Raw genomic sequence first — 115,343 nt, forward strand, 5'->3', positions numbered from 1 at the left:
CATGAATTTTTGTCGCTGGATTGTACAGGTGGTGCTGCGACCAGAGCAAAGCAAGGGCTTTGTTTTACTCAAAAAACGTTGGGTGGTGGAACGCACTTTTGGCTGGTTCATGGGATGTCGGCGATTGGTCAGAGATTATGAATTATTGCCCGAAACCTCAGAAACTTTTATCTATCTTGCAATGATCCGTATTATGGTGAAGCGATTGGCTTAATTTTTGACTCCCTAAAACTTTTCAAACATCCTCTTAGAACAAAAACTGAAAGAGGATCTTTTACTATAAAAGTAGTATTTGCGTGAAATTCTTGAACCAAGAACGACTTCGTAAGGATTACAAATAGTGCAAGTTCTCAAAAGATCCATCAAACCAGAAGCCTATATATCGTTTCTCCACATCTACCAAACTACTTGGGGGATGGCTGGTGATATCTGTTTAATCCGTGAATCTGTAGCCAATTCAAGTGGCTCAAAGTTTGTAGGACACAAACTCCAATTAGCCCTCCCAAAAGGACTGGAGCGCCATCGCTTGGTGGGTGTTCCGGTGATCAAAGTTGCAGGTAATGTAGGCGACGGACATCCTAAAGAGCATCCGTCTGAATGGGAAGTTTATGAAGGTGTAGATAGAGAAGTAGCGATCGCGGCTCTGAAACCTTGGGGCTTTAATTTGATTGATTGAACAGCACGAATATATGTTTCGAGCTAGGTTTGATGAAGTAGTTAGTTATGGTAGTAGCACTAAAGTTGACGCTGGTATATTAGACATCTCCAAAAAAGAATGTAGAGACGTTCCATGGAACGTTTCTACAAGGTTTTTGAAAAACGCATATTTAATTTCTGGAGATGTCTATTAGCAATCTCATTTCAAGCTGGGAAACCCGTCCATGATGTTGGCTTCCCAAGCTAATTTCGTGTTATTTAATTTTCATGGCGTGGTGTATTGAAGGCTTCCCAACCGGCTTTGAGAGCGTTTTGTAGACGCACGCTAAAGCCAGTGAAATCTTTCATGATTAAATGCCAGTTTTTTTCTGCTTCTTCTTGAAAGACTAACCAGAAATATTCTAAGCGATCGCGCTTAATGATTCTTTCACCTTCAATAGCTGCCCGTGCTTTGCGTACAGCATTGAGGTACGTTTCACGGGTTAAAGTTCCAGCAGCTTCTGCTTCCGCTTGAGCGCGCCTTCTGAGTGCTTCAATCAGTGCTTTAGTCTCGCGCTTTACCTCATCACTTTCTCCAGCCATTTCTGTCTCTACAATTTCATCAGTTTGAGGACTAATTTCTATCACTGTTAGAGATTCAACTATTTCAAAATCGTTAGTAGTCATAGTGGATAAATCCTTGTATTCAACAGTCAATATTTCCCCTACTTCCTATCTCCCTACAAATTGTTGCTCTAACTTCAGTAATTGTTCAACGCGTGCTTCCGTCGCTGGGTGACTGGAGAACAAGTTACCGAGAAACTGTCCAGAGATAGGATTGATAATTAACAGTGGTTCAAAAGCGGGGTTAGCATTTAAAGGCAGTTGTCGCGCTGTGGCTTCTAATCTTTGCAATGCACGCGCCAAGGCACGAGGATTTTGAGTTAATCTAGCCGCACCAGCATCAGCAGAAAATTCGCGTGTGCGTGAGATAGCTAACTGGATGATGGTGGCAGCTATGGGCGCAAGGATAACTGTTAGCAAAACGCCTAAAGGATTACCGCCTCTTTCGTTATCTCGTCCACCAACACCGCCAAACCATAAGCTATAACTCAGCATCTGCGCTAAGAAAGAGATGGCACCGGCAACGGTAGCAGCTACAGCTTGTGTTAGGGTGTCACGATTAATAATATGAGTCAGTTCGTGAGCGATGACACCTTCTAACTCATCCTCTGGCAGAATATTTAAAATACCTTCAGTGACAGCCACAGCCGCGTGTTCTGGATCTCGTCCTGTAGCAAAGGCATTAGCAGTTTGACTGGGAACAACATAAACTCCCGGCATAGGGATATTAGCGCGTTGCGATAATCTCTGTACCATGCGATAAAGTCCTGGTGCTTCGCGTTCGCTTACAGGCTGGGCGCGGTAAACAGCCAGAGCAATTTTATCTGACTGATACCAAGAAAATAGGTTAGTTACTGCTGCTAACCCAATACCAATAATCAAGCCGTTAGTACCACCAATTACCCAATAACTAATAGCAATTAACAAGCCACTGAGGGCAGCTAACAAAGCCAGTGTTTTAAATTGATTTCCCATATTTTTGCTCTCCTGCTAATGCTGTATTAATTTTTTTAGCTTTTCTAAACAACAGCATTACTTAAGCCACACTTTGATTGTATCCATCTAAACATGGATTTATCAGGTAGAAATTGCGCCATATTAAAGTACGGTTTTCCCTCTTGAGTAGAAAAAAATAGGATATATATATATTTATTTTTTTATTAACAATAAATTTTTATTTATAATTGAAACTTGATTGTTGACATCCCTAGAATAAATACTTATTTGGAGCATGAAATCTTAATCGCAATTAATTATATCGAGCTTAATTAAAGGAAAAAATAATTGCAGTTTTTAATTTTGATAAGTAGAACGACTTGAAAAAACCAAACTATGTTAAATAATGTAAAAACACTAGGATTGAGTTCGTAGTAAGGACTTTAGTCCTTGTTTGTTCCCTGCGGGACGCTCCGCGAACGCGGAGCGTCTGTCTACGACACGCTATGCGTTGGCGTAGCCTCTGTCTACGACACGCTATGCGAACGGAGAGAACCCAGAGAGAACTAAAGTTCTCTCTGCGAGACGCTACGCGAACACTACAAACCTTTAATTATTTACCCTGTTCTACTTATCTCACAATCAGAAAACATGGTATTGTGAAAATAATTAATGGCGATGGAGCTCGCCAAAACCGCTATTCCAGTGAAAAGATTGCATCTGGAAGGCTGATGGCTCCTACTTTCCTAGCTGACTGCGGGATAGTAGGAGTTTGTTGTATTTATATTCAGACTTTCCTGTAGTCAGCGTCTATCTACAAATTGCGTCTGCGGGAGTCAGGGAATGTTAGCCAGTATATTGTGGATTTTAATGATGGGCTTTTTTGTAGGTCAAATTGCCCGTCGTTTAGGCGCACCGCCTTTAGTTGGCATGATTTTAGTGGGTATTGTTCTCGGCCCCCAAATTCTGAATGTCATCAGTTCAGATGTGTTGGATGCGGCTGATGAATTGAGAACTATGGCAGTGATGATTATTTTGATGAAAGCTGGGCTGGGATTAGATAGGGAAAAACTGGCGCAACAGGGAAGTGTGGCGTTACGTTTGGGATTTTTACCTGCAACCGGTGAAGCGATCGCCATTGCAATTGCTGCTATGGTAATATTCCAGTTTAATTTCCCCAGTGGCTTACTTTTAGGCTGCATTATTGGTGCTGAATCTCCAGCCGTGATTGTTCCTGGAATGTTGCGGCTCAAAAGTTTAGGTTTGGGTGTGAGTAAAGGCATTCCTGATGCGATTTTGACTGGTAGCGCCTTATCTGATGTACTACTATTGTTAGTCTTTAGCCTATTACTAAATTTCTTACGTAATGGTGGCGTTGAGCAAATCACCATTTTGGGAATATTTACCTTAAATACTCTGCATCTCCTCCCAATACAAGTAATTTTGCAAATTCTATTGGGAATTTTTTTTGGTTATTTAGCAGCTCGTTTACTGGTTTTAGTATTAACTAAACAAAACTGGACACAAAATACTGTGCAAGATACAGTATTTACTGCTGTTTGCGCTTTATTTTTAGTCATTGTTGCTAATAAATTACCTTATTTTTCTGGTTACTTAGCAGTTATGTCCCTGGGTTTTTTCTTAATTGAATTAGATGCACCGCTAGCCAGAAGAATCCGGGGAGGTTTTGATAGTTTATGGGTAGTGGCGGAGATTTTTTTATTTGTTTTGTTGGGTGCGAGTATTCAACTACAAATATTAGAGAAAGTGTTGCTACCCGGTGTGTTAATTTTAGCGATTGGTTTATTGATTGGGCGCATGGTGGGGTGGTATCTTTCAACTGTGGGTAGTAATTGGAATTGGCAAGAAAGATTATTTTTACTACCAGGAAACTCGGCTAAAGCCACAGTACAAGCCGCTATCGGTGCAATTCCCCTTGCCCAAGGGATTGCAGGAGGTGAGATAATGTTAGCGATCGCAGCTCTTGCAATTCTCATCACTGCACCCTTGGGTGCTTGGTCTACAGCTACTTTCGCACCTAAATTATTAACCAGAGGAGAAGTTGACCCTACAAAGGTTACAGTTACTACTCCTACTCTATTCCTCGCAGCTGTAGACACCTCTGATTTAGCAATGGAAGTTTTGACGAAAGTTGCAGATTTAGCACGACGAAGTAACGCTGAAGTGGTTGTTCTGCACGTAGTTAACACTACCAATTCCTCAGATATTAGACAACTAGAAAAACAAACCAAAAAATTACTTTCTGATATCAAATACAAATTTTTAACAGCTACAGGTGCTATTCCAGAAGAGATTATGCGTACTGCTGAAGCTTATCATGTAACAGCGATCGTTATGGGAAAACGTGGACATCGACCTTTCGACATATTAATTGGCTCAGTATCGCAAGCAGTTTTAGAAACTAGCCAAGTTCCTGTCATTCTCCTGGAAAGCATAAAAATTAAGCCATAGATCATTCGTAGGGTACGTCAGAGTTCAGTTTTTCGCTATTCTCAAAACATTTTTGGCATCTGACGCAGCCTACAAGATACCAGCAGCAGCGTCATGGCTCTTTTTAGCAAGCTTTGAGATGATGTCATTTTTTCTGAACTGGAACGACTACAATTACTATGAATGCTAGATAATGGGAAAGCTTTGACATTAACCAGTAAATTTAGCTTGGAACCACAGAACTAACACCTATGCGAACTCACTATTGCGGCGAACTCCGAAAAGAACATATTGGAGAAACTGTTACCTTGTACGGATGGGTAGACCGTCGCCGCGATCATGGGGGCGTGATATTCTTAGATTTACGCGATCGCTCCGGCATTGTCCAGATTGTCAGCGATCCACAGCGCACCCCAGATTCCTACGAGCAGGCAAACTCTCTGCGTAATGAATACGTTGTACAAATTACAGGTAGGGTAACACAACGCCCCGAAGAATCACTGAATACCCGCATCCCTACAGGCGAGGTGGAAATTTACGCAGATCAAATTAAACTGCTAAATGCTGTGCGGAAGCAGTTACCCTTCCAAGTTTCCACCGCCGACACTGAGACAGTGCGGGAAGACTTGCGCTTGAAATATCGTTACTTGGATTTACGACGCGATCGCATGGCGCAAAACATTCAGCTACGCCATCAAGTTGTGAAAGCCATGCGGCGTTACTTGGAAGATATAGAGGGTTTCATGGAAATTGAAACTCCCATCCTCACCCGTTCCACCCCAGAAGGTGCCAGAGATTACATCCTCCCCAGTCGTGTTAACGCTGGTGAATGGTTCGCCCTACCCCAATCACCACAATTATTTAAACAAATCCTGATGGTATCCGGGATGGATAGATACTATCAGATTGCTCGGTGCTTCCGCGATGAAGACTTACGCGCCGATAGACAACCAGAATTCACCCAGTTGGACATGGAAATGAGTTTCATGTCCCAAGAAGAGATTATCGCACTCAACGAAAAGTTAGTTGCTTATATATTCAACACCGTCAAAGGAATTGAATTACCGCTTCCGTTCCCTCGTCTCACCTACGCTGAAGCAATGGAACGCTACGGGAGTGACAAACCAGATACCCGCTACGGTTTGGAATTAGTCAACGTTTCCGATGTATTAAAAGACTCTGGTTTCAAAGTCTTTAAGGATGCGATCGCTCACGGTGGGATCGTGAAAATCTTACCCATTCCCAATGGTAACGAGCAAATCTCCAATGTCCGCATCAAACCAGGCGGCGATTTATTTAAAGAAGCCAGCGAAGCCGGGGCGAAAGGATTAGCTTACATCCGCGTCAGAGAAAATGGTGAAATTGACACCATCGGCGCAATCAAAGACAACCTCACCGACGAGCAAAAACAGGAAATCTTACAACGCACAGGTGCAGAACCAGGACATTTATTACTGTTTGGCGCTGGTGATGGGGTTACTGTGAATAAAACTTTAGACAGACTGCGCCAGGTTGTTGCTAGGGAATTCAACTTAATTGATCCCGAAAAAATCAACTTACTCTGGATTGTCGATTTCCCGATGTTTGAGTGGAATGCAGATGAAAAACGCCTAGAAGCACTGCACCACCCATTCACAGCACCCCATCCCGATGATTTGCAAGACTTAAAAACTGCCCGCGCCCAAGCCTATGACTTAGTATTCAACGGCTTTGAAGTTGGCGGTGGTAGTCTGCGGATTTATCAACGGGAAATTCAAGAACAGGTATTTGAAGCTATTGGCTTGTCTCCAGAGGAAGCACAAAATAAATTTGGCTTTCTGTTGGAAGCGTTTGAATATGGTACACCACCACATGGCGGTATCGCCTATGGTTTAGATCGGTTGGTGATGTTACTTGCTGGGGAAGAATCCATCCGCGATGTCATCGCCTTTCCCAAGACACAACAAGCCCGTTGCTTATTAACAGATGCACCTTCAGGCGTAGATGTCAAGCAACTCAAAGAATTACACGTTGCTTCCACATACAAGCCTAAACCTTAACCAAGTTCAGGGGGGATAAGTAATGCTGTCAACATATTACCCAGCAACTATCCCCTTACCTTATGCAATTGATTACCGCGCAGCTTGGTTAATTGCAGGGCGAACAATATAGTTATAAGCCTCGACATTTCGAGAAAGCGGTGCAATTCTGTCTTGAGCAACTAAAGTTTGGTGAATAAAAGCAGTTGCAGTGGCACGTCGCAGAGGCTGATTCGGATTGAGGACTCTAGGATCAGGATGATTGACAACTATATTTTTCTGTGTTGCTATGCCCACCTCTTCAACAGCATACTCAGGAACCTTCTGAGCATCTGTGTAATAATCGCTAACAAGAGCCGATAGAGTCTCCCTAGCTGGTGGTGGTGTAGTAGTAGGAGCCGCCGCAGTAGCCTTGGGTATGGCTAAAGGCTGCATCAAAGCTAAAATTCCGAAGGGAAGATACAAAGGTCTTTTCACTACTTGACGCTGAGGTGCTGGAGTAATTGCTTGCCGTTTAGGAGCTAAATTTAGCCCCTGAACAAGAGTCACCAATGCTTCTACTCTAGAAACTGGCTGCTGGGGACGAAAGACATTGCCAGCATAACCACTCATAAACCCTTGTTGATAAGCTTCTTCAATTGCCGGAGCCGCCCAATAGCCTTCAGGTACATCTTTATAGACACTTCCACTTTCTATCTGCCTGATTGGTTCTTTTTCAAAAGCTTTGCGAATCATCGCCGCAAATTCATCACGGTGTACAGGCTGTTCTGGGCGAAATGTCCCGTCTGGATATCCTACAACAATGTTTCTTTCAGCTAAACGCTGAATAAATGGTTGCGCCCAATAGTCAGAGGAAACATCAGGAAAGTTAGTTTGCGCCCTTGCTGGAGTATTTGCCATTACTACCAACCCCAGACTGACTAAACCCAATGGCGCACTTAATTTTGTTAGATAAGATAAATTATTCATCAGAAATATCCTTCTATTAATTATTAGTTTTTAGTTTTAATTTTATATTTTTGTTGATATTTTGTTGTCTATCTCTAGGTTTGAATGTTTGTATCTCCAGTTATAGAAACAGTTTATTTTGTTTAATAAATATTTATGAAATTATTTTAACTAAACTATTATACTAATCAAAAAATAACCATTAATTAAATTGAAGAAGGCAGGAGGCAGGAGGCAGAGGGCAGAAGGTTTTGTTTAGAAGGGGATTCCGACCCCTCCTAAACAAGAGCCACCAAATTTTCAATTTGGTGGGGGTCTTAAACCCTTGCTCCCTACCCTGCGGGAACCCCTTCGGGGAATGGTCGCGGCAGAGGACAGAGGCCAGTATTCCTTCTGCCTCCTGCCCTCTGCCCTCTGCCTTTCTTGATAAATAAACAATTTATTTACCATAATTTTGCTTCAGTTATGCCAAAGGGTAAGACGGTTTATCATTAATAAAAAAGCCTAGGCAAAAATTTGAGTTGCAGAATATTTCTAAAGGATTTATATTTTTGATCAAGTTCAAATTTTTATGAATCAACCACTTAATTAAAATCCCTAAAAAAAACATCTCTCTATAGTTATTAAAAAAATAATATTGATATCAACCACTAGAAAGAGGAATAGAAATTATATATTTCTAAGATGGAGAATGTAGATAGAGTAAAGAAAAATAATATGGCTCTATATAAACTGGAAGATTTTGCTGGCGACTATAGAGACGCTGATTCTGATAACTATGACATCACGAATTTCGATGTCTATTCTGACCTAGATAATGATAAAGTTGGCACTGTCAAACATATTTTAGTTGATGATGCTGGTCGTTTTCGTTATCTAGTTGTTGATACAGGATTTTGGATCTTTGGTAAACAAGTGTTGTTACCCATCGGGCGATCGCGCATCAACTACTCAGATCGGCGTGTATATGCTACTGGACTTACCAGAGAACAGGTAGAAAACTTGCCTGATTTCCAAGATTTGGAACGCATTGATTATGACTATGAAGAACGTGTGCGTGGAGTTTATCGTACTCCTCTAAGTGAGGCACCTCTGGAAGCATCAACACCTTTAGAAGCGTCAGCACCTTTAGATGTGTCAACCGCCTATGCTGATCGCCAACCAGTGACAACTCCTCCTACTTATGAGCGTGAAACATATAGATATGAACACGAACCAAATCTCTATGAAATGAATCAACGGGATCACCAAAACCTGAAACTATACGAAGAACGATTGGTTGCGAGTAAATCCCGTGCGAAGACAGGAGAAGTATCTGTTGGCAAGCACGTTGAAACTGAAACCGCCAGAGTTGCAGTTCCAGTTGAAAGAGAACGAGTAGTGATTGAACGCACCACTCCAGAGGATGCTGGTAGAGTTGTTTCTCCTGGCGAGGCTAACTTCCGTGACAGAGAAGCTACTCATGTAGATATTTACGAAGAAACCCCTGAAATCCGCAAAGAAACTGTGGTGCGGGAAGAAGTAAAAGTTAAGAAAGTGGTGGAACAGGATACAGTACAAGCTGAAGAAACCCTGCGACGTGAAGAATTAGACATTAATCAAGACGATGAGCAATTACGTCGTACCACACGCTAGCGCCACGTTTTTACATCTGGTGAAATGGCTAAAAATCGATAAAAGTTAATACCTTTGATTCGCCAGATGTATCTTGTAGGGGCGGGTTTATTAAGAATTTTGTCTACGCCCAGATTCACCGGTTAAACCCGCACCTAACAACGCCCTACTTACCGGCTTTCACCTAAAGCGTATACGGAAGAACCTAAATTCTCATCGTCTGTACCCACAACTACACCACCATCTGCACCTGTAACCAGTTCTATAGCTTCAATCTTGTGATATCTGAAGCGGTGTAGAGGTATTAGCTGCGGGTTGTGCCGCCAGACAATTTTGTTACCTTGTAAGTTCAGATACCCAGCAACATAGACAGCTGACTCAAAGGGGCCATCATCCCCAGTATCACTAGCTGAGGAGATATACATAATCCCGGCAGGATCTACTTTTAAGTCAGAGATATGGCGAACATTGCCGGAGGGAAAGGGTACTGTTAGCTGTGCAGAACCTGCCGGAGTAATTTGATATTTCAATAAGTCCAGCACTCCCCAATAAATAGTTGCTGGTTCTTTCCCTGCACCTCGATGCGCCCAAACCGCAACTAATTGACCTTGAATGTTTTGCAAGGCAAACGCTTCAAAATTACTTCCTGGTGGAATTCCTGGTAGTTCAAATACTTGCAGAACTGAGATAGTTTTGTCAGTGGGATCTATTTTGATCTCATAAGCCTGGCCAGCACTGCTTAAAGCTATAAACCGTGAATCTATTTTACCTGGAATGGATGTTAAAGCCTCTAAGTCTATAGGTAATTCTGTGTTACTTGGCCAATCTATAGGAAAATATTCTGGTTGGTTCTGACCTTTAATGCTGATAATTGCGAGACGACCTTGATTTTTTTGTTTATTGTCATGGACAATTAAGAAATCACGGAAACCGTTTTGCTGACTTAACAGCGCCATACCACTGATACCAAAAGTGATCCCGCCGCGAACAGGTCGCCAACTTTGTGCTAGAGCTTGCTGGGATAGGAGTAGCAAAGCTCCCACAATAAGGATTTTAATAATTAAATTACGTTTACCCTGGGACATTAAATAGTTTTGATAGTGGGTGAAAATACTAAGAATAACAATAGCGATCGCCTTTGCAAAGTCAAAAGTTAAAATGCAGAGCGCAAAAGCAAAAATTTATCATTCTAGCTCCCAGAAAATACGCCATAAGACTATCTTGCTGGATGATTTTTTGGTATTCTTATCAAGAATAATTACTATTAAGCCGTATGGTTTTCTTATTTGGGATTGAGCATGAAGTAGCTTTTTTGAACAAAGAAGGCAAGTTTGCAGATTTTGCTTGTACAAAATTTGCAGATTTTGCCCAAATTGTTGATAGACTACCCATCTACCCTGACGATCATCTACAACTACGTGTTGGTGATGCAGGGATTAGAAAAAAGAGATGGTACATTGAGGGGTTTGAAAGATTTGCTGATTCTGACAAAGTAATTGATTGTCTTTCCAAGGGTATAGAAATTAGAACAACCATCCACTCTCATATTCAAAGTGCGATTGCTGAATTATCAGATAGCTTTCGTTTATTGACTGAGGTTGCTACTGATTTTGGTTTATCACCAGTTTTAACCAGCTTTCATCCCTACAAAACAGTTTTTGAACCCCAACCCCCATTAAATGAATATGAAATTAAGCAGCTACAGGCTTATCCTGATGAACAAACTGCAAATATTTACATGGTGACATACGGACCAGATTTAAATATTTCAGTACCAGATTTACCCATTGAACAGGTAATTGATATTGGACAAAAGTTGACTTATTACAGCCCTTATATTGTGCCTTTTAGTTATAGTTCCCCTTTTTATAACGGCACACTTTGGGAAGGATTATCAGTGAGAACATTTATCAGAACTGGCAAAAGGCCAGCAGCTTTAGTATTTGTTCCAGAAGCAGAACAACTAATTAAGAGTGTGCCATCACTAACAAAAATTGCCCGTCTACCAGCCGAGGTAGGTCGCATTGAATTTAAAGCTTTTGATAGTTGTGATGATTTTTCTATCTATGCGGCATTATTGGCATTATTAAAAGGTCTAGTGTTAGATGAATCTTTGTCAGGTAGAGCCACTATACCCGACGCAGGGTTGCACCAACTGTCAGCAAAATTTGGCTTTAGTAACGAAGATATTTTCAGGAATACTACAGAAATTTTGCAAGCAGCAGAAGTTGCATTGGGAGATGATCCAGATGTGAAATTGTTAGCACCATTAAAATTGATGTTAGAACAACGTCAAACCAAATCTCAAGAATTAATAGAAATTTTTCAGCGTATAGGCTCTATCGAAGAGACACTGAAGCAAACATATCGCAGTCTGTTGTAGGGGACTGGGGACAAATTAAATCAAAAGTCAAAAGTCAAAAGTCAAAATTAAATAATTCCTGGAGACTAGGGAAGCAGAGGAGAAAAACTAATGACTAATGACTAATAACTGCCTTTAATCCCTAGCTGGCTGATTTGCTCGACTACCATTTTCAGCAGATTGTTGATCTATCTCCCGACTGGGTGGAATTTTTTCTATGGGAATTAATGCTTCCATCACAGACTTAACAATAGGCGCGGCGACGGTAGAACCATAGGCATTTGCGCCTTTTGGTTCATCTACCACTGCCAAAACTACGTAGCGGGGAGATTCTACGGGTAAAATACCGACAAAGCTAGTAATTCTCGCACCGGGAATATAGCCACCATTAGGACTAGCTTTTTGGGCTGTACCCGTTTTACCTGCAATGCGGTATCCAGGAATTTTGGCAACCTTGCCAGTACCTTCGTTGACTACTGTTTCCATCATTTCTACAACTGTTTGGGCTGTAGTCGCTGAAAAAATTTGGCGTGGTGCTGGGTAAGGAGGTCTATAGTGCATTTGCCCCTTGGTATCAACTAGCCCCCGGACAACATGAGGTGTCACGAGTTTACCGCCATTAGCTAAAGCTCCTTGCATTTGTACCAGTTGTAAGGGTGTGAGAGAAAAACCTTGTCCAAAGGAAGCGGTGGCAGGTTCAATGGCTGATCTGATAAATACTTCTTGACTTTTGAGCCGACTACTCGCTACGAAGGGTAAATCTGTGTCAACTGGTTGTCCTAACCCCAAACGTTCTAGCCAGTTGTAATAAATTGCAGGCTTCAACCTTTGGAGCATCTGTACCATCGCAATGTTGCTAGAAGTTTGCAGAACTTGGGCAACATTGATCCGCCCGTTACCGTTGCGAGTAGCATTCCTGATGGTGAAGTTATTGACTCGAATTGCTCCGGTATCGTTAAATACATCATCTGGTTTGAGTACGCCATTTTCCAGAGCGATCGCCACATTCAACGGTTTAAATGTTGATCCCGGCTCATAAAGATCCGTTACTGTCCAGTTTTTAAATAATGAAATGTCTGCCTTAGTGAATTCATTGGGGTTATAGGTAGGCTGAGAAGCTAGAGCCAAGATAGCTCCATCTGAGGCATCCATGACAATCACCGCGCCCCGTTTGGCTTTAAAATTTTCTAACTGGTCTTTAAGTGCAGTACGGGCAGCCCTTTGGAGGCGGCTATCGATAGTTAACTGCATTCGCAGATCATCTGAGTTTAAAAAACCTTCAGGAGCATAATCGGGCAGCAATGCCCCATTCCCAGCCCGACTTAAGCGGACTGATTTGGCAGAACGTTCCAGCCACTTCTCCTGACTGTATTCCAAACCAGCTTGACCACGACGATCAACATTGACATACCCGACAATATCTGCTACCAAATCATTCTGTGGGTAATAGCGGGAGTATTTAGAAATAAACTCCAAGCCGTTTAAACGTAATGCCCTCATGCGATCGGCAATTTCTTCCGGCAAGGTAGAAGCTAATGTAATTCCACTTTTGCGGCTTTGAAAAATTTTGACTAAATCAGCCGGAGTTTTATCTAGCATCACAGCTAGCTGTTCGGCCATTTCTTCATGACTTTTGTCAAACAGCTTCGGATGGGCATATACAGTATATACAGGGCGATCAATAGCTAATACATTTTCCTGGCGATCGACAATCAAGCGCCGAGGCATATATGGGCGCAAATTCACCATTTGTTGGTTTCTGGCTCTCTCTGTGAGCTTTGGCCCTTGGACAATTTGTAAATTATACAGATTGATTGCCAAACCTAGTCCAGAAGCCATTAATATGCCCCAAACAGTGAACAATCGGGATTTAGGATTTGGTATTTGCTCTTGGGTATTAGGGGTAATCGTCTTTGTAGAACTTCTTCTAGAAAACCTTTGCCGTCTAGCAAATTCTGGGTTACGAAATTGTTTAAACTTTAATCTATTTGATGATTTTTGCATTGCCCTGCTCAGTATCAGCTATCAGTTTTATGGTTGGGCGAAATGTCACATCATGTACCTGATAAATATTTACTTGTCATTGCTTACTAACTTTAATATCCCAGTGGCGAGGAAGTTGACGACTGTACTGGTGACTCTGTTTCTGGACTAGGAGACAGGACATCAGAATTAGGGGGAGATGGAGACAAGAAAATAGTGTTTGAGGGAGTCGGCGATACTAATCCCGTTGCTGGCAGTTCTGCTTCCTCGGCCATTTTATTAGTTAGTGTGGCATTGGTTGTAGTAATTTGCCGTTCATAACGTTGGAGGTTTTGTAATCTGCGATATCCTTGACCCCAAAGCTCTTGAGTATACACTGTCAAACCATATACAGCTAAACTGGCTGCCACCAATAAAAATGCCACCAGCGAAGAATGACGATGTAAGGTGTACAGTCGCATTAACCACAAAGGCATAGCTTTGGAAGTAGGCACTACAGGCACATTGACAAACTCGGATTTTGAACTTCTGAGTGGTGGGCTTGACTGACTTCTGTAGTTGGGAACTGCTGTTTTTTCCCGATTTTGTATTCTTGTCATTATGGGCAGCGATAAATTTTTCGAGGAATGCCGTTGTTTTTGAGTGGGTACTGATAAGGTTGGAGTAGATCCTAACCCAGGATTTCGCACTCCTGATCTGAGGTGTGTTCCTCGCCGCTTCCTACTCCTTATCGATGGGGTAGAAGCGTCCCGAAACCCAGTACCAGTCTTAGAAATATCTGATTTGCGAACAGCAGCCATAACTTTTTGAGATAGGAAATATTGTATTTTAGACTGATTATTTGTTTTTGCTAAGGTGAGAATCACCCTCTAGGGAACTTCCAAATCAAAAAATAATCAATTGCTTGAGGGAGTAGGGGTAGCAGAGGTAGCAGGAGAAGAAAAAATCTGATAGTCGTATGGCATACAGGCATTGAGTAATTTAATTTTTGGAGTTTCCTAGATCACAAATACAAATAACGCTGTGATTGCACTTTAAGTATGGCAACTACAACTGGCAAAGGACAAGAGTCTGTAGAATATGTCTATGTTTGGTACTGGGCAAGGGTTAGAGGTTGCCAAATACTCCTTGTGTCCAAACTATAGTTTTTTCTTTTAAGTCCTTAATAATCATCCAGTTCAATTAATCTTCAACTCAGATACACTCATCAACCTCTGACATAAGACTCAACCCCTTAAACTTAACCCCAAGTATTGTTTTTAAATATGTAATTCGCAGTGGTTTTAAAAATCAGCAACAAATAGGTTATCGTATTCAACAGGCGAATTTTTTTTATTGCCACAATTGGTGAAAGAGGAGTTATGAAAACAAAAATCTTTGGTTTAGCTTTCATGCTAAGTATGGCTGCGTTACTGGGAGCCTGTGGAGGTGCTACTGATCCCACCACTACCACTACTCCAGCAGCTACAGGTGAGCCAACTGACACTGGCGCTACCCCTGCCGACACTACTACCCCTGCTGCTACTCCTGCCTCTCCCTAGATAGTTAATAATTCTTGCCAAGAAAGGTTTGTCATTGTCTGAGGTCATGAGTAACAGGTAAAGATTGCAGTTACCTCCTGGGTTGAGTGTGGCTGAATATAAACTGGAAACTTCCTCAGAAATGTATATTTGGTAAAGCAGTAGTTAAAGGACACTGGTGATGGTGTTTACACCCTGATCCAAGTGTCCAAATAGCAAGCTCAAAAAATCATCAATCTTCAATTTGAATTTTTGGTAAATTGTCAATGACACTTGTGGTAAGTTTGTTGATTTAGTGTCGCACTATATGTGAATTGCTCGAAAATTATATTTTTTCTCAACTACACCAGTGGTGATTATAGATACTGACGTAGTTTAGCTAAGTTTATTAAATTTGTTTAGCATCATAATATAAGCAAATTAAATAACAGATTCAGAATGTCCATCTTGGTAGGCATATCTTAAAAGTGAATATGCCAGATATTTAAAAGCGATCGCTAACTCCAGGAAAACCAGAGAATATAGAGAATATCTAGAAACACATCAGTACAGGGCAGAGGTTGATTAATTATTCAGTGCGGAGTCTAAGAATATACCAAATGAAATGGATCAGGTTTTCTGTTTTGAGCCTTAGCATGAGTATTTTGGTGTGGTGTAGTAGCAATTTAGGCATAGTAGTCATGGCTACTACACCACAAGAGGATATCCCAGAAGAAATCTTGCGAACAGAAATGATTATAGATGCGCGATCGCCTTTAGATGGCAAGCCCCTGACTCCCGCCGAATACGCCCAACTGCAAGAACAGTTACAAGTTAGTCCACCGCCAAAACTCAGTAACAATTTACGCCAAACCGTCTTTCTGTTACGGTTACGCAAAGCTTTACTTCAGTTTTTTCCATTTTTAGATTTGTAAGAAATTAGGCAATAGGGAATAGGCAATAGGCAATAGTCATGAGTTTTGCTAGCTTGCGGGTAGGCTTACGCCATCGTCAGAGAAGCTAAAGCTACATCTCCTCCACTGCCCAATCCCCAAATCCCAATTCCCAATCCCAATGTCCCATTCTGAGATACGATAACGGTGGCGACAAAATTGCAAATAAATGTAAAGAATATATATATACAAAACCGAATTTAGTCAATCAGTTTATTCTACGTAGGTAGCTTAATGTCCATGACCACGATCGCCCCTGAACAGGTTAATCGCATCGTTTGGAATCAGCATCATGATCCTTTTGAAATACTCGGTTCCCATCCCATAGAACAGAACGGTAAAAGCGTTTGGGCAGTGCGAGCTTACTTACCAAATGCTAGTGCTGCGTGGGTAGTTCTGCCGGAACAACGCCAAGAATACCCCATGCAAGCAGTACATCATCCCCATTTTTTTGAATGTACTATTGAAACTTCGGAACTCTCCAATTACCAACTACGGATTAAGGAAGGGGAACATGAGCGCGTCACTTATGATCCTTACGCTTTTCGTTCTCCGCGTTTAACAGATTTCGACTTGCATTTATTTGGTGAAGGTAATCATCATCGTATTTATGAAAAACTAGGCGCACACCTCACAGAAGTAGACGGTATTCAAGGCGTTTACTTTGCCGTTTGGGCCCCTAATGCTCGCAATGTTTCCGTACTAGGAGATTTCAACCAATGGGATGGACGGAAACACCAGATGCGTAAAGGGCCTACAGGGGTTTGGGAATTATTCATTCCTGAACTGGGGGTAGGTGTGCATTACAAATATGAAATCAAAAATTTTGATGGACATATTTACGAAAAAACTGACCCCTATGGTTTCCAACAGGAACCTCGCCCGAAAACCGCATCTATTGTTACAGACTTAAATTCATATCAGTGGAGTGATGAAGATTGGCTAGAAAAGCGTCGTCACACTGATCCTCTAACCAATCCCATATCAGTTTACGAAGTTCACTTAGGTTCTTGGTTACACGCTTCTAGTGCAGAACCCGCTAAACTACCTAATGGTGAAACTGCGCCTGTAATTATTGCGGCGGAACTCAATCCAGGCGCACGCTTCCTGACTTATCGGGAACTAGCCGAGCGATTAATTCCCTACGTTAAGGATTTGGGATATACCCATATAGAATTGTTACCCATTGCCGAGCATCCTTTTGATGGCTCTTGGGGTTATCAAGTAACAGGATACTATGCGCCTACTTCCCGTTTTGGTAGTCCAGAAGACTTTATGTATTTTGTGGACCAATGTCATCAAAACGGTATTGGGGTGATAGTTGATTGGGTTCCCGGTCACTTCCCGAAAGATGGACATGGTTTAGCTTTCTTTGATGGTACTCACCTATATGAACACGCAGATCCCCGCAAAGGTGAACATAAAGAGTGGGGAACTCTGGTGTTTAACTATAGCCGCAATGAAGTCCGCAACTTTTTAGTAGCAAATGCGCTGTTCTGGTTTGATAGATACCATATTGACGGTATTCGTGTTGATGCCGTCGCTTCTATGCTTTATCTTGACTATTGCCGTAAACCAGGAGAGTGGCTACCCAACGAGTACGGCGGTAGAGAAAACTTAGAAGCAGCCGATTTTCTACGTCAGGTCAATCATCTACTTTTCAGCTACTTCCCTGGTGTTGTTTCCATTGCGGAAGAATCCACTGCTTGGCCGATGGTTTCTTGGCCTACCTACACTGGAGGTTTAGGCTTTAACCTGAAATGGAACATGGGTTGGATGCACGATATGCTGGATTACTTCAGCATGGACCCGTGGTTCCGCCAATTCCACCAGAACAATATCACCTTTAGTATGTGGTATCACCACAGCGAGAACTTCATGCTGGCTCTGTCTCACGATGAAGTCGTGCATGGTAAGAGCAATATCATTGGCAAAATGCCGGGAGACAGATGGCAGAAGTTAGCTAATGTCCGTTGTTTGTTTGCCTATATGTTCGCCCACCCAGGTAAGAAAACCATGTTTATGAGCATGGAATTTGGCCAGTGGAGTGAATGGAATGTCTGGGCTGATTTGGAGTGGGATTTGTTACAGTATGAACCACACCAACAATTGAAACAGTTCTTCCAAGAATTGAACCATCTCTACCGTGCAGAACCAGCTTTGTACACCCTAGACTTTGCCAGAGAGGGGTTTGAGTGGATTGATTGTAGCGATAATCGCCACAGTGTAGCATCCTTCATCCGCCGTGACAAAGATTCTGAGAACTTTATCGTGGTGGTTTGTAACTTTACTCCACAACCACACTCTCATTACCGCATCGGTGTACCAGAAAAAGGATTTTATACTGAGTTATTCAATAGTGATGCGCGTCAGTATGGCGGTAGCAACATGGGTAACTTAGGCGGTAAGTGGACAGATGATTGGTCAATGCACAATCGTTCCTATTCCCTGGATTTATGTTTACCACCTTTGGGTGTGTTAATGCTCAAACTAGATCGGGAAAAAACAGCTGAGGCGCTAAAATCTTAATTTTTCAGGGTGGGCATTGCCCACCCTGAAATGTTGCTGCTTAACGCTCAAGTGACTTGCGATCGCTAAAAGTCGCAACACACCATTCTATTCCCCTTTGTAATGGGTTGATACCAAATTTAATCACTAATCTGACGGGACGAATCAGATAATAAAGACCAGAAAGCCAATTTGGTAACGGCAAAGCCACATAATCCTTATCTTTGGGAGTTAACGCAAATTGGCACACAAATAGACATAGTAGCACTTTATATTTAAGGCTTTCTATAACTCTGAAATGAAAAGCTAAACGCCAAGACCAAAAAGACCTTTCAAAGACATCTAAAGGTGCATCAATTTGACTAAATAATCTTTGTTTTACTTCTGCTGCTAGTTTGGGAATAATTGAAGATGCTTGAATTCTTTGATTAACTGCTTCTGGTAGATTAATTCCCTGGATATCCTGGGCTAAAAATAATCCTAATAACAGCATTCGTTCACAGTTTTGTTTCTTAGCCTCTTCCCATAGTTTTGACCATTGGATTTCAGGATGCGCTGTGATTAATTCCGCAAGATCGCAAATCCAAGATAATCTTTCCCATAAGTCTTTACAACCATGTACGCAGAGGTACAAAATTGAATCCTCTAGGGATAGTTGCAGGACATTAGCACCAGCAAGAGATATGGGCTGAAGACGTTCCCACAACTGATCAAATTTTGGCTTATAAGGAAAGTAAGTTGGTGTCAATTCCCAGTGCAGGTCTATATATACTATACCGTCATCACTAACCAAGGTGTATTCGCAAAATACTTCTTGCAGTTCATCTCGCGTTTCGGTTAAGTATTCCTCTAGTTGGTATTTTTGAGATTTCAATAGTTCTATGACTTTGGGGATATCTTGCTTTTGAACTAGAATGTCTAGGTCGCCAAATCTCCGTAGGGATAAATTACCGTAAGCTGAACTTGCCAATATTGGCCCTTTGAAGGATATGGCGCGAATATTATTGGCTGCTAATAATTTGAGTATGTTGATGAGTCTGTGAGAAAGTAAGAGATTGTTCAGGGTAATTTTTTGGCAATTAGTTTGTAAATAAGCCAGAATACTGGGAGAAACTTTGTCTGGACAAGTGTTTTTCAAACTCATGTACAGTAGCGGTTGTACTTTATGCCAGACGGCGATTTTGAACAGATAATTCCAGTCTATTTCTTCCTGTAGCAGCCGCTCAATTTTTGATGCTGTTTCTGGACTAATTTTGGTTTTAGCACAGCAGATGAGTAATTCTGCTTCTTTGTTTGTGATCAGATTTGGTGCTGTCGCAGATATTTGAGGTAATGTAATCATTATTTTTGAGAACTGACTAGCTCTGTTAATCAAGCATAGGTAATAGGGAACAGGTGACAGAGAACAGAGAAAGATATTTATGTTCTTGTTGTGTGATTTGAAAATCGGAAGTGGGGATTAGGTTTAGGGAAAAGACTTTTTCATGTTTGCTTGTGGGTTTTACCTGTGAGTGACTGTCTTGTATAAGTCTCTTCAAATAGGTTGGAATTAAATGTTTTGCAAAAAGTGATTAACAAAAACAATTATTTCATTAAGGAATAGGCTCTTATGTAAAAGTTTGATAAAATTTACGTCGGTAAAATTACTTTTGTTAAGTATAAAATTATAATTTACCATCTATGCTGAATTATCTACCAAACAGTAGATGCAATTTGAACAGCATTTATGATTTTAAAATTCTCAATGGTCTAAACTTGGTTTAGATATAACGCCGCAACAATCCGATAAATATTTCAGGTGTTTCTAAATGGGGTAATACTCCGGCATCAGCGATCGCGTGAAATGCTCGAATTGCACTTATATTTAAATTAGCCAAGCGTCTTCCTAATTGGATGGTAGTAAACTGCGCCTGTTCGCCCCAAAAAAATACTGTAGGAATTGTTAGTTGCTGAATATACAAGCTTAAGTCAAAATACAGGTCGCCACGTAAAAATGCTAAAGCAGCAAATTTAGCATTAGGTTGTTGTGCAGAAGTTAAATAAGCTTGCACCATCTCTGGTGTGACGCGTTCTGGTTTGGTAAAGAGAAAACTTTGCAGAAAATTTCTCACTGCCATTTCATTTTCTGCCCCCAGGGCATAAATTAAATTGTCTAATAGGGGTGTATTAATTATTGCTAGTGGAAGTCTGCGTCCTGCACCTTGGCCAAAGTCATCAAACCCAGAAGGACATACCAAATACAAACTTTGAAATAACTCAGGTTGCTGAATTGCCAAGCGAATAGCCAAAGCAGCCGTCAGTGAAGAAGCTACCACTGTGACTGGTTGGTGACAAGTTTGGCTGATAAATTCTGCGATCGCTATAAGATAATCTTTAATCTGGTAATCTCTAACTGGATGAGCCGATTCGCCCCAACCAATTAAATCTGGGGCTAATATCCGGTGTGTAGGTGCAAAAGCTGGATAGACTTTCGACCATTCATAAGCAGAAGCCCCACCGCCAAAATTGTGTAAAAACAGTAACGGGGGTAACTCTTCAGTGTGATTATCTAACCAAGGTGCAGCCGTTTGGGTATAGTAGACGATTTTCCCCAAAGATGTGTTGATAACTTTATGCCCAAAACCAGGAGGTTGAAACTGAAGCATAGTTAGGTAGGGAATAGGTGACAGGTGACAGGTTACAGGGTATGGAGAAGAAGCGGTTATGCTAAAGTCAAAATTCAAAATTCCGAAGAAATCAATTATCCTCTAACTTGAGTTAATTGATTGAGGCGATCGCCACTGATATGGTAAGCTGCTCCAAAACCAATGACAAACCGACCCTCACTAGGAGTTAATTGGAAAATCCGAAAATCAGCTAAACCTTGTAACACTTCAATAATCTCGCCAAAACGTGAGCGAAATTGCTCCACAATTTGCTGCCAAGTTTCCGTTTCCCGCTCTATTAAACTAGCTGTACAATCAAAACTCAACCGCCGACGCGCAAAAATTTGATTAGTCTTGGCTTCATCCTCAATAAATAATACACATACATGAGGATTAGCATAAATATTTTTGGTATGAGTTGAAAGCCCACTAACGTAAATATAGATATTCTTAGAATCGTCCATCACAAACGGCGTATAACTAGCATTGGGAATTCCCTGTTCATTGACAGTGCTAATAATGACGCTTTCAAACTCCTGACAAAAACCTTCGTACTCAGCCTGAGCTTTTTCAACTTGGCTCATAAGTGAATCTCTGCCTCATCAATTAAAAATTCAAAATTACAACCACCGTAATTGACACTCCACCGCCCTATAAGGGCGGGGATTCTACATTCACCGACTCGCCGTTAGACGACAGGTTCGCACCCTTACGGGTTCGGCAGTCGCTCATGGGGGAGACCCCCAAGACCGCGCTGCCTCACCAATCGCCCAAGAGGGCAAATCTCCTGTAGCGTAAGTTCCGGTATGCCCTACCGTACTGAGTCCTAACCTCAAAATGTTGATTGCTGCGTTGATGTCTCTGTCTTCCGTATATCCGCAATGTGGACAAACATGAGTCCTTGTAGACAGAGATTTCTTGACTTTTTCACCACAGTTAGAACAATTTTGACTGGTGTTATGGGGAGGAACAGCAACAGTTACCTTCCCATATTTATGAGCAAAATATTCCAACCACAGGCGAAAAGTGTACCAACCAGCATCAGAGATGGATTTAGCTAGATGTCGATTACGTACCAAACCCTTAACATTTAAATCTTCGTAAGCTACCAAGTCGTTAGATTGGATGACGGAGTATGCTAATCTCTTGCAATACTCTTTTCGCTGCCTACTTACTTTTAAATGCTTACGGGCATATCTATTTCTAGCTTTGTGGTAATTGTTTGATTGTCTTTGCTTGGCTTTCTTTCTATCCCGACTGAACTTTTTGGATTTCTTGCGAGCAGCTCGTTTTAACTGCTTTTCTGACTTGCGGTAGAACTGGGGTATCGGTTCTACATTACCTTTGTTATCAGCAATGAAATACTTCAACCCTAAATCAATACCAACTAATTGGTTGGTGGGTTGAGTGTCTACTCTGACATCAACATCAACTGCAAATTGAGCGTAGTAACCATCAGCACGGCGTACTAATCGGACACGCTTGATTTGCTTGATGTCATAGTAATTCAGGTCATAGGTTCCCTTTAATTTCAGAGTTCCAATTCCTTTCTTGTCAGAGAAAGTTATGGCTTTTCTTGTTTCTGAAAGCTTCCACCCAGTTGATTTGTATTCAACTGAACGGCAATTTTTCTTAAACTTCGGGAAACCCTTTTTACCTTTGATTTTCTTTTTACAGTTGTCGTAAAATCGAGCGATCGCACTCCAAGAACGTTCTGCGGCAGACTGTCTAGCCATCGAGTTGAGTTCATCAGCAAAGGGAAACTCAGCAGCTAGCACAGCACAGTATTTATTCAAGGCGTACTTATCTACTTTTGAATCTTTGTGATCCATCCAGTAGCGCAAGCACTTATTTTGAATGAATTGGCTAGTACGAATTGCTTCATCTATTGCCTGATATTGCTTATCTTTTCCCTTGAGCTTGAACTCGTAAACAATCATAGTATCGACCAATTAATCACTTATTTATACTAATGCAAAGAGTATAAAGCCGTCCTGGAAGGACGGGGTTTTCAACCCAAATTTCTGATAACTGTTACATTTCGTTATGATGTAGCAAGACGATGTTGATGATGAGGACGCAATTGTGACAGATAAAAATCGTTCTCAATGGGACTTAGGTAGGTTTCTGGAAACCTTGACATATTTTGAAGTTATTCCTTTGCTTAACTGGGTACAGCAGTTAATCCAAGGTCGTCCGCAAGATTATCGACCCGATGGAGGGAAAAGCGTGGGTGTAGTCTTAGTAGCAGGTGCAACTGGTGGGGTTGGTAAACGTGTAGTCAAAAGACTTTTAGAAACAGGTGTAAAAGTTCGCGCATTGGTACGAGATATTGATAAAGCTAGGTCAATTCTTGGTCATGATGTTGACTTAGTATTGGCTGATATCACTAAGCCAGAAACCTTAACGCCTGTAGTGATGGCTAATATTCAAGCTGTAATTTGTTGTACAGCAGTACGTGTCCAGCCAGTAGAGGGAGACACAGCAGATAGAGCTAAATATTATCAAGGGGTGAAATTTTATCAGCCAGAAATTGTTGGTGATACTCCTGAAACAGTGGAATATCAAGGCGTAAAAAATTTAGTCGAAGCGGCAGCAAAATACTTACCATCTGCCAATGAAAAACTCATATTTGATTTTACCAATCCCTCAATAGAGTTAAAAAATATTTGGGGTGCGCTGGATGATGTGGTGATGGGTGGTGTGAGTGCCAGTAATATTTTATTAGTAGAAAATACCGCTTTGTTTACTGGTAATGTCTCCACTGCTAACTCTGGAGGATTTGCATCTGTCAGAACTAAAAACTTTGATCCACCTTTTAATTTATCAGGCTATGAAGGTGTAGAATTACGCATCAAAGGTGATGGTCAGCGTTATAAAATATTTCTGAGGACGGATACTCAATGGGATAGTTTAGGCTACAGCTATTCTTTTGATACTGTTGCTGACACTTGGATTAATGTGCGTATTCCCTTTACAGATTTGATTCCTGTATTTAGAGCTAAATCTGTATCGAATGCGCCACCAATTGATACAAGTAAAATCAATTCTTTGCAATTGATGTTGAGTAAATTTGAGTATGATGGCGCGTTAAATCCCAATTTCTCCCCTGGTAATTTTGCTTTACAGTTGGCATCAATTAAAGCCTATGGTGGTAGCAATACACCACAGTTTATTCTAGTCAGTTCCGCAGGTGTAACCCGTCCTGGTAGACCAGGAATTAATTTGGAGGATGAACCACCAGCCGTCAGGTTAAATGACCAATTGGGGGGAATTTTAACTTGGAAACTCAAAGGTGAAGATAGTTTAAGAGCCAGTGGGATTCCTTATACAATTATTAGACCTTGTGCTTTAACGGAGGAAGTTGGAGGTAAAGCACTGATATTCGAGCAAGGTGACAACATTAAAGGCAAAATTAGCCGGGAAGATGTAGCACAATTGTGTGTGCGATCGCTGCAACAACCACAGGCTTGTAATGTTACATTTGAAGTAAAGTCAGGGGAAAATATTGTTCAATTTATTGATTGGCCACAATTGTTTTCTAATTTAAAACCCGACCTGTAAATAATGCAGCATGACACAAGTAGGGGAGATGAGGTAATCAAAAACTTAAACCCCATCTCCCCCAAGGAGTTAATTCAATGTTTCGTAGATTATTATTTGCTGGAACTCTGGTAATTGTGATTTGGCTGGGTCTATTATCAAGCCCTGCTTCATCACAGCAAATTGAATCTCGTCTCAATAATTTACAAGCAGATTTCAATCGTATACAGTCACGATTAAATCAAATAGAATCGCAAATCAATCAAAACCGCCAACTTCCATCTTCCAGAACATCAATTACAGTACCATCAGGCTCTAGAAGAACTGTATCACAGTCAGAAAGAGAGCGAATGTTTGATAGGCTAGCAACATTAGTAGTAGAATTAAAGCAACAAGTTAATCAATTAGAGGAGCGAGTTGATCGGCTGGAGTCACCTAAAAAATAAAATTTGTGGTGACAAGTCCATTCCTATCACTTGCTACGGAAATAGACCAATCACCACTTTCTATCTATTAACTGTGTGTGCTGTGACTCTTGACTAATTGAGCTACAAATTTGGGTAGATAATCTGGTCTAGCCTTCAACAATAATTTTACCAACCATGCCTGCACCACGATGGGGTTCGCAGTAGAAGGTATATTCACCAGCAGGAGTATCTGCGGCGAAGGTGGTTGTTTCTTTTTGACCAGGACTCATCATCAAGTTTTTGTGAGATAGAGACTTAGCTAAATCGCCACTTTTAGCTGGGTTAAGAGCAGCATCAAACACAACGTTGTGGGGAGGTACTTTGTTGTTTAACCATTCGATAGTATCGCCTGGTTTAATTGTCAACTTTGCAGGTTCAAATGCCAGCATTCCCTTATCAGTACCCAGTTTTATTGTGTAAGTTTCAGCCGCAGCACTGGGCGCAAAAATGGCGAAGCTGCTTACAACTAAAACAAGTGACAATACAGCCAAACTCAAGCGTCGCCAGCTAGCAGCAATTAATTTCATGGTGTACTCCTAATCAATAACTTTTATTTTCCCTCTCCCATTTTAAATAAAATTAACGCCAAATATGACAATCTGTCGTAGATAATTTTTTTTTAAGCGATCGCCAAAAATTCATAGCAAAAAAACTGTCAAATAGCAACCACTACGTAATAGTTATTATCTTCTACTCCCCAACGCCACTTGCTACAAGTCGGCATAGCCGACGACAGTTGCCTTAAGTCGGGAAACCCGCCCACGGCACTGTCTCCCCAACGTAGTGGCTCCTCCCTACTCCCTGTATGTATTGACAAAAATTCTGAGTCCTGTATTCTGAGTTCCGCATGGTGAGGAATGAGAATTGAAACTGAGGCATAAATCCTCAATCAATTTCCCTGTCTCCAGCATTCAGAACAAACTTACAGGACTCAGCACTCAATCAACAGTTGTGTTTAGTAGTAGATTTTGCCGCCACCCCACTTGTCGCCAAGAATTTTTGGCTGAAGCAGAATATGACCAGCGATCGCTTTGAGGTCATCGTCGGTCAAATTACGCATTTCGGTGAAAATATCTGCACTCTTGGTGCTGGGGTGTAATTCGGAAATCTCTTCTTCTCCGTCGTAGGTGGTGGGATTCTTCATATAATCCACCAAACCTTCAACGTTGTCACGCTTGGGTGTTGCTAACGCTAGGGCTTCTGGTTCAAGTCCTACGTTTTGGTTGGTCTTAGTTACACCACCAACATGACATTGAGCGCAAGCGTATTGGAATAAACGTTTGCCTTCTTTCACTTGTTTTAAACTAAGTGTGACGGTATCACCCTGATCGTTTAGTTGCACTGTTCGGGTAGCTTCGTCCAGTTCCACAGCTGTTGCGCTACCGACAACTAACTGAAACGTCAGTAAAACAGTAACTACAACAACGCCAATAAGTCTTCTAAACATTGTTTCCCCTTAAAGATTTTGACGCTCAACACAGCTAAGAAAGTGATACTCAATCTCTATATTGCTAGTTAATTATTTTTTGCCATCAGCTAAAACCCAAAATTTGTCTCTGGTGATTTTATACCTAGTTATTTTTGGGGGTGTTGTAGACAATATTCGGTAAATTATTGCCTTTGCATCCTCTAACGCTAAACAGATTGCTTGCTGTCTGTGAGAAGTTAGAAGTTGGATTAGCACAGACGAAACCGTGACTACAGTCACACTGTAGTCTACTGATATCTCTGCGATCGCTAGGTTTACACAACCCATAATGTTTGTTAACTGACAGATAGAGATTGAGTCGCTGTAATACCAATATCACGTTAGGAGTGCAATTTGTTGCTCAAAATTGGGAATGGGGGATCAGGGGAGGCAGGGGAAGCAGGGGGAGCAGAGGAGCAGAGGAGAAAAACTAATGACTATCGACTATTAACTACCCCTTCCCACCAGTGAAGGTGGCGCTTTTGATGAAGTAGCGGTTGAAAAAGGCGTAAATACATAAGGCTGGTAAGGTAAATACCATTGAAGCGGCCATGATGTAGTTCCAGTAGCTGATGTACTGGCCTTTGAAGCTGTTTAAGCCCAAGGGGAGGGTAAACATTTCTGGATCAAATAATATGACAATAGGTAATAGAAAATTATTCCAACTACCCATAAACACAAACACTGCTTGTGCTGCTAATGCTGGTTTAGCTAAAGGTAAAATAATATACCTAAAAATACCAAAGGTATTTAAGCCATCTAGTTGGGCGGCTTCTTCTAATTCTTTGGGAAAGTTAACGAAAAACTGCCGCATCATAAATATAAACGTGGCGTTGACCATACTAGGTATAATCATGCCCTGATAAGAATTCAGCCAGCCAATGGCTTTTAAAATCAAAAATGTGGGAATCAGTGTAATTTGTGCTGGTACTGCTAGCACAGCCAAAATGAGGAAAAACCAGAAATTTCTGCCCACAAAGCGCAGTCTAGCTAAGGCGTAACCAGCCATTGAATTAAACAGCAAGTTTAACCCCGTGACGCTGATAGCAATGAACACACTATTGAATAGCCAACGTAAAAATAGGGGTTCTTGTAAGAAGATTTGTTTGTAGTTATCAAGGGTAAAATTTTGTGGAAAAAAATTAGGTTCACCACTGATAATCTCTGAAAGAGGCTTAAATGATGCAGACAACGCCCATAGAAAAGGAATTAAGGTAATGACTGCATAGATAGTCAACACAACATACAGCAGCAACTTAGTTCCAGAGAAATGACGCAGCATGAGGAATGTAAAATAGTGCGACCATTTCAATTATCCTCCAGATAAAGCTTGCTGTAACTTTTTGCAGCTTTTTTCAATGGCATCAATGCTACCAGCATTGATAAATCCGTAATAATCAAGTACATAAACGCGGTTATTTTGAGTTGCTGCTAATTTCTGCCAGAAAGATTGTTTTTTCCAATCATCTAAGACTGATGTTGATTGTTGTTGCGGCGGATTAACTACCAGTACAACTTCGGGATTAACTTCTAAAACTTTCTCTGGTGACAGGGTGATATAACCACGAAATTGACTTTTGCCTTGTAAATCCGCAGTGACATTTTGTACTTTAAATTGAGTCAGTAAATCGCCTGCCCAACTATTTTTGTTAGGGGATAAAATTGGTTGAGAACTGACTAATGCTAAAGTTGATACATTCTGTTGAGGGATATTACTAATAAAACTTTGATAGCGGTTGATTAAAGGCTGGGGGTCAGCATTAATATATTGAGCTAAGTCTTGTGTCAGCTTTTCTAGCGCCTGCCAGCTATCAAGTTTATAAGTATAGACGGTAATACCTAATTCTTTTAATCTCTGGGTTTCTTGGGTAAAAAAGCCCTCTGGGATGATGGCTAAATCGGGTTTGAGTGCGATAATTTTTTCTAAATTAGGTGGGGTTTGATTTTCACTAACACGAGGAATATCTTTGAATCTGGAATCTTTTTGAAATAAACTACTACCAGTCATACCTACCAATTTAGTTTGATCCAATTGGTAGATAATATCAGCAGCAATAGTAGATAGTGCCACTACTTTTTTAACAGATGTTTGTGGTGATGTCACACTCTTATTTTGGATTGTGGGTAAGACTTGTGCTTGAGGAGTAGGTGTAGAATTACAAGCGCCTAAAGCCAAAAATAATAAGCAAGATATCCAGCGTTGATACATATTAAAACTATTGGGAAAATGAACAAGATTAAAAACGAACTGTGAGACTAGCAGCAAAGTTAATACCAGGTTGTGTATATAAATCAAGGAAGCGATCGCCTGCATTAACACCCCGGACATCAGACCATTCAATATACCGTTCATTGAATAAGTTGAAAATCCCCAGGTTTAAAGTTGTATTGCGATTAAAGTTGTAGTAACCCAGTAAATCTACAACATTGTAAGCTTTAGGTTTAAAGAAATTACTATTACTAACTCTGTCTTTATCTGCTACAACAGTAGTTGCTAATTCTGCTCCCCAAATATCACCCGGAGAACGATAGCGAAGTCCTAAAACTGCTTTGAAAGGATCTATCGAATCCAGAGGTTGATTTGTTTCTTTGTTATCACCTACAGCATAAGCAAAACCACCAAATAAACTCACACCGTCGGAAGTGTTACTGAAGCGATATTCACCTTTAGCTTCAATCCCGTAAATTCTTGCACCCCTAATATTTTGACTTTGAAATTGTTGAAATGGTCTACCACCTATGCGTAATACTCCAACTTGTACAGAATCAATAAAATTGTCGTAGCGGTTATAAAATCCTGTGAGACTAAATTTACCTTGAGGAAAATTACCTCGGATACCTACTTCATAGCTATCACTGGTTTCTGGTTTCAAATTAGCATTAGGTAATACTGTGTAACCAAAAGCAAAATTGGTAAAAGCCAGTGTGGCATCATCGTAGGGAGGGCTACGAAAACCACGGGCATATTGAGCAAATAATGAAACTTCTGGTGTCACTTTGGCAACTATACCCAAGCGTGGTGAAATAGCCGAATCAGAAAAACCTTTTACTTCATAATTTTGAGTGTTGATTCTATTAAAATCATCGTCTCTGTTAGGACTTAACTGATAATAGTCATAACGAATTCCTGGGATTAAAGTAATTCTGCCATCAGCAAATTCAATTTCATTCTGTACATAAACTCCACCCCTTAATGTGTTGGTATCGGGGAATGTTTTATTAGGGAAGAGTTCGCCTATGACATTTTTTGTCACTGCGCCAGTAGTTTCATTAAACTCTGTGGCATCACGGGGACGAGTAGTGGCAGTATTAAATAAATCAAAACCGTAGGTAAGACGATGATTAACATTCCCCGTTTTGAAATTACTTTCTAACTGAACATCTCCCCCAATAATTTGTTGAGAAAACTCATTTTTCTGTACCCGACGAATGTTTTGTCTAGCATTGTTAATAAAACGTGTTTCTACTTGCTCTGTCGTGTCTGCATCTTGGTAATAAAGCTGCCATCTTAAGTTTTGGAATAATGAACTATTAGGATTAGCATAGTCATGACTGAAACTAATTCTCCCTCGTCGCACATCATCTTCTGCAAATTGACTAACTGTTGTTAATCTTGTAAAAGGATTAAACCCCGCAGAACTTCTAACATCAGTATCAGTGTTGCGATCAAGTAATTCACCAGTCAGCCTAAAAGTATTATTATCATTTGGACGAAAAACAACTTTACTAAAGAAGTTATTACTCCCTATATCTTGAGGATTAGGTGCAATTCCGCCATAGTTCTGAAGTTCATTTTGATCACGGCGAGTATATTGTAATAACCCTGATAAATTTTCATCTCCCCCAGCAAGAGTTATAGTTCCAGCTAACCCATAATCAGAAGTGTTATGGCTGACTTTGCCACTTACATAGAAAGGACGATTAAAAATACTTAAATAATCTTCTGGATCTTTGGTAATGAAAGAAACAACGCCGCCAATGGCATCACTACCGTAAAGAGTAGAAGCAGGGCCACGGATAATTTCTACTGTTCTCAGAGATTCAAAATCGACTAAATCACGGCTAGTAGTAAAGTAAAGATCAGGTACACGAACATTGTCTACTTGGATTAATACACGATTACCTTCAATGCCGCGAATATTAATACTAGAATTACCTCCACGGGTGGGGCGATTGCGTACAGATACGCCGGGTTCGTAACGAATTAAATCTTTGATATCGCGGATAAAAAGATTTTGAATATCTTCATCATCAATGACGGTAATTGTCCCAGCAGAATCTTGTAATGCTCTAGGTGTACGAGTTCCTGTGACAGTAATTTCAATATCTGCTTCACTGCTAGTTGTTTCATCTTTCTGTTGACAGGCTTCTGGCAAGTCTTGATTATTAGCTTCTACTTGGTTATCTTCAGGGGGACATTCCTCCTGTATTTCCTCTTGCTTTTCTTTGAGTAATTCAGCGTTACGATTTGGCAAACTAATTTCATGCAATTGGGCAATTTCTGCTGATGCAGCCGAGAGATTACCAAAAGTAATTAATAGGATGTTGAAAAAAAGTAAATTGGTTTTCATGATTTTATGGCACTGGAAAATCAAGGTTAATGTGGCAACAATAACCAGCAAATAATCAAATTATGAGTAGGAGTGTTTTAATTACAGGCTTTACGTCACTAAACTCTTGGCTTTACAAGGTGTCAGGCAATACAGTTTAGGTAAGGAGAAAAGTAGATTAAGTTGTTTGCTCTTCAATCCAGATATTTTTGTATTTAAGAATTTCATCATAATCAAAAAATATTATTAATAATTTTCATAAGTTAAGATGCTAAATGTACTCACATTTGCAATAACTCAAAACTAAAAATGGCCATAATTAATCAACCTACATCTGTGGAGATTCCTAATAGGTATGGATTGACCAGCCCATTACACAGGTAGTAGGATGTTCCTAAAGCTACGCCACTATGGCTACTTCAGTTAGCTAAACTCTCATTATTCCCAGATAAAAGCAAAGTTACCAACAGTAATGGATGTCTGTGAATATACTCCGCCTACGCCCCCAGGACTTTAAGTAGAAAAGCTGACTTTTGTCACTTCATCTTTTTTATCTCAGTAGTTATCTGTAAATCATTAGAATACTAATGCAACTTTTTGTCAACTACTTTATTGAAAAAATATATCATTAATTTCTCAAATTAGGGCAAAGGAACTAATTAGAGGATGTCAAGTAACAAGACTATTGGCTTTGGAGGGTGTAATACCAATTCACAACGATGCTCCCACCCTGCTCTAAGCGCAGCTATACCGTAGGCTGTACGCAATTAAAAAACTTAGATGCAGCAAAGCTTTCAGGGTTTACATCTGTATCATATTTTTCGTGAAATGGTATTACTTCCTGGCTTAAGAAGCTACGTATTTGGTAAAATATTGTTACCAAACAGCCATTTAATTTTGCATATCCCACTGAAATTCTGCTAACAATAACAAAGAAAAAGACATGACAATACCAGTAAATAAAAACTGCCAACTGCTAAAGTAAGGCAAAAGCAAGGTTGCTAATATATGAAGTAACCCGATAAAAATTAAAGCGCGAGAATGTACTCCTATGCCAGTAAATAAATAACCAATAGCACTTAAACCTAGCCATAAGTTACAAATTTGAACTAATAGTTCACCCCAGCCGAAGAAGATAGCATAATTAGTACAAATAAGCCCACATAACATGAGAATTATCCAACAATAAAGTAACCATATCAAGCCTTTTTTATATAGCCAATAATTGGACAATGCCACCATTGCTAATAGTCCAGTAAAACTGATTAATGACCATAAAATTGTTTGTGTTATCCAGTTAATTGATAAAAACTGGGCTGTGATAAACATGGGAAATATAAGTAATGCCCAAACTATCAAAGCTAAATCTATTTGAGTATATAGATTTGAATATAGTTGATAATTGCCTATTCGCCATTGGAAATAAAAACATTGAGAAGATTTATCGATTGGTAAATTAATCCGCTTGCGACGAAGTGGCGGTACAGAATTATCAAAAAAGCTCATATTCTTATATTTTTACTAAAAACCAGGGATAAAAATGAATTGTTCAGTAAAATAATCGCGTTAAAAATAGATTTAGAGTGATAAAAAATCCAGAAAGATTATAGATATTCAGACTATGAAAGTAGACAAGCAATCTTAAGTTTGCTTATCTGCAATATCAGTTTTACTTTGCCTGTGAACGTAGAATAAAAGAATTGCAAATAAGCAATAACCTACTGCCCATTCACCACCTGCTCCCCAGTGAAACACCCCCACCGTGTCGGCTTCAGTCCAGCGATAACTGTGCATACCTCCTAACCAGGAAAATAGAGATGCCAGTATTGCCCAAATAGCTGCTTTCTGAAATTCCCGTTCAATGATGTAGACCATGATGGATGCGAGAACAATAGTGGTGAGAATATAGCCCTGTTCTAGAGCAAATGCTCCATCCATAAACAAACTTTTGAGTTGAAACTGCTCAATTACAGCAGAAGTGAAGGGACGTTCTGCTGTACCCATATCTCCGACTCTTAAAGCAGCCTTAGCCACAAGCGCACCCCAAGCAGCAATTGATACTAATAAACCCACTACGACCGCAGGAATATGACGCAAAGGTGAGGCAGTAAAGGCTTGCGTGACAATACAAACGGCAATAGCAATAAAAATTGCCATTCCTGCTTCAATTGGCACAAAATAAGCAACTAATGAAACTGTACCGCTTAAGGCAAGGATAGAAGTAAAAACTCCAGTCAGTATGGAATAGCTCCATCCAGACTCCATTGCTTTCCATGCTTGATGACCTGAATAAATAATTGTCGGAAAACAAGAGCCAGAAACAGCAGCGAGCAGTGTAAACACTCCTTGTGCCATCAGAGCAGATTTTCGAGGATAGGAGTCTCCAACTGCTTCTGCCGTTTCTAAATTCTGAAAAGCACAAATAAATTCAGAAATCCCCAGAGGAACGATAACACCGAGGTATTCCCATAAAAAGCCCTTTCCCTGCCATAATTGTCCTAACCAAATTCCTGGGGTGTAAATGCCAATTGGTTGTAAAGCTTGCTTTAAGTTGACGTTATCCCAGTGCATTAAACCTGTTCCCCAAGCTAATACGGTTCCCAGTAGAATCGCCAATAAACCGGCTGGAATAGCAAACTTAACTCTGCCAAAGTAAGCCAACAAGATGATACCCAAAGGAACAAAACTCACAATTGGATAGGTAAAGGTTCGTAAGAAAAAGCCCATAGCGATAAATGTCAGGGCAATTCCTCCTAAAGTTGACAGATGAGCTGCTAAGGGAATGTATCGCTGGAGAAAATTTACCACCCACAAAAGTGCAAGCTTGATAACTCCAGAACCCAAACAAGCAACTATACCAGCCTGCCAAGCTAATTCCCCAGCTGCTTCAGGGGAAGCACCTTGAGCAATTGCTGCTGTGCGTACTGGCAGCATGATCAGAAAAATATATGGTAAGACAGTGATGGTATTAACACCATAGGGTAACGCTGTCATGTCAAGTCTTGACTGCTGTTTGCCTTCATGGTGAGCGAGCCAAGCATAAAAGCAGTTGCCTACACATACACTAAGTGCAATTCCTGGCAAAATACGTCCGTAAATCAGGTTAGGACTAAAACCCAATACTTCTTGACACAGAGTAACAATTAGGATCAATTTGACAAAGTTTTCTAAAGCTAGCGCCACAAATCCTTCTATGTCTCCAGGCAAAAATAAACGGCGCAATGTAATTGTTAGCACTTAATTATTCCTCGTCTAATGGAGAGGTTTTATTAGCTATAAAAGACTGGTAATTTTGCAAAATCTCATCATGGGCGCACAGGTTACTTCCGCCCGTGCGAATGAAATAAGATATTTGAGATAAATTCTTTTTTGGTATACCCTAATTAATTTACTAATTTCAAATATTTTTGATAAAATCTTCTGTCTTTCACTTTTGTTATCGCAGTGGTGGCAGCATTTGATAGAGTGCTGTAAAGGGCTTATTCTGCACAACTACATCCGTGAGATTTTGTTGGTTTTGCTGTTCGATACAACTCGTAGAAACCAGTAGTGACAATTCACATGAACTGAAACTATTTCCCTTGGATATATTCATGTTTATTGTCTGTAATTCGTCTTGATTTTCCATAATTAATTGTGTTGATTAGGAAATCTATTAATGTTTCCAGGTTATTCTGTCTGTACAGGAAAACAATTCAGTATCTTTACTAGATTAGGTATAAATTTTGCATAAAATTGAACGGGGTGAATATACAAGGGTGCGTCAGTATGAATAATTTCTTGGTACAGCTAGGTTTTCTCGCACTGACGCACCCTACTAACCGTCAATTTGGAATAATTTATTTTTTGGTATTCCCCGATCGCTTGTCCCTTAATTTTTACCCAAGAAAACTTACCAAACTTAGATAAGTGGTTTATGCTCTGGCAGTATCTCAAGAGAAGCATCTCCACCTCTATTCAACCTAATTCCTACAGATGTTTCTATACTTTCTCAACGCCGAAAAATCGCCGTTGTAGTAGGGTAACGGCGATAATTAGCACTGCTAATAAAAAGGCGATCGCAGCTGCATATCCCATCTGTAAATAGCGAAAAACATTTTGATAAATCAGCAGCACTACAGTGAGAGTGGCATTATTAGGCCCACCAGTACCACCAGAAAAAATATAAGACTGATCAAATAATTGAAAAGTACCAATAATTCCTATTGCTACAACGAAGAAGGTGACAGGTTGAAGTATAGGAATAGTAATATAAATAAATTTTTGCCACCAATTTGCACCATCTAATTCGGCAGCCTCATAAAGTTTCTGGGGAATATCTTGCAAAGCTGCTAAATATATCACCATGTAAAATGGTGCAGTTGACCAAATATTCATAATCATAATGCCTTTGAGGGCAATGGCTGGATCACCCAACCAATTGTAAGTAGGTAGTCCGAAAAAAGCGAGAAAATCATTTAATAAACCATCAGTGTTATAAATCCACATAAAAATGAGGGTTAACACCGCCGAAGAAGTAACTGTTGGTAAAAAATAGAGGATACGCCACCAATTTTTAGCACGAATACCTGAGTTTAAAGTGACTGCCAAAATCAAAGCCAAAACAGTTTGAGTAGGGACAACAATGGCTACATATTCTGCTGTATTTCTCAATGCAATCCAAACCCTTGCATCATCAACTAAGCGGTGAAAGTTACGCAAACCAATAAACTGATAATCAATACCACCTAAAAGTTGTACTTTATGTAGGGAAAGAAAAACAGCGTAAATAATAGGTAGTAATACAAAAATTCCTAAAACCAGAATGGCGGGCATCATAAATATATACCCCATGAGGCTGTCTGTGATGTTCCACCTGTGGTGTCTTCTGTGCCTGCGGTTAAGAAACACAAATATACCTCCACTTGATCAGGGAATAGGGAACAGGGAACAATGAAAATGTAAAAGGTAAATTTAATTACTTTCTAAAGTATGAAATTACTTGACATTATGCCCCTTCCTGGGATAGAGGCTTAACAAAATAAGTAAAGTTAAATTTTAGTCATTCACTGTTTCACACTCAAACTCATGATGGCTCCTGAAGATATATTTTAGGAGCTTTATTCAATGGTGAATCGAGAATATAGCAATCCGATTTGATTTCTGTTCGTTTAGCGTGGCGTAGCCAATTTATTGGTGTAGGTAGGTGACAGGTGACAGGTGACAGGTGAGCCACTGCGGTGGACGGGTTCCCCGGCATATAGCAAGTGGCGAACCCCTTTAGGGGTGACAGGGAGCAAAGATTATCAGGCGTACTGTATTTATGTGCCAGCGCAGGCTACGCCAACAAAAATCAAATAGGAGTCCTATAGATATTTTCGATTGATACTGGGTTTTCTCAAAAAATAAATATTATTCCTAATATCTACCCTATAGATAAGAGAATTATTTTAAGTTTAATAGCCATGTTTTTAGATAGGAAAGATTAGCTAAAAATATTTACTATTCTCAATAACTTACTAAAGAATCTGAAGGCGGTCTATTGTTTACTGAATTTTTAATTAACTTAAAGGATTAATATCTATGCAACTGAAACCAATCAATCAGCAAGTTGTTTCAGTCGTTGGGGCTTCCAGTGGCATTGGTCGTCAAGCAGCCCTCCAATTTGCTCAACGGGGAGCAAAGGTAGTTGTCTCGGCTCGTAGCCAACCGGGATTAGAATCTTTGGTGAAGGAGATTAATGGCTTTGGGGGTGAAGCGACTCCTATTGTTGCCAATGTGGAGGTATTTGAAGAAGTTCAAGCGATCGCCAATAAAACTGTAGAATTTTACGGACGACTCGACACCTGGGTACACGTTCCAGCTATTGGGTTATTTGCCACCTTTGATAAAACTACCCCAGAAGAATTTAAACACGTCATTGATGTTGATTTGATGGGACAGGTATATGGTGCAATGGCTGCACTCCCTCATCTCAAGCGTGAGGGTAGGGGGGCATTGATTCACATTTCTTCGATGGAAGGCAGGCGATCGCTACCATACCAAAGTGCCTATTCCGCCGCTAAACACGGAGTTGAGGGCTTTGTGGAAGCCATGCGTCTAGAATTACAACATGAGAACTGGCCTATCAGTGTCACAAGTATCAAGCCAGCCGTAATCAATACTCCATTCTGGAATAATGGTTTGACAAAGCTAGGTGTCAAACCTGCCGGAATACCTCCTTATTATGATCCTCGATTGGTGGCTGATGCCATCTTGTATGCAGCCGAACATCCCACCCGTGACTTTTTAGTTGGGGATGCGGCTAAGGTATTAGATGTGCTGCAACGGCTGTCACCATCATTAGTGGATTCATTTTTGTTACGTGTTGCTTTCCCGATGCAACGGAGTTCTGAAGCCAAATCAGCAGATGCAGCCAATAATTTTTACCAACCTGTTGAAGAAGAAGACAGAATAGACGGTGACTTTAGTAATCAAGTCATACCCAGTATTACTGATGCGCTCGATAAAAATCCCTTACTTCAGTGGGGAGCGATCGCTACTGGAGCTATCTTCGTATTACTAGCAATGGAAACATTTAAACAAAAAGGAAGTATCTAAATAATACAGTAGATTTGATGTTTATGAGGTACAGCAACTAATTGAAAAGAGTAATGAATAATGAGTAGTGAGTAATGAGTAATGAGTAATGAGTAAGAAATTTACTCATTACTCATGATGTACCTCACTTAATTCAAAAGTGCTGTATCAATTTCCAGACTTAATACTGTCTTTTGATAGAGTAAAATACTCAAAATTTGAGTTGAATAGTAAGTGTTATAGCTGGTGAACCAAGTGATGAAAACATTTGGTTGTTATGAGATATCAGCTAGCAATTAGTATTCTTTGACAATTTAGATAATGAGGAGAAAAAAGCAAATGGAAAACATTAGCGCGGCTAGAACAACTGAGCGTTACTGCGCCTTAATTATAGGAGTTGTATTTTTGCTTTTGGGTTTAGCAGGATTTACCCCGGCTCTAGTTTCATTACCAGGAACAAGTGAATCTTATATTCCAGCCGATGTTGCTCCTAATGCCTACGCTGCGGGCTTTGGTTATATCTTTGGTTTATTTCCCACCAACTTTTTACATAACTTAGTACGCTGCGCTGTAGGATTGTGGGGCATAACTTCTTACACAAGTGCTAGCAGTAGCCGAATATTTAATCGTGCTTTTGCAGTTGCTTATTTGGTGCTGGCAATCATGGGACTATTGCCATTTGCCAAAACATTTTTTGGCTTCATGCCATTATTTGGTAACAATGTTTTGATTAATGCCCTATCAGCGATCGCTGCTGCTTATTATGGCATTGTCATGCCAGCAAAAGTAGCGGGTGTGAATGTGTCGCAAAATCTTTGATATCTCATTTGTTGTTTAAATTCACCCTTCAAGCCATTGTATAGGGTTTAATTGATAGTATCTTGCAAGTAGCTCATACAGTGCCGAATGCTCATGTAATAATTGCTGTGGCTTTTCAAAGAATGTCTCAGTCGCCACAGCAAAAAATTCGGCGGGATTAGTTGCGCCATAACTATCAATTACTGTTCTGATTCCTTTCTGAACATGATGACAAAGTCGTTGATATTCTGCTGTCATCACCCTAGACCAAATCTGATAATCTGATTTGTGCGGCAAAATAGGCACACCTTCAGCTTTACCATCTTCTTGATCTAACTGATGGGCAAATTCATGCAGCACCACATTATGTCCATCTCTCCAGTTTTGCGTATCTCGTTGTACCTGTTCCCAAGATAGAATTACTTGGTCTTGAGTCCATGATTCTCCTAATCTAGCATCACGTCTTTCTGAAATCACATAATCACTCACAGCAACGGTTTCATTCACAAAATACGTACTGGGATAAATCAAAATTGAACGCAGTTTAGGAAAGTATCTGCTGCGTTCATTCAACAATAATAAACAGGCAACAGATGCAATAGTTAATTGCATTTCTGCCGTTACCTGTAATCCTCTACAGCCAATAAATTGCTTCTCTGCTAAGAATATTTGTATATGTCCTTGCAGCCGCTTACGTTCTGTAGCAGAAAGTTGCAGATAAATAGGCAAATTATTCTCAATCATCGCATTCCATAAAAGCGGAAAGGGGCGCTGTTTAATCCGGGTTCTCCGTTTTTTGATGAGGATGGGACTAATAAAAATCACAGCGAGGATTATCCCTAGAATTAGAAAGAGAATAACTGCTTGCAACATACATAAAAACTCTCTGCTCTAGTCCCTAGCCTTTAGATAATTATTGCCCACATACTCAACCCCAAACCAATTGCTGCTAGGTGTTGCCATAGCATAACTCTAAATGGTCGTCGGGCAATTTTTTGAGTTAATACTATTGTTAACAACACCGCAAAAATTAGGGTTGCACCTTGCAAAAAAGCAATGACGGCTGGATGGGCTACTAATATCGGTAATTGCTCACTACTTAAACCAAAAGTGGCAAATGTCACAGGGATAATCTTCCCACCTTCACCTAACCCTAAGCGTAAGTAATGGGCTAAGTTACCTCCCAATACTAATGGTAAATAACCATAGGCAAGTTCAATAAATGATCGAGGCTGACGACGAACATTAAATAGTTTGATGCCACCGTAGGCAACAAATACAATCGCCGTCGGCATGATTAAAGCTAACAATGATATCCCCAAATGTAACCAAAATTGAGTTAAATCTAACTGTAACCCTAACAAAGCTTGCAATTCTGGTAAACGATGCAGATAAATTCCCCCTAATAGTAACAACAACAACGCTACTTCATAGTTGTGGGGTACGTGAGTTGTCCACAGTTCAATGCCTGGGGGACGCAAGTTAAACTCAACGGAACGATGGGGACAGGCTTTTAAGCAAGTCATGCACAACACGCAATCTCGGTTATCTTCTAGCTGTGCGGGATGGGAATATAAGGGACAGCCATCAGTTGTCATTCCCTCACCTTTTTCGGGGCCGCCTTTATAACATTGATAGGTGGTACAAGTGGCAGAACAAATTCCCTGCTGCGCTCTTAATTCCGTCATGGAGAGTTTAGCAAATAAACCATTCATGCCACCGATGGGGCAAAGATAACGACACCAAAATCGCCGCTCGAAAATGGATGAAAAAATCATCGCTCCGGAGGTAATTAATAATAGCAAACAGGCGGAAAGATAGGCGGTGTTTTCTAAATTCCAGAGTTCTTCCCAAAGGAAAATTAATGTAAATAAACCAAATAAAAACCAACCGCCCCATTTCTCAGCCTTTTCTCTTGGCCAACGTTTTAGTTGGCGCGGAAATAACCACAGAGATAATTTTTGGGTGATTTCGCCGTAAATCATGAAGGGACAGACAGCACACCACACCCGCCCTAAAAAGGGAAAGATAAATAAGACAATCGGCCACCACCAAGCCCAAAATAAATTTAAAGCAAAATTGCGATCGCGTGTTTGCGGCCCCACAAATAACACACCCACAATCAGCGCAAACGCCACCACCGTAAAACCATAGTTAATCCTATCCGGCCACCAATCACTCCGCAAAAATCGCCGCAACCCAGGATAGGCATTCAACAAATTCACGCGAAATTGCTTTTTCTTATTATCAGCTGACCAAAAAATTTCTTCTGTTAGCTCCCTTCTCTCTCCTGCTTGGACAATTGCCCGTTCTACAAGGTTTTTCAACTCCTTGAGATTCCCAGGAAAATCATAGGATTGTAGACGGCGCAAAGCTTCTGGGGTAATGTGGGGTTTGGAAACTCCACGCGATCGCACATACAGACTGGTGTAATATTCTACCTGGGCTTTAATATCTGCCTTCCGTACCCTGAGCGGTGGCACTTTAATAATATGACCCACACAGCGTTCAATTTGAGACTGGGCTTTTTCGGAAACTATCAAAATTCTGGCTCTGCTGGTGCGGTGTGCCGTCGCTGGTTCTCCCGGACGCGTCACGGGGGTATATATCCCTGTTTTGAGTAACTCCGCCACCGCCGGTAATAACTCTGGGGGTAACTCCTGAATATTGTTTAAAACTAAAGTCCCTTCCCCTAACCATTCCAACAGTCCCGGTTTCCCAGCCGCACGTCCGAATAAATCTGCACCGCTAGTTTGCAAAATTCCACAGTTGATTTTAATTATCGGTTCGCGTCGTTTGGGAGAACTAAAGTGAATCAAGGCAGCAATATTATCTTTTTCTAAGCCAGGTTCGCCAAAGATTTCCACAGATTTCCTATCAGCTGCCGCCTCACGTATTTGTTCCCGCAACCGCACCGCGTAGCGACTTGTACCGACGATTCCCCGTTGTGCTTTAGTAACTAAATATGGACGCAAAGCTACAGAACGTTCTTGTTCGTAAGTTAACGCCGATGTCACCTGCGCTAATTCCTGCGCCAGTTGTCGAGACACAGCCTGCATAATTTCGGGATACTGACTAACTAAGGTACTAAACTCAGCCGCCGGGATTACCCAGACATGACATTCTGTCAGAGCAGTAATTGTGTATGGGGTTAACTCATCCAAAAGCAATTCTTTCAGGTTAATTACTGCACCCGGCAGGAAACCACAAGGGAAAACTGGGTTATTTTTATTAGTGATCTCAGTTTCCAGTTGACCATTTACCAGAATATACAGTGCAGCTGGGGGAGTTCCTTCTTTAATTAAAGTGCTGCCTTGGGGTATGACTTGTTCTTGGATAAGAGGAGCCATCCCATCCAGCACCACAGGTGAGAGAATACCTAAAGTTGTACGCTCCTGTAGCCAGATAACCTTGTCTGGAGATGCCATCATGAGTTCCCTGTTTTCCCTGCTTGCTGTATAACAGGAATTATCCCTGAAAACAGCTATGTGATGAGTGTATCGGATCTGCCTAATCTTTGGGTTCCCTTGGTGCTTTTGGGTTTAATCGTCTTGGCGGCGGTGTTTTTTAGTCGTAGCCGTTAATTTATGAAGCTGGAAGCAGGGGTAGGCTGTTGACTTTGATGAGATTTACCCATTTTTTATTCATACAGTTTTGGTGTCATCATCGGTGAACCAAATTAAATGAGTAATGAGTAATGAGTAATGAGTAATGAGTAAATTTCCCGTCGGAAGACCAATTATAGAATTAACAAACACGAGTTTGAATAAGCAAAAAGCCTTTTTAATTAATCATTTTGTTATTTTCTGCAAGCAAACGGCAGTTTGTTAACTTATTTGAACCAAATGCTTTTTCATTTCAGTATTTTCTGCAAGCAAACGGCAGTTTGTTAACTTATTTGAACCAAATGCTTTTTCATTTCAGTATTTTCTGTAAGCAAACGGCAGTTTGTTAACTCATTTGAACCAAATGCTTGCTTGTTTCAGTAGATTGCGTATTCATTTTTGTGTTTGCTTAAAGAAACAGCCGTTTACTTTCTGATTTGCGTAATTCACGTACTCATACTCATAGTAATTCTCTCAAATGTGATACCTACGGTAAGTTACGATCATACTCAACAAAAAAATTCACAAATCGTTGTAATAATTACATCGCAATCAATTGACGATCGCGTTAGTAAAGGTTAGCTTAGTGCTTGCTTTTATACAAGCCATACTCACTGTCAGTAAGTAAGTTGTTGTCAAGATTATTAATTAATTTTTCATGGTTCTTAATTCATACCAGTAATTATTTCTGGCGAATTAACTCATATATACCAAGTCTGCATTTACCTGAGAATTAAAACATGGTACTTAATAACTCTGATGTAGCTAAAACCCTTCTTGATGTGAAATTGGAGGGACAAACCACATTCATCACAGGCTTTGTTCCTGCTGGTGCAGCAGGAACAGTGGACAGTAATCAAACCGCTTTAGGTGGTCTATCTGGTGTTGTTTATGATGCAGTTAATAATGTTTACTACTCGCTTTCAGATGCTCGCTCTGATAGTAATGGACTAGCGCGCTTTTATACTTTTACTACTAACCTAGATAATATTTCTACACCCCAAGTTACTTTTACTAATGCCACGCCTTTAAAAGATATTAATGGTAATTTTTTTGCAGCTAACAGCCTGAATCCAGAAGGTTTTGCTTTAATTCAAAATAGTACAGTTTTTATCTCTTCTGAAGGCGAAGTTAATATCAATGCAGGTATTAAAATTGACCCCTTTATTAAAGAGTTTAATTTATCTACAGGACAGGAAGTGCGATCGCTACCCATACCGACGAACTTTTTGCCAGTCATTGTAGATACCAATAATAGCGGGACAATCAATACAGGTGACACCCAAACTTCAGGCGTGCATAATAACTTGGCATTTGAAAGTTTAACTATCACCCCTGACCAAAATACTCTATACACAGCTACAGAAACCGCTCTCTTCCAGGATAGCCCCCTAACATCCGACCGTATTCGTCGTTCGCGGATTATCCAATACAATCTAGTTTCAGGACAGCCAGAAAAACAATACTTATACATTACTGACCCAGCAGCAGAACTACCAACTCCTACAAGACCACTGACTGGTAATGGTTTAGTGGATTTATTAGCAATTGATAACCGGGGTACATTATTAGCGTTAGAGCGTTCTGTATCAAGCGGAATTGCAGGTGCTAATCCCAGCTACACGATTAAACTTTATGAAGTGAAGCTACAAGGGGCTACAGATATTAGTAGTCAGAATACTTTACCATCAGATATTGCTGCTATTCAACCAGTCCAAAAGCGACTGCTATTAACTCTCGATCCAAATAGTTCTGTTGGTAATGTAGAAGGGTTGGCTTTTGGCCCCACACTACAAGACGGTCGTCAGTCAATTGTGTTGGTAGCTGACAATAACTTTAACACATCAACACAAATATTAATTTTAAGCGCACAAGTCAATACCATATCTGCAACTATCACCCAAAGTAGTGGTAATATCGGTGTCACAGAAGGTGGTGCAACTGACAGTTATACAGTTATCCTCACAAGCCAACCCACGGCTGACGTTACTATCACTATTAACCCTGACACACAACTGACAACAAGTTCTACAACCCTCATCTTCACCCCTCAAAACTGGAATGTAGCCCAAATAGTCACAGTCACTGCTGTAGATGATGCTGTATTGGAAAATACTCACACAGGCACTATCCAGCACACAACCAGCAGTAACGATTCCAACTACAACAGCATCAGCATTGCCAGTGTTAATGTCAACATCACCGATAACGATCCCTCTCCCCCAACCATCCAAGGCACATCCTTAAAAGACATCCTCAAAGGCACAGCCGGAGATGACGTAATTGACGCTGGAGACGGCAACGACTACCTCATGGGCAATGCCGGCAACGACATCCTTGATGGCGGCACAGGTAATGACTACCTATTCGGCGGCGCAGGCGATGACATCCTTATCGGCGGTGCTGGTGCAGGTTTTGACTTACTCTACGGCAACGATGGCAACGACACCCTCGACGGTGGGGAAGGTAACGACAACCTCGATGGCGGCACAGGCAATGATAGCCTTGTTGGTGGTACAGGTAACGATATCTACATTGTTGATAGTTTTGGTGACACCGTAGTTGAGATGGAAGGAGAAGGAACAGATAAAGTCAACTCCTACATCAACTACACACTAGGAGATTACCTAGAAAATCTCACCCTATTGGGTAACGCCACCATTGGTACTGGTAACACCGAAAATAACCACATCATCGGCAACAATGCCAATAATACCTTATACGGTTTAGAAGGTAATGATTGGTTAATGGGTCAAAGTGGTAATGATAGTTTAGAAGGTGGCAATGGTAGCGATCGCCTTGATGGTGGTACAGGTAATGATACACTCATCGGTGGTCTTGGTAATGACACTTACGAAGTAGATAGTATCAATGACGTAATTACTGAATCCGCAAATGAAGGTATAGATACAGTCATCTCTATCGTAGATTGGACTTTAGATGAGCATCTGGAAAACCTGAGTTTGGTAGGCAATCAAGCTATTGATGCTACAGGTAATGGTGCTGATAACCGACTGATGGGTAATAGTGCGGACAATATCTTGAGAAGTTTAGACGGTAATGACTATCTTTCCGGGGGAGCCGGGAATGATACACTCATTGGTGGTTTTGGTAATGATACCCTAGTCGGTGGTCGTAGTGCAGATATCTTTGACTTGTCTGGTGTTCTGTTTGGTGGCTTTGATACCATTGTTGATTTCAAACCCGGTGAGGATATTGTTCATCTAGATGCTTTTGAGTTTAAACTTACCGCAGGAGCATTAGATGCTAATTGGTTTGTCTTGGGTACGAGTGCGACTACAGAAAGTGAACGCTTTATCTACAATCAAGCTAGAGGCGAACTGTTCTTTGATACTGATGGTGTTGGTGGTGCTGCACAGGTGAAGATTGCCCAGTTCTCCAATCGTGTAGCTTTGTCTAGCAATGATTTTGTTTTGATTGACTCGTTTTTAAATTAGACATCTCCAGAAATTAAATATGCGTTTTCCAGAAACCTTGTAGAGATGTTCCATGGGTAGGGATTCTCGTCTCTACATTCTTTTTTAGAGATGTCTAATAGTAGACACCACTAACGGGATGCGATCGCCTACAATATTTGGCATTGCTCATCTAATGTGAAGAAAGGATGTTCAGTATCTAACCATAAAACCTGTGCTTCTAACTGATCGCAGCACTCCCTCACTAAGCGTAAGCCTGCATCTCGTGACAGTTCCGTAGTGGTGGGGGTAAATTTTTGCAGAATCTTCGCTTCAATACTTTGATAGTGATCCAATTCTGCTCTGAGTTTGGTTAAATATTTTGCTCCTTCCCCGCCATCTTGGATAGCAAATTGCAACACTGAATCAACGTAAGCTTTGACTTGGGGATGTTTCACTCCCTCGGTAGCCGCAGCATACAATAACTCACCATTTAAATACTCAAAATCCGGCACTAAAAGTTGCTCGCCACTCAGTTCAAAGGTAGACACTGCTTGAGTTGGTTTAACTTGTAAATGGTTGCTTCTGACTCGGTGAGCTGCTTTTTCCAGCAGCGCAATCATGGCAATAATCACCGAGGGAAAATTACTATCTATACATCTAATTTCCACGGTACCAAGTTTGTTGAGGCGGATGGGATTCCAAGCTGATTTTAGTAAGCTTCCTCCGGCTGCTAAAAACTGGTGCTGCTCAATTCCAACTTGAGCCATTGCTTGCACCCAAGCATAATAGCGTTCAAATTGCTGCTCAACTAAACTTTCCACACTCTCAGCATAAGGTCTAAGTCCACCCACCGGTTGCAAATGGGTATACACTCCCTCCCAGCCGAAAGTTTCGCTACCCCGATAACGAATTGTGTGCGCCGCTAGTCCAATTGCTTCTCCTTCATAAAACGGACACGCCCGCCCCAGAGAAATCAATGCCGAATCACAAGCTGTAGCCAAGTTATAAATATTGAGTAGTTCCTCTCGCTCTGCCGATGTAGAGTTATAGGAGACTGCCACACGCGGATCAATTACTCCTGGCGGTACTTCTAAATGTATGTGTGTACCCGTACATTTACCAGCGTGTAAAAATCTATCGTAGCCGACAGTCCGCGCTTGGATGTGGTAATTGGGCTTATCGCGCATAACTGGCATGATGTGTAAGGGGTAGCTAGATAGAGGATACAGCCGTAAACCCATTTGTCGCGCCACAGATAGCGCCAATTTGAGATTGTTTAAATACGCTTTTGCTAGCTCTGTACCTGTGTCACCTGGCGGAGTGTTAATCTCCAGCATACACTTAACAAACTCTGGTACAAAGTATTGTGAGTTTAAACCTTGATTTGCTGCTGCTTGGTGGCAATTCTGCAAAAATTCATCGGCGCGATCGCTAATTTCACCTGTTTCATCTACTAAAAAAAACTCTTGCTCAAGACCGATGCGACGCTTTACTACATCCATCTGTTTATTAAAATTAAATAGAAATTAGAGTATGAATTTATCACTTATTAGTTTATAAAAAAACGCGATTGTGTTATTTGCAAGATAAAAAATTTAATAAAAATGTAGAGGGGTGCAAAACTTTGCACCCCTAACCCATCTATATTGTCGCATCCTTTTGATCTCAGACAGTTTGTTCTATACCGTGGACAAAGCAGTTTCGACTAATTTTTTTAATTTCATATATGCTTCTGGGGCTGTCAAACAAGTAGAACTATTACCATCGGGAATACAAAATTCCCAACTATCTGGGTAGTAACGAATTACAAAGGAAGGAATCAGTTTTAACTCCATTGCCTTCTTGCCCAATTCTTCTGTTTTTTCTAATAAGCTCAATTCATCATGAAACAAGTAGCTACTCATAAGAAGAACACCGATATTTTGGCTCAAATTGGTAAGTAACAGGTATTGATCGAGTTTTTGGCTGATGACCATCACCTTCAAAGCTGTTATAAACAGAAAATGTGAGGATGTTGTGAGGAATACTACTGATTTCGGAAAAATTAGGGCCTGGGGAGGGGGAATTTTACGGGCTGGGAAGTAAATCTTGATTGAGAAGATTTTTGCTGCCCAGTGTCTTTGGTAATTGTGACCCCAACGCTACAATCATGATCGTCATGTAACTAACAAGCGCCATCCATAAAATGTGATTATTGTGTAGATACCATGCTGTGACAGCTAGGGGTGTAAAACCTAATCCGAAGGCTAAGAGAACGGCGTTACGGATAATTGCACCTGACTTTAAGCCGATGAAGTATCCTTCTAACATGAAAGCGATCGCGGTTAATCCTAAAAGCGGTAGTAACCAAATGACATAGCTACTAATGTGTTCATTAACTTCTGTATGATTAGTCAACAGACCAAATACTGTATCTGGGAAAATTACAGATGCGATCGCTAAACCGAGAGCAATCATTAAGCTGGTAATTATAGAAATAGCCAACAATGGGATCATCTTTTCTGTTGTCCCTTTACCCTGAAAGTTGCCTGTCAAGGTTTGCGTTGTCATCCCTACACCTTGAATGGTGAACTGACTTAACAGCGCAATTTGCAACAACAACCCATTTTCTGCCAGGGTGATTGTTCCCATTGTGGCGCTCAAATTAGTAAAGATGGCATAGGTGGAAATCAATACTAAAAATCGCACCAAAATGTTGGTTTTGAGAATAACAGTATCTTTCAAAGCTACCCAATCAAATACCTCTTGTAAGGCAGCTGCTACTTTTGCCCATTGAATGGTAAAGCACACCCCCACTAAACCAGTCACTAACGCCAAATACTGACTGATGGCAGTAGCTAATCCCGCCCCCATGCTTTCCCAACCCCATTTGACAATCATCAAATAATCCAGCAGCACATTAGAACCATTGCCAATTAGAGATATCAGCAGTACCAGACTATTCAGTTCTCGCCCCGTAAACCAACCAATCAATACAAAGTTGAGTAACACAGCCGGAGCTGCCCAAATTCTGGCATAGAAATAGTCAGTTCCCGAACTCTCAATTTCAGGGGAACCACTTAAAATCCAGAATCCCATCTTTTGGATTGGGTATTGCAACAATAGGATCAATAACCCCAACCCCAGCGCAATTACAGCACTCCGTATCCCAACTAATAAAATAGTTTTGTGATCATCCAGCCCTACAGCTTGTGCAGTTAAGGCGTTCACGCTAGAGCGTAAAAACTTTAACACTCGGTAAAGATAGTCAAAGAGAATAGTTGCTAGAATAACCCCAGCTAAGTGACGGATGTCTGCTAAATGTCCCAGAAATGCAATATCAACAATCCCCGCTAAGGGAACCATCATGTTGGACAGCACGTTGATGCTAGCCATTTTATAAAAGCGCGGTAGGAAGTCATACTGGAGTGAAACTGCTGCAAATCGCATAAATTGACTGTACGAGAGCTATTAATAGAAATCGTGATTATTTCAGTTTAGGCGACAGTCCACCAATATAAAGTTTGATCATGGCTAAGTAGCTCAGTGTTAAAAATTATTGCTATGGCAAGGCAGGAGGCAGGAGGCAGGAGGCAGAAGGGAAGAGGGTTATAGCTTTGTTTACCTTTTTTAACTCAGTTTTGTTTTTTCCCACCGACTTACTTAGGGTGATGCTGCTGAAGCAAGTATTTTAACTGGTTGACAAAATTCAATTCGTAATTTCTTCCAAAAATAACGCGAAGTTTTATACATAAAACTTCGCGTTATTTTAAGAGTATTTTAGGCGGCAGTTTTTTCTTCAAGGGGAATAAAAGTCTTTTTGGTAGCACCACAGATGGGACATTGCCAATCATCAGGAATAGCTTCAAAGGGTGTGCCGGGTGCAATACCAGAGTCAGGATCACCAGTTACAGGATCGTAAATCATGCTGCATTGTCTGCAAATCCATTTACGGGTGTTGGGATCGTCACTCGCCACTCTGGTTGTAGGTTGTCCACCGTTAATTACTTCTAAGGCTTCAGTGTAGCGATCGGCGTGGTAATTTTCGATAAATTTTAGTAAACCAAAACGGTGTGCGGCGGCGCGGAAGGTGTCAGCGTGTTCGCTAGATTCTTGCGCTTGCTTGAGAAATTCTGCGGCGGCGGGATTGTCGCGATCGCTTTGAGCAGCTGCGGCAAAATCAGGATACATTGTAGTGTATTCGTAGGTTTCGCCTTCAATGGCTAAAGATAAGCAACGAGAGACAATTTCCCGCTTTTGCTCATCAGTTAAAGCCTCTGGATTTTCTACAACCAGTTCTGGGTGTAACAACTCAAAATGAGCAAAGGCGTGTTCGGTTTCTTGTTCGGCGGTTTCACGAAACAGTTTAGCTAAATCTTTAAACCCCAGTTTACGTGCTACCTCAGCAAAAAACAAATATTTCCGGTTCGCCATTGATTCGCCACCGAAGGCGGCTTCTAAGTTTTGCAGAGTAGTAAAGTTGGAAAGATCCATAATTTTCGGATGCCTGAGAAGTAATATTTAGGGGTAAAGTTCAGACTCTTAAATCGAGTACACGAGCTACCACTTGTATAATTTACAATTTTTTATACAAATTTTTTAGCCCATATTTATTTACCAGTTTTGTTAGCTGCGACAGGAAGATTAGGGACTGCCATATTAAACAATAAATTAAACTTATCTATCAGCTAAATCGGCAAATTGTCTCTGTAGATTTTAGGTTTGGCTGATGTGCGTAAATCACTGACAAAACAAATGCACCTAATGACTAGGTGCAATGATTAGGCAATTTACAGAATTACTACTATGTAAAACTAAGTAAGTAATAACTCAGGAGTTAGTAGAGTTTATCTGAAAACTCAATAAATCGTTTCCGTAAATATACGGCTTTTTAGGATAAAAGCTATAAAAGCGGTCATGATTAGTGTTTTTACGATTAGCAACTTTTCTTAAGTAATAAATCTTAAGTTACTGGTGTATAAATGAAAATCACTTGACAATAAAAAAACCTCCCTACCAAGAAAGGTTTTTAACAATTTACGTTACCAAACTTTACGAAATATTCCTTTCTGCACATATACCAGCCGTTATCCATCAACTATTGACTAAAAATGGGTAATCTGTATATCCTGTGGCATCTGGGCTGTAGAATGTTTTCGGATTTGGTGTGTTGAGTTCAGAGTTAATTTGCAATCTTTTTGGTAAGTCGGGATTAGCAATAAATAGTTTGCCAAAAGATACTAAATCCGCATCATTTTTGGCGAGAATATTATCTCCTGTTTGACGATCATAACCACCGTTGGTAATTAACGTACCTTTGAAGATTTGGCGGAAATATGGTGTTACAGGATTCATAACTTCACGAGTTGACAAATCAACTTCATTAGGTTCCATGAGGTGGACATAAGCCAAACCAAAGCGGTTGAGAGCATTCATTACATAAGTAAATGTCTCTTTGGGGTTGGAGTCGTGCATTCCGTAAAAGGTGTTACTTGGGGAGAGTTTAATCCCGACGCGATCGCCTCCCCAAAGCTTAGTGACAGCTTCCAATACTTCCAAAAGAAAGCGGCTACGATTCTCCACCGCACCACCGTATTCATCGGTGCGCTGGTTAGAACCATCTTGTAAAAATTGATCGATTAAATAACCGAATGCACCGTGTAGTTCTACACCATCAAAGCCAGCCACCAAAGCATTCGCGGCACATTTGCCAAATTGTGCGATGATTGCGGCAATTTCTTTAGTTTCCAAAGCACGGGGAGTTTCTAAAGATACCTTACCAATGGGTGTGTGCAGAGAACCAACCCCAGCGATCGCACTAGGCGCAACTGGTAATTCTCCACCCAACAAAGCCGGATGACCAACTCTCCCAGAATGCCACAGTTGTAGAAAGATGCGTCCACCTTGTTGATGCACTGCATCTGTCACCAACCGCCACCCTGCAATTTGTGCTTCTGTGTAAATCCCTGGACAGTTGATATATCCTAAACTTAGGGGTGACACTGCTGTACATTCAGTCACAATTAACCCTGCGCTAGCTCGTTGTGCGTAGTATGTCGCCATCAGCGCATTTGGAATGTTGTCAATTGCCCGTAACCGAGTCATGGGAGCCATAACAATCCGGTTGGGTAGAGTGTAAGAACCTAGTTGAACTGGTGTAAATAGGTTGATGCTTGTGTTCATGGTGTGGGTTTCTGTGTTTTAGGAGGTAGGAGGGAGTTCTGAGCTTGGAGTTTTGAGTTCTGAGCTTGGAGTTCCGAGTTCTAAGCTCGAAGTTCCGACTTCTAAGCTCAAAGTTCCGAGTTCTAAGGTTGAAATTTCGTATTTTGAACTCGAAGTTTCATGTTCTCAGCTCGGAGTTTCGAGTTCTAAGGTTGAAATTTCGTATTTTGAACTCGAAGTTTCATGTTCTAAGCCCGAAGTTCCCGGTTCTAAGCCCGAAGTCATTAGTCATTAAGTAAGTCGGTGGGAAAAAACAAAACTGAGTTAAGAAAGGTAAACAAAGCTATAACCCTCTTCCCTTCTGCCTTCTGCCTCCTGCCTCCTGCCTTGCCATAGCGATAAGTTTTAACACTGAGCTACTTAGTTTAAATTTCTCTTTCTTCTGCCTCTTGCCTTCTCCTGAAAATTACTACACCAAGGTTAAATTTACCGACGGATGACAGAAGAAATTTTGTCTTCTTGGCTAGAACCAGTGAAAGGAGGCTTGCGGTTTGGTTTGATGCGATCGCTCATCTGACAAATCACAATATATAGTATTGGCACAACGAACAAACTTAAGAACGTAGCTACTAACATCCCCCCAAATACTGCTGTCCCCAAAGATTGACGACTAGCCGCACCTGCACCACCAGCGATTAACAGGGGAAAAATCCCTAACAATGTAGATAAAGCAGTCATGAGAATCGGGCGTAAGCGTTCTTGGGCTGCTTGAATAGCAGCTTTAGTCAGGGGTAGCCCTTGATTACGCAATTGGTTAGCAAATTCCACAATCAAAATTGCGTTTTTACTCGCCAACCCAATTAGCATCACTAACCCCACCTGACAAAACACATCGTTACTCAAACCCCTAAGTGACTGTGCTGTTAATGCTCCCAAAATCGCCAAAGGGACGGACAGCATAATAATCAAGGGGTCTACATAATTTTCATACTGGGCGGCTAGTACCAAGAACACAAACACCAATCCTAAACCAAAAATCAAAGGTGCTTGACCATCTGAGGTTTGTTCTTCGGCGGTAATTCCTGACCATTCATAGCCCATACTGGCTGGTAAAACTTGCTGGGCTAGGCGTTCCATTGAGGCGATCGCTTGTGCGGAACTATAGCCAGGAGCCGCCCCACCGTTGATTTCTATCGACCGCAACAGGTTATAGTGATTGATGGTTTGCGCTCCTGTGGTGGGTGTCAACTTGACTAAGTTACTCAGGGGAATCATTTTCCCAGCCTCGGAACGCACATATAATTTACCAATATCCCCAGGCTCAGAACGGAATTTAGCATCGGCTTGCACATATACCCGATAAGTCCGCGACAGAAAATTAAAGTCGTTGACGTATTGTGAACCCAAGTAACTTTGTAGGGTTCTAAAGATATCATCTATCGGCACTTGTAAGACTTTAGCTTGGTTGCGGTCTACTGCGATTAACATCTGCGGTGTGTTGGCACTAAAGGTACTAAACACACCTGCTAATCCTGGGGTTTGATTAGCTTGTTCAATCAATCGCCCCATGACTTCTAGCATGGTATTCAAGTCGGTAGTTCCTGACCTATCTTGCAATTGCAATTGGAAGCCGCCGAAATTGCCTAAACCATCAATAGATGGGGGGTTAACAGGAAAAATCCGGGCTTCGGGGATATTAGATAAGACTCCTTGCAACTTATTAATAATTTCCTCGGCTGATTGTCCTGATTGCTGACGTTCATCCCACGGCTTGAGGGTGGTAAAAATTACCCCACTATTAGCTGTGTTACCGCTAAAACTAAAACCACCGATGGCAAAAGTACCAGTTACTTCTGGTAGTTTCAGGATTTCGGCTTCCACCTGCGCCATGACTTTGCTTGTGTAGTTGAGGGAAACCCCCTCTGGTGCTTGAATCAAGGTGATGAAATAACCTTGGTCTTCATCAGGGATAAATGCTGTGGGGACGGAGATGTATAGCCAGCCTGTCAATCCTAGGGAGGTGATAAATAAGCCGATGACGATCGCCTTGATGCGGTTTAATAAATGTAGCGATCGCTCATATTGCCTCTGCATCTGCTCTAAAATCCGGTTCACCCTGCCAAAAAACTGACCAAGTACCCCCCGTGGGTTGGGCTGTTGTCGGAGCAATAAAGCCGATAAAGTCGGCGTGAGGGTGACAGCCAAAAAGGTAGAAATGCCAATAGAAAAAGCAATAGTTAAAGCAAACTGCCGATAAATTTGACCAGTCGCCCCAGGGAAAAATGCCACTGGGACAAATACCGCCATCAATACTAATGATGTAGCAATTACAGCCCCAAATAACTCACGCATAGTTGCAGTTGCAGCTTGACGCGGTGACATTCCCTGGTCTTGAATTAAGCGGGAGATATTTTCGACCACAATAATGGCATCATCAACTACCATCCCTGTAGCTAGAGTCAGACCAAACAGCGTCAAAGTATTGATAGAAAAGCCAAAAACCTTGATAAACGCGAAAGTCCCAATTAATGACAAGGGGATGGTAATGACAGGGATGAGGGTAGTTCGCCAATCTTGGAGGAAAATAAATATTACCAGAACAACCAGAGCGATCGCTTTGAGTAGAGTTGTCACCACTTCTGCTAGAGACTCTTCCACAAAAGCCGTCGTATCAAATGCCACTTGATAAGTCATCCCTGGCGGAAAACTGGCTGCCAACCTTGCCATTTCCCCTTTCACAGCCTGAGCTACCTCTAAAGCATTACTGCCAGGAACCGGAAAAATCCCAATCCCTACTCCTTCTTGACCCCGAAATCGCAGAAACGAATTATAGTTTTCTGCCCCCAATTCTGCCCGGCCGATATCTCTAAATGTAATCAGTGAGCCATCCGCACCGGTTTTGAGAATGATATTTTCAAATTCTGCCACTTCAGTTAATCTACTGACTGCCGTCAAATCAATTTGATACATTTGATCGGCGGGGATGGGTGGCTGGCCGATTTGCCCTACCCCCACTTGGATATTTTGTTCATCCAGTGCATCGATCACATCTTGGGCTGTCAAGTTCCGACTAGCCAAGCGATTGGGGTCAAGCCAGAGGCGCATAGCATAACGGCGTTCGCCAAAAATCCGCGCCTCACTCACGCCATCAATTCTTTTCAGGGCATCTACTATATATAAGTCAGCATAGTTACTTAAAAATATATTGTCATATGTTTGGCGATCGCTATACAATCCCATCGCCAGCAGCAGATTATTCGACTGTTTGCTCACAGTTACGCCAGTACGCTGCACCGCTTCTGGTAACTGTGGCTGGGCAAGAGATACACGATTCTGCACATCAACGGCGGCAATATCTTTGTCCCGTGACGCGTCAAAGGTGACAGTAATCGTACTACTACCATCATTACTACTGCTAGAAGTCATATACTTCATGCCTTGCACACCATTGATTTGGCGTTCTAAGACACTCGTGACAGTTTTTTCGACAACTTCCGCACTAGCACCGACATAATTAGCATTAACAATAATTTGTGTAGGACTAATTTCTGGATATCTATCTGTTGGTAGCGTGGGAATACTAATTGCACCCATCAGCAAAATAATAATGGCGCAGACACTTGTAAATACGGGTCGCTTAATAAAGAAGTTGGCAAACATTAGGGTCGGGGATTGGGGATTGGAAGAAGAGGAATTGGGGCAGAGGGCAGGGTGCAAGGGGGAAGGATTTTCCGCTTTTTCCCAGTACCCAGTCCCCAGTACCCAGTCCCCAGTCCCTAAAGAGATTCCGGAACAATCGGCACACCATCTTTCAGATTGAGCAAGCCTGAGACAATGATTTTGTCTTGTGGCTGCAATCCGGCTAGAACTTGGTATGAATTGCGGCGAATATCGCCTAGTTGCACCCGTTTTTGGCGAGCGACTAATTGAGTCACTCCTTGCGGTGATGTTTCCGTTTCAGCTACATAAACAAAATTATTTCCTGCCACACGAGACACGGCTGTAGTCGGAATTAACACCCCAGGACGCTGATTCCAAATCAGTCTGGCTCTGACTGACTGATCTGCCCTTAACTGATTGTTGGCGTTGGTGTACAAAGCTTTAATCTGAATGGTTTGTGTATCGTTACTGGCGTTGGGAGCAATGAAAAATACCCGACTTGTCCCCAAAACTTGACCTTGAGCGTTCATCATCTCTATAGGCATTCCCTTACGCAATTGGGGGCCTCGTTCTAGGGGGACGGAAACATTCAGTTCTAACGGTTGGTTTTGAGTGATGGTCACTAATTGGGTAGATGTGTTAACAAAATCACCAACTTTTACAGGAATATTACCTACAGTACCTGCAAAGGGGGCAGTAATTCTGTAATCTTGCAGTTGGTATTGTTGCTGTTGTGTATTTGCCTGGGCTTGCTGCCAAGCTTGTTGAGCTTGCACTATGCTAGCTCTTTGGGCTTGAATCCTGGAATCAAGAGCATTCAGACTGGCTCTAGCTGTAGCCAATCTATTAGCAGATTGATCCTTGGTTTGCCGAGACACAGCTCCTTCCTCTGCTAAACTGGCGTATCTTTGATAATCTTGCTGATGTAAACGCACATCTGATAAGTAAGATAATCTTTCAGCTTCCAGTGATTTGAGTGTGGCGAAAGCGTTTTCTAACTGTGCCTTGGCTGCACCAACAGCAGCATCATTACTAATTAAGGCTGCTTGTTGCTGTCTGGGGTCGATTTGCATCACTGCTGCGCCAGGAGTCACAGCATCACCTGGTCGCACGTATATCTGAGTAACTTGTCCTTGAATTCTTGGTTGCAGTTTGACAGAACGTCGGGATTCTAGGGTAGCAACAAAGTCTGTACTGTCCTCGATTGTGCCTACCTGTACAGGGGATATTTTGACTCTTACCCCTGGCAATTGAGCGTTAGCGGCTGAAGGTTCTGGATTAGTTGGGGTGAGTAATCGCCAAACTACTGCTGTTCCGCCTACTAGGAGAAATATGCCAGCTAACAATAAACGTAGCCACCGCCGATGATCAGGGGGTGACTCGTAGGGTGACTGAGGAATGTGGTCTCTAAAATTAGTTTGACGCTCAGAGGATGACATAGCTGACAGCAAACCTAAAAACAAGTGAACTAAGACTGAATCAGAATGGTAAATTTCGTTATGGAGTTTACTGTTTTAGCATGATGATTTATGTCCCATTTTGTGTTATCACATCCAAATATACTGTTTTATAGATATTCCCTAATCTACCTAAAGGTGAATGATAAAAGACAGTTTACAACTTAAGCGATCGCTTGGTTTTTTTCGTTCTTGTGGAAAATCTTCTCATCTTGCTACCATCAGCCATTTTTTAATGTGTGTTAGCACAAAGAATTTATCTCTAAGAATTTTAGATAATTGTTCACTATTAACAATATAAAAAAGTCATAAATGATATGGAAATTTTATTCAAAAATTGACTCAATATTTAGCGATCGCCTGAAAAATCATATTCGCTTGATTTTAGAAGGTTGATTGCTACTCATCCACAGCCATCCTACACAAAGAATGTAGAGACGTTCCATGGAACGTCTCTACAAAGTTTCTTCCAGATAAAAAAATATCCAAGATGTAGGGTGCGTCAGTGTGAGAAAACCTAGCTGTAACAAGAAATTATTCATACTGACGCACCCTTGCATATTAAGCCAGATCAAAAAGCAAAAATTCTGTGCCAATATCTGTGCTGATTTCTAGTTTTTCCTCTCCGTTGATTTGTACACCATCACCTGCTCTTAATTCCTCACCGTGCAAAGTAGCGACACCTTGAGCAATTTGTAACCAAGCATAACGATTGGGTTTGACGTGATAATTAACTACATCACCGGGTTCTAAAATAGATGCGTAGATATTCACATCTTGGTGAATAGTAACAGCACCATCACGCCCATCTTTAGCCGCCACTAAGCGAAGTTGACCACGTTTTTCTTCTGTAGTAAAAGCTTTTTGTTCATATCTAGGAGATAACCCTTGCTCGTCTGGTAAAATCCAGATTTGCAAAAGATGGAGTGGTTCAGTTTTGGAGTGATTGAATTCGCTGTGATGAATTCCAGTACCAGCACTCATAATTTGGACATCACCGGGACGAATGACTGAACCTGTACCCAAACTATCTTTATGCTCTACTGCACCTGATAGCACATAGGTAAGAATTTCCATATCACGATGTCCGTGGGTAGGAAATCCCGCACCAGGAGCAATGCGATCATCATTAATCACTCTCAAAGAACGGAATCCCATACGATTGGGATCATAGAAATTGCTAAAGGAAAATGTATGGTAACTATCGAGCCAAGCAATTTGACTACGACCACGTTCGTTGCGACCATGAATTAAGTAGTTGACTGTATTCGGAGTCATAGATTTACCTCTCTTGAAAATTAGGGAATGGGGAAGGAAAATTTTTGATGTTTTTTGTATGTTGATGAAAAATATATAGTGGTTTTATCTGTGTTTATTTGTGGCTAATTAGTTGAAATTGCTAGAGTTTTTTCGTCTGAATTTGAACTATCTAAATAGTAAAGTATGTACATATAAAATGAAAAGTACGCACTTAAAAGTGGCGTACTTACCAAAAAGATACTATAGGACTCGTATTTGATTTCTGTTGGCGTAGCCTGCGCTAGCGCATAAAAAACTCAGTACACCCCTACTCTCTCCTTTCCTATTGCAAGAATGCCTATTGCCTATTGCCTGACTACGCAGATAATTTTAGAAATCAAAGCGGATTCCTATATTAGGTTTCAACAGCAGATATTCCCCAAGGATTGTTATTTCACAGCAGCTGGTTGTTGAGTTTTAGCAACGCCTGCACCGTTTCCGGCTTTGATGGCTGATGCTTGGAGATGGGCTTCTAAGAACCACAGGCGTTTATCAATAGTGCGGGAAATTTCGGTGTACAAGTCAGCAGTATCAGCATCGCCTAAGTCATCAGTTTTAGCGATCGCTTTCCGGATATGCTGGGCATAGGGTGCAAAACGGTCAGCTAAAGCGGCTACGTGTTCTTGTCCATCCAAAATATCAAAGGGGTATTCTGGCAAGATAGAATTTTTCGCAGCTGCACGAGCTGTTCCTACAGCATATCCGCCTAAAGCTGTGACTCGTTCCGCTACCATGTCAACAAACTCTTCCAACTCGCCTGCTAGTTCATCAAACAATTCATGTAACTGATAGAAATCAGTCCCTTTGACATTCCAATGTGCTTGCTTGGTTTGAGTCTTCAAGTCTAAAGTAGCTGCCAACGTTTGGTTAAGCAGGCTGACAACTTGCTCTCTGACTTCAGCTGGAATATCAATGCGAGTGGGGTACAGGCGTGTTGATAGAGTATTTTCACTCATAATTCTTCCTAATGAGTTGTCACAATTCACTCTACAGATAGTATTGCGATGAGCAGATTGTCCGAAACTTCCTGGCGATAGATTGCGTTTATCTCAGGAAGAATGCCAGCGACAGATGGCTGATATCGCTGAATATGCTATATTGAGGCTGTTTTTAGCTTAAATTTAGGCATGGTGGTTATCTATGACACTGAATGTACCACCAAACAGGCGATCGCGCATGGTGTCATTTTGCAAGAAATCATGAGGAAAGCCTAACTCAATTTGACTGACTTCATGAAGGCGTTGCAGATGTGCTGGGGATAAGATGACATCCAAGGATGCCAAGTTATCTTGCAACTGACTTAATTTTCGCGTCCCAATAATGGGGATAATCACGCCGCTTTGAGTGCGTAACCAAGCTATCGCCACCTGTGAAGGTGTACAGCCAATTTCTGCGGCAACTTGACTGACAACCTCAGCGATCGCTAAACTTCTCTCAGAAATATGACCCCATGCTTGATTTGCCAGTCTTCCTTGTTCTTGCCCTGGTTGTATAGGTTGGTTGTATTTCCCTGTTAGCACTCCACCCCCTAAAGGCGACCAAGGTGTAACAGCTAAATCGAAGGCTTTAGCCATCGGTAATAAATCTCGTTCTGGGGTGCGTTGAATCAAACTATACTCAATTTGCAAAGCTACAAATTGTGTCCAACTGTGGTATTGAGCCATAGTATTGGCTTGAGAAACAATCCAAGCTGGAGTATCAGAGATGCCGATGTACAGTATTTTACCTTGCCTTACCAGATCATCGAGCGATCGCATCACTTCTTCTATAGGGGTGGTGAAGTCCCAAGCGTGCAACCAGAATAAATCAATATATTCAGTATTCAGCCGTTTGAGGCTGCCTTCTAAAGACTGGATTAAATTCTTGCGGTGATTCCCACTAGCATTGGGGTCGCCTTTGCGTTCACCCATGATTTGCGAGGGGAAGGAATATTTTGTCGCCACCACAAAGCGTTCTCGGTCTTGAGCAATTAATTCACCAACAATTTTTTCACTACTACCTTCGGTGTACCCGTTGGCGGTATCAATAAAATTACCGCCAGTTTCCACAAAAGTATTAAATATTTTCTGGCTTTCATCCTTGGAAGCACCACAACCCCAATCTTCCCCAAATGTCATAGTTCCTAAACAAAGTTCAGAAACTCGCAGTCCACTTTTGCCCAAGAGTTTGTATTTCATAAATACTTGCTCACCAGTTTTAGGACAATAAATTTTGGGCTTTGCTGAATTAATCTATAAAGTTGCAATCATATTTCAACTCAGCAATGCCAAGACATGAAAACTCATAATTCGGAAATACAACAGGCTGAAATCTAGCTTTTAATTCTGGCTCCCCTACTGTTGTCAGAGTTGTTTATACTGGATATTTAACAAACTTTGATCAGCAAAATTGATGATCTATTGATCTGAATTTTACTCACTAAATCATATATTAAGATATTTTGCATAACTAACAACACAATAATCAGCCAAATTGGAGTCAATTTCATGAATTACTATGTGATTTACGATGGTAACTGCAATCTCTGCGTCACTCTGGTGCAACTACTAGAAACTTTAGACCACGGTAAACTATTTCGTTATATTCCCATGCAAGATGAACTAGCCTTGGCTCAATGGGGTGTAACATCTCAAGATTGTGAACAAGGAATGATGTTAATTGATGCGAATGCGCCTGATAGACGTTGGCAAGGTAGCAATGCAGCAGAAGAAATTGGACGATTGTTACCCTTTGGTAGCATTTTTGTAGACGCATATCAAGCCTTACCGGGGGTAAAATGGGCAGGCGATCGCTTCTACGAACAAATCCGCGATAATCGTTATACCTTATTTGGTAAACGCTCCAATACCTATCAGTCAGCTTATTGTGTTGATGGTAATTGCCATTTCGATAATTAAAAATACCCTTCCCTATGCAGTCATTACGACAGTTCGCCAAGGAACTAAAAAAAGATGTTTATGCTGTATATTTAGCCAGTAAAGACCCCAGAGTTCCCTGGTATGCCAAACTGTTGGCAATCATCATTGTGGCTTATGCTTTTAGTCCTATAGATTTGATTCCCGATGTCATTCCTGTCATTGGCTACCTTGATGACTTGCTCATAGTACCCCTAGGAATTTGGTTACTCATCAAGTTAATACCCCCATCTGTATTGTCTGAGTGTAGAGAGAGGGCTGAGATAGAGCAATCTTCAAGTAAGCCAACTAACTGGGTGGCGGCTGGTGTTGTTGTGGCTATTTGGCTTTTGTTAGGAATTTTAGTTGTATTGTGGCTAGGAAAAATTTTTAAATAAAATTAATCACTCGATTTAGTAAATACCTCTAAAATCTGGCGGCAAACTTGTTTTAGCCGATCGCCAATTTCAGGGGAAGGAGCAGATTCGCCCACAAAGCCCCAATTTTCCACTGTAGAGAGTCGCCATACCTCACCGCGATGATCAAACCCTGCTACCTCTAAGCCAATTGCTCGTCGTGATTTCGTGATGGGATCTTGGTGAAAGCGGATTTGAATTAATACACTGCGACTGCGCCAAGATTTACTGACACCTGGAAAATGAAAACCAATATCTATAGAATCTGGATCAATTAATTCTCTGGTGTCTGGATCATTGTGCCAAGGTTTTAAATCTGACTTAGCATCAGGAAACTCAAATTTGAATAAATTAACCACCGTAGCAATTTTGCTGGCGAGTTCAAGGTTGGTTGCCTGTTCAGCTGCATTCACGAAAAAACACTCCTTGATTTGAACTGACGAAAGTGGGGAGTGGGGTTGGGGATTGGGGACTGGGGACTGGGGATTGGGTAAAAGTTGTTCTCCTCTGCTCCCCTGCTCCTTCTTTGCCCCTAATTAAGCAATTGTACTTAAAATTTTTCCAAAAACAGCTCACACTGAGCTTTTTGTGGAAAACACCATGTGCTATATCAAAATTTTTTTACAAAATCATTTGCAAGTAAGAACGATAAATTACCTCAGCGATCTAAAATTACACTGTGAATCGGCAAAAGGAAACCAACCCATTTCAGTGTATGGCGCGTCAACGCTCAATCATTTCATTACTGCTTGTACTTGTAGCAACTTTTCTAGTTAGTTGTGGTAGTCCTACTACCGCAGTTGCACCTCCAACTTACACAGCTGCTCAAATTGAGAAAATTCAGGTTCACTCTCCTGAAGTTAAAGCTGTGCGCGATCGCGCAGACGAACTGAAAACTCTTATTCAGAAAAAAGAATGGATCGATGTGGGTAATTTTATCCACGGCCCGATGGCAGAAGTTAGGTTGAGTATGACCTATATCACACCCAACCTGCTACCTAAAGAACAAACCGCAGCTAGGCAAATCACTAAAGATTTGCTCAACCACCTAGTTAAAATCGATCAGGCTGCTAGCACTGGTAATACTCAACTGGCCTTAAGTAACTATCAAGCTGCTTTTGCAGATGTTGATCAGTTCCTCCAATTGCTTCCTGAAACCCCCAGTGAGTCAGAAGCTAGCTAAGGACGATAGAGGAAAATAAGAGAGGATGAGGGGGATGAAGAAGATGAGGGGGATGAGGGGGATAAGGGGGAGCAAAATTGGAAATTGACTCCCCCATCTCCCCCCACTTCCCCTACTCCCCACTCCCCTATTTCCCCGTCCTGTAAGTAAAAATCATGAATGTAATCATTATCGGCTGTGGGGTGATTGGTGCAGCGATCGCCTATGAACTCAGCCAAGTCCCAGGCATTAACATTACAGTTTTCGATAAACAGCCACCAGCACAAGCTTCTACAGGTGCAGCCCTCGGTGTTCTGGTGGGGATAATTAGCCAGAAAGTCAAGGGTAAGGCTTGGCAAATGCGGCAAAATAGCATCCAACGCTATGAAACTTTGATTCCTGAATTAGAAGCTTTAACTGGTCTTACTATCCCTTTCAACCGTCAAGGTATACTTCATCTGTGTCTAGCAGAAGATAATTTAGCAGACTGGGAAAATTTAGCAGCAATTCGCCATTCCCAAGGTTGGCAATTGGAAGTTTGGGATACGGTAAAACTGAAAGATATTTGTCCTCAAGTTAATCATCCCCAAGTTACTGGCGCTGTCTACTCTCCTCAAGACCGCCAATTAGACCCTACCGCCTTAACTCTAGCTTTAGTTGCAGGCGCACAGAAAAAAGGTGTAACTTTCAAATTTGGTGTTAATGTCTTAGGAATTCCCACACCAGCAACTAGCCAATCTATTGCAGTTGAGACAACAGCCGGAAAATTTAGCGCCGATTGGCTGATTATCTCTGCTGGCTTGGGTTCTACAGAACTGACTGCACAACTCCATCAAAAGGTAGATATTCGTCCTGTATTGGGGCAAGCATTGCAAGTATCTTTAGGTCATTTTTTAGGAAATCCTGACTTTCAACCAGCTATCAATGGTAATGATGTGCATATAGTACCGATTGGTGGCGGAGATTACTGGATAGGCGCAACAGTGGAATTTCCTAGCAATGGCGATGAGATCCCACCCAATCACGAACTCTTAGAATCCGTCAAACAACAAGCTATTGCCTTTTGTCCAGAGTTAGCAACAGCCAAAATTATCCGCACTTGGTCAGGTTTGCGTCCCCGTCCAGAAGGTCGTCCTGCCCCTGTAATTGAGACATTACCAGGGTGTAATCATGTCCTGTTAGCTACAGGACACTATCGCAATGGGGTTTTACTGGCTCCCGCAACAGCTAGCGCAATTCGTGAGAAGATTCTGAGTGGGGAGTAGGGAGTAGGGAGTAGGGATTGGGGATTGGGGGAGATGGGGGAGATGAGGGGGAATTTTTGAGGAATGCTCAATGCCTAATGCCCTATTCTCCGTCGTTTGAATAAATTTTTAGGAAAGTAGCGTGTCAATAACAGAAAATAAAATAACCATAGATGGTTTTGAGTGGTTTTATCGGGAAGCTGCACCAATTGGTCAAAGTGATTTATTGCCTGTGGTTTTATTGCATGGGTTGGTATCACAAAGTTACAGTTGGCGGAATATTATGCCAGCTTTAGCTAGTCAGGGAACACGAGCGATCGCACCAGATTGGATTGGTTATGGCTTTTCTGGCAAGCCGGAAAAAAGAGAATTTGCTTACACTCCTGATGCTTTTATTAAAGCTTTAGACGGATTTATTAATGCTTTAGAACTGGACAAGTTCTCTTTAGTTGTACAAGGTTTTTTAGGTTCTGTAGGTTTACAATATGCCTTAAGAAACCCCGAAAAAATTGTCAACATAGCTATTTTAAATACACCAATTTCTACTACTGCCAAATTACCTTGGAAAATTCAACAAATGGGTTTACCATTGGCAGGTGAAATGATGACCCAAGACCCCCTATTAGTTGACCGGACTTTAGAAGGTGGTAGCCGTTATCGTATTGAAGACAAAGACTTAGATGTTTATCGTAAACCCTTTTTGAAAACTTCAGCCGTGGGGCGGGCGCTGTTAGCAACTATTCGCAATTTACAATTGCCATCAGCTATGTCAGAAATTGAATCTGGCTTTAAACAATGGCAAAAACCAATCCTCATTCAATGGGGTATTATTGACCCGTGGTTGCCTATAGATGTAGCAGAAAGTTTCGCTAAATCTGTACCCGATGCCGAAGTAATTAAATTAAATAACGTCGGTCATTATCCACAAGAACACTATCACAAAACAATTCTAGAAGACCTTCTCCCCTTTGTACGTTGTGCTGAGTGAGTGCTGACTGGGGAGTGCTGTTAGCAGAGCAGGGCGTGAGCAGCGTGCTGAGTAAAATATTCATCCCCAGTCCCCAGTCCCTACTCCCCACTCCCCTCTTTCTCCGGTACAGGATCATAACCACCGGGATGGAAGGGATGACAACGGAGGATGCGCCAAATAGCCATCCAGCCACCGCGAAATACGCCAAATCTTTCAATGGCTTGGATGGCATACATTGAACAAGTCGGCTGGAAACGGCAAGTTGGGGGGAATAATGGCGAGATCAATATTCTGTAGCCTTGAATTAACCAAATCAATAATTGCTTCATCGTCACCTAAATCCTATAAATTGGTAAACAGGGTAAATCTGTTCTATCTATTAACATCTTTTGTTGACTTCATTTCCTGATTTAATCTCCAATCCCCCTTTGTGGCTGCAAATTTCTATAGTTGCGGCTTGGGTGTCTTTGATTCTGGCGATCGCTGGATTGGTAAGTCGCTTTGCTACTAGCGATCCGGAAATTATCCGCAAAATTGTTCATATCGGTGCTGGTCATGTTATTTTCATCGCTTGGTGGTTAAATATTCCTGCCAGTGTAGGGATTGGAGCTTCCATTGTGGCGAGTGTAGTCACGCTATTGTCGTATATATTCCCTATTCTCCCAGGTATCAACAGCGTAGGCAGACAAAGTTTAGGCACATTTTTTTATGCTGCTAGTGTAGGTATTTTAGTGGCTTGTTTTTGGTACTTGCAACAACCCCAGTACGCTGCGATCGGTATGATGGTTATGGCTTGGGGTGATGGACTAGCAGCTTTGATTGGTCAACGCTTTGGTAAACACAAGTATAAAATTTGGGGAGCGCAAAAAAGTTGGGAAGGCTCTTTAACAATGGTTTTAGTTAGCTATTTGGTGTGTAGTTTAATTTTATTGGGTGTATTCGGCAATATTTGGCAAACTTGGATAGTAGCATTGGCAGTTGCTGTTGTTGCTACTGCTTTAGAAGCTTTTTCATTTTTAGGAATTGACAATTTGACTGTACCACTAGGCAGTGCAGGTTTAGCTTTTGCATTAATGCAAATTCTGCCAATGTACTTAAATAGATAATGAATGCTATTTTACTGCAAACAAATCAGCAAAATTCATATCTATTGCTAAATCAATTTGATAATAAATAAATGTTTTTTTGATAAAATTTACTAAGTAAAAATTTGACTATTGATATCGTGTTGATTGCAATAATAAACACGATATGAATTAATGACCATACTGATAGAGTTTAGATATATGTTGACTTTTCCTACACCTACTTTTTTCAATTCTTATTGGGAAAATAGCTTTCAGTTAGAGCATCATTTACAAACCTTTTTGAATGTAGAAGCTGACTTTTTAACATCTAAAATTCAAACAGGTTTAGCGGCTATGGCTGAATTAGGCCAAAATCAATTTAATTGGGAGACAGTTAACGATTTTTACAGTAATCAAGTTGGTCATAATTATTTATTCGATTTAGCAGCTTTCCATTTAAATAGTCAAGAATATATTCAAGATACCCTGCGTTTAATTGCAGATCAAGCTAGTGGTAAAGTCTTAGATTTTGGTGGTGGTATTGGTACTCATGCTATTGCGGCGGCTTTGTGTCCTCAAGTCACGCAGGTGATATATTGTGATATTAATCCCATCAATCGTGAATTTGTGCAGTATCGGACAAAAAAACTGGGCTTAGAAAACAAACTGATTTGTACTGCGGAATTTCCCACGACAGAATTGTTTGATACTATTTTATGCTTTGATGTTTTAGAACATCTACCAGAACCAAGTAACCAGTTAGTAAAGTTCTATCATGCACTTGCATCTGAAGGTAAACTTATCCTCAACTGGTACTTCTTCAAAGGATTCAATAATGAGTATCCTTTTCATCTGGATGATCCGACAGTATTAGATAGTTTCTTCCGCACAATTCAGCAATACTTTTTAGAAGTTTTTCATCCGTATTTGATTACAGCTCGTTGTTACCGCAAATTATTATAGTTTGAAGTAAGTGAGGTAGACCATGAGTAATAAGTAATGAGTAATGAGTAAAAAATTTACTTATTACTCACTACTTATTACTCATTACTTTTCAATTATTTGCTGTATCAGAATAATGACCACTAATGAGATTTTCTTTAGTGGTTTTTTAATAAAACAAATTTTTAGTAAATTAAATAACTAAACTTATTCCCTGTAGTAGATATGAAATAACCTAATTTCTTACCCCAGAGAGTAGAAGTATTATTTGGCTAAATTTAAATAAAAAGTGAGCAAGATACTTTCAGATTAAAAAAATAAATTTTTGGCAACAATGAGCTTTTTTAATTCTTCACAGCCACCTCTAAGGCTCAAACAAGCAACTGTAGATGAACATGAAATAAAAGGAATTTGGCACGTTAATTGGAAAATTGGCAAGATAAAACTTTATTCCACTTTTTACACTTGCATTGATCAAGCTTGTATATTTTGGAGTTTATTGCTGATTCCCATGTTTATTACTGCTCAGTTTCTCCCTATTAGTTGGAGTTTGCAAGCAACTTGGTGGTCATTACTCAGCTTGATTGGTATCGTAGCAATGGTAATTTGGACGCATTATTGGGTAAAAATGCACCACGTTAAATGGGTGCTGTATTCCTGGGTGATACTCATGCTATTTGGGGTGATATTAACTGATTTAAGTATTTTCTTAGGCTGGGGTAAAATCTTGTTGAATTTGTGTCCATTATGGTTGGGATTGAGTACAATCGGCTACTTGTGTACTGGTTTAGGGGTGCGATCGCGTGCTTTAATCTTTACAGGTCTGCTGCACTTACTCTTGATTTTTATTTTGCCTTATGTTGTGGCGTGGCAATTTCTCACCACTGGTGCTTTGATGGTTTTTTCCCTATTACTGCTAGCAGAATTCCAGTGGGATGGTTTATAGGTTTATAGTCAACTTCCCAAAACCCAGCCTAGCTTTACTTTTGGTAGCTCAGATAACTTTGCATCTACTATAAGTAGTAAACTTCTAAGTTGCATTTATGTCTCCAGGTTTATGAATTCATAGAGAACAGTGCGTATAGTTAAGTTCTTAGATGGTGTTTCATCTAAGTCATGTAAGTGAGGCTAATAATCATGTGTTTATCCATAAATCCTTGGTTCATACACCTACTAAGCATCTGCGATCGCTATTCCGAATAACTGAATGATTACAGAGTAAACTGTTGTGAAATTTCCCACATAGCACCGTAAACTTGGGAATTTGATGATATTACTTCAATCTAAATATTTCGGCTTGATTCTGTTTAAATAAGGGAACTGATAACCAGTTCTTCTGTAATGCTGAACTTGGTATCATCCTAGAAAATTCTCTAGGAAAAGTAACACAAGGTATTTTACACAAGACTATAGGGATCAGCAGCACAGCTACCTTTTGTTGGATAAGGTTAGGGTTATGCTATGGCTGCACCGTGTTCTTAAGTTTCATCTGTCTAAATTCAGGCAGATAACTAAGAGCCATACTCATCTATTTCATTTATTTGAAAACTACCATATAAGGCTTAGGGCTTTTAGTTGTGATGGCACTAAATAATTGTGCTAAAACAGCTAGATTCACAATTTTTTTGGTAAGTAAATGTTAAAAACTATGTCTGAACCTTTGATTAAAAAAGGGGAGAGGAGGTAATAGTAATTCGCTCAACGTAAGTGAGGGTTTTGAGGGAGTTTGAGCGTTCTCCTCTATTTTCTCTAGACGTTACTAACGCCAGATGACTAAGAAAAGTGATGACTTTACCAGCGCACTCTTTTCTTGTTCCCCGTCTCTAATTATATCAATCCATCAACATTATGTTCGCTAGTATTAGCAACATTTGTGGACATTTCGCATTGAGCTTCTAAAGTTGCTAGATGCGATCGCCCATCCACGCTTTGAATTCTGCCTTTTTATCCTGAAAATAGGTAGTTTCACGTTTTGTTGTGATGAATAGTGCCTGTTGATTTACCAGGCGATCTATTCACTGAGTCTACTTTCTGCACACATATATATAGAAGGTGCAACACTGTGAACACCTTACGCCAACACATCAATAATTTTTGGCAGCAATCAAATGAGCCAAATCCAGAGCAACTGCCGACATTAGAAGCCAACGAGTTTCTCCCCCATATTGGTAAATGGACAACTATTGGCGGCGGAGTCGTCTTAAGTCTGTTTGTAGCTGGGGTTGGTTTGGCAACTATCCTTAAATACAACATCACAGTCAAAGTACCTGCAACTATTCGTCCTGTGGGAGACTTGCGGGTTGTGCAGTCGCTCATTAGTGGCAAAATTCAAAAGATTGACATTGCAGAAAACCAAACGGTAGCACCAGGAGAAGCGATCGCTTATATTGATAATTCCCGCCTTCAGAACCAAAAAAGCCAATTACAAAACCTGATTCAGCAGATTCAGTTACAACAAAATAACATCAATGCTCAACTCAAAGAACTTGATGCTCAAATTGCTGCCCAAAACATTTTAAATTACCGCACCAATCTAGCTGTACAAGCTGAACTTAGTGGTACACAACGCAACTATCAAGACCAGCAAATCAAAGCTATGGCTGATATGACACAAGCCCAAACAGCCTTAACTTTAGCTAGGATACAACGCGATCGCCTCCAACGAGACAAGCTGCTCCAGCTAACCGTAAAAGAAACTGAAGCCGCCTTAAATTTAGCGAGAGTCCAACGTGATCGATTACAAAGGGAAAAACTATTAACAGCATCCGTAGAAGAAGCCGAAAATGCCTTGAAATTAGCCAGAGAACAGCGTGATCGCTTACAGAATGAAAACCTCTTAACCACAACTTTAGAAGAAGCCGAAGCCGCCTGGAATTTAGCTAAAGCCCAACAAGAACGCTTACAACGGGAAAGACTGTTAACAGCATCCGTAGAAGAAGCCGAAACCGCCTTGAAAGTTGCTAGAGAACAGCGCGATCGCTTGCAGAATGAAAACCTTTTAAGCGCCACAGTCGAAGAAGCAAAAGCCGCTTTAAATGTAGCGATCGCCCAACGTGACCGAATGTTACCCATAGTTGCATCAGGAGCGATCGCTCGCAATACCTTTGAAGAAAAAGAACAAGCTGTGATAGCAGCAGAGGCGAAACTCGCACAAGCCAAAGCCAACGCCAAAAACCTCTTAGAAGAAAAAGCACAAGCCGTCATTTCGGCGGAGGCGAGACTCGTACAAGCCAAAGCCAATGCCAAAAATCTGCGTGAAGAAAAAGGCCAAGCCGTTATCTCAGCCAAAGCCAAACTTGAGCAAGCCAAAGCCAACGCCAAAAACCTGTTAGAAGAAAAAGCACAAGCCATCAAATCAGCCGAGGCGAAACTGGCTCAAGCCAAAGCTAACGCTAACAATCTGCGCGAAGAAAAAGCACAAGCCGTTATCTCAGCCGAGGCGAAACTGGCTCAAGCTAGAGCCAACGCCCAAAACCTTCTGGAAGAAAAAGACCAAGCTTTGACAACCGCACAAACGAATTTAATCAAGGCCAGAACCGGTGTTAATCCTAGTGATGCTCCTGTAACGGTAGCATTAGAACGAATTCAGCAAGAACAGGCAAGAGGTATAGCTACTTTAGCCGCTTTGAACAAAGAAAGAGAAACCCTTCTACAACAACGCTTAGAATTTCAAAAACAACTGGATAGAAGCCGCAAAGAACTGCAACAAACAGAAAACGACATTAACCAGAGTGTAATTCGCGCTCCCATTGCCGGGACTGTATTGCAATTGAACTTGCGTAACCCAGGCCAGGTAGTGCAACCAAGTGAAGCGATCGCTCAAATTGCTCCCCTCAACGCCCCCTTACTGATTAAAGCTAATGTACCAGCCCAAGAGATTAACAAAATCAAACCCGGCCAACAAGTCCAGATGCGGGTTTCCGCCTGTCCCTATCCAGACTATGGCACTCTCAACGGCACAGTCAAAACAATTGCACCAGATGCCCTACCAATTGCCAACAATAGCCCAACACCAAGCGTGAGAGCATCCGCCTACGAAGTCACAATAGAACCACAAACTCCTTACGTTGGTAGAGGCTCAAGGCAATGCCAACTCAAATCAGGAATGGAAGGACAAGCAGACATTATTTCCCGTCAAGAAACAGTCATGCGATTCATTCTGAGAAAAGCCAGATTAATTGCAGATATGTAGGGCTTGGGGACTGGGGATTGGGGATTGGGGATTGGGAAGACTCTCCCTTATCCCCCTCATCCCCCACCCTACGGGAAGCAAGCTACATCCCCCTCTGCTCCCCCTACACCCTTACATCCCTACAACCTTAAAATAGGTACATCACTCATGTTTGGTCTATTCAAATCCCGCAAAAATTACAAGTGTGTTTTACAGTCAAGTGAAGAAGACTGTGGAGCAGCTTGTCTAGTGTCAATTTGCAGGCATTACGGACGCTTTTTAAGCCTCAATAAAAGCCGAGAAGCTGTAGGAACAGGACAACTAGGTACGACTTTATTAGGTCTCAAACGCGGTGCTGAACATCTGGGTTTTAATGGCAGAGCAGTAAAAGCTGCACCTGAGATCATAGACCGAATCAAAGAACTACCATTGCCTGCAATTATTCATTGGCGGGGCTATCACTGGGTAGTTCTCTACGATAAAAAAGGGCGAAACTATGTCATAGCTGATCCAGCCGTGGGCGTTCGCTATGTCAGCCGGGAAGAGCTAACAACAGCTTGGAATGGTGTGATGCTGCTAGTAGAGCCAGATCCCACGCGCTTTGCTCAACAACCCCAAGAAAAACCACAGCACGGGTTTGCTCGCTTTCTCAAGCGCATCATCCCTTATCGGGGACTACTCACCCAGGTATTCATGCTCAACATTGTTCTGGGTGTACTCGCTCTAGGTACTCCAATTCTGATTCAGCTGCTAACAGATGATGTTTTGATTCGCGGTGACACTCAGTTACTAACTGTTGTCGTCACAGCCGTTGTGATCATGAACTTGTTTAGTAGCAGTATGCAAGTCATGGAATCAACGATGATTGCTCACTTTAGTCAAAGGTTACAACTAGGTCTAGTCTTGGAGTTTGGGCGCAGAATACTGCAATTACCTTTGACTTACTACGAAGCTCGTCGCAGTGGAGAAATTACTAGCCGACTCAGAGATATTAACGAGATTAATCAGTTAGTTTCCCAGATTGTCATCCTATTACCTAGCCAATTTTTCATTGCTGTCATCTCGTTCTGCTTGATGCTGTTTTATAGTTGGCAGCTATCAATAGCAGTGATTTTCATCGGTGCGTTAATGAGTTTATCAACTCTGCCACTTTTACCGGTTTTGCAACAAAAAACGCGCAGTTTATTAGTTTTAGGGGCAGAAAATCAAGGTGTCTTGGTAGAAACTTTTAAAGGCGCACAGGTTTTAAAAACAACTAATGCCGCGCCACAATTTTGGGATGAATTACAAAGCCGTTTTGGACGGTTGGCTAATCTCACTTTTAGCACCATCCAAATAGGAATTATCAATAATACGATTGCGAGCCTTTTCTCTACCCTTGGGGGTGTAACTTTACTGGGACTAGGCAGCATTTTGGTAATACAAGGTCAGTTGAGTATTGGTCAAATGCTGGCTATTAATACTCTCCAAGTTAATGTTCTGGCGTTAATTAGTACGTTGGTGGGTTTAGTAGATGAATATTTTCGTTCTCAAACTGCTGTTTCTCGTCTATTAGAAGTGATTGATGCTACCCCAGAAGTAGATGAGAAACAGCAAAAGCCAGTAGCGCAAATAGCTGGTGATGCAGATATTCGTTTTTCCCATATCAACTTTCATCACCCTGGTAGAGTGGATTTATTGGAAGATTTTTCTCTCAAGCTACCTGGAGGACAGGTTGTTGCTTTAATTGGCAAGTCAGGTTGCGGTAAAAGTTCTTTAGCAAAACTCATTGCAGGTTTATATCAACCAAATTCTGGGAATATTCGGATTGGTTTTTATAATATTCACGATTTAGCTCTGGATTGTTTACGACAACAAGTAGTTTATGTCCCCCAAGAACCTCATTTCTGGAGTCGCTCAATTTTAGAAAATTTTCAACTAGGAACGCCCCATATTGCCTTTGAAGATGTTGTGAAAGCTTGTCATGTTGCTGATGCTGATGGTTTTATCAGCCAACTACCTAATAAATATCAAACGGTGTTAGGGGAATTTGGGGCAAATCTCTCCGGTGGACAAAGACAAAGATTAGCGATCGCCAGGGGTATTCTCACTAATCCACCCGTCCTAATTTTAGATGAAGCAACTGCGGGATTAGACCCCGTTAGTGAAACTCAAGTTTTAGATAGACTCTTAGAATATAGACAGGGCAGAACCACAATTTTGATCACCCACCGTCCGAGCGTAGTTCATCGCGCTGATTGGATTGTCTTACTAGATCAAGGTAAGGTGCAACTCCAAGGCACTCTAGAAGATTTTCTTGCTCAACAGGGAGAGCATTTAAAGTTTTTAACTGTGTAAGTCTTGTGGTTATACTAAGGGATAAAAATTTCAAAATTAATAATTCAAGTTTGCAATAAACGCTTTATAGATGTACAACATTGTGCATCTATTTTTCTTAGTAAACTCAGTAATTAGAGTGATCATATTAATTGAGTCTAATTCTGACAGTTAAAAATGTACTTAACTCAATTTTCATGTGTCAAAAGTCAGAAGATCAAGATATTATTAATTACCACTTTAGACTAATTTAAATTAATGGCAAATATTAAATAATAAACACATAGGTGATTAACACCTATAGACGTAAGTGAGGTAAAGAATTTATGTCAATTCTAATGATGTCTGATTTACTTGCAGACTTATCCGCAGAACAACAACAACTTCTAGCTGGTGGACAAGCTAGAACAGAGGATGATTTAGAGCTTCAAGACAGCGAAGACGATGGTGATCAAGGGTTTATGAATCTACGTTCTGGTACTTACAGAATTAGAAAAACCAGCAGAACTAGAGCCATTGTTCGCATTCAAAAACTTGAACGCGATCGCAGCTAATCTTTGCAATGTATGAAGTCGTGATAGTAGAAGATTAACATAATTTATTTTGATGAATTTCTTCATTCTTCTACTTTCTTCACATGGATTAATTAACTATCCAGAGAACAGATAAGTAAGTGCTAAATATAAGTAATAAACTTTCTGTTCTCTCTTTTTCTAATTGTGAATGATTTTGACTGTATGATGCTGATTCCTGCACAGTTTAACTCAAAATCTTGTTGGCAATTTTGCATCATTTAAAGTGTTTTTGTCTGTCATGGTGATACCTAAAACCCATGTAAATAATTGAGGTAATTATGTCAAATCAAATGATTGCATCTGATTTAATCATGCCATTATCTACAGATGAACAACAGCTTCTATCTGGAGGACAACAACGTAGCTTTGGAGGCGGACGTGACGATGACCGCTTTGACAGAAGATGCTTTAGATTTAGACGGTGTGTCCGGAGATGCTTCCGTTTTTCCTAATCCTAAAAAATCCACAGACTAATTAGTTCAGTAGTCCCAATAAACTGTAATTTCACACCTATATAGGTATTTGTTTTACCTATGTAGGTGTGATTTATTTGAGTTAATTTAAATTGATTTTATTTCGTTATTTACTAATGAATAAAATTGTAAATATTCAAATGAATAAAATTGTAAATATTCAAACGAAAATAAATATCCAAAGACAGATATTACTAGAAATATATTTATGACTGAAGACTAATTTATTTAGTAAATTATCAGTTTATAAATAAAACATAGGTGACTAACACCTAGTAACGTAAGTGAGGTAAATGATCATGTTTATTCCAACAATTACATCCGATTTATTAGTGGATTTATCCACAGATGAACAGCAACTTCTCGCTGGCGGAAAAGGAAAAAAGACCTGTCCTTGCGTTGACTCCGAGGATACATCTCCAACACCACCTGTTGATCAAGCCGGTGGATTAAGTTCGATTCTCTGTTACAGAATAACAGCAACACCATTTTTCCAATGCGGAAACGGTGCAGAACCGGATGATGACATGGAGGAGTAATGTAATTTTTTGAGCTCACTCAATATGACTGGATCGCATTTTGAGCGAGTTTGGCAAGCCTCCTGTGTTCCTTGAACAAGTTAAATCAACGGAACAGAAATATTTTTGCCTAATTGATGCTGTGTTTTAGATGGCTTAACTGAAGAAGTTAGTCATGAATTTACACCTATCAAGAAATTTTTCTTGATAGGTACTACCTAAAATATTTCTACGAAAATGAGGTCAATAACTATGACAAATCAAATTCTTTCATCTGATGTAATTGTAGAATTATCCGCACAAGAACAACAGCAACTAGCCGGTGGAGCCTGCGGTGGTGGTTGGGGTTGTCCTAGTTACGGTTATGGTGGTTATGGTGGTTGGGGCCGTCGTCGCCGTTTCGGTGGTTGGGGTCGCCGTCACCATAAATATGGTAAACATGGTTGTTATTAGAGGTCATTCGCTAAAGCGTATGGCTTAGATAAATCCATGATCACAAGTCTTGATTGTATATCTGCGATAATGCAGATAAAACACATCAGACTTGTTTTTTGCTGTCAATTGATTGGGAATTATGCGTTCAGTTTTCTAGACTCCGATACCCTAACGCGTTCCCAAATCCAGTCTTGTAAAAGCGGGTTGACTAAATCAGGTGCTTCATCTTGAGGACAATGACCTACGCCTTCTAATGGTATAAATTTCAAGACTTGGGGATAATTGGCTAACTCTCTACCTAAATCTACAGGTTCCCACGGGTCGGCTGTTCCCCATAAAATCATTGCCGGACAAGGTAGTTGAGGTAAAAGGTCTTCTGGTAGAGGTCCTTGAGAATAAGAAGTAAATGCTAAGAAGACGGCAAAAGCTCCAGGATCACTGGCTGGTGCTGTGAGAATATCCACCAATTCATCTGTAACTGCGCCAGCGTCAGCATAAGCTTGCAGCAAAATTTTGCGGACTGTTTTTGGTTGAGCAACTTGATTAAAAAAGAACTTGCCTATTGCTTTGACTGATAAGACTCGTTGCAGTACGGGTGCGCCAAAACGACGCGACCAAGGTAAGGTTTCGCGTTTGCGATCGTGCAACAATCGTAAAGAGCAGTTAAGCAAGGAAACACCTAAAGCAATATCTGGGTTACTCACTGCGGCTTGCATGGCTACAATGCAGCCAATCGAATTGCCTACTAAAAATGCCGGTTCACCTACCACTTCACGACAAAAATCTGCTACCTGCTGTCCCCAAGTTTCTAATGTATAGGCGATTTCTGTGTCTGGTTGGGGTTTGGCTGAACTACCAAAACCAATTAAGTCAATGGCATAAACACGACAATTCTGTGCTAACACAGGTATGTTTTTTCGCCAGTGTAGCCAAGAAGCACCAAAGCCATGTACTAAAATAACAGCAGGGCCAGTATTTCCTTGTGTTTGATAGCAAATGGGGAAGCCTTGCCAAATCCAGGTTTTTGTAGAATTAAAGTCAATTTTAGAATTAGTCATGGGAATAAACAAATACCTTAAGAAAAAATCAAAAACCCAGTAGCCAAATAACTTATGATATATATCCTTTCTTATTTTACTTTTAAGGAAAATTTATAAGATAGTTAACCATGCGATCGCATTACACACTCATCAAGACAGCCACATCTCCATATATATACTTCTTTCCTCCCTTGATACATAACTTTTTCAGGACATTAGCCTCAAAAATTTACTTCGTATTAAATTCTTATACTAACGATAGAGATAAATCTAGGATGATTTTTAAATTTTCTCTAAAAGCTACATTTTGTATATTGGCATAAACCCTTCTATGGGATTTTTGCGGAGCTAGGTACAAATTGAAGAGGTCTTTTCCCTACTTCCTATTTCTTACTCCTTGCCTACGCAAGTAACTCGCAAAATCGAAGCGGACTGTTATGGAATACTGGATTAATATGTTAATTAAGTGACTATATTAACTGCATAACTTTTATGAGAGGAACTGTTAATCAGCCTTCACTAGCTCTAGAAAAAACTAGCGATGAATGGCATCAGGTAATGCAACTAACAGGATGGTAATTTCAGTAGTTTTACAATGTACGAGGTTGAAATTTGTTTCTAGGATATATTGAATATTCAGCATCTGCTCAGGGTGATTTGCAACTGCAAAGTGACGCAAAATTCCACCTATGTTTTTGTCGCTAGTGCCTTCCAGTGAACGAAGATGACTAGACTAGAAGTAATTGATACTCCCGTCGGTGGCTATGCACCAGATTTTGAACTGCCAGGAATTGACAATCAAGTACACCATCTCAGTCGTTATTTAGAGAAATTCCGTGCATTAGGTGTCATTTCGATGTGTAACCACTGCCCTTATGTAAATTTATATCTCAACAGATTAAAAGATATTCAAAGGGAATTTATAGCAGACGGATTCACACTGATTGGGATAAATGGCAGTGATAACACCGAGTGTCCGGGGTCAACCTTAGAAAAAATGAAAGTCTTTGCTGAGGCTCACCAGTTGAATTTTCCTTACTTATGGGATTCAACACAAGAAGTGAGTCGTAGCTTTGGCGCTACTAAAACACCGATGGCCTTCCTGATCGATAGTCGTGGTATATTGCGATATAGAGGACAGATTGACAATCATCCTCAAAAGCCATTGTCTACAGGTAAAGACTATCTCAGAAATGCGATCGCAGCTTGGGTTCAAGGTGAAGAAATATCCATAACTGAGACGGAACCAGCAGGCACTTCATTAATTTGGCGCATCTAGACATAGGTAGTCACTCTACTGCTATCTTAAATTGGAGGCAATTGCAACTTTTTTGATAAAGCGTGACTTCATGGGAACGAATTACCGACGGGTTTTACTTAAACTGAGCGGTGAAGCCTTAATGGGCAACATGGGCTATGGTATTGATCCAGAAGTGGTCGAAGAGATAGCACAAGAAGTAGCAGAGGTGATAGCCACTGGCGTTCAAATTGCCATCGTCGTAGGCGGCGGCAATATTTTTCGTGGCGTGAAAGCAGCGTCGGCGGGGATGGATAGAGCAACTGCTGACTACATTGGGATGATTGCCACGGTAATGAATGCTATGACGCTGCAAGATTCGCTAGAACGGATAGGAGTGCAGACGCGGGTACAAACGGCGATCGCCATGCAGGAACTAGCAGAACCATATATTCGCCGTAGAGCCATCCGTCATCTTGAAAAAGGACGGGTGGTTATTTTTGGTGCTGGTTCTGGCAACCCGTTTTTCACCACAGATACTACAGCCGCATTAAGAGCCGCAGAAATTGATGCAGAAGTGATTTTTAAAGCCACCAAGGTAGATGGCATATACGATGCTGACCCCAAAATTAATCCTAACGCTAAACGGTACACCAGTCTCACCTACGCTCATGTTTTAGCGAACGATTTGCGGGTGATGGATAGTACCGCGATCGCCTTGTGCAAAGAAAACAACATCCCCATTCTTGTGTTTGACCTAACAGTGCGAGGCAACATTCGCCGCGCAGTTTTAGGAGAATCTATCGGTACCCTTGTGGGAGGTTCTTGTGAAATTAGATGAAGCTCAAAGTAAAATGCAAAAAACCGTTGAAGCGACTCAACACGCTTTTAATACAATTCGCACTGGTCGCGCCAATGCGAGTTTGTTAGATAAAGTCTCAGTAGAATACTACGGTTCACCCACACCCTTAAAATCTCTGGCCAATATCAGTACGCCAGATGCCACAACCATTCTGATTCAACCCTACGACAAAGGCAGTTTGAGCCTGATTGAGAAGGCGATTTCCATGTCGGATGTTGGTTTAACACCCAGCAACGACGGTTCTGTGATTCGGTTGAATATACCACCCTTAACCAGCGATCGCCGAAAAGAATTTGTCAAACTGGCGGCTAAGTACGCTGAAGAAGGTCGCGTAGGGATTCGCAACATCCGCCGGGATGCCCTAGATTCCATTCGCAAACAAGAGAAAGCCTCAGAACTCTCTGAGGACGAATCCAAAGACCAACAAGATAAACTACAAAAACTGACCAACCAGTACACCACTAAAATCGACGAGTTACTGGCAGAAAAAGAAAAAGACATTACCACTGTCTAGATAGGCGACAGGTTACAGGTTACAGGGAACAGTGTTTTCTGTAATTGATGGACGCGGGAAAGGGCAAAGGGGAAAGGTAAAAGTAACGTGCTTTTTCCCTTGAAACTTTCCCTTTTTTCTGGGTGGCAAGGGGGTGTAGGGGGAGCAGGGGAGCAGGGGAGCAGGGGAGCAGGGGAGCGGAGGAGTTTTTACCCCAATCCCCAATCCCCAATCCCCAGTCCCCAATCCCCAATCCCCAGTCCCCAGTCCCCAATCCCCAATCCCCAGTCCCCAATCCCCAATCCCCAATCCCTCTTTCATTTTGAATTTTCAATTATGTACGACACCATCATTGTTGGTGCTGGGCCAGCAGGCGGAACAGCTGCATATCATTTAGCCAAAACAGGCCGGTCAGTATTAGTTTTAGAAAAGGCATCCCTACCTAGATATAAACCCTGTGGTGGTGGTGTGTCTCCAGCGATCGCTGACTGGTTTGACTTTGACTTTACCCCAGCCATATCTGTCAAAGTAGACTCGATTCGCTTTACCTGGAAATTAGATGATCCAGTAGAAGCAAAAATCGAAACTAAAGAACCAGTCTGGATGGTGCGACGAGATATTTTTGACCATTTTTTAGTGCAGCAAGCACAAAAACATGGTGCGGAACTGCGCGACAACACAGAAGTCACAGGTATTGAATTTCAAAGCGATCGCTGGCAGGTAAATACAGTTAATGGCCCCGTTACAGGGCGCTATCTAATCGCTGCCGATGGTGCTAAGGGACCTATGGCAAAATGGTTAGGCTTTAAAGACCGTAAACGCCGCCTAGCAGGGGCGTTAGAAGCAGAAGTTGCGGCTGATGTGGCAGATAAATCTACAATTCACTTTGAATTTGGTTTAGTAAAAAACGGCTATATCTGGAACTTTCCTAAAGCTGATGGTTATTCAATTGGTGTAGGCACTTTTATTGGTGGTGAACCCCAAGACTTTAAGAAAATTGTGGCTGAGTATGCCCAATCATTTGATGTAGATGTGAAAAATAGTCAGCAATATGGTCATCCTCTTTGCCTATGGGATGGCAATCAAAAGCTGCATACTCAAAATGCTGTTTTGGCTGGTGAAGCTGCTTGCGTAGTTGACCCCATGACAGCAGAAGGTATTCGTCCCTCCATTTTTAGCGGTTTAGTAGCAGCCAGGATGATTGATCAAGCACTGGCTGGTGATATCAATGCTTTAGAACAATACACTGAGATCATTCATGAACAATGGGGTTCAGAAATGGCTTGGGCGCAAAAATTAGCTGGAGCATTTTATCGCTTTCCTGGCATCGGTTATCAAGCTGGTATCAAGCGTCCATCTAGCACAAAAGTCATGGGGCAAGTTTTGTGCGGTGAACTATCTTATAGTCAGGTTGGTGGACGCGCACTTAAGCGTTTAATTCCTGGATTTAGGGGATGAATCAATTCAAAATTCAAAATACCCTACGGGAACGCCAAGGGCGAACAAAATTCAAAATAAATTAGAGTTAATAGTCATTAGTTGGGAGTAATTAATGGCTATTAACTATATTAGACATATCCAGAAACATTGTAGAGACGAGAATCCCTACCCATGGAACGTCTCTACATTCTTTTTTGGAAAACGCATATTTAATTTCTGGAGATGTCTATTGATCAATCTTGCCAAAATTCTCATAAAAATTGAGATGAGAGATTTACTTCTAACGATGCTGATAGTCTCAAGAGACGTTTGCTAACGTGGTGATATAGGGGTTAGCTAGGCAAGTAGAGGTATAAGATGGCTAATTTAAATCTTCGTCGCCCCCAAAATGTCAACGGCGATTTTTATGTAGATAGTACCTGTATTGATTGTGATACTTGTCGCTGGATGACTCCGGAAGTATTTTATCGTGTTGATGAACAATCGGCAGTGTATCATCAACCAACGAACGAAGTAGAAAGAATAGCTGCACTTCAAGCCCTTTTAGCTTGTCCTACTAGCTCAATTGGCACCGTTGAAAAGCCCAAAGATATCAAAATTATTCAACAAAGTTTTCCCATTATAGTAGACGAAAACGTTTATCATTGCGGCTATCATTCGGAAAAATCCTATGGTGCGGCTAGCTATTTAATTCAACGTGCAGAAGGAAATATATTGGTGGATTCTCCCCGGTTTGCGCCACCTTTAGTCAAGCAGATAGAAGCAATGGGGGGAATTCGTTATATGTATTTAAGCCATCAAGATGATGTGGCAGATCATCAGAAATTTGCTGAACATTTTCAGTGCGATCGCATTCTTCATGCTGATGATATTTCTGCGGGTACTCACAATGTAGAAATACAGTTAACGGGTTCGGAAGCATTTGTGTTGCAGCCAGATTTATTAATTATTCCCGTTCCTGGCCATACCAAAGGACACACAGTTTTACTTTACAAAAATAAGTTTCTGTTTACAGGTGATCATCTCGCTTGGTCAGAAAGGTTGCATCAGTTGGCTGCATTCCGTGATTACTGCTGGTATTCCTGGACAGAACAGATTAAATCGATGCGTCAGTTGGCTAATTACACCTTTGAGTGGGTGTTACCAGGACACGGGCGGAGATTCCACGCTGATGTTGATACCATGCGTCAGCAGATGCACAAGTGTATTGAGTTAATGGAATCCCCAGAGAGTTAATAAGTAATCAGGTGCCACCAAGAAATAGTTAGTGCTAAGTGTTCAAACTTGTGACTTTACAGATGCAATTTTAATAAATCCTCAAGATACGGCGAATTTAGGTTTTAAAGATGGTGGTAAAGTAATTCTCAAGAATCAATTAGGTGAGTTGTCAGGACGAATTTATACAGCACCAATTCCAGCAGGTAACTTGCAAGTCCATTGGACGGAAGGTAATGTCCTTCTAGACAAGAGCAAGCGATCGCTTAAAGGTATACCCAATATAGTGCTGTAGTTCGCCTGGAAAAACAAGCCTAATATATTACAACCACATCAAAAATTATGCTGGGTGCGATCGCAGGTGACATCATTGGTTCAGTCTATGAAGGCAAAAGTATTAAAACTAAAAATTTTCCCCTATTTGATAGACAAAGCCGCTTCACTGACGACACAGTATTAACAGTAGCGGTAGCAGATGTCATTCTTCATACTGAACCAGTTCCCCCAAGTAGTAAATACATTGATCAATTCAAGTGGTACTACAGTTGTTACCAGTATGCGGGGTACGGTCGTAATTTTAGCAACTGGGCTAAATCTCATCATCGCCAACCATACAACAGCTTTGGCAACGGTGCAGCCATGCGCGTTAGTCCTATTGGTTTTGCCTTCGATGACTTAGAGACTGTATTACAACAAGCCCAACGCAGCGCAGAAGTTACCCATAACCATCCTGAAGGCATCAAAGGCGCACAAGCCACAGCTGCCGCTATTTTTCTGGCTCGTACAGGTCATGATCAAGCCGGGATTAAGTCTTATATTCAGGCTACTTTTGGTTATAACCTAGAACGCACCTTAGAGGAAATTCGCCCCACATATCAATATGATGCAACTTGTTCGGGTTCTGTCCCCCAAGCAATTATCGCTTTTCTAGAATCAACCAATTTTGAAGATGCCATTCGCAATGCCATTTCCATTGGTGGCGATAGCGATACCATTGCTTGTATTACAGGAGGTATTGCTCAAGCATATTATGGCAGCGTCCCCAAAGCGATCGCAGAACACACCTTATCTCATCTCGATGAACACCTACATAACATTACAGAGAAGTTTTTGTATAAATATTGTTTATAGAAAATGGGCATTGGGCATTGGATTTTTCCCTCTGCTCCCCTGCTCTCCCTTATCTGCCCCACTCCCTAAGAGAAATGAAACCATCGGGAAAGATTTTGGAGTGGCTTAGTTTTATTTTTCCCGTCTCCTGGACTATTGCCTATTGCCTTCTAACTCACCCTTTTGTAGCATTATCCACCCCATGACAACCAGCAACGCACCCAACGCCAAAAAACCTAGATCCCAAGCTAATTGATTTGGCCCTGGTTTCACATGATGGATACCCAAAATTTCATGATCAACAAGAAAGGCAGGAGGCAGAGGGCAGAAGGCTTTTATGTTTACCTTCTGTCTGATGCACAAGCCTTCTGGCGACCGGAAGGAAGCAAGGGTTTGAGTCCCCCACTGAAATGTTCTCTACGAGACGCTGCGCGAATGATTCAGTGGTACTTATTTGGTGGGGGATTCAGACCCCCACCAAATTCTTTCCTTCTGCCTCCTGCCTCCTGCCTTCTGCCTTCTTTTCAATCTTCAGTTGATCACTTCCTGCCCACATCTACAGGCATTATAGAAATATATATAAAAGAGAAATTTCAAATGACCATTTACTTTTATAAAGTTTGGCAGCCCTATGGCTGTTTTTCTAACTTTTCTCCTCACTACATTGAAATCCAGGGGACTTACTGGTCAACGGTAGAGCATTACTATCAAGCACAAAAGTTTGTTGGTAGCGTAGATGCAGTCATCATCCCCCTGATCAGGGCGGCTCAAACCCCAGAAGAAGCAGCAGCTTTAGGACGATGTAGCAGCCGCCAATTGCGACCAGATTGGGATGTAGTCAAAACCCAAGTCATGCGAGAAGCAGTCTTTACAAAGTTTCTCACTCATGCCGATATCAGAGAAATTTTGCTGAGTACAGGCAATGAAGTTTTAGTAGAGAATTCACCGACTGATTATTTTTGGGGTTGTGGGACAGATAAAACTGGACAAAACCATCTCGGTAAGATTCTCATGAGTGTACGGGAAGATATACGTCAGCTACAGCCATTGTCAGTGAAATTACGGGACAGGCAATAGGCAATAGGGGTGTAGGGGTGGTGACTTTGATGGAATTTGGGGTTTTTAATTCATATTATCTTTGATATATTGCAATGTTTATACTTGCTTTTAAGCGTTAATAATAAGTGTATAAAAATTAAAGCATACGTTTTGATGAATTGCTTCTGCCAAGATAATCAACAATTCATTATGAAAAAATATGCAATTAAATAACTTACTTAAATGCAACTGATAAAAAGGCTAATTCATGAAGCTGAAGAGGTTTCATAGAGAGTATTTCAGGTAAAATTACTCAATTTTTGATTACTTGTAATTAATGTTTAGTCCTATCTCTGTTTTTACTCAATATCAAAATATTTTAAAAATGTCTAATTTAGATATTTCTACTGAATTCATAGCAATTTTAATAAGTTAAACTTCAATCAAGTCTTAATAAAGTTTTTAAAATTATCTACGTGCAGAATCTAGCTAAACAGATAGTAATTACCATTCAGTTTAGGTGCTACAAAACATTTGCTCATGTGTAGGTGTGCTAGGTAATGACATTTACTGATCAACCAGATAGTTTGCCGCCAGTTTTCGAGCAAGAAAGTTTATGGCATCGGATCACCAACCGGATGAGGCGATCGCTCGAACTTCATGAAATCTTAGCAGCCACAGTTGCAGAAATTCGCAGCTTTTTGGCTACAGATCGGGTAATGGTATATCGATTTGATCGCGATGGTAGCGGTGAAGTCATCGCCGAATCGATTCATCAACAGCGTCTACCATCTTTATTGGGTTTACATTTCCCTGCTGATGATATCCCACCAGCAGCAAGAGAAATGTTTCTCTTGACTCGCCAACGCTCAATCGTGGATGTGTTGAGCGGGCAGATTGGATTATCGTCACTACAATCACCGACAACAGCCAAACCCCGATTAAATGAGAATCTTTACTATAGGCAAGTAGACCCATGTCACTTACAATACTTGCAAGCAATGGGTGTGCAGTCCTCGTTGGTAGTGCCGATTGTCTTGTGTGATTTGCAACAACCATCAACTCAGCCCGAACTATGGGGATTGTTGGTATCACACCACAGTCAACCACGGACAATTTTAAGGCGGGAACTGAAATTAGTTCAGCAAATTACTGATCAATTAGCGATCGCGATCGCGCAAAGCAACCTACTCGCCGCAACTCGTGCTAAACAACAGCGCGAAGTCATGATTAACCAAGTCAGTACCCTGCTACACAAACAATCTCACATCAAATTACTACCAGCTTTAGAATTAACTATTCATGCTTTAGGTGGCATAGGTGGCAGATTGTATCTGGAAAAAGCTCAAGAAATTTATACCTGGGGTGAACAGCCACTGATAACTGACACATCAGCCAACATAGAACAGCATCCTGTATGGCGTAACTGGATAGCTGAGTCTCAACCGGGTAATGTTTGGGCAATTGCTGATCTTGATCAAGATGCTCGGTTGCGGTTGTTAGGTGCGGCGTTTGAATCCACACGCATTCGGGGAATGTTGATTATATCCCTACATTATCGCCACGAATTAATCGGAGTGATCAGCATTTTTCGCCCGGAATTTGACACAGAAATTCTTTGGGCTGGTAGATGTGAACAGAATCAACGACAACGGCTACCGCAACTTTCCTTTGAGGTGTGGCGGGAACAAAAACAAGGACAAGCACCCCAATGGAGCGAAGAAGACATTTCTTTAGCTCAAGCCATAGCATCTGACTTTGCGATCGCTATTCAACAGCGACAAACTAACCAACAAATACAAGCACTCAACACTGACTTACAACGTCAAGTTCAAGAACAAACCGCCGAATTAGAGAAATCATTCTTAATTACCAAGGTACTCAAGCAAGTAACCGAGCAGATGCGTAGTACCTTGGATTTTAAAACTACTCTACAAACCATTGTCAGACAGGTGCGCTCCCTATTAAATTCTGATCGAGTAGTGATTTACCAAATGTTGGATGAGTTTGATGGTGAGGTAGTTGTAGAAGAAGTAAATGGTAATTGGGTTTCGGTTTTAGGCTTGAAAATGCCCTTGGGATGCTTTCCTGATCAGTATGCACATCTTTACCGCCAGGGTAGAGTCAGAACAATCCACAATGTGATGACAGAATCTCTTAGTGCTTGTCATCAAGAGTTTTTGCAAAGCTTACAAGTACAAGCTAACTTGATTGTTCCCATCAATATGGGTAAACAACTCTGGGGATTACTAATTGCTCATCAGTGTGATGCACCTAGACATTGGCAAGATGTAGAGATTGATCTGTTACAACAATTAGCAGATCAAGCGGCGATCGCCATTTATCAAGCACAACTTTACGAACAAAGTCGTCTAGCTGAAGTTGAAGCCAAAGCTAAAGCCTCACAGTTAGAACAGGCTTTGCTACAACTCCAAGAAACCCAAACAAAATTGATTCAGCATGAAAAAATGTCCAGCTTGGGGCAGTTAGTCGCCGGTGTAGCCCATGAAATTAACAACCCTGTCAGCTTTATCCACGGCAACCTCTGCCATGCCAGCGAATACACCCAACAATTATTAAAACTTTTAATCCTCTATCAAACATACTATCCTCTGCCCCATAGTGAAATTTCCCAAGCATTGGCAGAACTAGATTTAGATTTTGTAGTTGAAGATTTACCTAAAATTATCTCTTCTATGCAGGTGGGTGCCGATCGCATCCGCTCTATAGTTTTGTCATTACGTAATTTTTCTCGTCTAGATGAGGCTGAAAATAAATTTGTTGACATCCATGAAGGTATTAACAACACCTTATTGATTTTGCAACATCGACTCAAACCCAATGGTCATTTTTCTGGCATTGAAGTAATCAAAGACTATGGCGACTTGCCATTGATAGAATGCTATGCCGGACAGATGAATCAAGTCTTCATGAATGTAATTGCTAATGCCATTGATGCCCTAGAAGCGCAAGCACCACAAAACCAAGACATTACACCAAGAATTTGCATTTCTACACAATTTTCCCTAGATAAATCCCGTCTTTTGATTCGCATTGCTGATAATGGTTCAGGAATGACAGAGGAGGTAAAAAGGCGCATTTTTGACCCATTTTTCACTACTAAGTCAGTTGGTAAGGGGACAGGATTAGGATTGGCTATTAGTTATCAAATTGTGGTGGAAAAACATGGTGGAGTAATGGACTGTATCTCTGAACTCGGTCAAGGTACAGAGTTTTGGATTGAGATCCCTATTAAACTGGCTAGGAGAGACAATGCTGCCATAAAATCACCTGCTGACCTCAAAGCGGGATTATGAGTCATACAGCAGTCGCCATATAAATTCTATCACCTGTCACCTAAATAGAGCTAAGAACCCCGATTTGCTCAATAAACCGGGGTTCTAAAAACCCAAACTATGGTAAATAATTCTCTGGGTATAAAGATATGATCATCTTCACCCAATAATGGTGATTAAGAGGGCAATTTATTCTGAATACTGCTGACACAAAAATTAATGTGAGAACGAATCGCACGTTCATAAATTACAGTTTGATGTGTGCGTACCCCAATAGGCTGATATACCAAGTTAATTTCTGGAAACTCACACCAATACATCAAAAAAACATCTTTGGCTGGAGTAATAATCTCATAATTATTCTCTTGTCTTTTCTTTTTGACCTTACAATTATTTAGCTTCAATTTTTCTCTAAATAGTTGTTCAAAAACCGGAATTAACTGTGAATCATTTTCCATTGTTTATCACGTTTAAACTTAATTATTTAGGTAAAATTATATTTACCGTTGAGTAGGCGACTGTAGTTGTAAGCTGTACAGGTTGGGTATCGAATAACATTTCGAGTCATAAATCAAATTATACCTTAGTAACTCAAAAAAAACAGTCATATTTTGCGTTGCACTGAATAGCAGTAAAATTATCCCAAATAAGTTAACCTTATCTAAAAATTCTTCCTCAAAATAAGTTAATCTAAAGCTAATCTATAACTGCCAACACGGACTTCGGCAATAATTTATCTTTAAACCAAATAATCCTCGCTGGCACATTATCTAACTTAATTCCTGCCTTTTCTAAATTTAACCTCTCAGAAATAGCCAAAATCAAATTATCACAACCAGAACGCCGCACCTGGGAAAACTTCTTTTGTAAATATTCTGGCCGCCAATAGCCAACAATTTCTAATAAAAATTCTCTGCCATCAGGATGCACTAAGCGAAAGTCGGGAATCATCACACTACCAGGAATGGGAATTAAATCTACTTCTCGCTCTAATATCCAGTCTGTTTTGAGAGCATCCCATTTATCAGCAAAGGATGCTTCTAGCATACTATCGTAGGGCTTACCTTTGGAATAGTGAGATACTAAACCACATTCCGAATTGAGGGTAAATCTGCCTGTTCTCCAAGTATCTGTGTAGACATCACGGGTTTGTAATGTGGCGGCTAGACTCCATTTAGTCACATGAAGTAAGGCGGGAATGAGTTTGGCGATCGCTAACCCATAACGTGTACTAGGATTAAATAAACTCGTCGGCCCATCTACTGTAATTGTAAAGCCGTGATCAGCGTCACCCTCGATATAAGCCATTAATTGAAATAACTTTAGATAGCGAAATAATAGTTTATATTCCCCTGGAACATTGCGATGAGCATTTAAAACTAATTGACTAGCTTTATAAAATATACCCTGCACTTGCGATAAGTTATAGCGATTAATTATATCAACTCCTGTAGGTGCATCAAAATTAGTCAAGATTTTATTTTCAGCCAAGTCAGCGTAGATACCATCACGAACTTGCTCAGGTAAGACTTCTTTTTCTAATTCTTGCGTTAATTCATCAGCAATTTTTACCAAAGTCATTTGAGTTGATTCTCGACTAGGGGCAGATTTTGCCGCCAAAGAAAACACCCTTTCTCTTAACATCGGTGGTTCTAAGGGACTGACAACTTCAAATGTGCAGAAATTGCTTTTAATAATATAAGCTAACCCCCGCTTGACTCGATAATCTGTGGCATCACCTTCTAAATCTAAAAGTTGCCGCTCAAGTTCACCTTGAGTTTTACCTAATGTTGACTGAAAACAATTAATTAAATCATTGACTAATTCTAAATTCTTAGTATCAATCTTCAGTCTTTTGGGAATTATTTCTTCTCCGTTTAGGCGATGACTTAGTAGTTCTGTTGGTAGCATTTCCCTGGTTATGTTTCTCGGATGAATTATCAACTACATAATTGATTTCTAATTGTTCCGCAGCTTTCGCTATATTTGGCTGATTACTGCCATAAACAACCTTTAAATTCCCTTTCCTCTCCTCTCCCCGTCGCCGAGCGGAAGTATTTTCTTCACTGGTATCTTCTGCTATCACTTCGTAGAGAATCGCCTGTTTATTTTGAATATTGCCCTTACGTAACACTCTCCCCAAACGTTGAATATATTCTCTAGTTGAGCCAGTGCCAGATAAAATAATGGCTACAGAAGCCGCCGGGACATCTACACCTTCGTTCAACACATGGGAAGCAACCAAAGTATTATATTCCCCTTCTCGAAAATTAGTTAATATTTCGTGGCGTTCTTTGACTGGTGTTTGATGGGTAATTGCGGGAATTAATAAATCTTGAGAAATTTTATAAACCGTGGCATTATCAGCAGTAAAAATTAACACTCGTTCCGGGTAATGTTTGGCGAGTAAACTAGCTAAAATTCGCAATTTACCATCAGTCCCCAAGGCGATTTCTTTGGCTTGACGATGGGCTAACATAGCTTTTCGTCCAGCTTGCGATCGCGCACTCATCTGCACAAACATCTGCCAGCCTTGGATACTCCCCAAGGAAATCTTTGCTTGGCGCAAAAAATCATTGCGAATTTGAATTAACTCGTTGTATTTTTCCCGTTCATGTGGTGATAACTTCACCTTAATTTGCACAATTTCATGTTCAGCTAAAGTCTTACCTGCCAAATCTTCCGCGCGTTTGCGATAGACTTCTGGGCCAATTAAGATATTTAAGTCTGCGTGTTTGCCATCGGTGCGTTCTGGTGTCGCTGATAATCCTAAACGATAGGGTGCGATCGCATATTCAGCTATCACCCTGTTAAAATCTGTGGGTAAGTGATGGCACTCATCAAAGACAATCAAAGCATATTGATTACCCAACGCTTCGGCATGAATGGCGGCACTATCGTAAGTCGCTACCAAAATCGGTGACTTATCCCGCGAACCACCTCCTAGTAATCCCACCTCCGCATCAGGAAACGCCGATACTAAATGTGCATACCACTGGTGCATTAAATCCAACGTTGGCACAACAATTAAGGTTGTGCGCGGTGTCGCTTGCATCGCCATCTGCGCCAAATAAGTCTTTCCCGCCGCCGTCGGTAGCACTACCACACCTTGTCTTCCCGCCAGTTTCCAAGCTGCTAACGCCTCTGTTTGGTGGGGGTAGGGTTCCATTTCCAAACTCGCCACCAAATCCACCGCAAAAAATTCCTTCGCCTCATCAATAAAATCAACAGCTTCTGCTTGCAGTGCTTCCACCACAGCCCGGTATCTAATCGCTGGAATGCGGAACTTCTCTACTCGATCATCCCATGTAGCATAATCCATCCAAGCTTTACCGCGTGGTGGGGGATGTAAAATTAATGTGCCGCGATCAAAAGTTAATGTCGGAATACGAACCATTGAGAGTTTGATTGGTTGGGGATTGGGGATTGGGGATTGGGGATTGGGGACTGGGAAGATATTCTATTTCTAGAACTCCATCGCCGATAAGTTGATAGCTAGTCCCTTGATTACTAATAGCGCAAAAAGGGCATAATTCTTCTGCAAATTTCTATCAATTACTTAGTGAATGAATATTCAGGGCTGAAAATTAGATGATGCTGATTTCATCAGGAGCATCATTATGTATGAAATTGGAATCAGGAAGATAAGAAGAGAATTAAATCACTTTTTACTCAGCATTCTTTAAATGTAGTAGGGAAATAGTTTTAATTACCAGTCTCTAATCTCTAATTATTCTCATTTAAGACCAACAAAAATCATAATTCAGGATATTGACACACTTTTGTGATATAAATGTTGCTTATAACTTTAACACCAATACTTACAATTTCTAGCTATTACTACTTTAGATAGATTTACACGTCAAAATAATATTTACAGATTTTTTAGAGACAAAATAGGTGTGGAATGAACGCATTTTCTAGAAAATTTTGGGAATAATGCTTTAGCTGGAGGCATCAAAGGAGAAGACACCTTGAAAGGAATACGCCCTAGGTTTGCACCCTACGCTGTGGCATTTTTAGCTGTTAGTAGTGCTTTACTGCTAACACTATTACTTAAGCCACTACTGACACCAACTATTTTTCTCATGTTTTTTGCGGCCATAGCTGTCAGTGCCTGGTATGGTGGCTTCAAACCAGGGTTAGTGGCTACAGGTTTGTCTATTCTGGGGATCAGCTACTTTTTCCTTGAACCAGTTTTCTCATTACATATTGCTGATTTAGATGGCAAGGTGCGTCTAGGTTTATTCCTGTTAGTGGCTACACTGATTAACTGGTTACACACAGAAGTACGCACTTCTAAACAGCGTCTAGAAGTGGCTATGCAGCAGCTAAAAGCTAGTGAAGCACGTTTTAAAAGGTTAGCGGAAGCCAATATTATTGGTGTGATTGTTGCTGATATTAACGGTGCAATTGTTGAGGCAAACGACACTTTTTTAACAATGGTAGGCTACACACAGGAGGAGCTGCTAGCCGAGCGAGTTAATTGGCGACAGATGACAGCACCAGAGTATTTGGAAATGAGCGATCGCGCCATTGCAGAACTTCAAACTACAGGTGTGTGCCAGCATTTAGACTCGGAATACCTTCGTAAAGATGGCAGTCGTGTTCCCGTGCTTCTAGGTTTAGCTTTGTTAGAACCCAATCAAGAACAGGTGATTGGCTTTGTGCTAGACATGAGCCAACGAGTCTTAGCAGAAAAAGCACTCAAAGACAGCGAAAAGCGTTTTCGCAGGCTAGCAGAATCAAATATTGTTGGTGTAATTTTCGGTAACTTAAACGGTGGTATTCACTACGCCAACGATTATTTTCTCAAAATGGTTGGCTATACCCCAGCAGAATTAAGCTCAGGGAAAATGTGCTGGCAAGCCATGACACCACCAGAATACACAGACTTAGATAACTACGCCATAGCGGAATTATTAAAGCATGGAGTTGCTACTCCTTTTGAAAAAGAATATATCCGCCAAGATGGTAGTCGTGTACCTATCATCGTCGGTGTTGCTTTGTTGCCAGAACCTTTCCATTCTCAACAGGAGTTTGTGGCGTTCTGTCTAGAATTAAGCGAACAAAAACGGGTAGAAGCTGCCTTGCGTCAAAGAGAAGATGAACTGCGACTAATTACCAATGCTGTACCTGTGTTAATTTCCTATGTTGATGCCGAGCAACGGTTTCGCTTTAACAATCAAAGATATGAAGAATGGTTTGGGCTGACTGCCGCACAAACTTATGGTAAACATATTCAAGAAATTCTGAGTGAGTCGGTTTATCAATCAATTAGCCCATATTTAGAAGCAGTATTTTTGGGAGAGCAAGTAACGTTTGAAGTCTCATTACCCCATCAAGATGGCACCAATCATATTGCTAACGCTACTTACGTTCCCCAGTTCGATGAAAACAACAAAGTTAAAGGGTTTGTTGCCCTGATCACAGATATTACCAAGCAAAAACTTGCAGAAAAAGCTCTCAAAGATAGTGAAGAAAGACTGCGGACACTAACAGAAAAGGTGCGGGTGATTCCGTGGGAAGTGGATGCTACTAATGGTAATTTTACCTATGTCGGCCCCCAAAGTGTCGAAATCCTCGGTTATCCGGCAACAGACTGGTACTCTGATAATTTTTGGGAAGAACACATCCACCCAGAAGATCGGGAATGGGCTGTTAAATATTGCCAAGAATCATCACTAACACTAGATAACTACGAATTTGAGTATAGAATGCTGGCGGCTGATGGTAAAGTTGTGTGGCTGTACGACATTGTGAATGTGGTTCGGGATGGCAAAGAACCACGATTATTGCATGGGTTTATGATCGATATTAGCGAACAGCAAGCTGCACTTCGTGAACTCAAACAAGCAGAGCAAGAACGCGAAGAATTACTAGAACGTGAACAAGCAGCACGCACCGCCGCCGAATCTGCTAACCGCTTGAAAGATGAGTTCCTCGCTACACTCTCCCACGAACTCCGCACCCCTCTCAACACTATGGTAGGTTGGACACAACTACTCACAAGGCGTAGATTGGATGAAACTACCACTGCTCAAGCCCTAGAGACAATCAACCGCAACACCAATTCTCTAGCTCAACTCATTAAGGATATTTTGGATATGTCCCAAATTATTCGGGGCAAACTCCGTCTAAATATCCAGCCAGTAGAATTAATCCCCATCGTGGAAGCAGCAATTGATACAGTCAGACCAGCCGCCGATGCTAAAGAAATTTGTCTAGAGTGGCAATTCGACCCCACTGTAGGGGTAGTTATGGGTGATGCCAATCGCCTCCAACAATTAGTGTGGAATTTACTGGGCAATGCAGTTAAATTTACACCCATAGGTGGCAGTGTAAGTTTACAACTGAATCGCTTGGATTCCTACATAGAAATTCGGGTAAGTGATACAGGGGTAGGAATTGCTCCGGAATTTCTGCCCCATGTATTTGAGCGTTTTCGTCAAGCAGATAGCTCCACCACGCGATCGCATGGGGGGTTAGGATTAGGATTAGCCATTGTCCGCCACTTAGTAGAACTGCACGGGGGTACAGTTTACGCTAATAGTTCTGGCATCGGACAGGGAACAACCTTTACTGTCAATCTCCCGATGAAAGCCCTGGCTCATACCGAGTGGCAGTCAAAGATCGTAACTTCTGGTGGGAGTAGGGAGTAGGGATTGGGGATTGGGGCGGCAGGGGAGAAAAACTCATGACTAATACCCACTCAGCAGTTCCAGACAATAGCTATATTTTGAATACAACTTAGATACAAAATAACTATGACTTTTGATTATGACCTATTTGTTATTGGTGGTGGTTCTGGCGGTTTGGCAGCTTCCAAACGGGCAGCTAGCTATGGAGCAAAAGTAGCGATCGCAGAAACCGATCTAGTTGGTGGAACTTGTGTAATTCGCGGTTGTGTGCCGAAAAAACTCATGGTTTATGGCTCTCACTTCCTATCTCTATTTGAAGATGCCGCAGGTTACGGTTGGACAGTAGATCATCCCCGTTTGGACTGGGAGCATTTCATTACATCCATCGACAAGGAAGTCCGACGACTTTCACAACTGCACATCAGTCTTTTAGAAAAAGCAGGGGTAGAACTGATCCCTGGTTATGCTACCTTACTAGATCCCCACACCATAGAAATTAATGACCGTAAAATTACAGCTGATAAAATTTTAATTGCTGTTGGTGGTAGACCAAGCAAACCAGATTTACCAGGGATGGAATACGGCATTACCTCCAACGAAATGTTCCATTTAAAAACACAACCAAAACACATCGCCATCATTGGTGCTGGTTATATCGGTACAGAATTTGCGGGCATCATGCGCGGTTTGGGATCTGAGGTAACACATATTGTCCGTAATCACCTCATTTTGCAAGGATTTGATCAAGACATCCGCACAGATATTCAAGCAGGGATGAGCAATCACGGTATTAAAATTGTCCCCAATACTGAGGTGACAGCCATTGAAAAACTGCCAGAAGGTTTGCGGTTAAAGTTATCTGGAGAACATGAAGAAGCAGTAATTGCCGATGTCTGCTTGGTGGCTACAGGCCGATATCCCAATGTAGAAGGACTCGGTTTACAAAACGCTGGGGTTGATGTTGTTCCTAGTTCCGTAGAAGAACCGGGATACTGCACTACCTGCGCGATCGCTGTGAATGAATATAGTCAAACCAATCAACCCAATATCTTTGCTGTCGGCGATGTTACTGATCGCTTAAACCTAACCCCCGTAGCCATTGGCGAAGGACGCGCTTTTGCTGATAGTGAATTTGGCAACCAGCGCCGCCAATTCAGTCATGAAACCGTGCCGACAGCCATATTCTCCACCCCACAAGCAGCTACAGTTGGCATGACTGAAACTCAAGCACGGGAAAAACTCGGTGACGCAGTAACCATTTATCGCACCCGCTTCCGTCCCATGTACCACAGCTTGACAGGTAAACAAGAGCGCATAATGATGAAATTGGTAGTAGATGCCAACACCGACAAGGTTCTAGGCGCTCACATGGTGGGCGAAGATGCCGCCGAAATTATCCAAGGTGTAGCGATCGCTGTCAAAATGGGCGCAACCAAACAAGACTTTGATGCTACTGTCGGGATTCATCCCTCCGCCGCCGAAGAATTTGTGACTATGCGATAGTCAATAGGCAATAGGCAATAGGCAATAGTCAAAACAATTAGTTCATGTCTATCCATTACATTTACCTACATGGTTTTGCTTCCAGTCCGAAGTCTGCCAAAGCACAAGATATTAGCGATCGCTTTGCTCAATTTCAGATCCCATTAACAATTCCTGATCTCAATGCTGGGGAATTCTCCCAATTGACAATCACTCGTCAAATTCAACAAGTAACAACAGCATTTCCTGATGATTCTGCTCCAGTAACGCTGATTGGCTCAAGCTTGGGTGGGTTGACTGCTGCTCACTTAGGACAGCAATATTTAAAAGTAGAACGCTTAATATTACTAGCCCCAGCTTTTGGTTTTTTATCTCATTGGTTGCCCAAGTTAGGCAATGAAGCAGTACAGCGTTGGCAACAAGAAAAGCAGATCATGGTTCACCACTATGGCGAAGGGCGATCGCTACCTTTAAGTTACAATTTCGTGACAGATGCAGATCAATATCAAGAAGCACTCCTACAACGTCCCATCCCCACCTTAATTTTGCATGGCAAACAAGATGAAGTCATCCCCATTACCGCCAGTCAAGATTTCCAGCGATCGCGCCCTTGGGTAAATTTAGTCGAACTCGACAGCGATCACTCCCTAGGTAATGTCACCGAAGAAATTTGGCAAGCCATCCACCATTTCTGTCAGTTACCCGGAAGCGGTAGAATGATAGACTCTCACAGTGATTAGGAGATGAGGAAGCAGAGGAGCAGGGGAGCAGAGGAGCAGGGGAGAATGACTATTGCCCATTGCCTATTGCCTATTGCCCATTGCCTATTGCCTATTGCCTATTGCCTATTAACTATTGACTAAAACTATGCTTTCTTTTATACGTTCAGATTTAGCCCAATTTAACGCTTATAAACCACACCCCAGTAGTGATACATCTGCCGCAGTACCAGCGCAGTTGGATCGCCTGGATACTAATGAAAGTCCTTACGATTTGCCATCTGAGTTAAAACAAAAGTTGGCTTGGACTTATCAACAGGTGATAGAAACCAATCGTTACCCCGATGGTGGACATGAGTCACTGAAAAATGCGATCGCTCAATACGTTAATGAGTCGGCTGGTATTTCGTCGCTATTTACGGCTGACAATATATCTGTGGGTAATGGTTCCGATGAATTAATTCGTTCTCTATTAATTGCCACCTGTTTAAAAGGGGAAGGCTCAATTCTGGTTGCCAATCCTACTTTTTCCATGTATGGGATTTTGGCACAAACTTTGGGTATTCCCGTAGTGACAGTTTCTAGAAATCCCCACAACTTTGAAATTAACTTAACAGAGGCTCAGTCTGCGATCGCACAAACTCAAAATCCTCCCATTCGGGTAGTGTTTGTTGTTCATCCCAATTCCCCCACAGCTAATCCCTTAACTCCTGATGAGTTAACTTGGTTAAGCAGTCTCAGTGAGGAGATTTTGGTGGTAATTGACGAAGCTTACTTTGAATTTAGTCAAACAACTTTAGTTAGTGAGTTAGCACAGCGTCCCAATTGGGTAATTCTACGTACCTTTTCCAAAGCTTTCCGGTTAGCCGCTATGCGCGTTGGTTATGCCATAGCTCATCCTGAAGCGATCGCTATCTTAGAAAAAGTCCGCTTACCCTACAATCTCCCTAGTTTCTCAATTGCATCTGCATTAGTTGCTTTACAAAATCGTCAACTGTTGCTGGATTCAATTCCTCAAACATTGAATGAGCGCACCAAACTAATTGCAGCTTTATCGCCACACCCAGCATTACAAGTTGCCGATAGTTCTGCTAACTTTATTTTCGTGCGTCTCCAAACCAGTAACTCTCACTCACCAGACAATACTTTAAATAATCTTCATCAACAACTCAAAAGCCAAGGCACTCTTGTACGTGCAATTAGTGGCGGATTACGAATAACTATTGGTACACCTGAAGAAAATTTACGCACACTTAACCGCATACAAGCAGCTTTAACAATTCAATAGCCAATACCCAATGCCCATTTTCAATCTACATTGCTACCCCAACGGCGCACCATACCAACCGTTTGAGGTAGCACTCCCACCAATAAAGCAAAGGCAATATTAGGTATATTCGCAACCATTTCTGATGGAAAATATTGCTCAAACTGATCCAAAATCTTCTGCACGCGATGCTGAGGAACAGGATCTTCTGTAATCTGTTTAATTAACCTAATCCACTGTCGCCTAATTAAGAAAGCTTTCTGACGCTCTTCATAAGTTTCAGGTGTCAGTAAAGACAAGTTTCCTATTGGAATTACCCATTGACAATCACAATCATAATCTCCCCCAACTGATGCTCCTGGCCCAGCAAATTCTGCATGGTAGCGTTTAAAGAGTATGAGACCATTCCGCCTACGACTATTGACAATAAAAACTTTTCCACTATGCAAACGTGTCAGAACATCTGAGCCATATGATTGCTCAGTTCCATTCGGCACTACAAAACTTTCAAGGCGACTTGTGTCAGAGAAGTAAGTTGATACCATAGTAACTTGATAGCGGCGGAGTTTTTCGCTATCCATGTTTGCTCAAACTTTTGAATAAATTGAGTAGATTTGCTGTTTTCAGGTGGAAAATTTCTATTAAATCCACCCCACTTTTTGATTTTTCTTAGTAAGAAGAATCTTTTAGTCAGTTGTAACTAAGATATAAATCAACAGATGTGATTCAATCGTTGAGTGATCACATTCTATTTGATTTAAATGAATTTGTCTTCAAATTAAACTCAAATTTTCTTAAAGTTTCTATAAAGATGAATATCTGAAATGATAAGTTATTATAAGGATTGAAATGTTTTTCAACGTAAATTTACTGATACTACCATTATAGTTTAGCTTTTATATTTTGAGACATTTGAGAGAATTTAGATTACAAATGCTGCACATATCATGTTCACACCAACATAATATTTTGCCATGAAATTTTTAAAATACCAGCCTTAATGATTTATAAAAATTGAGTATATAGAACTCAGTAATAGCAAAATTCATGATATCCGTTGCCGCTTATTGAGGTGATATCACATTGCTGGTACCTATTGTCAACTCAGGGGATAGCACGAATCTAGCTATGTACTGCATATTTTAGAAACACCCATCTTATTTAGCCAAATTAGTAAGGTATTGTGCTGATTTGTTTACCTGAAAAACTGCACATACAATTTTCGGTTGAATATATGCCTGTAGATTTCGTTGATGCGTGAGTTACCAAAAATCATCATCATGCAAGTTTTCATCGATCATACACAACTAGCTGCTTCAAAAACTTTGCCAAAGAAAATTTAGATAGTTGAATCTTGCTTCAGGTGTTTATGCAATAAAATCTGCCGAGAGTTTTTCAGCCCAAAGAAATTCCAATTAGATTCTACTTTGTGTACCTGATATCCCAGTTTGAAATATAGCTGTCGTGCTTGATAATTATTTTCTAAAACATGAAGATACAAGTCGTGAAACCCCCAATCCTGTGATACCTGTTCACAGCCAACAAGTAATTTTGATGCTATCCCATGCCTACGATATTGGGGGTGAACTGCTAAATTCGAGAGGTAGAGGAAATTCCTGCTCACCTGTGTGCCGGAATTGCTGAAACGCGCACCTATTTCTACAGTACCCACTAATTCTTGAGTGCCATTAGCAGTAGTGTGGACAGCCACCAAACAACTGTGATGGGGTGCTAAAGATGATAGGCGATGTCTAATATCTTCGTAAATACCCAAACGGAGCAGAGGAAAAGCCCATCGCCATAAACCATCCTGAGAGTGAAAGCTTTCTGCAATAATTTGGGCAATACCAGTCAAATCAGCAACTGTCGCACTACGAACTTGGAGTTGGTAGAAACCTGCCTCCGACGAAGCAGTGACTTTTTTGTTTTGTAATGGGTCAAAGAACCAATTTGTCAAGGCTAGTTTAGTATTAATATTTTGCAATGAAAATTTTCTCAAATATCCTAAAACAATGGACAAACTATGGAAAAATCAAGATTAGATTGTAAAATTTAACAAATTAAAGGTCTAGTAACTTAAAAAACTGCTTGAGTTGTAAGCTTTTGCATAGCTAAGACTTTCAACATTACAAGTTACCAGTTAAAGTCCAAAAACTAGAAAATTATTATTCTTTTATAACCATAAAACCAGCGATCGCCTGCTGACGGTAGTATGACTACAATAAACAACGATAACACCACCAAAACCAATAAATTAGTTTAATATAACGAAAAATGCCTATCTAAAGAAAAGTAAAACACATAATTAAGAGCGTATTAAATAATTCTCAGTATTCAGGTATAGAGTCAATTGCCCCTACATCCCCCATTCTGGCACTGATTCGCCTCCCTGGTCATATCATTTGTCCGAATAATATTTTTGAGCGTTAAACTGGCAAAATATATTGGTCTAACAATATACCTAGTATGAGGACTTATGTTTGTCAGACTGATGACTCCACCATAACTGGTAGAAATAAAATTTACTTAAAATTGTTAGTGCAACAACCACAACGGGAAAACTTAATATGCAGCTTCATCTAGTCTTGTAGCTAGGCTTGATCGCTGTATATGGTATTGGAAAATTGTTGTCGGAGGTGAAACCAAATTTGGTCAGTATCCAATCAATAACACAAAAACTCGTGATGAACCTAATTGCACTGCACTAGCACAAATGGCAGTCCACACAAGCCATTGAGGCAAATTACTGTGAATAGATGCTTCTACACTCAGCAGTTTTGTAGCCCAATAGCCTTATTGGTAACAAAGTTCTGCTTTCTACTGACTCAGCAACCTAACTCCCTGATCAGATTAACCTTTATCCGACTGCCATTACAGCAGGAAAGCGGTGCATGAAATCCCAAGTAAACAGTAAGCCGAAAATTTTGGTTGTTGATGATGAACCCGACAACCTTGACTTGCTTTACCGCACCTTCTATCGCGACTATAAGGTGCTGAGGGCAACATCTGGCCCTGCGGCTCTGGACTTGCTGGCGCAAGAGGGAGAGGTTGCAGTGATCATCTCTGATCAGCGAATGCCGATCATGAGTGGTACCGAATTTTTAAGCCTGACGGCAACTCAATATCCAGATATTATTCGGATTATTTTAACGGGCTACACTGATGTCGAAGACTTGGTGGAAGCAATCAATGCGGGTAAGGTGTTCAAATATGTCACCAAACCTTGGGAAGCGGAAGAACTCAAAGCTGTAGTTCGTCAAGCCCTGGATACTCATAATGTCCTCAAAGCTCGGACTCGTGAACTCACCCGTACCCTACGTCAAGAGTCACTACTGAACACTGTGACAAATACAATTCGCAGTGCCTTAGACTATCGACAAATTTTACAAGCGATCGCCGATACAGTAGGTCATATGTTAGAGGTGGATGTTTGTTTATTACGTCCCTTCCAAGATGAGCAATTAGTAGATGAAGGGTTTATTTACCAGAAAGTTGCACCAGAGTATAGCTCTAGCCAGGAAACCCGTACCCAGCTACTTCTAGCTGATACTGTGTGGGAAACCCGCGAGGTACAGATCATTCATGATGTAGTAGGTGATGAGCGCATTCATGGAGATACCCCCGAACTAGAAAAACGAGCCACTGCTTTTGCTTCTGCTCACATCTGCTCTAGTTTAGTAGTACCCCTAATTTGGCAACAAAAGTTGATGGCAGTGTTAGCACTGCATCAGTGTCATCAAGCTCGCGTTTGGGAAAAAGATGAGGTGCAGCTGGTGTTGATGGTGGCAGATCAGGCAGCTCTGGCTCTGTCGCAAGCCTACGCCTACGAGCAAGTGCGATCGCTAGCCAAGCGAGAAGCCTTAATTAATACAATTACCACAGCGATTCGCTCTAGTCTGAATCCGCAAGATATCTTTGCAGCTATTACTCAACAACTAGGACAAGCTTTACAAGTGGATGGCTGTGTCTTGTCTTTATGGACAGAGGAAGATGAGTATGTCCAATGTGTGGGCTTGTATGATAGCTCTCACAATTTAGATAATTCCAACTCACCAATCAAACATGAGTTATGGGAATTACCGGAATCACAGGTACCAATTTTAGAAAATCCGATTCTGCAAGCCATATTGCGAACCCATGAGCCTGTAGTTATTGCTGATTTGAGCCATTTTACCTCAGATATCCAAGGGTTTGATTTACTTGGAAAAATGGCAGCGCGATCGCTCATGGTTGTTCCCTTAGTCGCTGATGGCAAATGTATTGGTAGTATCACCCTGCGAGAAAGTTGCCAAGCTAGACGGTGGCTCGCATCTGATATTGAGTTAGCCAAAGCCGTAGCCGCACAAGCCGCGATCGCCGTTCAGCAGTCACACTTATACCAAAAAACTCGTGAGCAAGCCGAGCGTTTACTACAATTAGATAAACAAAAAACCGAGTTTTTTCAAAATATTTCCCATGAATTCCGCACTCCGATCACCTTAATTCAAGGGCCATTAGAGTCAGCTGTCAATACAGGCGAGGGATTATCTTATAGCCAAAGTGCGATCGCCTTGCGTAACTCCCGGCGTTTGCTCAGACTCGTCAATCAACTACTGGATCTACAACGCCTCGATGCTGGCAGAATGCAACCCAGTTTCCGTCCCTGTGATCTTGTCGAGTTTGTTAGTCAAATAGTCGAGTCATTTCGTCCCTACTGTGAGAAAAAATCACTACATCTGGTGGCAGAATTGAATCCATGCCCCACAGTGTACTTAGATATGGAAAAATTTGACAAAGTGGTCTACAACCTGCTGTCAAATGCCATGAAGTTTACACCTGAAGGTGGCTCCATCAGCGTCAAACTCCAACCAGAAGACAACCATTGCATATTGCAAGTACAAGATACAGGAATTGGGATTATTCAAGAGCAGATTCCGCAATTATTCGAGCGATTTCGCCAAGCTGAAGGCTCAGAAAATCGCTCCTATGAAGGTAGTGGTTTAGGTTTAGCTCTAGTTAAAGAATTAGTAGAACTGCATGGTGGCAAAATCACAGTCGAATCAGTCTACGGTAGAGGCACCACCTTTAACTTATGGCTGGTTGTAGGTAATACACATTTACCCACACAACAAGTCTCCGATACCCCAGTTGAAATCAATACTAGCCGCGCTTATGTGGAATTGGCTGATTTAGAACTGGTAGAGTCAACTACGGAACATATAGAAAGTATTAATTTATCACTACTTACTGAAACTCAGAATCCTCAGCCAGAAGCAACAGCCGCATCTACAAACGTCGATAGTCAGCACTCAATTTTAGTTGTAGATGACAACCCAGATTTGCGAACCTATGTATCTGATATCCTCCGCCGCAGTGGTTATCAAGTTCAGACAGCGCGAAATGGTTATGAAGGCTTTGGTAAAGCACAAACAATTGCTCCTAGCTTAATTGTTACGGACTTAATGATGCCAATGGTGACGGGACTAGAAATGATTCGGATGATCCGGAGTGAAGAAAAGCTCAAAGGCACACCCATCATCTTACTGACAGCTAAAGTTGATGAAGAAACCCGCATTGAAGGCACAGAACATGGAGCCGATGCTTATTTAGCCAAACCATTTAATGATCGGGAACTTCTAGCGGAGGTTCGCAATCTTCTAGCCTTGAAAGAAAATGAAAGGCGGGTTTTGGAACTCAACACTTACTTGACAGAATCAGTTCTCAAACGATTTTTGCCACCAGCATTGGTGGCAAAAGCGGCTGCGGGTTCTTTGAGCTTGGATTTGCGACCAGAACCACGCTTAATTACAGTTTTATTTAGTGACATTGTGGGTTTTACACAATTAGCTAATACCCTCAGATCCCGAAGGGTAGCAGAATTGTTGAATGAATATTTAGAATCTATGACAAAAGCGGTGTTTGATAATGGCGGCACCGTGGATAAATTTATGGGGGACGCTATTTTAGCTTTATATGGAGCGCCAGAAGAACTAACACCAAATGAACAGGTGCGCCGCGCTGTGAATACGGCTAGAGCCATGCACAGTTCCTTGGCTCAGTTAAACCAGAGATGGCGAGACCAAGGTATATTTGATGCTGATAACAGTGGTGGAGTGCAATTCCGTTGTGGTATTCACCAAGGTACGGCTGTAGTGGGAATGTTTGGTAGTGCTGAGAGAGCAGATTATACTGCGATCGGGCCTAGTGTGAATATTGCAGCGAGATTGCAAGCTGCTGCTGTTCCCGGTACTATTTTGGTGTCGGCTGCCGTGGCGGATTATTTACAGGATGAAGAAATCACTAAGGGTAGTCCACTCAAACTCAAAGGAGTTGATGAAACAGTTTTAACCTTTGCTGTAACACCAAATTTAACAATTAAAGTGTGAGTCAAAGCACCGGAAGATATTTGGTATCAAATTTAATATGACAACATCGGTTGCGGATAAAACTCCCATTTCAGCCCAAGTTTGGCGACGACATCAAGATCCCCCAGGGTTGTGGATGGCTGTAGCTATAGGCTCATTGTCTCTGCATTTGCTAGCCTTTTGGTGGATGCGATCGTCTAATACCTTGAGATTTTGGTTTCCCCAACAAAGCCAAGCGATCGCTCCCATTGAGTTGATAGAAATTTCACCTCAGTCATCAACCACCAAACCACAATCACCACCACCAGCAACTAAACAAGCAGCAGCACCACCCACATCTACAAATCAACAGGAGCAAGGTTTAAATATTGGTGGTAGCGTTCAGCAAGAAAACAGTAGCAATACATCTCCACCCAATACACAAGCCTTTACGGAAGAAACATTTCCTCAACCAGACACTACCTTTACACCAACCCCAGAACCTACACAGCCAACTCCACAATCCCAACCAGAAACTACACAACCAACTCCATCACCAACAGCCATAGTTCCATTGAATGAACTGCCTTGGAATCGTCGTCAAGATATCGAACTGGGGCAGGGAACGCCATTACCATCAAATATCCCATCTCTTACGCCAGAACAACTCGCCGAGTCAGAAGCAGTAGAAGAGAAAACACCACGCACTCTGGATGAAGAAACTGCTAGTGATTCCAGTGATGATAATTCTGATGTTAGTGGAGAAACCGCAAGTAATTCTCCTGTAGACAATTTATCCAGTTCCAATGGAGAAAATGCTAGTAATTCAAGTGATCATAATTCATCTAATCCTGACACTCCCAATACTCCATCTGGGAGCAATTCACCGACTCCAACTGTTGGCGGATCTATAGCTACTGTGTTTCCTATCGCGGACACTGAAGTGCGCCAACTCATACAGGAGGGGAAAATCGGAGATAATGACTTACCTGATGTTTTTGCTGTATACCAGGGCAGTCAGACAAAAACTCTAGATCCTAGCTATCTTCCTAACAATTCTAAGCTTCAGCCTGCAAAGTTATTAGCTAGTTTAGTCATTGATCAAAATGGCAACTTCCAGCAAGCCGTAGTTCTAGGCATCGAACCAGCTAGCTTACAAAGTGAAAAAAGTTTATACGAGCAACTGATCAACGAGGTGATGAGGAACGAAAGCTGTCTCCCATCTCAAAGCCGCGATGGTAAACCCATAGACTTGAGTAATTGTTATATATGGATCACCATTGAGTCTGTAAAAGCTAATTAGGGACTTGAATCTTAAATCAAATAGTGCTATATTAATAGGGTTAAAAATTGCGGGCGTAGTTTAGTGGTAAAACTATAGCCTTCCAAGCTATTAATGCGGGTTCGATTCCCGCCGCCCGCTTAACGACTAAAACCCTTGTGAGATAAGCCTTGCAAGGGTTTTTGTATTTATGGGATAGTTATTTTAATAGTACCTATGCACTAAAAGTAGACAAAAATTTGGGATGTAAAAGCTGGTGGTTATCTAAGCTTCCACCATAATGAAGTGAAAAAAAACAAGTCTTTATACCAATTCACGAAAAGTATGATACAGATAAATAAGGAATAAATATTAACGAGCAAAGATGGCTGGAGTAACCAAAGTAGAAATAAAAGAGTCAGTAGAGGAATTACATGAGTTGCTCTTAAAACAAAAAACAGCATCAAGTTTTGAACGGATTCAAGCTTTGTATTTGCTGAAAATAGGACAAGTGAAAACAATACAAGATGTAGCGGTGGTAGTAGGAAGGGCAAGGGTAACGGTACAAAGATGGTTAAAAAATTATCAAGAGTCGGGAATCAAGGGTCTATTAACAACTCTAAAGAGTCCAGGGCGACCTGCAATAATTAGCTTACAAGTAAGAGAGCAGCTAGACAAAGAGCTTCAAGAATCGGAGGGATTCAAAAGTTATGAGGAAATCCGAACATGGTTAAAAGCAGTAGAAGGGATAGAAGCATCATATAAAGTAGTACATGATACAGTGCGCTATCAAATGAAAGCAAAGCTAAAAGTGCCGCGAGCAGTAGGTATTAAATACGATAGCGAAGCAGAATCAGAATTTAAAAAAACTGCCACAATACCTAGAAGTAATAAAAAACACGTCATAGCACCAGTAGATAGGCAAAAAACAATGAGATATTGGTGTGGGGACGAAAGCCGTGTGGGATTGAAGACTGAAGCTGGGAGACTAATTACTAAAAAAGGAGTCAAGCCCATCGGCATTATGCAATGGAAGCGGGATAATTTTTACTTATATGGATTAGTGGAACCCTTAACTGGAGAGTATTTTATCTGGGAATTCTCTCATTTGAATACAGCCTGTTTCAATATTTTTTAGAAAAATTTTCCCAGACTTATGCTCAAGATATTCATATTCTTCAGTTAGACAATGGGGCTTTTCATTTAAGTCAGCATCTGAAAATACCAGAAAACATAGTTTTGTTATTTCAACCTCCACATACACCTCAAGTTAATCCAATAGAAAGATTGTGGGAAGAAGTTAAAAGGCATCTAACTTGGGAAAGCTTCTCAAATTTAGATGAATTAAGAGAATTTATCTGGAAGCGATTGGAACAATTAAACACATCAGTTGTTGCTTCTATCACAGGTTGGGATTTTATTCTTGATGCTTTATTTGTATCAGGCTTTTCGTGAATTGGTATTAGCTAATCTTTATACTATACTTATACCGAAATTCGATTTTTAAGAGGATTTACGTAGTCACAATTAATGGTTATGCGATCGCTATTAATATATCAATGCCAGGCAGAGACTTGAGCGATCGCCTAGACATATACTGTGGGTTAAGTATGATTAAGCCCTTAAGTATCTTCACCAAACTATTTAGCTATTCTTTATCAATAATTCACATAAGCTTTGCGGCTGACTCAGTATAATTTCATATGGTTAAGCGCAAACTAACACTAATTTTTATTTGTACCCATATAAATACGGAAAGCTGATTACATCACTTTTACGGATTTACATGGCTTTTTGTCATCAACGTTGATTCACCATTGACAAATAGTAATGATTGGCGGCATTCACACCATCAATCAAACAGTACCTCAGAAAAAGTGTAAATGCTGCCTCATTGTGATGTAACTAGCTTAGAGGGTGAGAATCCCCAATGTATACCGAAATTAACGTTTTTGACCTTGCGCCATCTCCAGTCTTAGCGCCATCTCCATTAGCGTCACCAGAGCAATTGGGAAGATTTGATGGGATGGAAGAACTAAATATTCCGGTAATTACACCCACCCCCCTATCACCAGATTTCAGCATCGCCATCAAGAGTCAAACCTTACTGGTAGAACCATCAGTTAACGAAATTATCGGTACAGGTGGACGAGATATTTTAACAGGGACAGCATTAAGCGATCGCATCATTGGGGGTTTTGGTGCAGATATCATTACAGGTGGTAGTAGTGCTGATATATTCGTTTACCAAAGCATCAGGGATGCAGGCGATATTATCAAAGACTTTGAACTACGCCAGGATGTGATTGACCTGAGTGTAGTATTGACAAGTGTTGGCTATCAAGGATTTAATCCCATTGCCGATGGATATATCCAATTCGGCACATACACAGGTGGTACAATCATTCTCCTCGATAGTGATGGTAAAGGATCTCTAGCCGCCAGACCATATATATATGTAGAAAATGTTACGCCAAATGACTTAAGCAGCTACCCCAATCACTTCATTCCCAATCCAGGAGAACCGCCACAGATAGAAGCCAGCTTAGTCAATGATACAGGAGTAAGTCCCAGCGATCGCCTCACCTTTGACCCAACAATTAACGGTAAAGTAACTGCAACCAGCAATCTCGTCAGTCTCAAAGCTGGGTTAAATAATCAACCAGTCACGGTAGATATTTTCGACACCCTCAATTCAGATGGCGGTTTTAGTCTGACTTCTGCACAGTTAAGACAAATTAACGGCGGTAGTCTCAATGATGGTGCATACACGTTAAAACTGCAAGCCCAAGATATTAAAGGCAATATTTCCAATGTCTACAGCTTTGACTTTGTACTAGACACAACCGCACCAATTTTAGATTTGCAACTTGACCCGAACTTTGATTCTGCCCCAGTGGGTGATTTGCAAACCACATTTGAGAAAGTCAATTTGCTAGGGACAACAGAAGCTAATTTAACTGTATCCTTGCAACCTACGGGAGTGAGCAGCACTACCAATGATTTAGGAGAGTTTACCTTTGCTAATATCTCACTGAGTCAGGGAAGTAATCTGTTTACTGTAGTGGCGACAGATTTAGCAGGAAATCGAGGAGAATTTAGTCAAACATTCCAACGCCTCACTCCACAAGTCAACGCCGCACCGACAAATTTGAATCTGACTCCAGCGAGTAGTGCCGAGAATGTTCCAGATAATAGCATCATTGGTACATTCACCACTACAGATCCAGATGCTGGTGATATTCACACTTACACCTTAGTTACTGGTGAAGGTGACACAGATAATACTGCATTTACCATAGTTGATAACGAACTCAGAATTAATGAATCGCCGGATTTTGAAACGAAGTCTGTTTACAGTATCCGTGTAAAAACCACAGATGCTGGGGGATTGTTCTTTGAGAAGATTTTTAATATTGATATTACAAATGTCAATGAAGCACCTGTAATTGCTCTTCCCCAAGCGCAATTTGTGGCAGAGAATACTGATTTAATCATTACTGGTATCAGTATCAGCGATGTTGATGCTGGTGGTGGAGAGTTACAAGTAACTGTGACTGCAAATCAGGGGGTATTAACTCTTAGTCAAACCACTGGACTTACTTTTACCGCAGGAGATGGTAACGCTGACAGTAACGTTACTTTCACCGGGACTCTCACCGCAATTAACCAAGCAATAGCGGGTTTAACTTATCGTGGCAATCCCAATTTTAGTGGTAACGATACCATTACCTTCACGGTAAATGATTTAGGTAATAGCGGTAGTGGTGGTGCTTTAACTACTAATAACAACTTACAAGTGATAGTTAATTCCTCTGGAATTGTGCTACGAGAAGATAACTTCTTCTTAAGGAATTACGAGCAAATCATCACCATCCCTGATACCACATCAGTTCTCAGCTTTACTTACAGCGACCTCAATTTTGATACAACAGATCCAGATAGTATAAAAGATGCGTTTGAAGTTGCCTTAGTGGATACACAAGGTAACTCCTTGGTACATACAATTCAAGCTAATCGAGACGCTTTCTTGAATATTACTGAAAGCCAAGGTGTAGCTTTAGCTGCTGGCGCAACTATAGAAGGTCAGACAGTCAAGGTGAATTTAGCAGGATTAGCACCGGGTTCAGCAAAAGTAATTTTCCGGTTAGTCAATAATGATAGTGATACCAATACTACTGTCCGCCTCAGTAATATCCAAATCTCACCAGCAGAGGGAATTACACCTGTTATAGCCACTCCAGAGTTAAGTTTAGCTGCGATCAACGCATCGATTAATTTTCAACTACTCTCAGATGTTACCAGTAGTTTTAGCCCAGAATACCAGCGCACATCATTTAATGAAGATACTAAGCTTTTATATGCTGATATCGCTGTTCGGAATGCAGGTACTTATATAGTTGATGCTCCCTTAGTTGTAGCCATTAAATCCTTAAGTGACCCATCTGTGCAGGTAGTGGGAGCAGATGGACTGACACCAGAAGGCTTGCCATTCTTCAATTTAAGCAATTTAGTGGCTGATGGTAGCCTCGACCCCAACGAACAGACACTAGCTCGGACTATCAGTTTCTTCAATCCACAACAGACACAATTTGACTATGAGTTAGTATTCTTAGGACAGTTAAATATCGCACCAGAGTTTGTCAGTGAACCTGATGTAGAAGCATTGGCGGGTAAAGCTTATGTCTATGAAGCCAAAGCGGAAGATGCCAACAATGACACATTAACTTATTCACTGTTGGTAGCTCCGGAAGGAATGGTAATTGATGGAGCGACAGGAAAGATTAGTTGGACACCTGCGGCTAATGCAGTGGGTAACTATACAGTTACAGTACAAGTAGAAGATGGTCGCGGGGGTGTTGACCAGCAAAATTTTGTGTTGGGTGTAATTGCACCTCCACCTAATCGTTCGCCACTGATTACATCTACTCCTATTGTTGATGCTAAGGTCAATCACGAATATCAGTATCAGGCAGTTGCTACTGACCCAGATGGTGATACTTTAACCTATTCATTGCTGTCTGCACCTGTTGGGATGACAGTTGACTCCAATACAGGGTTAATTCGCTGGCAAGTTCAAAACAACCAGCTAGGTCTTCAAGACGTGCAGTTGCAGGTTGCAGATGGTCGTGGTGGTACAGCATTGCAGATTTATCAAATTCTGTCATTGGCTGAAGTTGGTAATCGCAATCCTATTTTTGTCAGCACACCAGTCACCAACTATAATCTGCCTGGCATTAGTAATTCACCAAGTGGCAACGTTAATCTTAACGGCATTGACCTAACTTTACTTTTAGGCGAAACAGCCACCCAAACCGTTGCTTTAACCTTACCTACAGGGGGTCAATCAACTGGTTCTGCCGATATCGTCTTTGTTGTAGATGAATCGGGTTCAATGGCAGGTGAACACGATTGGCTCGCAGGTATGGTGCAAGACTTAGAAGCCGCTTTGCAAGCCAAAGGCATCAGTTCTAACCGCTATGCTTTAGCTGGTTTTGGTGGAGCTGGGAGTCGTGAACCAGGACACCTCTTTAATATCGGTGGTAATTTCAATCTTTCTCTATCACGTTTTAGTAACCAGTTGTTTGCTAGTTCTAACTTTGGCACAGTAGTACAACCTTTGACAGTGCAACTAGCACATGATGGCAGTTACATTATTGTCATCAATAGTAGTGCTACAGCAGGTTCCGTAAATTACAGCTTCCAAGTAAAAGATACAAGTAGCGCACCAGTAGCAGCAACAGGATGGGGCAGAATAGAAAGCGGGACAATAGCAGCAGGAGAGCAAGTAACTCTGAACCTGACAGCACCAGCAGGACTACCCGTATACTTTGATAGCCAAGACGTAGATAACGACCAAATACAAGTAGAACTAAGAGACAGCAACAACACATTAATCTTCACCACCAACGCCTCCAGCGACAGAGGCATATTCACACTACCAACATCAGGCAACTACACCCTGACAATCAGAGGTACAAATGCTAGCAGCACAGGCGATTATAGTTTCCAACTTTTAGACCTGACAGCCAACACCACAGACCTCAACACCAATCAACAAATCAACGAAACCATAGAAGCATTTGCCACCAAAATCTATCGCTTTAACGGCACACCAGGGCAAAAGCTGTACTACGATGCCTTAGAAAACGACCAAGACCGAGTTAACATCAGAGTCATCATTCCCAGTGGCAACAACATCTTCAGTAGCAACGCTGACAACGACCAGGCAATATTAACACTGACAGAAACAGGGACATATTACCTGTTCATAGAAAACAACGAAGCCAGTAACAGAGACTATAACTTCCAGTTACTAGATGCCGCCACAGCCAATACTCTCGTACTGGATACAACCATCATAGGTAGCCTGGAGCCTGGGAGACAAACCCAACTTTATCAATTGCAAGTCAATGGTGGACAGCGTTTATACTTCGATGATTTAGGCTCAACCACGGGAGCGAGTTGGCAAATTTACAATGCAAATAACCAACAAATCACCAGTGGTGCCATTAACTCAGATAGAGAATTTGTCATTGCCAACACCGGGACATACATCCTGGCACTGCAAGGCAACAGCAATACACCAGTCAACTACAACTTCCGGTTAGTGGATGCCTCGACTAGCACTACAACATTGAGTTTAGGGACTGTCATTAATGGCAGCATTGCCAAACCAGGGGAGCAGGATGAATTCACCTTCACTGGTACAGTCGGGCAGAGATTGTACTACGATGCACTGGGAAATCTTGCTGGCATCACCGCACAGTTAATTAGTCCCAGTGGTACCAATGTCTTTAGTACCAGTGCCAACAGTGACACTAGCCTGTTCACACTTACAGAAGCCGGAACTTATCGATTAGTTTTAGATGGCAATAGTGCCAGCACTGGTGATTACAACTTCCAGTTACTAGATGCTGCCACTGCTAATAGTCTCGTACTGGATACAGCAATTACAGGTAGCCTTGACTCTGGTAGAAACACTCAACTCTATCAATTGCAAGTCAATGGTGGACAGCGTTTATACTTCGATGACTTAGGCTCAACCACAGGAGCGAGTTGGCGGATTTACGGTGCAGCTAACCAACAAATCTCCACAGGTCCAGTTAACTCGGATAGAGAATTTGTCATCGCCAATGCCGGGACATACATCCTGGCACTACAAGGCAACAGCAATACACCAGTTAACTACAACTTCAGTTTAGTGGATGCCTCTACTAGCACCACAGCATTGAGTTTGGGAACTGTCATTAATGGCAGCATCGCCAAACTAGGGGAGCAGGATGAATTTACCTTTACTGGTACAGTCGGGCAGAGATTGTACTACGATGCACTGGGAAATCTTGCTGGCATCACCGCACAGTTAATTAGTCCCAGTGGTACCAGTGTCTTTAGCACCAGTGCCAATAGTGATACTAACCTGTTCACACTTACAGAAGCAGGAAATTATCGATTAGTTTTAGATGGCAATAGTGCCAACACTGGTGATTACAGCTTCCAGTTATTAGATGCTGCCACAGCTAATAGTCTCGTACTGGATACAAGTATCATAGGTAGCCTTGACATTGGTAGAAACACTCAACTCTACCAATTCTCAGTCAATGGCGGACAGCGTTTATACTTCGATGGTTTAGGCTCCACCACGGGAGCGAGTTGGCGGATTTACGGTGGAGCCAACCAACAAATCACCAGTGGTTCTATTAACTCAGACAACGAATTTGTCATTGCCAACACCGGGACATACATCCTGGCACTGCAAGGTAACAGTAATACACCAGTCAACTACAACTTCAGTTTAGTGGATGCGGCTACTAGCACCACAGCATTAAGTTTAGGGACTGTCATTAATGGCAGCATTGCCAAACCAGGGGAGCAGGATGAATTCACCTTTACTGGTACAGTCGGACAGAGATTGTACTACGATGCACTGGGAAATGTCGGTGGTATCACCGCACAGTTAATTAGTCCCAGTGGTGCGAATGTCTTTAGTGGCAATGCCAACAGTGACAGTAGCCTCATCACCCTTACAGAAGCAGGAACTTATCGTTTAGTTTTAGATGGCAATAGTGGTAACACTGGTGATTACAACTTCCAGTTATTAGATGCTGCCACAGCTAATAGTCTCGTACTGGATACAAATATCATAGGTGGCCTTGACCCTGGTAGACAAACCCAACTCTATCGTTTTGAGGGAATATTTGGACAGCGTTTATTATTTGATTCATTAGCCAGCGTCTCAGGTAGCAATTGGATTCTCTATGGGTTGGGAAATCAGGCGATCGCTAACAGTTCTCTCAGTGTAGACTTACAAGTATTGCTACCTGTGAGTGGGACTTACTTGTTAGCAGTACAAGGCAATAGCACCACTCCTGTAAATTACAGCTTCCAAGTAAAAGATACAAGTAGCGCACCAGTAGCAGCAACAGGATGGGGCAGAATAGAAAGCGGGACAATAGCAGCAGGAGAGCAAGTAACTCTGAACCTGACAGCACCAGCAGGACTACCCGTATACTTTGATAGCCAAGACGTAGATAACGACCAAATACAAGTAGAACTAAGAGACAGCAACAACACATTAATCTTCACCACCAACGCCTCCAACGACAGAGGCATATTCACACTACCAACATCAGGCAACTACACCCTGACAATCAGAGGTACAAATGCTAGCAGCACAGGCGATTATAGTTTCCAACTTTTAGACCTGACAGCCAACACCACAGACCTCAACACCAATCAACAAATCAACGAAACCATAGAAGCATTTGCCACCAAAATCTATCGCTTTAACGGCACACCAGGGCAAAAGCTGTACTACGATGCCTTAGAAAACGACCAAGACCGAGTTAACATCAGAGTCATCATTCCCAGTGGCAACAACATCTTCAGTAGCAACGCTGACAACGACCAGGCAATATTAACACTGACAGAAACAGGGACATATTACCTGTTCATAGAAAACAACGAAGCCAGTAACAGAGACTATAACTTCCAGTTACTAGATGCCGCCACAGCCAATACTCTCGTACTGGATACAACCATCATAGGTAGCCTGGAGCCTGGGAGACAAACCCAACTTTATCAATTGCAAGTCAATGGTGGACAGCGTTTATACTTCGATGATTTAGGCTCAACCACGGGAGCGAGTTGGCAAATTTACAATGCAAATAACCAACAAATCACCAGTGGTGCCATTAACTCAGATAGAGAATTTGTCATTGCCAACACCGGGACATACATCCTGGCACTGCAAGGCAACAGCAATACACCAGTCAACTACAACTTCCGGTTAGTGGATGCCTCGACTAGCACTACAACATTGAGTTTAGGGACTGTCATTAATGGCAGCATTGCCAAACCAGGGGAGCAGGATGAATTCACCTTCACTGGTACAGTCGGGCAGAGATTGTACTACGATGCACTGGGAAATCTTGCTGGCATCACCGCACAGTTAATTAGTCCCAGTGGTACCAATGTCTTTAGTACCAGTGCCAACAGTGACACTAGCCTGTTCACACTTACAGAAGCCGGAACTTATCGATTAGTTTTAGATGGCAATAGTGCCAGCACTGGTGATTACAACTTCCAGTTACTAGATGCTGCCACTGCTAATAGTCTCGTACTGGATACAGCAATTACAGGTAGCCTTGACTCTGGTAGAAACACTCAACTCTATCAATTGCAAGTCAATGGTGGACAGCGTTTATACTTCGATGACTTAGGCTCAACCACAGGAGCGAGTTGGCGGATTTACGGTGCAGCTAACCAACAAATCTCCACAGGTCCAGTTAACTCGGATAGAGAATTTGTCATCGCCAATGCCGGGACATACATCCTGGCACTACAAGGCAACAGCAATACACCAGTTAACTACAACTTCAGTTTAGTGGATGCCTCTACTAGCACCACAGCATTGAGTTTGGGAACTGTCATTAATGGCAGCATCGCCAAACTAGGGGAGCAGGATGAATTTACCTTTACTGGTACAGTCGGGCAGAGATTGTACTACGATGCACTGGGAAATCTTGCTGGCATCACCGCACAGTTAATTAGTCCCAGTGGTACCAGTGTCTTTAGCACCAGTGCCAATAGTGATACTAACCTGTTCACACTTACAGAAGCAGGAAATTATCGATTAGTTTTAGATGGCAATAGTGCCAACACTGGTGATTACAGCTTCCAGTTATTAGATGCTGCCACAGCTAATAGTCTCGTACTGGATACAAGTATCATAGGTAGCCTTGACATTGGTAGAAACACTCAACTCTACCAATTCTCAGTCAATGGCGGACAGCGTTTATACTTCGATGGTTTAGGCTCCACCACGGGAGCGAGTTGGCGGATTTACGGTGGAGCCAACCAACAAATCACCAGTGGTTCTATTAACTCAGACAACGAATTTGTCATTGCCAACACCGGGACATACATCCTGGCACTGCAAGGTAACAGTAATACACCAGTCAACTACAACTTCAGTTTAGTGGATGCGGCTACTAGCACCACAGCATTAAGTTTAGGGACTGTCATTAATGGCAGCATTGCCAAACCAGGGGAGCAGGATGAATTTACCTTTACTGGTACGGTCGGGCAACAA

83 protein-coding genes, 1 tRNA gene, 5 pseudogenes and 1 riboswitch (2 of these 90 cut by a window edge) are annotated in these 115,343 nt (G+C 41.4%); of the genes and pseudogenes, 47 read left to right on the forward strand and 42 right to left on the reverse strand.

What is annotated here, in order from left to right:
- Both NOS7524_RS26275 and NOS7524_RS26280 read left to right on the forward strand, forming a co-directional pair.
- Positions 1-214, forward strand: a pseudogene (locus NOS7524_RS26275) (IS5 family transposase) (it extends 597 nt beyond the left edge of the window).
- Positions 215-340: 126 nt separating this feature from the next.
- Positions 341-676: a hypothetical protein gene (locus tag NOS7524_RS26280; RefSeq protein WP_015141516.1), complete on the forward strand. Its 336-nt coding sequence runs from the start codon at positions 341-343 to the stop codon at positions 674-676.
- 239 nt (positions 677-915) lie between these two features.
- Here NOS7524_RS26280 and NOS7524_RS26285 read toward each other — a convergent pair whose 3' ends face one another.
- Both NOS7524_RS26285 and NOS7524_RS26290 read right to left on the reverse strand, forming a co-directional pair.
- Positions 916-1,323 (reverse strand): hypothetical protein, encoded by a 408-nt coding sequence (locus tag NOS7524_RS26285; RefSeq protein ID WP_015141517.1) that lies wholly within the window; start codon positions 1,321-1,323, stop codon positions 916-918.
- Positions 1,324-1,368: 45 nt separating this feature from the next.
- A complete protein-coding gene (locus tag NOS7524_RS26290; protein ID WP_015141518.1) occupies positions 1,369-2,235 on the reverse strand; it encodes a zinc metalloprotease HtpX in 867 nt (288 codons plus the stop codon).
- A 626-nt stretch (positions 2,236-2,861) separates the two neighbouring features.
- Positions 2,862-2,944, forward strand: a riboswitch (Fluoride riboswitch).
- A 95-nt stretch (positions 2,945-3,039) separates the two neighbouring features.
- On the opposite strand from NOS7524_RS26290, the gene NOS7524_RS26295 reads away from it, so the two are divergent.
- Together NOS7524_RS26295 and aspS are read left to right on the forward strand one after the other, a co-directional pair.
- Positions 3,040-4,668: a cation:proton antiporter gene (locus NOS7524_RS26295; RefSeq protein WP_015141520.1), complete on the forward strand. Its 1,629-nt coding sequence runs from the start codon at positions 3,040-3,042 to the stop codon at positions 4,666-4,668.
- Positions 4,669-4,898: 230 nt separating this feature from the next.
- A complete protein-coding gene (gene aspS, locus NOS7524_RS26300; RefSeq protein WP_015141521.1) occupies positions 4,899-6,686 on the forward strand; it encodes an aspartate--tRNA ligase in 1,788 nt (595 codons plus the stop codon).
- A 72-nt stretch (positions 6,687-6,758) separates the two neighbouring features.
- Here the strand turns inward: aspS and NOS7524_RS26305 are convergent, their stop codons facing one another.
- Positions 6,759-7,634 carry an S-layer homology domain-containing protein gene (locus NOS7524_RS26305; RefSeq protein WP_015141523.1) on the reverse strand — a complete coding sequence of 292 codons (876 nt, stop codon included), beginning with the start codon at positions 7,632-7,634 and terminating at the stop codon, positions 6,759-6,761.
- A gap of 696 nt (positions 7,635-8,330) precedes the next feature.
- Between NOS7524_RS26305 and NOS7524_RS26310 the strand changes: the two genes are divergently transcribed.
- Positions 8,331-9,248 carry a DUF2382 domain-containing protein gene (locus NOS7524_RS26310; protein WP_041555974.1) on the forward strand — a complete coding sequence of 306 codons (918 nt, stop codon included), beginning with the start codon at positions 8,331-8,333 and terminating at the stop codon, positions 9,246-9,248.
- A gap of 149 nt (positions 9,249-9,397) precedes the next feature.
- Here NOS7524_RS26310 and NOS7524_RS26315 read toward each other — a convergent pair whose 3' ends face one another.
- Positions 9,398-10,312 (reverse strand): hypothetical protein, encoded by a 915-nt coding sequence (locus tag NOS7524_RS26315; protein ID WP_015141525.1) that lies wholly within the window; start codon positions 10,310-10,312, stop codon positions 9,398-9,400.
- A gap of 188 nt (positions 10,313-10,500) precedes the next feature.
- Between NOS7524_RS26315 and NOS7524_RS26320 the strand changes: the two genes are divergently transcribed.
- On the forward strand, positions 10,501-11,610 hold the full coding sequence (locus NOS7524_RS26320) for a glutamate-cysteine ligase family protein (protein WP_015141526.1): 1,110 nt from the start codon (positions 10,501-10,503) through the stop codon (positions 11,608-11,610).
- A 114-nt stretch (positions 11,611-11,724) separates the two neighbouring features.
- Here NOS7524_RS26320 and NOS7524_RS26325 read toward each other — a convergent pair whose 3' ends face one another.
- Positions 11,725-13,593: a peptidoglycan D,D-transpeptidase FtsI family protein gene (locus NOS7524_RS26325; protein WP_015141527.1), complete on the reverse strand. Its 1,869-nt coding sequence runs from the start codon at positions 13,591-13,593 to the stop codon at positions 11,725-11,727.
- Between the two features lie 92 nt (positions 13,594-13,685).
- On the reverse strand, positions 13,686-14,372 hold the full coding sequence (locus tag NOS7524_RS26330) for a hypothetical protein (protein WP_015141528.1): 687 nt from the start codon (positions 14,370-14,372) through the stop codon (positions 13,686-13,688).
- A 561-nt stretch (positions 14,373-14,933) separates the two neighbouring features.
- On the opposite strand from NOS7524_RS26330, the gene NOS7524_RS26335 reads away from it, so the two are divergent.
- The 3 genes from NOS7524_RS26335 (at position 14,934) to glgB (ending at position 18,553) form a co-directional block, all read left to right on the forward strand.
- Positions 14,934-15,113 (forward strand): hypothetical protein, encoded by a 180-nt coding sequence (locus NOS7524_RS26335; protein WP_015141529.1) that lies wholly within the window; start codon positions 14,934-14,936, stop codon positions 15,111-15,113.
- 578 nt (positions 15,114-15,691) lie between these two features.
- A complete protein-coding gene (locus NOS7524_RS26340) occupies positions 15,692-16,006 on the forward strand; it encodes a hypothetical protein (protein WP_041555456.1) in 315 nt (104 codons plus the stop codon).
- A gap of 252 nt (positions 16,007-16,258) precedes the next feature.
- Entirely contained in the window at positions 16,259-18,553 is a 2,295-nt protein-coding gene (glgB, locus tag NOS7524_RS26345; RefSeq protein ID WP_015141531.1) for a 1,4-alpha-glucan branching enzyme, read from the forward strand.
- Positions 18,554-18,593: 40 nt separating this feature from the next.
- On the opposite strand, the gene NOS7524_RS26350 is transcribed toward glgB, so the two are convergent.
- The 4 genes and pseudogenes from NOS7524_RS26350 to NOS7524_RS26365 form a co-directional block, all read right to left on the reverse strand.
- The gene (locus tag NOS7524_RS26350; protein WP_015141532.1) at positions 18,594-19,874 is read right to left on the reverse strand and encodes a nucleotidyltransferase domain-containing protein; all 1,281 of its coding nucleotides are present in this window, start codon (positions 19,872-19,874) and stop codon (positions 18,594-18,596) included.
- A gap of 418 nt (positions 19,875-20,292) precedes the next feature.
- The gene (locus NOS7524_RS26355; protein ID WP_015141533.1) at positions 20,293-21,177 is read right to left on the reverse strand and encodes an alpha/beta fold hydrolase; all 885 of its coding nucleotides are present in this window, start codon (positions 21,175-21,177) and stop codon (positions 20,293-20,295) included.
- 95 nt (positions 21,178-21,272) lie between these two features.
- Positions 21,273-21,761, reverse strand: coding sequence for a HugZ family pyridoxamine 5'-phosphate oxidase (locus tag NOS7524_RS26360; RefSeq protein WP_015141534.1), 489 nt, complete (start codon positions 21,759-21,761; stop codon positions 21,273-21,275).
- 67 nt (positions 21,762-21,828) lie between these two features.
- A pseudogene (locus NOS7524_RS26365) lies at positions 21,829-23,117 on the reverse strand (RNA-guided endonuclease InsQ/TnpB family protein).
- Positions 23,118-23,262: 145 nt separating this feature from the next.
- On the opposite strand from NOS7524_RS26365, the gene NOS7524_RS26370 reads away from it, so the two are divergent.
- Positions 23,263-24,741, forward strand: a complete 1,479-nt coding sequence (locus NOS7524_RS26370) for a CIA30 family protein (RefSeq protein WP_015141536.1) — start codon at positions 23,263-23,265, stop codon at positions 24,739-24,741.
- A gap of 77 nt (positions 24,742-24,818) precedes the next feature.
- Entirely contained in the window at positions 24,819-25,166 is a 348-nt protein-coding gene (locus NOS7524_RS26375) for a hypothetical protein (protein ID WP_015141537.1), read from the forward strand.
- Between the two features lie 128 nt (positions 25,167-25,294).
- Here the strand turns inward: NOS7524_RS26375 and petE are convergent, their stop codons facing one another.
- From petE to NOS7524_RS26420, 10 genes are all read right to left on the reverse strand, one after another.
- Positions 25,295-25,714, reverse strand: a complete 420-nt coding sequence (gene petE, locus NOS7524_RS26380) for a plastocyanin (RefSeq protein ID WP_015141538.1) — start codon at positions 25,712-25,714, stop codon at positions 25,295-25,297.
- A 128-nt stretch (positions 25,715-25,842) separates the two neighbouring features.
- Positions 25,843-26,004: a hypothetical protein gene (locus tag NOS7524_RS30300; protein ID WP_171815399.1), complete on the reverse strand. Its 162-nt coding sequence runs from the start codon at positions 26,002-26,004 to the stop codon at positions 25,843-25,845.
- Between the two features lie 138 nt (positions 26,005-26,142).
- The gene (gene psbV, locus NOS7524_RS26385) at positions 26,143-26,634 is read right to left on the reverse strand and encodes a photosystem II cytochrome c-550 (RefSeq protein WP_015141539.1); all 492 of its coding nucleotides are present in this window, start codon (positions 26,632-26,634) and stop codon (positions 26,143-26,145) included.
- Positions 26,635-27,106: 472 nt separating this feature from the next.
- Positions 27,107-27,937: a carbohydrate ABC transporter permease gene (locus tag NOS7524_RS26395; RefSeq protein WP_015141541.1), complete on the reverse strand. Its 831-nt coding sequence runs from the start codon at positions 27,935-27,937 to the stop codon at positions 27,107-27,109.
- A 30-nt stretch (positions 27,938-27,967) separates the two neighbouring features.
- Positions 27,968-28,864 (reverse strand): ABC transporter substrate-binding protein, encoded by an 897-nt coding sequence (locus NOS7524_RS26400; protein WP_015141542.1) that lies wholly within the window; start codon positions 28,862-28,864, stop codon positions 27,968-27,970.
- A 28-nt stretch (positions 28,865-28,892) separates the two neighbouring features.
- Positions 28,893-31,226: a TonB-dependent hemoglobin/transferrin/lactoferrin family receptor gene (locus tag NOS7524_RS26405; protein WP_015141543.1), complete on the reverse strand. Its 2,334-nt coding sequence runs from the start codon at positions 31,224-31,226 to the stop codon at positions 28,893-28,895.
- Positions 31,227-32,096: 870 nt separating this feature from the next.
- Complete coding sequence (locus NOS7524_RS26410; RefSeq protein WP_015141544.1) at positions 32,097-32,711, reverse strand: hypothetical protein; 615 nt, start codon at positions 32,709-32,711, stop codon at positions 32,097-32,099.
- A gap of 135 nt (positions 32,712-32,846) precedes the next feature.
- On the reverse strand, positions 32,847-34,442 hold the full coding sequence (locus NOS7524_RS26415) for a hypothetical protein (protein ID WP_015141545.1): 1,596 nt from the start codon (positions 34,440-34,442) through the stop codon (positions 32,847-32,849).
- Between the two features lie 199 nt (positions 34,443-34,641).
- Positions 34,642-34,833, reverse strand: a complete 192-nt coding sequence (locus tag NOS7524_RS29745) for a hypothetical protein (protein ID WP_015141546.1) — start codon at positions 34,831-34,833, stop codon at positions 34,642-34,644.
- Positions 34,834-35,186: 353 nt separating this feature from the next.
- Positions 35,187-36,038 carry a carbohydrate ABC transporter permease gene (locus NOS7524_RS26420; RefSeq protein ID WP_051039214.1) on the reverse strand — a complete coding sequence of 284 codons (852 nt, stop codon included), beginning with the start codon at positions 36,036-36,038 and terminating at the stop codon, positions 35,187-35,189.
- 729 nt (positions 36,039-36,767) lie between these two features.
- Here NOS7524_RS26420 and NOS7524_RS26425 point away from each other — a divergent pair.
- Positions 36,768-37,784 carry an SDR family oxidoreductase gene (locus tag NOS7524_RS26425; protein ID WP_015141548.1) on the forward strand — a complete coding sequence of 339 codons (1,017 nt, stop codon included), beginning with the start codon at positions 36,768-36,770 and terminating at the stop codon, positions 37,782-37,784.
- 318 nt (positions 37,785-38,102) lie between these two features.
- A complete protein-coding gene (locus tag NOS7524_RS26430; protein ID WP_015141549.1) occupies positions 38,103-38,582 on the forward strand; it encodes a DUF4383 domain-containing protein in 480 nt (159 codons plus the stop codon).
- Between the two features lie 21 nt (positions 38,583-38,603).
- On the opposite strand, the gene NOS7524_RS26435 is transcribed toward NOS7524_RS26430, so the two are convergent.
- On the reverse strand, positions 38,604-39,434 hold the full coding sequence (locus NOS7524_RS26435; RefSeq protein WP_015141550.1) for a zinc-dependent peptidase: 831 nt from the start codon (positions 39,432-39,434) through the stop codon (positions 38,604-38,606).
- Between the two features lie 32 nt (positions 39,435-39,466).
- Complete coding sequence (locus NOS7524_RS26440; RefSeq protein WP_015141551.1) at positions 39,467-41,989, reverse strand: cyclic nucleotide-binding domain-containing protein; 2,523 nt, start codon at positions 41,987-41,989, stop codon at positions 39,467-39,469.
- A gap of 932 nt (positions 41,990-42,921) precedes the next feature.
- Between NOS7524_RS26440 and NOS7524_RS31110 the strand changes: the two are divergent.
- Positions 42,922-45,624: pseudogene (locus NOS7524_RS31110) on the forward strand (esterase-like activity of phytase family protein); the annotation flags it as partial.
- 128 nt (positions 45,625-45,752) lie between these two features.
- Here NOS7524_RS31110 and NOS7524_RS26450 read toward each other — a convergent pair.
- The 10 genes from NOS7524_RS26450 to NOS7524_RS26495 form a co-directional block, all read right to left on the reverse strand.
- On the reverse strand, positions 45,753-47,087 hold the full coding sequence (locus NOS7524_RS26450; protein ID WP_015141553.1) for a glutamate-cysteine ligase family protein: 1,335 nt from the start codon (positions 47,085-47,087) through the stop codon (positions 45,753-45,755).
- A gap of 177 nt (positions 47,088-47,264) precedes the next feature.
- Complete coding sequence (locus NOS7524_RS26455) at positions 47,265-47,489, reverse strand: hypothetical protein (protein WP_041555978.1); 225 nt, start codon at positions 47,487-47,489, stop codon at positions 47,265-47,267.
- A gap of 163 nt (positions 47,490-47,652) precedes the next feature.
- Positions 47,653-49,014, reverse strand: coding sequence for a guanitoxin biosynthesis MATE family efflux transporter GntT (gene gntT, locus NOS7524_RS26460; RefSeq protein WP_015141555.1), 1,362 nt, complete (start codon positions 49,012-49,014; stop codon positions 47,653-47,655).
- 330 nt (positions 49,015-49,344) lie between these two features.
- Positions 49,345-50,058 carry a rubrerythrin family protein gene (locus NOS7524_RS26465; RefSeq protein ID WP_015141556.1) on the reverse strand — a complete coding sequence of 238 codons (714 nt, stop codon included), beginning with the start codon at positions 50,056-50,058 and terminating at the stop codon, positions 49,345-49,347.
- Between the two features lie 600 nt (positions 50,059-50,658).
- On the reverse strand, positions 50,659-51,747 hold the full coding sequence (locus NOS7524_RS26470; protein WP_015141557.1) for an alkene reductase: 1,089 nt from the start codon (positions 51,745-51,747) through the stop codon (positions 50,659-50,661).
- A 465-nt stretch (positions 51,748-52,212) separates the two neighbouring features.
- Positions 52,213-55,386, reverse strand: coding sequence for an efflux RND transporter permease subunit (locus NOS7524_RS26475; RefSeq protein ID WP_015141558.1), 3,174 nt, complete (start codon positions 55,384-55,386; stop codon positions 52,213-52,215).
- A 116-nt stretch (positions 55,387-55,502) separates the two neighbouring features.
- A complete protein-coding gene (locus NOS7524_RS26480) occupies positions 55,503-56,825 on the reverse strand; it encodes an efflux RND transporter periplasmic adaptor subunit (RefSeq protein ID WP_015141559.1) in 1,323 nt (440 codons plus the stop codon).
- A 579-nt stretch (positions 56,826-57,404) separates the two neighbouring features.
- Positions 57,405-58,121: a pirin family protein gene (locus NOS7524_RS26485; protein WP_015141560.1), complete on the reverse strand. Its 717-nt coding sequence runs from the start codon at positions 58,119-58,121 to the stop codon at positions 57,405-57,407.
- 410 nt (positions 58,122-58,531) lie between these two features.
- On the reverse strand, positions 58,532-59,098 hold the full coding sequence (gene dps / locus NOS7524_RS26490; protein ID WP_015141561.1) for a DNA starvation/stationary phase protection protein Dps: 567 nt from the start codon (positions 59,096-59,098) through the stop codon (positions 58,532-58,534).
- A gap of 165 nt (positions 59,099-59,263) precedes the next feature.
- Positions 59,264-60,319 (reverse strand): aldo/keto reductase, encoded by a 1,056-nt coding sequence (locus NOS7524_RS26495; protein WP_015141562.1) that lies wholly within the window; start codon positions 60,317-60,319, stop codon positions 59,264-59,266.
- 309 nt (positions 60,320-60,628) lie between these two features.
- On the opposite strand from NOS7524_RS26495, the gene NOS7524_RS26500 reads away from it, so the two are divergent.
- Together NOS7524_RS26500 and NOS7524_RS26505 are read left to right on the forward strand one after the other, a co-directional pair.
- Positions 60,629-61,039, forward strand: a complete 411-nt coding sequence (locus tag NOS7524_RS26500) for a thiol-disulfide oxidoreductase DCC family protein (RefSeq protein WP_015141563.1) — start codon at positions 60,629-60,631, stop codon at positions 61,037-61,039.
- Between the two features lie 14 nt (positions 61,040-61,053).
- Entirely contained in the window at positions 61,054-61,434 is a 381-nt protein-coding gene (locus tag NOS7524_RS26505; protein ID WP_015141564.1) for a YkvA family protein, read from the forward strand.
- Positions 61,435-61,436: 2 nt separating this feature from the next.
- Here the strand turns inward: NOS7524_RS26505 and NOS7524_RS26510 are convergent, their stop codons facing one another.
- Positions 61,437-61,865: a hypothetical protein gene (locus tag NOS7524_RS26510; RefSeq protein WP_015141565.1), complete on the reverse strand. Its 429-nt coding sequence runs from the start codon at positions 61,863-61,865 to the stop codon at positions 61,437-61,439.
- 266 nt (positions 61,866-62,131) lie between these two features.
- On the opposite strand from NOS7524_RS26510, the gene psbQ reads away from it, so the two are divergent.
- The 3 genes from psbQ to NOS7524_RS26525 all read left to right on the forward strand — a co-directional run bounded on the left by psbQ (position 62,132) and on the right by NOS7524_RS26525 (position 64,846).
- Complete coding sequence (gene psbQ / locus NOS7524_RS26515; protein ID WP_442789472.1) at positions 62,132-62,635, forward strand: photosystem II protein PsbQ; 504 nt, start codon at positions 62,132-62,134, stop codon at positions 62,633-62,635.
- Between the two features lie 155 nt (positions 62,636-62,790).
- The gene (locus tag NOS7524_RS26520; protein ID WP_015141567.1) at positions 62,791-63,879 is read left to right on the forward strand and encodes an NAD(P)/FAD-dependent oxidoreductase; all 1,089 of its coding nucleotides are present in this window, start codon (positions 62,791-62,793) and stop codon (positions 63,877-63,879) included.
- Positions 63,880-64,000: 121 nt separating this feature from the next.
- Positions 64,001-64,846: an alpha/beta fold hydrolase gene (locus NOS7524_RS26525; protein ID WP_015141568.1), complete on the forward strand. Its 846-nt coding sequence runs from the start codon at positions 64,001-64,003 to the stop codon at positions 64,844-64,846.
- Positions 64,847-64,926: 80 nt separating this feature from the next.
- On the opposite strand, the gene yidD is transcribed toward NOS7524_RS26525, so the two are convergent.
- Positions 64,927-65,157, reverse strand: a complete 231-nt coding sequence (gene yidD, locus NOS7524_RS26530) for a membrane protein insertion efficiency factor YidD (RefSeq protein WP_015141569.1) — start codon at positions 65,155-65,157, stop codon at positions 64,927-64,929.
- A gap of 60 nt (positions 65,158-65,217) precedes the next feature.
- On the opposite strand from yidD, the gene NOS7524_RS26535 reads away from it, so the two are divergent.
- From NOS7524_RS26535 to NOS7524_RS26555, 5 genes and pseudogenes are all read left to right on the forward strand, one after another.
- The gene (locus NOS7524_RS26535; protein WP_015141570.1) at positions 65,218-65,934 is read left to right on the forward strand and encodes a diacylglycerol/polyprenol kinase family protein; all 717 of its coding nucleotides are present in this window, start codon (positions 65,218-65,220) and stop codon (positions 65,932-65,934) included.
- A gap of 180 nt (positions 65,935-66,114) precedes the next feature.
- Positions 66,115-66,858, forward strand: a complete 744-nt coding sequence (locus tag NOS7524_RS26540) for a class I SAM-dependent methyltransferase (protein ID WP_015141571.1) — start codon at positions 66,115-66,117, stop codon at positions 66,856-66,858.
- A 313-nt stretch (positions 66,859-67,171) separates the two neighbouring features.
- On the forward strand, positions 67,172-67,783 hold the full coding sequence (locus NOS7524_RS26545; RefSeq protein WP_015141572.1) for a hypothetical protein: 612 nt from the start codon (positions 67,172-67,174) through the stop codon (positions 67,781-67,783).
- A gap of 1,116 nt (positions 67,784-68,899) precedes the next feature.
- The gene (locus NOS7524_RS26550) at positions 68,900-71,029 is read left to right on the forward strand and encodes an HlyD family efflux transporter periplasmic adaptor subunit (RefSeq protein WP_015141573.1); all 2,130 of its coding nucleotides are present in this window, start codon (positions 68,900-68,902) and stop codon (positions 71,027-71,029) included.
- A gap of 147 nt (positions 71,030-71,176) precedes the next feature.
- Positions 71,177-73,075: pseudogene (locus tag NOS7524_RS26555) on the forward strand (peptidase domain-containing ABC transporter); the annotation flags it as partial.
- A 136-nt stretch (positions 73,076-73,211) separates the two neighbouring features.
- Here the strand turns inward: NOS7524_RS26555 and NOS7524_RS31240 are convergent.
- Positions 73,212-73,379: a hypothetical protein gene (locus NOS7524_RS31240; protein WP_442789473.1), complete on the reverse strand. Its 168-nt coding sequence runs from the start codon at positions 73,377-73,379 to the stop codon at positions 73,212-73,214.
- Positions 73,380-73,650: 271 nt separating this feature from the next.
- On the opposite strand from NOS7524_RS31240, the gene NOS7524_RS26560 reads away from it, so the two are divergent.
- The 4 genes from NOS7524_RS26560 to NOS7524_RS26570 all read left to right on the forward strand — a co-directional run bounded on the left by NOS7524_RS26560 (position 73,651) and on the right by NOS7524_RS26570 (position 75,343).
- The gene (locus NOS7524_RS26560) at positions 73,651-73,878 is read left to right on the forward strand and encodes a hypothetical protein (protein ID WP_015141575.1); all 228 of its coding nucleotides are present in this window, start codon (positions 73,651-73,653) and stop codon (positions 73,876-73,878) included.
- A 299-nt stretch (positions 73,879-74,177) separates the two neighbouring features.
- Positions 74,178-74,351 carry a hypothetical protein gene (locus NOS7524_RS30305; protein ID WP_171815400.1) on the forward strand — a complete coding sequence of 58 codons (174 nt, stop codon included), beginning with the start codon at positions 74,178-74,180 and terminating at the stop codon, positions 74,349-74,351.
- 320 nt (positions 74,352-74,671) lie between these two features.
- The gene (locus tag NOS7524_RS26565) at positions 74,672-74,911 is read left to right on the forward strand and encodes a hypothetical protein (protein WP_015141577.1); all 240 of its coding nucleotides are present in this window, start codon (positions 74,672-74,674) and stop codon (positions 74,909-74,911) included.
- A gap of 231 nt (positions 74,912-75,142) precedes the next feature.
- Positions 75,143-75,343 (forward strand): hypothetical protein, encoded by a 201-nt coding sequence (locus NOS7524_RS26570; RefSeq protein WP_015141578.1) that lies wholly within the window; start codon positions 75,143-75,145, stop codon positions 75,341-75,343.
- Positions 75,344-75,462: 119 nt separating this feature from the next.
- Here NOS7524_RS26570 and NOS7524_RS26575 read toward each other — a convergent pair whose 3' ends face one another.
- The gene (locus NOS7524_RS26575) at positions 75,463-76,383 is read right to left on the reverse strand and encodes an alpha/beta fold hydrolase (RefSeq protein ID WP_015141579.1); all 921 of its coding nucleotides are present in this window, start codon (positions 76,381-76,383) and stop codon (positions 75,463-75,465) included.
- A gap of 706 nt (positions 76,384-77,089) precedes the next feature.
- On the opposite strand from NOS7524_RS26575, the gene NOS7524_RS26580 reads away from it, so the two are divergent.
- From NOS7524_RS26580 to NOS7524_RS26610, 7 genes are all read left to right on the forward strand, one after another.
- Positions 77,090-77,644 carry a thioredoxin family protein gene (locus tag NOS7524_RS26580; RefSeq protein WP_015141580.1) on the forward strand — a complete coding sequence of 185 codons (555 nt, stop codon included), beginning with the start codon at positions 77,090-77,092 and terminating at the stop codon, positions 77,642-77,644.
- Positions 77,645-77,714: 70 nt separating this feature from the next.
- Entirely contained in the window at positions 77,715-78,443 is a 729-nt protein-coding gene (gene pyrH, locus NOS7524_RS26585; RefSeq protein ID WP_015141581.1) for a UMP kinase, read from the forward strand.
- The gene (gene frr, locus NOS7524_RS26590; RefSeq protein ID WP_015141582.1) at positions 78,430-78,978 is read left to right on the forward strand and encodes a ribosome recycling factor; all 549 of its coding nucleotides are present in this window, start codon (positions 78,430-78,432) and stop codon (positions 78,976-78,978) included. Before pyrH ends, frr begins: the two co-directional genes overlap by 14 nt.
- A gap of 315 nt (positions 78,979-79,293) precedes the next feature.
- Positions 79,294-80,415 (forward strand): geranylgeranyl reductase family protein, encoded by a 1,122-nt coding sequence (locus NOS7524_RS26595; RefSeq protein ID WP_015141583.1) that lies wholly within the window; start codon positions 79,294-79,296, stop codon positions 80,413-80,415.
- A gap of 339 nt (positions 80,416-80,754) precedes the next feature.
- Entirely contained in the window at positions 80,755-81,633 is an 879-nt protein-coding gene (locus NOS7524_RS26600; protein WP_015141584.1) for an MBL fold metallo-hydrolase, read from the forward strand.
- Positions 81,634-81,664: 31 nt separating this feature from the next.
- Positions 81,665-81,907, forward strand: coding sequence for a hypothetical protein (locus tag NOS7524_RS26605; protein WP_041555460.1), 243 nt, complete (start codon positions 81,665-81,667; stop codon positions 81,905-81,907).
- 47 nt (positions 81,908-81,954) lie between these two features.
- The gene (locus NOS7524_RS26610; RefSeq protein ID WP_015141585.1) at positions 81,955-82,743 is read left to right on the forward strand and encodes an ADP-ribosylglycohydrolase family protein; all 789 of its coding nucleotides are present in this window, start codon (positions 81,955-81,957) and stop codon (positions 82,741-82,743) included.
- Positions 82,744-82,875: 132 nt separating this feature from the next.
- Here the strand turns inward: NOS7524_RS26610 and NOS7524_RS26615 are convergent.
- Positions 82,876-83,028, reverse strand: a pseudogene (locus NOS7524_RS26615) (DUF2243 domain-containing protein); the annotation flags it as partial.
- Between the two features lie 291 nt (positions 83,029-83,319).
- Here NOS7524_RS26615 and NOS7524_RS26620 point away from each other — a divergent pair.
- On the forward strand, positions 83,320-83,799 hold the full coding sequence (locus NOS7524_RS26620) for an NADAR family protein (protein ID WP_041555462.1): 480 nt from the start codon (positions 83,320-83,322) through the stop codon (positions 83,797-83,799).
- A gap of 521 nt (positions 83,800-84,320) precedes the next feature.
- Positions 84,321-87,077 (forward strand): GAF domain-containing sensor histidine kinase, encoded by a 2,757-nt coding sequence (locus tag NOS7524_RS26625; RefSeq protein ID WP_015141587.1) that lies wholly within the window; start codon positions 84,321-84,323, stop codon positions 87,075-87,077.
- 155 nt (positions 87,078-87,232) lie between these two features.
- Here NOS7524_RS26625 and NOS7524_RS26630 read toward each other — a convergent pair whose 3' ends face one another.
- The 3 genes from NOS7524_RS26630 to NOS7524_RS26640 form a co-directional block, all read right to left on the reverse strand.
- The gene (locus tag NOS7524_RS26630; RefSeq protein WP_015141588.1) at positions 87,233-87,514 is read right to left on the reverse strand and encodes a hypothetical protein; all 282 of its coding nucleotides are present in this window, start codon (positions 87,512-87,514) and stop codon (positions 87,233-87,235) included.
- 238 nt (positions 87,515-87,752) lie between these two features.
- On the reverse strand, positions 87,753-88,967 hold the full coding sequence (locus NOS7524_RS26635) for a DUF790 family protein (protein WP_015141589.1): 1,215 nt from the start codon (positions 88,965-88,967) through the stop codon (positions 87,753-87,755).
- Positions 88,897-90,453: a DEAD/DEAH box helicase family protein gene (locus tag NOS7524_RS26640; protein WP_015141590.1), complete on the reverse strand. Its 1,557-nt coding sequence runs from the start codon at positions 90,451-90,453 to the stop codon at positions 88,897-88,899. The genes NOS7524_RS26635 and NOS7524_RS26640 overlap by 71 nt, the downstream gene beginning before the upstream one ends.
- Before the next feature lie 577 nt (positions 90,454-91,030).
- Here NOS7524_RS26640 and NOS7524_RS26645 point away from each other — a divergent pair.
- From NOS7524_RS26645 to NOS7524_RS26660, 4 genes are all read left to right on the forward strand, one after another.
- On the forward strand, positions 91,031-93,718 hold the full coding sequence (locus tag NOS7524_RS26645; RefSeq protein WP_015141591.1) for a PAS domain-containing sensor histidine kinase: 2,688 nt from the start codon (positions 91,031-91,033) through the stop codon (positions 93,716-93,718).
- A 105-nt stretch (positions 93,719-93,823) separates the two neighbouring features.
- A complete protein-coding gene (gor, locus tag NOS7524_RS26650) occupies positions 93,824-95,200 on the forward strand; it encodes a glutathione-disulfide reductase (RefSeq protein ID WP_015141592.1) in 1,377 nt (458 codons plus the stop codon).
- Between the two features lie 44 nt (positions 95,201-95,244).
- Complete coding sequence (locus NOS7524_RS26655; protein WP_015141593.1) at positions 95,245-95,919, forward strand: YqiA/YcfP family alpha/beta fold hydrolase; 675 nt, start codon at positions 95,245-95,247, stop codon at positions 95,917-95,919.
- A gap of 127 nt (positions 95,920-96,046) precedes the next feature.
- The gene (locus NOS7524_RS26660) at positions 96,047-97,186 is read left to right on the forward strand and encodes a histidinol-phosphate transaminase (protein ID WP_015141594.1); all 1,140 of its coding nucleotides are present in this window, start codon (positions 96,047-96,049) and stop codon (positions 97,184-97,186) included.
- Positions 97,187-97,206: 20 nt separating this feature from the next.
- On the opposite strand, the gene NOS7524_RS26665 is transcribed toward NOS7524_RS26660, so the two are convergent.
- Positions 97,207-97,746 (reverse strand): hypothetical protein, encoded by a 540-nt coding sequence (locus NOS7524_RS26665; RefSeq protein WP_015141595.1) that lies wholly within the window; start codon positions 97,744-97,746, stop codon positions 97,207-97,209.
- Positions 97,747-98,504: 758 nt separating this feature from the next.
- The gene (locus NOS7524_RS26670; protein ID WP_041555980.1) at positions 98,505-99,122 is read right to left on the reverse strand and encodes a GNAT family N-acetyltransferase; all 618 of its coding nucleotides are present in this window, start codon (positions 99,120-99,122) and stop codon (positions 98,505-98,507) included.
- Positions 99,123-100,056: 934 nt separating this feature from the next.
- On the opposite strand from NOS7524_RS26670, the gene NOS7524_RS26675 reads away from it, so the two are divergent.
- The 6 genes from NOS7524_RS26675 to NOS7524_RS26700 form a co-directional block, all read left to right on the forward strand.
- On the forward strand, positions 100,057-103,530 hold the full coding sequence (locus tag NOS7524_RS26675; protein ID WP_015141597.1) for a response regulator: 3,474 nt from the start codon (positions 100,057-100,059) through the stop codon (positions 103,528-103,530).
- Positions 103,531-103,567: 37 nt separating this feature from the next.
- On the forward strand, positions 103,568-104,791 hold the full coding sequence (locus NOS7524_RS26680) for a hypothetical protein (protein WP_015141598.1): 1,224 nt from the start codon (positions 103,568-103,570) through the stop codon (positions 104,789-104,791).
- 49 nt (positions 104,792-104,840) lie between these two features.
- Positions 104,841-104,911: transfer RNA gene (locus tag NOS7524_RS26685), tRNA-Gly, on the forward strand.
- 223 nt (positions 104,912-105,134) lie between these two features.
- Complete coding sequence (locus tag NOS7524_RS29755) at positions 105,135-105,887, forward strand: IS630 family transposase (RefSeq protein WP_015137665.1); 753 nt, start codon at positions 105,135-105,137, stop codon at positions 105,885-105,887.
- 35 nt (positions 105,888-105,922) lie between these two features.
- Positions 105,923-106,204, forward strand: a complete 282-nt coding sequence (locus NOS7524_RS30855; protein ID WP_235622437.1) for a transposase — start codon at positions 105,923-105,925, stop codon at positions 106,202-106,204.
- A 475-nt stretch (positions 106,205-106,679) separates the two neighbouring features.
- On the forward strand, positions 106,680-115,343 hold the 5' portion of the coding sequence (locus NOS7524_RS26700; RefSeq protein ID WP_015141599.1) for a putative Ig domain-containing protein. It continues 8,265 nt past the right edge of the window; 8,664 of the gene's 16,929 nt are visible here — the first part of the coding sequence; it begins with the start codon at positions 106,680-106,682; its stop codon lies beyond the right edge, outside the window.

It is taken from the genome of Nostoc sp. PCC 7524 (assembly GCF_000316645.1).
GTDB lineage: Bacteria > Cyanobacteriota > Cyanobacteriia > Cyanobacteriales > Nostocaceae > Trichormus.

What these genes read in the sequence shown, in the direction of transcription:
- NOS7524_RS26305 (WP_015141523.1), bottom strand. Translation starts at nt 7,634, where the DNA reads ATGAATAATTTATCTTATCTAACAAAATTAAGTGCGCCATTGGGTTTA.
- NOS7524_RS26540 (WP_015141571.1), top strand. Translation starts at nt 66,115, where the DNA reads ATGTTGACTTTTCCTACACCTACTTTTTTCAATTCTTATTGGGAAAAT.
- NOS7524_RS30305 (WP_171815400.1), top strand. Translation starts at nt 74,178, where the DNA reads ATGTCAAATCAAATGATTGCATCTGATTTAATCATGCCATTATCTACA.
- NOS7524_RS26450 (WP_015141553.1), bottom strand. Translation starts at nt 47,087, where the DNA reads ATGGATGTAGTAAAGCGTCGCATCGGTCTTGAGCAAGAGTTTTTTTTA.
- NOS7524_RS26570 (WP_015141578.1), top strand. Translation starts at nt 75,143, where the DNA reads ATGACAAATCAAATTCTTTCATCTGATGTAATTGTAGAATTATCCGCA.
- glgB (WP_015141531.1), top strand. Translation starts at nt 16,259, where the DNA reads ATGTCCATGACCACGATCGCCCCTGAACAGGTTAATCGCATCGTTTGG.
- NOS7524_RS26625 (WP_015141587.1), top strand. Translation starts at nt 84,321, where the DNA reads ATGACATTTACTGATCAACCAGATAGTTTGCCGCCAGTTTTCGAGCAA.
- NOS7524_RS29745 (WP_015141546.1), bottom strand. Translation starts at nt 34,833, where the DNA reads ATGGAAAATCAAGACGAATTACAGACAATAAACATGAATATATCCAAG.
- NOS7524_RS26455 (WP_041555978.1), bottom strand. Translation starts at nt 47,489, where the DNA reads ATGAGTAGCTACTTGTTTCATGATGAATTGAGCTTATTAGAAAAAACA.
- NOS7524_RS26315 (WP_015141525.1), bottom strand. Translation starts at nt 10,312, where the DNA reads ATGTCCCAGGGTAAACGTAATTTAATTATTAAAATCCTTATTGTGGGA.
- NOS7524_RS26560 (WP_015141575.1), top strand. Translation starts at nt 73,651, where the DNA reads ATGTCAATTCTAATGATGTCTGATTTACTTGCAGACTTATCCGCAGAA.
- gor (WP_015141592.1), top strand. Translation starts at nt 93,824, where the DNA reads ATGACTTTTGATTATGACCTATTTGTTATTGGTGGTGGTTCTGGCGGT.
- NOS7524_RS26635 (WP_015141589.1), bottom strand. Translation starts at nt 88,967, where the DNA reads ATGCTACCAACAGAACTACTAAGTCATCGCCTAAACGGAGAAGAAATA.
- NOS7524_RS26485 (WP_015141560.1), bottom strand. Translation starts at nt 58,121, where the DNA reads ATGACTCCGAATACAGTCAACTACTTAATTCATGGTCGCAACGAACGT.
- NOS7524_RS26475 (WP_015141558.1), bottom strand. Translation starts at nt 55,386, where the DNA reads ATGTTTGCCAACTTCTTTATTAAGCGACCCGTATTTACAAGTGTCTGC.
- NOS7524_RS26655 (WP_015141593.1), top strand. Translation starts at nt 95,245, where the DNA reads ATGTCTATCCATTACATTTACCTACATGGTTTTGCTTCCAGTCCGAAG.
- NOS7524_RS26665 (WP_015141595.1), bottom strand. Translation starts at nt 97,746, where the DNA reads ATGGATAGCGAAAAACTCCGCCGCTATCAAGTTACTATGGTATCAACT.
- NOS7524_RS26575 (WP_015141579.1), bottom strand. Translation starts at nt 76,383, where the DNA reads ATGACTAATTCTAAAATTGACTTTAATTCTACAAAAACCTGGATTTGG.
- NOS7524_RS26375 (WP_015141537.1), top strand. Translation starts at nt 24,819, where the DNA reads ATGTTTCGTAGATTATTATTTGCTGGAACTCTGGTAATTGTGATTTGG.
- NOS7524_RS26285 (WP_015141517.1), bottom strand. Translation starts at nt 1,323, where the DNA reads ATGACTACTAACGATTTTGAAATAGTTGAATCTCTAACAGTGATAGAA.
- NOS7524_RS26430 (WP_015141549.1), top strand. Translation starts at nt 38,103, where the DNA reads ATGGAAAACATTAGCGCGGCTAGAACAACTGAGCGTTACTGCGCCTTA.
- NOS7524_RS26610 (WP_015141585.1), top strand. Translation starts at nt 81,955, where the DNA reads ATGCTGGGTGCGATCGCAGGTGACATCATTGGTTCAGTCTATGAAGGC.
- NOS7524_RS26495 (WP_015141562.1), bottom strand. Translation starts at nt 60,319, where the DNA reads ATGAAATACAAACTCTTGGGCAAAAGTGGACTGCGAGTTTCTGAACTT.
- pyrH (WP_015141581.1), top strand. Translation starts at nt 77,715, where the DNA reads ATGGGAACGAATTACCGACGGGTTTTACTTAAACTGAGCGGTGAAGCC.
- NOS7524_RS26355 (WP_015141533.1), bottom strand. Translation starts at nt 21,177, where the DNA reads ATGCTTCAGTTTCAACCTCCTGGTTTTGGGCATAAAGTTATCAACACA.
- NOS7524_RS26420 (WP_051039214.1), bottom strand. Translation starts at nt 36,038, where the DNA reads ATGGGGTATATATTTATGATGCCCGCCATTCTGGTTTTAGGAATTTTT.
- NOS7524_RS26595 (WP_015141583.1), top strand. Translation starts at nt 79,294, where the DNA reads ATGTACGACACCATCATTGTTGGTGCTGGGCCAGCAGGCGGAACAGCT.
- NOS7524_RS26340 (WP_041555456.1), top strand. Translation starts at nt 15,692, where the DNA reads ATGAAATGGATCAGGTTTTCTGTTTTGAGCCTTAGCATGAGTATTTTG.
- NOS7524_RS26295 (WP_015141520.1), top strand. Translation starts at nt 3,040, where the DNA reads ATGTTAGCCAGTATATTGTGGATTTTAATGATGGGCTTTTTTGTAGGT.
- NOS7524_RS26320 (WP_015141526.1), top strand. Translation starts at nt 10,501, where the DNA reads ATGGTTTTCTTATTTGGGATTGAGCATGAAGTAGCTTTTTTGAACAAA.
- NOS7524_RS26425 (WP_015141548.1), top strand. Translation starts at nt 36,768, where the DNA reads ATGCAACTGAAACCAATCAATCAGCAAGTTGTTTCAGTCGTTGGGGCT.
- NOS7524_RS26405 (WP_015141543.1), bottom strand. Translation starts at nt 31,226, where the DNA reads ATGAAAACCAATTTACTTTTTTTCAACATCCTATTAATTACTTTTGGT.
- yidD (WP_015141569.1), bottom strand. Translation starts at nt 65,157, where the DNA reads ATGAAGCAATTATTGATTTGGTTAATTCAAGGCTACAGAATATTGATC.
- NOS7524_RS26330 (WP_015141528.1), bottom strand. Translation starts at nt 14,372, where the DNA reads ATGGCTGCTGTTCGCAAATCAGATATTTCTAAGACTGGTACTGGGTTT.
- NOS7524_RS26440 (WP_015141551.1), bottom strand. Translation starts at nt 41,989, where the DNA reads ATGGCATCTCCAGACAAGGTTATCTGGCTACAGGAGCGTACAACTTTA.
- gntT (WP_015141555.1), bottom strand. Translation starts at nt 49,014, where the DNA reads ATGCGATTTGCAGCAGTTTCACTCCAGTATGACTTCCTACCGCGCTTT.
- NOS7524_RS26290 (WP_015141518.1), bottom strand. Translation starts at nt 2,235, where the DNA reads ATGGGAAATCAATTTAAAACACTGGCTTTGTTAGCTGCCCTCAGTGGC.
- NOS7524_RS26480 (WP_015141559.1), bottom strand. Translation starts at nt 56,825, where the DNA reads ATGTCATCCTCTGAGCGTCAAACTAATTTTAGAGACCACATTCCTCAG.
- NOS7524_RS26410 (WP_015141544.1), bottom strand. Translation starts at nt 32,711, where the DNA reads ATGAGCTTTTTTGATAATTCTGTACCGCCACTTCGTCGCAAGCGGATT.
- NOS7524_RS29755 (WP_015137665.1), top strand. Translation starts at nt 105,135, where the DNA reads ATGGCTGGAGTAACCAAAGTAGAAATAAAAGAGTCAGTAGAGGAATTA.
- NOS7524_RS26435 (WP_015141550.1), bottom strand. Translation starts at nt 39,434, where the DNA reads ATGTTGCAAGCAGTTATTCTCTTTCTAATTCTAGGGATAATCCTCGCT.
- NOS7524_RS26680 (WP_015141598.1), top strand. Translation starts at nt 103,568, where the DNA reads ATGACAACATCGGTTGCGGATAAAACTCCCATTTCAGCCCAAGTTTGG.
- NOS7524_RS26600 (WP_015141584.1), top strand. Translation starts at nt 80,755, where the DNA reads ATGGCTAATTTAAATCTTCGTCGCCCCCAAAATGTCAACGGCGATTTT.
- NOS7524_RS26660 (WP_015141594.1), top strand. Translation starts at nt 96,047, where the DNA reads ATGCTTTCTTTTATACGTTCAGATTTAGCCCAATTTAACGCTTATAAA.
- NOS7524_RS26565 (WP_015141577.1), top strand. Translation starts at nt 74,672, where the DNA reads ATGTTTATTCCAACAATTACATCCGATTTATTAGTGGATTTATCCACA.
- NOS7524_RS26395 (WP_015141541.1), bottom strand. Translation starts at nt 27,937, where the DNA reads ATGCTGCGTCATTTCTCTGGAACTAAGTTGCTGCTGTATGTTGTGTTG.
- NOS7524_RS26545 (WP_015141572.1), top strand. Translation starts at nt 67,172, where the DNA reads ATGAGCTTTTTTAATTCTTCACAGCCACCTCTAAGGCTCAAACAAGCA.
- NOS7524_RS26310 (WP_041555974.1), top strand. Translation starts at nt 8,331, where the DNA reads ATGGCTCTATATAAACTGGAAGATTTTGCTGGCGACTATAGAGACGCT.
- NOS7524_RS26520 (WP_015141567.1), top strand. Translation starts at nt 62,791, where the DNA reads ATGAATGTAATCATTATCGGCTGTGGGGTGATTGGTGCAGCGATCGCC.
- NOS7524_RS26640 (WP_015141590.1), bottom strand. Translation starts at nt 90,453, where the DNA reads ATGGTTCGTATTCCGACATTAACTTTTGATCGCGGCACATTAATTTTA.
- petE (WP_015141538.1), bottom strand. Translation starts at nt 25,714, where the DNA reads ATGAAATTAATTGCTGCTAGCTGGCGACGCTTGAGTTTGGCTGTATTG.
- psbV (WP_015141539.1), bottom strand. Translation starts at nt 26,634, where the DNA reads ATGTTTAGAAGACTTATTGGCGTTGTTGTAGTTACTGTTTTACTGACG.
- NOS7524_RS26465 (WP_015141556.1), bottom strand. Translation starts at nt 50,058, where the DNA reads ATGGATCTTTCCAACTTTACTACTCTGCAAAACTTAGAAGCCGCCTTC.
- dps (WP_015141561.1), bottom strand. Translation starts at nt 59,098, where the DNA reads ATGAGTGAAAATACTCTATCAACACGCCTGTACCCCACTCGCATTGAT.
- NOS7524_RS26335 (WP_015141529.1), top strand. Translation starts at nt 14,934, where the DNA reads ATGAAAACAAAAATCTTTGGTTTAGCTTTCATGCTAAGTATGGCTGCG.
- NOS7524_RS26360 (WP_015141534.1), bottom strand. Translation starts at nt 21,761, where the DNA reads ATGAGCCAAGTTGAAAAAGCTCAGGCTGAGTACGAAGGTTTTTGTCAG.
- NOS7524_RS26580 (WP_015141580.1), top strand. Translation starts at nt 77,090, where the DNA reads ATGACTAGACTAGAAGTAATTGATACTCCCGTCGGTGGCTATGCACCA.
- NOS7524_RS26400 (WP_015141542.1), bottom strand. Translation starts at nt 28,864, where the DNA reads ATGTATCAACGCTGGATATCTTGCTTATTATTTTTGGCTTTAGGCGCT.
- NOS7524_RS26630 (WP_015141588.1), bottom strand. Translation starts at nt 87,514, where the DNA reads ATGGAAAATGATTCACAGTTAATTCCGGTTTTTGAACAACTATTTAGA.
- NOS7524_RS26470 (WP_015141557.1), bottom strand. Translation starts at nt 51,747, where the DNA reads ATGAACACAAGCATCAACCTATTTACACCAGTTCAACTAGGTTCTTAC.
- aspS (WP_015141521.1), top strand. Translation starts at nt 4,899, where the DNA reads ATGCGAACTCACTATTGCGGCGAACTCCGAAAAGAACATATTGGAGAA.
- NOS7524_RS26325 (WP_015141527.1), bottom strand. Translation starts at nt 13,593, where the DNA reads ATGCAAAAATCATCAAATAGATTAAAGTTTAAACAATTTCGTAACCCA.
- NOS7524_RS26620 (WP_041555462.1), top strand. Translation starts at nt 83,320, where the DNA reads ATGACCATTTACTTTTATAAAGTTTGGCAGCCCTATGGCTGTTTTTCT.
- NOS7524_RS26505 (WP_015141564.1), top strand. Translation starts at nt 61,054, where the DNA reads ATGCAGTCATTACGACAGTTCGCCAAGGAACTAAAAAAAGATGTTTAT.
- NOS7524_RS26350 (WP_015141532.1), bottom strand. Translation starts at nt 19,874, where the DNA reads ATGATTACATTACCTCAAATATCTGCGACAGCACCAAATCTGATCACA.
- NOS7524_RS26675 (WP_015141597.1), top strand. Translation starts at nt 100,057, where the DNA reads ATGAAATCCCAAGTAAACAGTAAGCCGAAAATTTTGGTTGTTGATGAT.
- NOS7524_RS26500 (WP_015141563.1), top strand. Translation starts at nt 60,629, where the DNA reads ATGAATTACTATGTGATTTACGATGGTAACTGCAATCTCTGCGTCACT.